The following is an 82,730-nucleotide window of genomic DNA, read 5'->3' on the forward strand; positions in this document are numbered from 1 at the left end:
TGTTCAGACGAAGGCCGCTTCCGTGTACGGCAGTTACCGAACCGGGTGATCAAGTTCGACGCACCATTCGACGTCGGACGTTAAAGATCAAGCTAAGACGCCTGCCCGGCCGCCCGCCACTCCGGTGCGAGGACCGACCAGACCTCCATGTCGTGCCGCTTACCCCGGTACCGGTAGCTCTCCCGCAGCACGCCTTCCTTCGTCATCCCGAGCCGCCTGGCCACCGCGATGCTGGGCTCGTTCGCCGCCGAGACCTGCCACTCCACGCGGTGGATGCCCCGCTCGTCGACGGCCCAGTCGATGATCACGCGCGCGGCCCTGGTGACCAGACCCCTGCCCGCCGCCGACGGCTCCAGCCAGCAGCCCGCCTCGGCGGTGCCGTGCGCTACGTCCATCGTCCGGAAGAGGACCCCGCCGACCAGCTTGCCGTCCGCCCAGATGCCGTAGATCCGCCCGGTGTCGGCCGCAGCCTTCTCGGCGTACGACTGCAGGAACGAGCGGCTCGACGCCAGGTCCGTGACGGAGTCCGGCAGCGCGATGTGCTGCCCGACGAACTCCCGGCCCCGGTCCATGTGGGTCAGGAACTCCTGGGCCTGCCACGGCTCGAGCGGGCGCAACTCCGCGCCGTCGTCGCCCAGGGATATCGCGTACATCGTGACCCTCCATGGTCGGAACCGGCGCGCACTGCGAAGGGATCTTCTCACGGGGGCCGCGGGCCGCCATCTATTTTTCGGCGCCATCGGCGTCTGCGTACGAAGTGCTGCCGTCATCCGCCGTGCGTCGCCAGGAGTTCCTCCGGTGAGATGAGCGCGGTGGAGCCCGGTGCCGTACAGGCGTAGGCGCCCGCCACCGCGCCCAGGCGGGCGCACTCCAGTACGTCGCGGCCGGTGAGCCTGCCGTACAGGAAGCCGCACACATACGCGTCCCCCGCACCGTTGGAGTCCACCACCGGTGCGGGCGGAACGACCGCCGGGATGTGGCGCGGGGTCGAGTCGCCGTCGCGGGTGAGGAGGTAGGAGCCGTCCGCGCCTGCCGTGGCGACCACGGTCTGCGCGCGGCCCTCGCGGAGGATCTCCCGCATCAGTGCGGGGGTGCCCTCGCCCGCGCCCGCCGCGCTGAGGAAGACGAGATCGGAGCGGAGGGCGAACTCCCTGTGGTGGTCGGCCAGTCCGTCCCAGTCGTGCAGGTCGGTGGAGACGGGGACGCCGAGGTCCTCGATGTCGTCGTAGAGGAGGCGCGCGAAGTCCATGATCGACACGTGGACGTGGCGGCTGCGCCGCAGCCGTGGCAGGTAGTGGTCCCGGGGCATCCGCAGACCCGCCGGGTCGCGGGCGTCGTAGAAGGACATCCGGCGGCCGGACGCGTCCACCAGGTTCACCGCGCGGCGGGTGCCCGCGGGGGAGATCACCGGGGCGAACTCCACGTCTCCCTTGGCCAGTCGCTCGCGTACCTGCGCGCCGATCCAGTCGTCGCCGATGAAGTCGAGCAGCGCGGCCCTCAGGCCGAGCGCCCGCGCGCCGAGGGCCACGTTGCCCCCGGTGTGGCCGGGCCACTCCTCGATCGGGCCGACCATGACCGAGTCGGCGAGCGGGACCGGTAGCGAGTCGACGCGGACGATGGTGTCCACCCCGCTGCCGCCGACGACCACGACGTCGTACTCCGCATGATGACTGCTCACAGTTCCGCCTCTCTGTCCCCGAACACGTCCCAGTATGGCGACTTCGGGCCGTCAGGTCCGTGGCATCCGGCGGCAGTTGCTCATCGGCCGTCGGGAGCCCGCGGGTCAGCGGCGACCGGTGAGGAGGTCCTGGAGGGCGGGGGAGTAGCGGTCGGCAAGGTCGTCGATGTCGGCCGCGCGTACGGCGTCGCCCCGGGCGATGCCGTACATGATGCCCAGGCCCAGCAGCATGCTCAGGGCGAGTTCGGCGCGCACGGCTGCGTCCGGCCCGGTGAGGCGTTCCGTGAGGCGGGCGACGACCTGCCTTCTGAAGTTGGCGCGGAGCACATCGCCGTGCTCCCCGTGACTGCTGTGCAGTGGCGCGAAGGCGATGCGCAGCACGGGAGCCGTAGCGCGCTCGGCCTGGCTGGTGAGCAGCTGGACGACCATGTGCCGGCCCAGCTCCTCCAGCGGAGCGTCCAGCAGCGCATCGGTGTCCTCCTCGAAGGACAGGATGTGGGCGAACAGCCGTTCCTTGTTGCCGAAGTACTTCACGATCAGCGGCGCACTGACTCCCGCCCGCTCAGCCACGGCCTTGAGCGTGATGTCGGTGTACGGATGGCGGGCGAACATGATCCGGGCCGCGCGCAGGATGGCGTCCCGCGACGCCTGCGCGTCCCGGCGCCGGGAGCCCTGTCCGGCGGTGGCGCTCGGCCCGCTCAACGTTCCTCCACTGCCTCCACCGCGGCAGGAGCCGCCGACCGAATACGCTGCCGGGCCCCGCCGGCGGGGTCGCGGTGGCGCGGGATGACCAGTGCCAGGGCGAAGGCAAGCACGGCGACCGTACCAGCCATGCCGAACGCCAGCAGATAGCCGTGGAGCGTGGGCACCGCGGTGCCGCCCAGCGACATCGTGTGGTGCGTCAGCACGGCGGCGACCGCGGCGCTGCACGTGGCCTGGCCGATGGTACGCAGCAGCACGTTCACGCCGTTCACGGAGGCGGTCTGATGGGCCGGCACCGACTCGATGATGAGCGTGGGCAGTGCCGAGTACGCCAGGGCGGTGCCCGCCGAGAGGACGGCCGAACCGGCGATGATCAGCCAGAGTTGCTCGCTGTCCGCGATGCGTACCGCGTATCCCGCGGCGATGACGGCGGCCCCGGCGGCAAGGGCGGTCTTCGCGCCCCGGGCGGCCGAGATCCGGGCGGATATGGGGGAGACGCACAGCATGATCAGGCCGCCCGGCAGCATGCACAGGCCGGTCTGCAGGATGGACAGGTCGAGGCCGTACCCGGTCTCCGCCGGGGCCTGAAGGAGCTGGGCGGTCACCAGCGAGTTGGCGTAGAAGGCGAACCCGGTGAACAGGGCGGCCAGGTGCGGCAGTGCCACCCGGGGCCGGGCCGCCAGCCGCAGGTCCACCAGCGGATTGCGGGCCCGCATCTGGTGCCGGCACCAGGCGGCCAGCACGATCACCATCGCGCCGGTGAGTCCCAGTACCGCAGGGCTGGTCCATCCCCAGTCGCCGCCCTGGGAGATGGCAAGCAGCAGACAGATCAGGCCGATGCTCAGCCCGATCGCGCCGACGGCGTCGAAGCGGCCCGGATTGCGTACGGGTGACTCCCGGACCGCCCACCGGGCCAGGGCCAGTCCGATGGCGCCCAGCGCGCTCGTGACCCAGAACATGACGTGCCAGTTCGCGTACTGCACGATCGCCGCCGCGAGCGGCAGCCCGAGGGCCGCGCCGATACCGACTGTGGAACTCATGAGCGCGACCGCCGAACCGCTCCGGGCGGGCGGCAATTCGTCCCGGAGGAGGCTGATCGACAGCGGTACGACCGATGCGGCCGACCCCTGCAGGGCGCGGGCTGCGATCAGCAGCCGGATGTCGGACGTCACCGCGCACACCATTGAGCCGGCCGTCATCAGCGCGAGCGCGAGAAGCAGCACCCGCCGCTTGCCGTACATGTCGCCCGCCCTGCCCAGGACCGGCGTGAGCACCGCCCCTGCCAGCAGCGTCGAGGTCACCATCCACGACACGGCGGCGGGCGAGGAACCCGTCAGCCGCGGGAGATCGGGGAGCAGGGGTACGACGGCCGTCTGCATGACCGCCATGAGCGATCCGCCGAGGGCCAGCACCGGCACGGTGAGCCGCTCCCTGAGGGGTGGCGCCGGAGCACCCAGGATGTGAGACATCGGCATGCTCCGAGCGGAGTCGCGGAAGCAGGAGTAAGTGAATAGCAATTCACCACTTTAGGTGAATTGTTGTTCACCAGCCAGAGTTTGCCGGGCGGAGTACGCCGGACAGGGTTGTTTTCCGCTCGCCGTCCGGCGAGCGGAGACGCCTCAGGGCGTGCCGACGCGGGCGATGAGGATCGCGATGTCGTCTTCCGCCGGTGTCGCGGCGAGATGAGTGACCAGGGTGTCGCAGAGGCCCAGCGGCGGCTGACCGGAGTGGCCGAGCAGATCGGTGAGTTCCGTCAGGCGTTCGTCGAGGTCGCGTCCGCGGGCTTCGATGAGGCCGTCGGTGTAGAGGACGAGCAGGCTTCCCGGCGGGAGGGCGACTTCGGTGGTCGTGAAGGTGATGCCGCCGATGCCCAGCGGTGCGCCGGGAGGCAGGTCGAGTAGGCGGGCGGTGCCGTCCGGTGTGATCACGGCGGGCGGGGGATGCCCGGCGCGGGCGAACCGGCAGCGGTTGGTCGAGGTGTCGCACACGGCGTACAGACAGGTGGCCAGCAGCGGGTCGTCGAGTTCCTGCATCGCATGGTCGAGGTGGTCCAGGAGCTGGTCGGGCGGCAGGTCGAGACGGGACAGCGCCCGCACCGTGGTGCGCATCTGGCCCATGACGGCGGCGGCGGTGATGCCGTGGCCCATGACGTCACCGATGACGAGTGCGGCTCTGTCCGGGGTGATCTCGGTGACGTCGTACCAGTCGCCGCCGATCTCGTTGACGTCGGACGCCGGGCGGTAGCAGTGGGCGATCTCCATGCCCGCCGGGGCCTGGGGGCGGCGCGGCAGCATGCTGCGCTGCAGGGTGAGTGCGGTGTCGTGCTCCCGGTGGTACAGCCGCGCGTTGTCGATGCAGATGGCGGCGTGTGCGGCCAGGTCGCCCGCGAGCGTGAGGTCGGCGGAGTCGAAGGCGGTGGGTTCGTCCGCCCGCAGGAAGGTGGCCACGCCCAGGACGAGGCCACGCGCGATGAGCGGGACCATCATCAGGGAGTGGACACCCAGGCGGCGGATCCGTTCGGGTGTGGGGGTGTATCGGGCGGCCGGCGCGACGGCGCGGGCGTCGACGCGCGGGAGCAGATAGGGGCGGCGGTCGACGAGCGCCTGTACGTAGGGCGCGGCGGCGGGGAAGTGCAGGATACGGCCGACGGGAGCGAGCACGTCGGCGATCACGGATCCGTACGCGGGCGCCTTGCCCAGGCGGCGCAGGGCGGCGCCCGCGGTCAGACCGGTCAGCGGTTCGGCGGCCTCGGTGACGGTTCGCAGGACGTCGACGGTGGCGATGTCCGCGAGCCGGGGGACGGTGAGGTCTGCGAGTTCCTGCCCGGTGCGGGCGACGTCGAGGGTGGAACCGACCCGCAGCGTCGCCTCGTTGAGTATGGTCACGCGCCGGCGGGCGGTGGCGCTGTCCAGTCCGTCTTTCTGGTCGGTGGTGATGTCGATGATCGAGCCGCTGATGCCCAGCGGCCGCCCGGCGGGGTCGTCGAGGCGGAAGTACGAGCAGGACCAGACGCGGTCGTGGTGCGGATCCGCGGGCGTACGGCCGATGCGGCGGAAGTTCAGCACCGGCTCGCCGGTGTCCAGCACTCGGCGCATCGCCGCCTCCATCTGCTCGGAGTTGACGCCGGGCAGCACCTCCGCCGGGCGCCGGCCCAGGTGCGCCGCCGCGGGCAGGCCGTTCATGGCTTCCAGCGCGGGGTTGATCTGCTGGAACCGCAGCTCGGTGTCGAGGAAGGCCAGGCCCATGGGCGAGCCCGTGAACCACCCTTCCGGAAGCGTCTGCCCGCCACGCGTCCGCTGGGCCTCACGGGCGTCTGCTGCCAGGCACAGCATGTCCCCGTCCTGACGGCCAGGGCCGGTGACCGGGCACACCCACACCTCCAGCCGGACGGTGCGGCCGGTCTTGTGGCGCATGGGAAAGGACCCGGTCGCGCTCCGCCCGTCCGCGACGGCCTCACGCAGGGACCGGACCGCGGACTGCCCCTGGGGGAGTACGAAATCGGCGCTGTCACGGCCTAGGACCTCATCGGCCGCGTATCCGAGCACGTCGCCGGCGGCCTGGGCCCACTGCATTATGCGTCCGCTGCCGTCGAGGACGAGGAGGGCGACCGGCAGTACGCCCCACCAGGCCCCGGCCTCCTCGACGACCAGGGCTCTCCCGTCCCCCGCCGGCCTGGGATCCGGCATAGCAGACTCTCCACAAAGCGGCTGGTGCTGCCCTCCCTTTCAGTATGAACCGGTGCGAAGAACCGCGGCGGCCGCGCGCGGGATCAACTGCTCGACGCCCTCGGCCACCGCGGGCGAGGCGGCAGTCGCGTGCGAACACCGACGCCCATGGACGCCGTGGGCGAGTCGTCACTCGCTGCGAACGTCAGACCTCGCCCGAGTCCGGCCGTCATTTGAAGGCGAGGACGATGGCGGCGCCGATGGCACCCAGGCCCACCGCCACGCCGGCCGGGATCCACCCGCCGTGCCGCCAGCGGAACGGGCGGTCCAGCGAGAGCAGCCCGGGGCCCACGGCGGCGATGGCGATCGCTGCGGCCGCGAGGCACAGCGGGTACTCGATGCCGCCGTCCTGCGCCCACAGGCCGTTCGAAGACGTCGTGGCCATGGCGTTGATCATGACGCCGACCACGGCCGCGGCAGCCAGCGGGGTGAGCAGGCCGACGGCCAGACCGAGCCCGCCGAGGAACTCCGAGGCACCGGCGAGACCGGCGAAGAACTCACCGGGGTTGTAGCCGAGCTCAGCGAATCCTTTGCCGGTCGCGCTCAGCCCGCCGCCACCGAAGATGCCGAACAGTTTCTGCGCACCGTGGCCGGCCAGCAGCAGACCCACGGCGAGGCGCAGCAGAAGCATCCCGGCGTCGGCGGCGGATATGGACAGCGGTTGGGAAGAGGCGGCCTCCGGACGGGACGCGGTCCGGAGCCGTTCTGCGGTCACTCTCATCGATGGTTCGCTTTCTGCACCGACTGCCCCGGGCGGCGACGCAGAACTCCATGGCCGGGGGCGGGGTGCCGACGGGTGCGATGTGCCTCTCGTTCACCAGCCCGGCCCGACATAGCGACAAATCACTAGATTTCCCCTCTTTCCCGTATGCATCAAGGTCCCGCGACAGGTCGACTGTCGGCAGCGGGTGCGAGGGCGGACCAAGCCGAGCACACAGGAGATACGGGTCAGCGGCGGTGATGGATTGCATCGATGGATGACGCGCCGCTGGATCGCGCGGCGGAATCGCGGAGCACGGAAGGATGATCTCCGCGGTGACCGGGAATCCCCTGGCCGGTGCGGACCGTATATACAGATATGCAGAGGTTTCGGTTCCCGGTGGGCCGCCTCCCGGACGAGGCTCTGCTGTCCGGTTTGGCCACGGGCGATCCAGAGCTCGCCGTCACCTTCGTACGGCGGTTCCAGCACACGGTCTTCGGCGTCGCCATCGCCGTGACAGGCGACCCGCAGCTCGCCGAGGACATCGCCCAGCAGACGTTCGAGCGTGCGTGGCGGCACGCGCAGATCTACGACTCCCGCCGCGGATCGGTGACGACCTGGCTGACGACCATCGCACACAACCTCGCCATCGACGCCATCCGGTCACGCAGGCCCGAGCCGGTGGCGCCCGAGGACCTCGACGCGCTCCTCGGCGTCGTGACCGACACCCCCGAGCAGCGCGCGCTGGCCGACGACGCGTCGGCCAGACTGCGCGCCGCCGTGGCGCAGCTCCCGCGCGAACAGGGCCGCGCCCTGGTGATGGCGGGCATCTACGGCATGACGGCCCAGCAGATCGCCGACTGGGAGCACATCCCCCTGGGCACGGCCAAGACCCGCATCAGGACAGCGATGGGCAAGCTGCGGACCACGCTCACGTCCCCCAAGCGAGGCGACCATGTCCAATGACGCGACCTGCGAAACGCTGCAGGAGACCGGCGCCGAGCTGGCGCTGGGCGTGCTGCCGGGCCGGGAGCGGGCCGAGGCGGTCGCGCATCTGGACCGCTGCGCGGACTGCCGGGAGTACGTCGAGCAGATGACTCTCGTCGGCGACGGCCTGATCGGCCTGCTGCCGGGCAGCGAGCCGCCGGTCGGGTTCGAAACGCGGGTGGCGCGGGCCCTGACCCAGGCGTCGGCCGGGCATGAAGGGCGCCTGTCCATGCGCGGACTCGGTCGCGTGCGCAGGGGGTTTCGCCGACGAGGACCAGGGCGGGTAAGGCTCCGGGTCGCGGCTGCGGCGGCGGCCTCCGCGCTCGTGTTCGGCTTCGGCGGCTGGGCCGTCGGCACGGCCATCGAGACCTGGACGGCCGCCCCCTCGCAGCCGTCCGAAACCGCGTCGGACCTGCTGTGGGCAGACCTGACCGGAGTCGGCCCAGGCCGGCCCGTGGCCGGTGAGATCTACGCCCATGCCGGAGAACCGGGCTGGTTGTACATGTCCGTCGACCTCGCTGACGCCGGGATCCCGTACAGCGGGAAGGTCACCTGCCTGCTGGAGCGCACGGACGGCACCACCGAGCAACTGGGCACGTTCGAAGTGCATGACGGATACGGCTACTGGGGTGCCCCGGCCCCCGTGGACCCGTCCACGCTCTCCGGTATCCGTCTGACATCCGCCGACGGCACTGTCCTGGCCGTGGCGCAGTTCAAGGCGGCCTCGTGAGGGTGGGCGGCGGCTGATCGGTCGGATTCGGCGGCGCTCGCCCGATGATTCTGCGCCGCGGCGGCAGTCCTCCCTGTGTACGCCCGCCGAAAGCGAGAACCGCAGGGGCGGACTCGCCAGGACCGAGAGGACCGAGAGACCGATGACCAGCCTGCAGGACTTCCTGAAGACGCACGTCAGCGACGGGTCGGTGCCGGGGGCGGTGGCCCTGGTGGCGCACGGCGACCGCGTCGAGGCAGAGGCCGTCGGCTCCGTCGACGCCGAGGGCACCGCCCCGATGGCCAGGGACTCGATCTTCCGTATCGCCTCGATGACCAAACCCGTCACGGCCGCGGCGCTCATGATGCTGGTCGATGACGGCCGGATCGCGCTGGACGACCCGGTCGCGCCATGGCTGCCGGAGCTTGCGTCCCCGGTCGTCGTCCGGACCCCGGCCGGTCCCGTGGACGACGTGGTCCCGGCGGCCCGGCCGATCACAGTGCTCGACCTGCTCACCTTCCGTGCCGGGTACGGCTTCCCGTCCGACTTCTCGCTGCCCGCGGTCGGACTGCTGTTCAGCGACCTGAAACAGGGCCCGCCGCAGCCGCAATTCGTCGCGGCACCGGACGAGTGGATGGCGGCCCTCTCCCGTATCCCGCTGCTGCACCAGCCGGGCGAGGCCTGGCTGTACAACACCTGCTCCGACATCCAGGGCGTGCTGATCGCCAGGGTCTCGGGCCGCCCACTGCCCGAGTTCCTCGCTGAGAGGCTTTTCGAGCCGCTCGGCATGGCCGACACCGGCTTCGAGGTACCGGCCGGGAAACTGGACCGGTTCACCAGCTACTACCGAACCGATCCGCCGGGCGGCCTTGAGCTGGTCGACGCACCTGACGGGCAGTGGTCCGCCATGCCGGTCTTCCCGTCCGGTGCCGGCGGACTGGTCTCGACCGCCGACGACTGGCACGCCTTCGCCTGGATGCTGCTCGCCGAAGGGACCGTCGACGGCCACCGGCTGCTGTCGCCCGCCTCGGTGCGGCAGATGACCACGGACCATCTGACCCCGCCCCAGCGCGTGGCGGGCCGGTTGTTCCTGGAGGGCCAGGGCTGGGGCTTCGGCGGCTCGGTCGACGTCCAGGCCGTCGATCCCTGGAACGTGCCGGGACGCTACGGCTGGATCGGCGGCACCGGTACGACGGCACACATCACCCCGTCCACGGGCGCGGTCGCCATCCTGCTCACCCAGGTGGAGATGACCGGACCGACTCCGCCGCCTCTGATGCGGGACTTCTGGCGGTACGCGGTCGGCCTTTCCCCCGTATGACCTCGCCCGAGGAGCAAGGCAAATGATGGGCTTCGCCAAACGCTCCTTCCAGATCATGTGAGCCAGGCCAGCCCACTGCTCGCAGCTCGTCAGAGGCCGCTCGCCGAGTGCCTCAGTCTGCTCGCCGTCGCGTCGAACGCGGCGGCGACCTCCCGGACGGTGGGCCGGGCGGCCGGATCGGGGCTGAGGCAGCTGTCGATGGCCAGCGCGAGATCATCCGGCAGGCGTCGCCGGGACGCTATCGGCGGGGGACGGCCTTCGAGTTGCGGGTACCAGTCGTCGCAGCCGCTCGTGTCGCCGTCTGGTGTGACCGAGCCGCCGTCGCCGGTCCCCTCCACGGTCTCGCCGATGTCGAACGGCACATCGCCCGTGGCGACCTCGTACAGCGTGATGCCGATGCCCCACACGTCGGCGGCTGCCGACAGCGGTCCGCCGCGCGCCTGTTCAGGGGCGAGGTAGCAGTACGTGCCGACGCCCGGCGGTGCCACGCCGGGCGGCCGCGCGACGCTGAGGTCGAGCACTTTGGCGTGGCCGCAGTCGACCACGACGTTGGACGGCTTGAGGTCCAGGTGGAGCAGGCCCTGACCATGGAGGTAGTGGATCGCCGAACACAACTGCACGCCGAGGAGCGCCACGTCCCGGGCGGCAGGCCGGCGCCGCAGCCGGTGGATGAGATGGGACAGTGTTTCGCCGGTCAGCGTCTCCAGTACGACGAGCGGTTCCGGCGACTCGACGACCTCGTAGGCGCGGACCAGGTGCGGATGCGTGAACGCCCGGAGCCAGCGTCCCTCCTGCACCAGCCGTCGGTGCAGCGGTGCCTCGTAGCGGCGGTCGGGCCGCACCATCTTGATCACGCACCGGCAGTGCCGTTCCTCGCTCCAGGTGTCGTAGAGATCGAGCCAGCCGGTCCGCGCCAGGTGCGTCAGGATCTCGTAGCCGGGCGCGGGACTCGTCCCGGGCGCCAGGATGTCCGCGAGAGCAGCGCCGCCGTGCGTCATGGGAACACCTCCTCAAGCTCACGTGGTCAGGGACTGGGAGGGCCCGGCCGGCATGGGGCCGGTGATCTGGTGCAGCCTGTGCAGCCGGGCGTACGCCCCGCCGTGCAGCACCAGTGCCTCGTGAGTGCCGCACTCGACGACCCGGCCGCGGTCGAGGACGACGATCCATGTGGCGTCGCGGACGGTGAGCAGATTGTGGGAGATGACGATGGTGGTGCGCCCGGCCATCAGCCGGCGCAGCGGTTCCATGATCCGCCGGCCCGACTGGGCGTCCAGGCCCGTGGTCGGCTCGTCGAGGAGCAGGACCGGCGCGTCCCTGATCATCGCGCGGGCGATCGCCAGGCGCTGGCGCTGTCCACCGGAGAGTGTGCGGCCCCGCTGCCCGACCACGGTGTCGTAGCCGTCGGGCAGCAGCTGGATGAAGCCGTGCGCATCGGCGGCGCGGGCTGCCGCGACGATGTCCGCCTCCGTCGCGTCCGGGCGGCCGTAGGCGATGTTCTCCCGTACGGTGCCGTGGAACACGAGCGTCTCCTGCAGCACCACCGCGACGTTCTCCCGCAGCTCGGACAGGTGCAGGTCCCGGAGGTCGGCACCGTCGAGGCGGACCGCCCCCTCGTTCGGGTCGTAGAAGCGCAACTGCAGCTTCGCCACGGTGGACTTGCCGGCGCCGCTCGCCCCGACCAGCGCCAGCGTCCCGCCGGGCGCCACGTGGAACGACACGCCGGACAGCGCCCACCGGGACGTACCTGGGTAACGGAACGACACGCCGTCGAACTCGACGTCGCCCCGGGCGTGCCCGATCCGCCGAGCGTGCGCGGCCTCGGTGACCTGGGGGCGCTGGTCGAGTAGCTCGATGATCCGTTCGGCGGAGGCGGAGGCCGCGTAGAACGTGTTGGTGAGGTGGGACAGATCGCGGATCGGGCTGTAGAGCCTGCTCAGCAGCGCGAGGAATACCAGCAGCCCACCGAGTGTGAGTTGCCCCTGCGCCAGCTTCCAGGTGCCGAGGCCCATGACCGCCAGCGCGCCCACCAGTTCGATGACCTCGACGATCGGCTCATAGACGGCGCTGATGCGCGCCGAGGCCATCGCCGCCCGGAACTTGCCGGCGCTCTCGCGGTCGAACCGGCGCTCCTCCCACGCCTGACGGTTGTACGCCTGCACCAGGGCGACGTTGCCGAGCGACTCCTCGGCGATCGCGCTGAGCGAACCGCTGCGCCGCCTGCGCTCGCGTGACGCGGCCCTGATCAGCCGGGAGAAGTGGCGGGCCGAGCGCCAGAACAGCGGCACGATGACGAGCGCGAGGAGGGTGAGATCCCACTGAAGGTAGAACAGGAGGCCGAGATAGACGCCCAGCTGGATCACGTAATACAGGGCGTTCGCCACGCCAGACAGCAGGAATGTCTCCACCGCGTCGACATCGCCCGTGACACGCGCCAGTACGTCCCCCAGCCGCCGCCGCTCGAAGAACCCGAGCGACAGGCTCTGGACATGCCGGAACACATCCGACCGCAGCGCGAGCAGGAAGCGTTCGCTGACCCAGGTGGAGAGCACGTCGTCGGCGAAGTCCAGGATCGCGGAGCAGACGATGAGTCCGAGGTAGGCCAGGGCGATCCACAGGAACGGACCCAGGTCACGAGGGACGAGGACGTCGTCCACCACGATCTTGAAGAGCCAGACCTCGGCTCCGTCGATGACCGGCCCGACCACGCTGAAGGCGAGTATGGGCACAAGCCAGCGCCGACCGCCGCGCGTATAGGGCCAGAAACGCCGGAACACCTCGCGCGGGGGGACGGGCGGCGCGGCGGCGACAACGGCATCGGGGTCCTCGGCCACCGACAGCAGGCGCCGCAGCAGAGGCCGCCAGGCAGGTCGGCGGGGCGACTGCCGGGCCGCCCGCGAGGCAGGCCGCGACGAGACACGCGCCATGGCACGCGTTCCTCAGGGGACGGGACAACGGGCCGAGCGGACCGAGAGCTTCCGCCTCCGGGCTCCGGCCCGCTCGCCCCTCAATTGCCGGCTACCACTAGTAACCGTGGGTGTGGTCGTGGCGACGATGACGGCGGTGACGGCGCTTGCCCGTCCTGTCGCCTCGCTTCGACGTCGTCCTCCTGTCCTTCTTGTGGTCATGGTGATCATCATGATCGTGTTTTGCGGGACATAGATCGCTGAAGATCAGCATGGACTTCCCTCCTCCAACGTGCCCCCGAACGAGATACGTCTGAGAGCGGCCGTTGGATGGCATCTACGCGAAATTCGGGGAACTTGCCTCCACCATTACCGGCCATCTCTGACTGGTGCGGGTGCGGGTGCGGGTGTGGCTCGGGGCTCAGTGATCTCACGCGGGGGGAGCCCGATAGACGAACGACGGGAACGGTTTCCCCATGGCCCGCTGCCAGGCCCGTCCGACCTCGTCCGGAGCCTGCGCGCGGGCCCGGGCGAACGCGGTGACGCAGGACGCGTGGACGTCGCTCCCGTCGGCGCGCCGGGTGAGCGCGAACAGGCCCCGCAGGGCGCTGACGGCCTCGTCGGCGCGGCCCGCGGTGAGGTGCACCTCGGCCATGCTGCGGAGGTTGTCGGCGAGGGCGGAAAGGGTGGCGGCCAGCGCGGCTTCGTACGACTCCCCGGCTCCGTCCCCCATGAGTTCCCGCAGGACGGTCTCGGCCTCCTCGAAGCAGGCCAGCGCCCCCGCGTCGTCCCCAGCGCGGCGCAGGGCACGGCCGAGGATCCGCAGGCGGTCGGCGGTCAGCGGCTGAAACGCCGCCCAGGCCGACTCGGCCAGCCGCCGCGTGATCGCCAGGGCCTCGCGGCCGTGGGCCACGGCCGCTTCGGGGCTGTCCGAGTCGCGCCGGCGCACGCTGAGGTTGGCCAGCATCCGGGCCAGTTCCGGTTCGTACGCCTGGGCGTCGCGCGCGGCGGCACGACGGTAGGCCACGACGCTCTGCTTGCCGGCCTCGAGGGCCTCGCGGTGGGCACCGTCCCGCCAGAGGCAGAACGCCAGATCGTCCAGGGCCGCTGCGAGATGCGGCTCGTAGGCGTCGGGACGGCTCTCGGCGAGCCGGGCGTAGAGACCGGCCAGTTCCCGCAGGGCCCGCGTCTCGTCGGCCGACGCGTCCAGCCTGCCGAGGTGGTGGGCCAGGCAGTCCAGGGCCGCGGCGAGCCAGGGCTCGCCGGTCGCGGGGTCGGCCCCGGCCAGAGTGCGGGATGCTCCGACGGCCTGTTCGGCGGTCTCGCGTGCAGGTCGAGATCGCCGGTCGCGCCATGGCACCAGACCAGATTGGTGAGCAACTGGGCCTGCAGCGGCAGGAGTTCGGGGTAGAGCCGCAGGACCAGGCCGTCGGTCCACTCGCGTGCGTCGTTGACGGCCTCGACGGCCTCGCCGTACCGGCCGGGGGCGCGCAGCCCGCCGGTCAGCTCGACCAGCACACGGGCATGCACCCAGCCTGCGACGCAGAGGCATGTCCCCGCAGCAGGCCCACGCATTCCCGGTAGGCGTCCACCGACTCCGCCACGCGCGCGAGCGCAGCGCGCCGACGAGGCTGCTGAGCGACCTGTCCCCGCGCCCGGGCACGGCGTGCCGGTAAGCCGTCACGCTCTCGTCGGCCGTCGCCAAGGCGTCGTCGAGCCGCCCCGTCTCCGCCAGCGCCAGCGCGCGGACATGGCGCGTGTAGCCGGTCTGCGTCCCGGACGCACGCGCACCCGGGACGGCCGAGGACTCGTCCGCGGCGGCAAGGGCGTCCTCGTATCGGCCGGTCAGGAACAGCGCATGGGCGTACACCGCCAGGGCGCGGGACAGGCCATCCTGGTGGCGCCGGCGGGGATGCCCGCGGGCCACAAGGGCGCGGTACACGGCGACGGCCTCTTCACTCCAGGCCAGCCGCTGGGCCGCCGGGCATTGCCGCACCAGCACCCACCCCGGCGTGAGGCACCGCAGCAGCGCAGCACCCAGCAGCGGCCCGCCCGCCCGGGCGCTGATCCGGGCCAGCGAACGCGACAGCGGCACCTGGACCTGCACAACTCCCATCCGTCCCCCCTCACCCTCCTCAACCAGGACGAACCGGCCCGCGCGCTGGTTGCGGTCCGAGGAGGACGGGAGCGGGGACTCCGCAGTGAAGTGCCGCCGTGGTTCGCGTCTCAGGAAGCGACGTCTGCCTTCGCTTCCACGGGCGCGCCGGGTCCGGGGGACAGCAGCGCAGATGTGGCTCTGGAGTGCAGGGAGTCCAGGACCTCGGTCTGCCGACGTGCCCCGTCCAGCAGCTCCTGCAGCCCGCGGCCGTCCAACCGGGAGTCGCGCGCGGCCGCCGCGAGCAGACCACGCCAGAGCAGCGCCTTGCCCTCGACACCGATCCGCAAGGCCTCAAGCTCGACGACGATGGTGAGGCCCGAGCGGCGGCGCAGACGGCCGTTCGGCTTCAGGCGCCCGGCCTTCTCGGCCAGCCATGCCCCGCACATCTTGTACCGGCGAGCCGGCACGTCGAGGTCTGCCAGGAGCCCCAGCAGCGTCTGCCGGTCCTGCGAGATCTCCGTCGCGAGGTGCTCCAGCTCAGGGCCGTACGCCGAGTCGCGGTGCTCCTGGACCATGCGGCGGACCAACTCGACGCCGCCCGTTGCTCCGGCCAAGTGATCATTGAGGTAGATGCCGAGCATTCTCTGCCGTACCGGACCGCTGGTGTCTCGTACTGGAACGCCCATGATGTCCCTCCGGACTCTCCGGAATCTGAAACCTCCCGAGGCGACCCGAGTGCCCCGCACCACCACGCCGAATCCCTGGTCCGGGCACAACCGAACGCAACGGAGTCGTTGGCAGAGTGCTCCTTGATAGGGATGTTCCGGGGGCATCATTAAAGGGAGGCTCAATTGTCCGCCATGTGGGGTTTCGTCTACGGGAGGCCGTCATGCAGAGCGAGCGTTACCGGCTGACCTTCACCGACCGGGGATCATCGGGGGCCGGCGTCGTGACGGACGAGGTGATCGTCGAGCGCACCGACGCTCTTGGGCCGGGTGGCAATCCGGTGTACAGCGATCCCACCGGCATACTGCGTGCCGAGATCAGCCCGGCGGGCGAGGTACGCATGCTGGCCACCGGGGTGTACCAGTCGCTACAGGCACCCACCGCCGAACCGCTGCCCTGACACGGTCGCCCCCCGACCGCGTACGGTGACGGGCCGCGACGGCCGATCGGCATACTGACGCCATGCGGCATGCCTACATCCACGAGGCGGTCCTCGTCATGGACCCGGAGGCGGACGTGCAAGCGCCAGGGGCGGCGATCACCGTTGCGCTCTGCGGACACTGGGAGCACCAGCCGCCGTGCCCGCTGGCCCCGCACCACACCCGGGCGGAACGAGACGGGGAGCGAGTGCTGCTGCGCACGCTGTTCGCGACCGAGCCCGCCACCGAGGGCGTGGTGCGCGACCGCATTGACCGTGCGCTGTCGGCCGGCCGGATGCAGGGGCCGGACGCGCTGGTCACCCGCTGGCGCCTGCACAGCAGTGGGCGCGGCGAGACGACCGCCGAGGAGGCTCGCCATGCCGAGCGCCTGATGGACCGGTGACGCGCGACCGGGCAGGTACCGAAGGCTGATCCGGCCGCGGTTGCCCGCCCCCGCGCGGCTGCTCTGATGGGTGGCCGTGACGGCAGCAAGCGCGGCCGAGACAATCGCCCGGCAGACTGGGGCTGCGCCCACTCCCGTGCTGCGGTAAATGGGTCGAGTAGTCGATGGAGGGCCGGCAGTCTGCAGGTGGGCGGTGATCGCGATCGCCCGCCACCCGTCCCATCCGCACGTCTCCCGCGCCACAGGTTCGTCCCCATGATTCCGGGTATGCGCAGATTGTTGCGTTTCCGTAGGAACTGCAAATCACTGGGAGAAATGTGATGGCCAGGAAAGACAAGGCCTCGAACGCCGCCCAGAAGGCCAAGGGCAAGGCGAAAGAAGCAGCCGGAAAACTGACCGACGACGAGAGCCTGGAGTACGAGGGCAAGACCGACCAGGTCAAAGGCGACGTCAAGCAGGCCGGGGAAAACGTGAAGGACGCGTTCAAGCACGGACGGTGATCCGCGAACGCCGCGCTCCTTCAAGCCTGGACGCCTCACCGCGTCCAGGCTTTCCCATGTGGTTGCGCGGCCCGGCAACTCGTAGCCTGAAGAGCGGACAAGGGGGGAGGTACGGCGCAGGGAGGCCGACGTGATACCTGAGGCCGAAGCGACAGCGGGCAGGTCCGGTTCCCCGGGCGGATACCCGGGCGCCGACACGAGCCGCTATCTGCCGGTCGCCGAACACGGCCTGATCGGCGATCTGCGCAGCGCGGCGCTGGTCGGCACGAACGGGACCATCGACTGGTACTGCTGCTCGCGCTTCGACGCGCCCAGCATCTTCGCCTCGATCCTGGACGCCGACAAGGGAGGGTCCTTCGAACTCGCCGCGGATGTCCCGGCGCGCACGAAGCAGTTCTACTTCCCCGACACCAACGTGCTGATCACGCGGTTCTTCGCGGACGACGGAGTCGGCGAGATCCAGGACTTCATGCCGGTCGTCGACGACTCGCGCGAGGCCGACCGGCACCGGCTGATCCGGCGCGTCGTGTGCGTACGAGGGTCGCTGCCGTTCCGTGCCTGCGTGGCCCCCCGCTTCGAGTACGGGACACAGCCGCACACTGTGCACGCGGAGGGTCATCAGGCGATCTTCGAGACGCCCTCGCTCACCCTCGCCCTGACGTCCACGGTGCCGATCGAGGTCAGCGGCCCGGACGTATGGTCGCTGTTCAAACTGCACGAGGGCGAGTCCGCTGTCTTCGCCCTCGACCGGGTCGGCGGAGGCGTGGCACCCCGTTTCTGCGCGCTGACCGAGGCGGAACAGCAGTTCAACGCCACCGTCCGCTACTGGCGGCGCTGGTTGTCCCAGTCCCGCTACCGGGGCCGCTGGCGGGAGATGGTGCACCGCTCCGCCCTGACCCTGAAGCTGCTCACCTACGCCCCGACGGGCGCCATCGTCGCCGCGCCGACCACCAGCCTGCCCGAGCAGATCGGCGGCGAGCGCAACTGGGACTACCGCTTCGTGTGGATCCGTGACGCCGCGTTCTGTGTGTACGCCCTGCTCAGGCTCGGCTTCACCGACGAGGCGGAAGCCTTCATGGGCTTCCTCTCCGAACATGTCAACGATGGGTCGACCGCGGCGCCCGGCCCCACCGGCCCGCTGCAGATCATGTACGGCATCGACGGCCGCCATGACCTGCCCGAGCGCGAACTGACCCATCTCGAGGGCTACATGGGCTCGGCACCCATACGCATCGGCAACGACGCCGTCAACCAACTGCAACTGGACATCTACGGGGCGCTCATCGACTCCCTCTACCTCTACGACAAGTGGGGGCAGCCACTCTCCAGCGCCCACTGGGACAGCATCAGCGAGCTGGTCGACTGGGTGTGCGACCACTGGGACCAGCCCGACGAAGGCGTCTGGGAGACCCGCGGCGGGCGCAAGAACTTCCTCTACTCGCGGCTGATGTGCTGGGTGGCGATCGAACGGGCCATGCGGCTGGCGGGGCGCCGCGGGCTGCCCGCCGACATGGTGCGCTGGGGGCGGGTCCGCGACGACATCTACCGCCGGATCATGCGCCGCGGCTGGTCCGCCGAGCGGCACGCCTTCGTGCAGCACGAGGACGGAGACGTCCTCGACGCGTCCGTGCTGATGATGCCGATGGCGAAGTTCATCTCCCCCGTCGACCCGAAATGGCTCGCCACGCTGGACGCGCTGGGCGAGGACCTGGTGTCCGACTCGCTGGTCTACCGCTACGACCCGCAGGCCAGCCCCGACGGGGTGCGCGGCGAGGAGGGCACCTTCTCGATCTGCTCGTTCTGGTACGTCGAGGCACTGGCCCGCGCCGGCCGCCTGGACGATGCCCGGCTCGCGTTCGAGAAGATGCTCACCTACGCCAATCACCTCGGCCTGTACGCCGAGGAGATCGGCCACACCGGCGAGCAACGCGGCAACTTCCCCCAGGCCTTCACCCACCTGTCACTGATCAGCGCGGCCTTCAATCTCGACCGCGCACTCGGCTAGCGGAGGCAGGCCTGGTCAGCTCGCGTCCGCGAACACCGGCAGGTACCCATGGGACTGCCCGGTCGCTGTGGGGTGGTACGACTCGGTGACGGCCAGCAAGTTGATGCTGCGCAGCCAGGGCCTGCCGGAGCAGATCTCGTGTCCGGAGAAGGTGTCCCTGACGTCGCCGAAGGTGAATCCGTGGTCGGCGGCTCGCTTCGCGGTCACGGCGTTCAGATGGTTCACGGCCCTGTTGAGAGCGGACCGCACCGTCTCCGAGAGGCCACCCACACAGTCGCCTTTCAGCTTGTACAAGTGCGGGTAGCCGAGCACCACGACGTGGGCGGCGGGGGCCTTCCTGCTGATGGCCCCGTAGAGACGATCGAGGTTGCCGGGCAGCGTGCTGTCCATGTACGAGTGCGCCCGGGAGATGGCGGAGAGGCATGCATGGGAACCCTGCAGCACACAGGTCGTCATGACGTCGGCGAACCCCGCGTCGCTTCCCCCGACGGTGATGCTGACGAGGCCGGTCCGGCTGCTGAGCGGGCCGAGTTGGCTGCGCAGGACATCAGTCGTACGAGCGCCGTTGCAGGCCCTGAAGCTGAACGACGAGGGCGAATGGGCCCTGGCCCACAGGACGGGATATGCCCGGCGGCTGCGCAGGCAGTCCACGCTGGAGCCGATGTAGCTGCCGGCCCCCACACCGGCGGAGTAGGAGTCACCGAGGGCGACATAGCCGGTGGCCGCCTCCTCTGAGGACGACTGCGCCGTCGCGGCGCCGGTGACGGTGCAGGCGACGGCGAGGGCGAGCGAGGACACGTATGCCGCGATTCGGGACTTTCTCATACCCTTCGATTAGCATGATCCGTCCGCCCCGACTGGCATGGCCGGCAACCCCCTTCGTGTTGCGTCGAGGTACGTCGAACGCCCCGCCGCCCATCAACGGCCCCATATCTGCTGGGACTTCGGCTGTCCTCAGCGAGCCGGCTGTCGTGACGCTCGTCGGGCCCTCGTCCCCCGGAGAGCCGTCACTCTTTCGTGGCATACGCCGACTCGCCGCTTAACAGCCCGAGCGCCACCGGGCTGACGGGGACCCCTGAGGTTCTCCGCCATGCGGTCATCCTTGCCGAGTCACGGCGCTTCGACGTCTGCCCATCGAGTGACCCCGTCGCTGTGGGTCCGCACTCCGTGCCGGGCAGACAGGGCGGCGACGATGGGGATCCCGCGGCCGTGTTCGTCCGGCTGCAGGTCGGCTGGCCGCTCGGCGAGCGACACGGGACCGGCATCGGTGACCTCGATCCGCAGGGCGCGGCGCCCGTCGAGCTCGGTCCAGGCCAGTCGCAGCACAGCCGGAGGGCGGGCATGGGTGACCGCATTGGTGACCAGTTCCGAGATCACCAGGAGTGCGTCCTCGGCGGTGTCCGGAGGAAGGCCCCAGTCCGCCAGGATCGTGCGGGCGCGTCGGCGCACGGCCGCCACGGCCTCGGGTATGTGCGGTACCGGACAGACATGCGCGATGTCCTGTTCAGTGCCTGCCTGCACCTTCGGCGTCATCTGGGCATCAGGGAACCGGCCCACGGCTGTGGCCCTCACCGTGCGCCTGCCGCGGCCCCCCGCGGGGCAGCCGGGCGCGCATCCGAGCGGGGGAGCAGGCACGGCAGGCCTTGGCCGCCTGCTGCCTGCCCGGGGCGCCGCACAACGGCACCGGCGGACCGCCGAGCGGGCCCCGCACCGCGAGGTCGCGGCGGACCGCCGGTGCCGGTGCCGGCGACTGCGAAGGCGACCATGCGACAGGTCGCCGTCGTGCTGCCCCCCGGCGAGCTCGCCGAGGAGCCCGGCCATGGGGTGTTCAGCCGTGCTACCACGTGTCCTCCTCCGGACGCCCTTCGGTGGTGACGAACGTGTCGAGCGCCACCGGCGCGGTTTCGACGAGGGAACGTCGCGCGCCGCGCAATGGTGGAAATTGCGCTAATAGGGCACGCTAGGGAGCGAGGCGCAGCCGGTCAATGAATGACGGTCGACATTGCCGAACGGAGATGTCGACCATCGAACAAGAATCGAAACATTCGGTTAAATCGGGACCGGCTTCGCAGCGCGACGACAGCCGCCTGCGAGCGGCCCGACAGTGCCGAACACCGAGGCGGAGTTACGATCGCACCATGCCCGGCGCGGTCCAGTCGATCGAGCGAGCGGCGGCGATCCTGCGTCTGCTCGCCAGCGGCCACCGGCGACTCGGGCTCGGCGAGGTGGCGGCCTCACTGGGCCTGGCGAAGGGCACCGCCCACGGCATCCTGCGCACCCTGCAGCACGTCGACTTCGTCGAGCAGGACCAGGCGACCGGAAAGTACCAGCTCGGGGCGGCTCTCCTGCACCTCGGCACCAGCTATCTCGACGTCAACGAACTGCGGTCCCGCTCCATCAACTGGGCCGACGCCCTCGCGGCCCGCAGCGGCGAGGCGGTCCGCATCGGCACACCCCTCGAGGGCCAGGTACTCGTCGTCCACCACGTCTTCCGGCCCGACGACACGCTCCAGACCCTGGATGTCGGCTCTCTGCTGCCGCTCCACGCCTCCGCGCTCGGCAAGGTCCTGCTGGCCTACGGGGCCACGCCGGTGGGGCCGCTCGTGGAAGCCGGCCTCGAGGCGTACAACCGCCACACTCTGTCCACGCCCGAGGGGCTCGACCGCGCCCTCGCCGAGATCCGGGACGTCGGCTGGGCCGCCGAGGTCCAGGAAATGATCATCGGCGAGGCCGGTATCGCCGCGCCGATCCGGGGACAGGGCGGTCTCGTGGTGGGCGCCATCGGCGTGTCCGGAGCGGTCGAGCGCATCTGCGACACGCGGGGCCGGCCCCACCCCAGCCTCGTCGCCCTGGTACGCGACGCCGCCCGCGCGGTCTCCCGGGATCTCGGAGCCGCCCGCTGGTGACGTCCATGCCCTCCTCGCCCGCATCCGAAGGAAGGCTCGCTGATGGTTGAACGCTATGTGATGTCCATCGACCAGGGCACCACTTCCACGCGATGCATCCTCTTCGATCACCGCGGGCGCCTGGTGTCGGTCGCCCAGCGGGAGCACCAGCACCACTTCCCCCGGTCCGGCTGGGTCGAGCACGACGCCGTGGAGATCTGGCGCAACCTCCAGCGGATCGTGCCGCAGGCCCTGGACGGAGTCGAAGCGGACCAGGTGGCCGCCATCGGCATCGCCAACCAGCGCGAGACGACGGTGCTGTGGGACCGCACGACGGGCGCTCCCGTGGGCAGGGCGATCTCCTGGCAGGACACCCGCACCGGTTCGCTGGTCGAGGACCTGCGGCGGACGACCGGTGACGACTTCTTCCTCGACCGTTGCAGTCTGCCGCTCGCCACCTACTTCTCCGCACCGCGGATCCGGTGGCTGTTCGACCACGTGGAGGGGCTGCGCGAGCGTGCCGAACGTGGCGAGGTGCTGTTCGGCACGATCGAGACCTGGCTGATCTGGAACCTCACCGGCGGACCCGCCGGAGGACTGCACATCACGGACGTCACCAACGCCAGCCGCACCATGCTCATGAACACCCGCACACTCGCCTGGGACGAGGACCTGCTGGCGTACTTCGGCGTGCCCCGCGCGATGCTGCCGGAGATACGGTCCTCAGCGGAGCCCTATGGCGTCGCCGGCTCGCTGCTGCCGGGCGTCCGTATCGGAGCCGCGCTCGGTGACCAGCAGGCGGCGCTGTTCGGACAGACCTGCTTCGCACCCGGCGAGGCGAAATGCACCTACGGCACCGGCAGCTTCCTCCTGATCAACACCGGCCCCCAGGTCATCCGGTCGCGGCACGGGCTGCTCACCACCGTCGGCTACAAGATCAAGGACGAGCCGGCGGTCTACGCGTTGGAAGGACCCATCGCCGTCACCGGCTCGCTCGTCCAGTGGTTCCGGGACCGGCTGGGACTGATCAGCAGCGCACCCGAGATCGAGACCCTCGCACGCACCGTCGACGACAACGGCGGCTGCTACATCGTCCCGGCGTTCTCCGGCCTGTACGCCCCCCACTGGCGAAGCGACGCGCGCGGCGTCATCGTCGGCCTCACCTCGTACATCACCAAGGGGCACCTCGCCCGCGCCGTACTGGAGGCCACCGGCTGGCAGACCCGGGAGGTCGTCGACGCCATGAACGCCGACTCGCCGCACACCCTGAAGGAGCTCAAGGTCGACGGCGGCATGACGGCGAACAACCTGCTCATGCAGTTCGTTGCCGACGTACTGGATGTCCCCGTCGTACGCCCCATGGTCGCGGAAACGGTCTCCCTCGGCGCCGCCTACGCAGCCGGGCTCGCCGTCGGCTACTGGCCGGATCTCGAAGGGCTCCGCCGCAACTGGCACCGGGCCGCGCAGTGGCTGCCGGACATGGACCCCGAGCGGCGAAAGTCGGAGTACGACAACTGGCAGCGCGCCGTCGAGCGGGCGCTCGGGTGGATCAAGCCGGCCACGTCCGGACCGCACTGACCGTGTCCCCTCACCGCGCTGGCGATGGCCCGCCCGACGGCTTCCACCGCCGTGCCCGAGCGATGAGCAGGGCGACGTCGTCGTGGTTGTCGGGCTGGCGCAGCGCCCGCAGAAGATGGTCGCAGGTGTCGTCCAGCGGGCGGCCCGGCTCGTCGAGGAGCCACAGAAGCGTGCTCAGACGTTCGTCGAGCGAGTGCTGGCGGGTCTCCACCAGGCCGTCGGTGTAGAGCACCAGCTGGTCACCGGGGCGAAAGTCGATGGTGGTCGTGGAGAACGGGACGCCGCCCACGCCCAGGGGCACGCCCGTGGGCAGATCGAGCAGCTCCGGGGGATGGCCCGGGCGCAACAGCGCGGGCGGCAGATGTCCGGCCCTGGCGATCTCGCAGCGTTGGGTGTGGGGGTCGTAGACGGCGTAGACACAGGTGGCGATGTAGTGGTCCAGGCCCTCGGTGATCTTGTCGAGGTGTTCGAGAAGCGTGGCGGGGGGGAGGTTGAGGGAGGCCAGGGTGCTGGTCGCGGTGCGCAGCCGGCCCATGGTGGCGGCGGCGTCGATGCCGCTGCCCATGACATCGCCGACGACCAGCGCGGACTTGTCGCCCTCCAGGGGGATGACGTCGAACCAGTCCCCGCCGACCTCACTGGCCGCTCCGGCCGGCTGATAGCGGGAGGCGACCTCGAGACCGGGCGCGGCGGGCGGGCGCTCGGGGAGCAGGCTGCGCTGGAGGGTCACCGCGGTGTTGCGCGCGTTCTGGTACCAGCGCGCGTTGTCGATCGCCACGGCCGCCCGGCCGGCCAGCTCCCGCGCCAGAACGAGGTCGTCGTCGCTGAAGGGCCGCGGATTGCGGCTGCGCTTGAGATCAAGGGCGCCGAGCACCTCGCCGCGGGCGATGAGCGGCACCGCCAGATAGGAGTGGACGCCCGCCCGGGCCAGGTGCGTCGCCGCCTGCTCGTCGCGGGCGATACGGCGCAGATCCTCGTCCGTCACATGCCGCACCATGACCGGGCGGCCGGTGCGCACGGACTGGGTGACGAGCCGGTCGGCGGCGTACCAGGCGAGTTGCCCTTCCGGATCGGCGGCCTTCAGCGCCTCCGTGGGATGGCCGGCCTGCACCGCAACGGCGCGGATCACCGCCGCATCACCGCTCGAGAGGCCGCTGCGCCGGTGCTCCACCACCGTGTCCAGCAGGTCCACCGCCGCGATGTCGGCGAGCTCGGGCACGGCGATGTCGGCCAGTTCGCGGGCGGTCCGCTGCAGGTCCAGCGAGGTGCCGATGCGGGCGGAGGCGTCGGCGATGAGCGCAAGGCGCCGCCGGGCGGTCTCGGCCTCGACGCCCGCCCGGTGCCGCTCGGTGACGTCCAGGACCGAGATCGCCACGCCCAGAACCTCTCCGGCGGCATCGTCCAGCCGGTAGAACGACACCGACCAGGCATGGTCCTCACCCGGATCTGCAGGAGTCCGCCCCACAGCGGACAGCTCGATCAGCGGCTTCCCGGTCCGCAGCACCCGCCGCATGGCGGACTCTATGCCGTCGACGTCCAGGAACGGCAGGACCTCGCGGAACGTGCGGCCGATGTGGTCTTCGGCGGGCAGGCCGTTGATCTGCGCCAACGCCGGGTTGATCGACACGAACCGCATGTCCGTGTCCAGCACGGCAAGCCCGATGGGTGACTGCGTCACCATCTGCACGGACAGCGCGACATCCCGCTCCACCTGCCGCACGGCCGCCCGGTCGGCCGCAAGGCCCAGGGCGTAGAAGTCTCCGCGATCGTTCAGGAGCCGCATGTTGCGGAACTCCACCAGCCGTACGCCGCCGTCTTTGTGCCGCACAGGGAAGGCCCCGGCCCAGCCGCTGCCGGTCTCCATCACGTCGGTGAACAGCTTGGTCACCACATCGAGGTGCTCCTCGTGGACCAGGACCTGGGCCGCGTACTGGCCCAGCGCCTCCTGGGCGGTGTAGCCGAACAGCTCCTCGGCCTGCGGGCTCCACAGGACGATGCGCCCGTGCGCATCCAGCAGCACCGCCGCCACGCCCAGTACGTCCAGCAGGCCGCTCGGCCCCGAGGACCCGCGCACAGGCTCGTCGCCGCCCGCCACGAAGGATCCTGACGTCATCCCAGGCACCGCCTCCACCGTCCGCAACGGCACGCCGTCCCGTACCGGCTCTCCGGCCCGGCCCGCCCCGGCGCACCGCGCACTCTCCCGCTCCACCATGCTCCCCCCGAACCGGCCGCCACCACAGGCCGGACCGCCATCCGGGGGCGGTTCTACTGCGGGAAGCCGGACCTGCGTAGTCGTCCGGCACGCAGAGTGATTGTTCGAGGTGGTGCTGGCGCTGTTTCGCGTGGCTGGGCAACGTGGTGCGGGCCGACTCGGGAGCGCTGTTTCACCGTGCTGGTGGCGGGTGGTGCTGGTCGCGTCACTGACGGTGCCGGAGGTCTACGCCGATGCGGCAGGCGGCATGTCGGGACTGAGGGTGCCGACCTTCACCTCGGTCCAGGGATGGGAGCTGCTGCTGGTGTGCTGAGTTGCGGTGAGTCTTGGTGACTATCAGTGAGTCTCGGGGTCGGTGCGGGGCTGGGGGCGGATTCCCTGCACCGTCAGATCAGAACGTGGACAGCCCCTCGACAGGATCTTCGTGGGTCTTCTGGTCGCGGGGTCGATTCCGTTGCCGCTCCCGGTAGTTCGCGGCCCGCTCCTTGCCTCCGCAGGCAGTACTGGAACACCAGCGCCGCTTGCCGGGGCGGCTGAGGTCGACGAACAGCAGTGAGCACTCGGCACTCTCGCATTCCCGCATCCGCTCGGCCTCCGGGCCGGTGAACAACTCGATCGCGTCCCGCGCCAGGGTGCTGAGGGCGGCCCCCTCGGCGCCGGCGGCCGGGACGGCGAGCGTCGCGGCTCTGCCGCGCATGCGCGGGATCAGCGGAGGCTCGGCCGCGGCCGCGTTGAGTGTCTCCTCGTCCGCCGGATCGGGGGACCGGCCCGCAATCAGCGCCTTGGCTGCCCGGTAGACGGCCTCGCGCGCGGTGCGGGCTCGCGTGAGGCCCGCCTCCGTCACCGGAACCGCGTCGTCGAGAAGCCCCGCCTCGACGTACCAGCGCGCCAGGTCGGCGGGCGTCCGCAGTCGCTCGTAGCCGCCGTCGTGCCATCGTGCGCCGACGGTCCCGGCGAAGGCCAGGCAGAGCCGCCCCGAGCGGAACCTGAACTCCAGGTCCGCAGCCGTCGGGGCGTCGAAGGTTGCGCGCTCGATCACGTCACGAGTATAACTCGTGACGATTCACGGTGTCTGAAGCGGGAGGAAGTATGAGCACGTCACGTCCCACGGTCGCTGTGCTGGGGCCGGGCGGGGTCGGAGGCCTCGTGGGTGCACTCCTTGCCCGTGCAGGGCACCGGGTGCTGTGCCTCGCCGGTCCCGACACGGCGGACGCCCTGCGGCGGGACGGCCTCACGGTCCGCAGCGAGCACTTCGGGCAGTTCACCGTGCCGGTCGAGGCGGACACCGTCCTGCGCGAACCGGTGGACGCATGTCTGATCACGGTCAAGGAGACGGCGCTCGGCCCGGCCCTCGACCGCGTCGACAGGGATGCCCTCGGCCCCGGCCTGGTCGTACCGCTGCTCAACGGCATCGAACACCTCGATCTGCTCCGCGAGCGCTACCCCGCCGAACAGGTGGCGGCCGCCACCATCCGCGTGGAGTCCACCCGAACCGCACCAGGGCAGATCGAGCACACCAGCCCCTTCGCCGCCGTAGAACTGGCAAGCCACACCGCGCCGCACGACCGCCTCGACCGTTTTGCCGAGCAACTGCGAGAGGCGGGACTCCAGGTGGTCGTCCGCGACGACGAGACAGCGATGCTCTGGGACAAGCTCGTCTTCCTCGCGCCCTTCGCGCTCCTGACGACACGTCACCGCGCTGACCTCGGCGGGGTACGCACCGATCAGCGGCAGGAGATGCTCACGGTGATCCGCGAGATCACCGCTGTCGCCCGCGCCGCGGGCGCACCGGCCGATGCCGACGCGGTCCTGGGCTTCTTCGACCGCGCACCCGCCACCATGAAGTCCTCCATGCAGCGGGATGCCGAAGCCGGCCGCTCGATCGAGCTGGACGCCATCGCCGGCGCGGTACTCCGCACGGCCAAGGCCCAGGACATCCCTACTCCCACCACTGCCCGGCTCGTGGCGGAGCTGGCCGGCCGCTGACAGACACCGGCCTGGACGTGGACGCCGACGCGGACAGGCGGGCTTGCGGTAGTTGCATCGCCGGCCCGCCTGACCGCAGTCGTTACTTCTTGTAGCTCTTGACGTCGAAGCGGACGATCTGCGGGTCGTGGTCGCTCGCTTGGTCGGCGAACTCCGCGTTGATGTGGACCACGTCGTAGTCGTAGCTCTTGATGGCCGGCGACGTCAGGATGTGGTCGAGGGACTGCGAGTTGCCGTCGTAGACGTAGGTGTACCGTTCGTCGGCCGGCAGCGTGTTGAGCAGGTCCGTCAGGACCTTGCCGTCGTCGGTGAGGGTCTTGACCGCGGGCGAGAACTCGAAGTCGTTGAGGTCGCCGAGTACGACGATCTGGGCGGCGGAGTCGGCGGCCAGCAGGGAGTCGACGAAGGAGTTCACCTCGGCCGCCTGCGCCTTGCGCTGCGTCTCCGAGCTACGGGTGGGCTCCTGGTAGCGGCCGTGCAGGGGCTGGTCTCCGCCCTTGGAGTTGAAGTGGTTGGCGACGACGAAGACCGACTCGCCGCGGAACTTGAACTCGCCCGCCAGCGGCTTGCGGCTGCTGTCCCAGGCGTCACTGGTCGGGTCGATGCGACCCGGAGACGCGGAGAGCTCGACGCCGTGCTTGGTCTTGACGGCGGAGACGGCGGTCGTGGCGTCGCCGCCCGCGCGGTCGACGAAGGTGACGCGCTCGGGGTTGTAGAGGAAGACCTGGCGGATGTTGCCGCCGGGCTCGCCGCCGTCGGTGTCGTTCTGGGGGTCGATGGAACGCCACGAGTAGGTGGGACCGCCGGCCGCGGCGATGGCGTCCACGAACTTCTGAACGGTTTGGTCGCTGGCGACGACGCCGTCGTCCGTCGCACCGTCGTTGTCCTGGATCTCCTCCAGGGCGACGATGTCGGGGGAGTTGAGGTTGTCGGCGATGCCCTCGGCGAGGCGGGCGAACTTCTCGTCGCTGTCGCTCGGATCGAGGTTCTCCACGTTGTACGTGGCGACCGCGAGCTCCTCCTCGGTCTGCTTGCGCGTGACTTCCCGCTGCAGGCCGTTGTCGACGGCGGTGCCGAGGCCCTCGGCGGAGGTGGCGAGCAGGTATCCGCCGAAGGAGGAGTAGTCGACCGGTCCGGTGGTGGTGCCGGACAGCTCGTCGCCGACGTCGAGCGTGGGGGCGTCGGTGCCGTCGACGGTGGTGATCTCGATGCGTCCGGTGTTCTGCTGGTCGTAGGCGCCGTAGACGGTGCCGCCGCGCAGGGTCGGATGCTCGTCTGGCTTGGCGGTGACGAACAGTTCGCCGAAGGAGTTGGTCGCGCCGACCACCCGGGCGTCGCTCACCTCGGCGCGCATGCCCTCGATGGACTCATAGAAGTCCTGTGAATACGTGGTCGGTTGGAGAGCGAGCGACTCGATGCTGCCGCCGTCGGCGGTGGGGCTGTACGCGTCGGGGATCGAGTCGGCGTCGAGAACGACCGCGTCCGGGAGGGCGTTGCCGGTGGAGAGCGTGGTGGAGACCGGGCTGGTGAGTTCGGTGACCGACTGGGTGGTGGAGGACGGGTAGTACTCCGAGACCTTGCCCGTGACCAGGACCGAGTCGCCGACGGAGACGGTCGGGGCTGACGAGGTGTAGACGAAGAGGCCCTCGCTGGTGGCGTCGTTCGCGTCCGGATTCGGGTCCTGGATCCAGTAGCCCTTGCTGCCGGTGGTACGGACGGCGGTGACGATGCCCGGCACGCCCGTCACCATCTGGCCCTTGAGTGGGGAGATGCGGGTGGTGCCCTGGATGTCGTGGATCCGGAACGCGCCCGGCTCGGCGGGACCGGAAGTACCGCCGCCGCTGCCGCCCGCGGTCTCGCCCGCGCTGTTGGTGGGGGTGGGCGTACCGGCCGTGAAGTCCGCGGAGTTGTCGTCGGTGTCGGTGAGCGAGGCGGCTCGGGAGACGGAGGTGGTGTTGCTCGCGGTCGGGGCGGCGGTCCCTTCGCGGACGACCGCCGTGCCGTACCCGACGAGGTCCACCACGTTGGGGTCGGCCGCGCAGTCGGCGACCGTTTTGCAGGTCAGGGCGGTGGCCGACTTGACCAGGGCGACCGTGCCGCTGGCGGCGGCCATGGAGATGCTGCCGCTCGCGTCGGCTGCGGGCAGCGCCGTGGTGCCGCCGCTGCCGGCGGCCTCGGAGACCAGATACGTCCCGCCTGCGGCGAGCGAACCGGTGAGGCGGGTGACCTGCCACTGCGAGCCGGCGCTGGGGGAGGCGGGAAGGTACTGGACGCTGTAGCCGTCCAGCGTGTACGCGCTCGTCGAGCGGTTGGCCAGCTCGACGAAGTCCCTCGTCAGGGTCGCGCCGGAGTTGCCGCCACCGCCGTACACCTCCGAGATCACGGCCGAGGAGGAGCTCGCGTACGCGACCGGCAGCGGCGTCAGAACCAGTGAACCGGTCACGGTGGCGAGGCCGGTGGATATCAGGGCGATGCGTCTGAGTGGGTAGGGCACGAGGTGACTCTCCGTCCGATCAGCGCGCGTGCGTGCGCGGCAGCATGCCGGTTGCAGCATGAGTAATGCGATTGAGGGACGTTACGCGCGTAGAAAGGTGCCGGACAAGAGCCGCGCGGTTAAATCTGTGGATCCCGTGAGAAGAAAGGAACTTCTCGGGTTTGTCTGTGCGTCAGCTGAGAAACGACGGGTGGCAGCCAGCCTGCGGGACGATGAACTGGCCGCGATTTGCGACGGGTTGCGCGAGACCGCGGTTCTGCCGGCAGCGCGCTTGCAGTCAGTCGTGGCCAACTGAACGCTCCGGACGGGGCCGGCGGACCGGCGTGAGCAGGGCCAGCCCCGCGATGAGCAGGCAGCATGCGCCGGCGGCCACCCCCACCGGGGCCGTGCCATGGCGTTGCGCGGCCCAGGTGAGAACGGCTGCGCCGACCGGGGCTGCCGAGTAGTGGATGGTCCAGAACGCCGAGGTGACCCGTCCCAGCAGGTGCTCGGGGGTGACTTCCTGGCGCAGGGACATCGAGCATGTTCCCGCCATGGCGGTGCAGCCCAGGAACGTCGCGGTCAGGCCGGCGACGCCTGCCACGCTGCCGGCCCAGCCGATGCCCGCCACGGCGAGTCCGCAGACCGCGACGTTGCCGATCCACGTCGCACCGAAGCCGAGCCTGCGGCGGACCGGGGCCACGAGCAGGGCCCCGGTGATCGTGCCCAACGCCCCGGCCGCGAAGACGGTCCCGACCGTGCCGTCGCTCTGGCCGAGATCGTGCTTGAGGTGGTAGATGAGCAGGTCGTTCAGGCCGAGAGTCAGAAAACTGAAGAACGACAGAAGGATCGTCAGGGCTCGTAGCACGGGATGCCGGCGCAGGAAGGACACCCCGGCGAGCAGGTCCTTCCACAGCGTCTGCCATGCCGATTCCGCTTCCGACGCCTGGGTGCTCCGAGTTGCCCGTGTGCCGCCCCGGAACCGCACGAAGCCCAGGCAGCACGCGGACACGCCGAAGCTTGCCGCATCCACGCCGATTGCTGCTGCCGGGCCGAAGCGGGCCGCCACAATGCCCGCGCACAACGGGCCGACCACTCCGGCCGCCGCGGCCGTCGCATTCAGCCTGCCGTTGGCCTCCGTGATCCGGTCTCCGCTCACCAGGCTCCGCACGACGGTGACATAGGTGACGGAGAACAGCATCCCGACCGCCTCGCACAGCGGCAGGAGAACGTAGAGCAACCAGATCTGCGGGGCGAACGTCCACACCAGCGGTATCAGGGCGTACAGCACCATCCGGACCACGTCGCATGCGATCAGCAGCTTCCTGCGGTCCATCCGGTCCACCACGACCCCGGCGAACACCCCTGCCAGGAGCGAGGCCGCGCCGGCGACGGCGGTCAGCAACCCCATCTGCGCCACGGATCCCGTCGCGTGCAGCACCAGCAGCGGCAGCGCGATCAGGGCGAAGGAGTCTCCGACGACCGAGAGCGTCTGCGCGGTCCAGAAGACACCGAAGTCGCGGTCACGCCACAGCGGGCGTGACCCCTCCGGTAACGGCTCGTCAGCGGCGAGTTCGGACATGACGAGGAGCGTAAGGCGATGGCGGGCTCCGGAGGACGTCGAAAGCCCGCCATGGTGCCGCTGCGACATGGGTGTGGGCGGGCGATCGTGATCCGGCTCGCTCGTGCGGAGCGCGGGGATCATACTTCTCCGGCGACACGGTCGCCCTCTACCGAACCCGCAGCGACGACTGGGCGGGCCGGTGGTGGCGCACCCTGAGCACCTGCGCACCTGCGCACCTGGCGGCTGCCGCGCTGAGCCATCGGTTATGGAGGAGCTGAATCATCGGTCACGGAGGAGGCGGAGAGGCCCCGACTCGGTCGACATCGAGCGGGGTCGTCTCCGATCCGCGCACCGGGGCGTTTTCGGCCGGCTGCGTGAGGCTGCTCCGACTCGGTCGTACCGGGCTGAGTGTCGCCAGCCGGGTCATGACTGCCAGTGCGAGGAGTGAGGCGGCGACGACTCCGTAGTCGCCCTGCCGCGAGTATGCGACGGGCAGGCCGATCTCGGGCACGCGCAGCCGCCCGAGGCCGAGGACCGAGGACGGCGGTACGGGGGTGGAGTCGACGGCGGGATTGTTGTCGCCGGCGGTGATGAGGCTGCCGTCGCGGAGGACTTTGCCGACGCGGTGGATGAGCAGACGCGGCGGCCTGGCGGGGTCGACCACGACGACGACCTGACCGCTCTTGGGCGTGCGGCCGCGCATCGGCTGGTAGACGACGACGTCTCCCGGCGTCAGGTGCGGACGCATGGAGCCGCCGAGGACGACGGTCGCATGCCAGCCGAGTACAAGGCCGGGCGCGTGGGCCCAGATCAGCAGACCGGCTGCCGTGCTGAGCCCGATGCGCGCCGCGATGACCGTGAGGAGCCGAAGCCAGGAACTGAGGGGCATCTAGGCGGTCTGGGCTTCCCAGGTGAAGTTGACGTTGGGCGTGGAGCCGCCCTGGGTGGAGTCGGGGGCGGTGGCGCTGAACGTCCAGGTGACGCGGAAGGTCTTGGTCTGGGGCGGGTTTCCGGGCATCGCCCAGGGCCCGATGCCGTTGGCGTAGTTGGTACGGGTGGTGGTCAGGTTCTCGAGGGTGCCGGTGTAGTCGACGGCGCCGGCCGGGGTGAAGCCGGTGCAGGAGTCGAACGATCCACCCGTGCCGTCCTCGACCGTGACGTTGATGTAGGGGCTGATGTCATTGGCCGGCGGGTTCGCCGTGGACGTGTAGAGCTTGATGTTCGTCGGGCTGGTCGCCTGGGACGTGATGGCGATGCACCTCGTCCCCGTGTCACCGGGCGTGATGTTCGTCAGGTTGAACATGGGCTGGCCGTTGCTGTCGTTGGTCAGGTTGACCGACCCCGCCGTCCAGGAGGTCCCGGAGCTGGTCGTCCGTCCCGAGAACGCGGCGTGGGATGCCTGCCAGACCAGAGCACCGCTCAGAACAAGACCGACCGGAACGGGCACTACGTAGGCTGCCAAAGTGAGCGGGGATTTCCGCATGTCCGTGGTCACTCCGTTTCTCTGCGTCTTCGATCGATGTTCTGCTTTGGACTCAGCGGACCTCTCTGTCGTGCGCCACCGGAGCGCACTGGACCCGTCCGGCTCCTCCTGGTTGCTGCGGGGAGCTGTCACCCCACCGACTGGTTGCTGTAGGAGTTGGAGCCTGTCCTCATCGGGCGCGCCTTGAGGCCGGGAACCTGGGTGGGCGTGTTGCGGGCGGTCGTGTCGCCCAGGCTGAGCTGACCGTCGGCGTTGGCTCCCCAGCAGAAGACGTTGTTCCCGGTGCGCACGGCGCAGGTGTGCGCCCGGCCGGCCGAGATGGTCGCCCAATGGGTGTCGGTGTCCACCCGGATGGGGTTGTTGCGGTCGGTCGTGTCACCGATCCCGAGCTGACCGCTGGCATTGCGCCCCCAGCACCACAGTGTTCCGTCCAGCCGGGTGGCGCAGGTATGAAGGCGTCCCGCGGCGACGGATGCCCAGTTGGCGCCGCTGCCGACCTCGGTCGGGTTGGTGCGGTCCACATTGTCGCCTTGGCCGAGCTGGCCGTAGACGTTCTCCCCCCAGCACCACAGCGTCCGGTCCATCCGCGCACCGCACGTGTGCGTATAGCTTGCGGCGATGTCGGCCCAGGCAGCGGTACCGACCCGCGTCGGGACCGTGCGGTTGACGTTGTCGCCGAGGCCGAGCTGATAGGAGGCGTTCCGCCCCCAGCACCACAGGGTGCGGTCGTTGCGGATGCCGCAGGTGTACTCGAACCCCGCCGTGAGGGCCACCCAGTCGGACGCGGTGCCGACCTGGACCGGGGTGTTGCGGTTGACGAGATCACCCACGCCGAGCTGCCCCGAGTTGTTCCTGCCCCAGCAGTACAGCGTCCCGCTCGCCCGGGTCGCACAGGTGTGAGTCTCCCCGACGGCGATCGCTGCCCAGGTCGTACTGACGCCGACCTGCGTCAGCGCGACACGCTGATTGTTGTCGCCGAGCCCCAGCTGACCGTGATTGTTCATCCCTGCACACCACAGGGAGTCCTGACGGACGGCACAGGAATGGTTGGGGCCCACCGCCACTCGTTGCCAGTCGCTGAACGTACCTACCTGCGTACGGCTCAAGCGGTCGTTCTTGTCCCCGAGACCCAGCTGCCCCGAGGCGTTGTCTCCCCACGCGTACAGCTTGCCGATGCCGAATTCGTCGGCCGACTTCGCGGCGCTCGCGGGTGCAGTGGATTTGCCGGAGAGTTCGGCGGAAGCTCCTGGAACCAGGGCAAGTGTCGCCATTCCCATGCCCGTACACAGCAGCACCGCCAGGGACCTGAACCCCACTCCACCTCGGCTGTCGGCACGCATTCGGGCACGTCGGAGCAAGTGCAGCAGAACTCTCACACCGTCAGCTTCGGCGGATTCAACCACGACTTTTAGCCATCGGCGCGCGGTGCGTTCATTCGGTCTCCCACTGTTCGGGCGAATGGGATTCGTTTCCGGAAAGCGGAGTTCAGCGAGACGGCAATCCGCATCGGCGCGGTACGACCGTGGAGAGTCGTCGACTGCGGCGCCGGCCGGGACTGACAGCGAGCCGCCGGGTAGTGTCAGGCTGGTAGGCCGTCAGGAGATGGGGGATCGCGTTGAAGGCCGACGAAAGCAGGTGGCAGGACCTGACGCTTCGGCTCTTTCGCCGGATCCGCAGCGATCTTGCCGAGGCCGTTGAAGGCACCGGCACTGTCGAGTTGGACCAGCGAATACTGCCGGGTTCCAACAGCGTCGGCTGGCTCGCATGGCATATCGCGAGAGGGCAGGACCGGAATCTGTCCGAGATCGCGGGCAGCCCGCAGCTGTGGCTCTCCGACGGCTGGGCCGCCCGCTTCAACCGCCCTGCGGACCCATGCGACACCGGCTTCGGCCATTCGCCCGCACAGGCTGCCGCCTTTCGGAGTCCGCCCGTCGACTCGCTGCTCGCCTACCAGGCCGCCGCCCACGGACTTGCGGAGCGCTACTTGGCGACGGCGCCGGATGACGGTCTCGGCCGGATCGTCGTCAGCTCCACGCTGGGGAACACGCACACGGTGGAGGAGCGATTGAGCGGCCTGCTACGGGACTGCTTCGCGCACACGGGGCAGATCGCTCTGCTGCGAGGTTGCGGTCGGTGAAGCTCGGGTCGGCACGTTCCGCCGCGGTCCAGTGGGTCGGCGAGTATGCCGAATCCGACGCCGGCTACCGGGGTGCGTACTTCAGCGGCTCGACGGTCGGGCTGCCGGACGACGCCGAGCTGCCGTCATCCTCCGACGTCGACATCTTCATCGTCACAGATCAGGACCCTCCGCGGGCCAAGCCGGGCAAGCTCCGCCACCAAGGCGCCCTGCTGGAAGTCAGCTACCTGCCCTGGGCAGAGCTTGTGTCCGCCGACGACGTCCTCACGTCCTACCACCTGGCTGCCAGCCTCCGCGCCGGGGCGATCATCGACGATCCCACCGGCCGTCTACGCGAGCTGCACCAGGACATCTCGAACCGTTTCGCCGCCCGGCCCTGGGTCCGCCGCAGATGCCGGGACGCCCGCCGCCGGATCGAAACCCGCCTCGCCGCGATCGACACCTCGGCGCCGTTCCACGAGCAGGTCACCGCCTGGCTGTTCCCCACAGGCGTGACCTGCCATGTGCTCCTCGTCGCCGCCCTGCGCAACCCCACCGTCCGCCTGCGCTACCTGGCCGCTCGCGAGGTCCTCACCGACTACGGCCACCTCGGCCTCTACCCGGAACTTCTGGGCCTTCTCGGCTGCTCGAACCTGCCCGCGCGGCGCGTCCAGCGCCATCTGCACGAGCTCGCGGCGACGTTCGACGCCAGCGTCGAGGTGGCGAAGACCCCGTTCTTCTTCAGCAGCGACATCAGCGCCGCCGCACGGCCGATCGCCATCGACGGAAGCCAGGCCCTCATCGACTCGGGCAACCACCACGAGGCGGTCTTCTGGATCATCGCGACCTTCGCCCGCTGCCACACCATCCTGGCCACCGACGCTCCCGAGCTGCACGAAGCCCTCGCCCCGGCCTTCCGGGCAGCCGTCGCCGACCTCGGCATCAGCTCCACCCAGGACCTCCTCCACCGGGCCGGGGAGGTCAATCGATTCCTGCCCCGGCTCTGGCAGACGACCGAGGACATCCTGGCCGGCAACCCCGACATCACCGAATAGGGACGGAAGGACGCCGAGCATGTTGAGGTTGGAGCGCCTTCGGGCCGACCATGCGCCTGCCCTGCTGGCTTTCGAGCAGGAGAACCGGCAGTACTTCGCGCGGTCTGTGTCGGACCGAGGGGACGCGTACTTCGTCGAGTTCGCCTCCCGTCACCGTGCCCTGCTCGCCGAGCAGGAAGCCGGCCTGTGTCACTTCCATGTCGTCATGAACGACCAAGGGGACCTGGTCGGCCGCGTCAACCTCGTGGACGTAGAGCACGGGGCCGCCGAACTCGGCTATCGGATCGGCGAGAGCGCCGCGGGCCGGGGGATCGCGACGGCTGCGGTACGGGAGGCGTGCGGCCTTGCTGTTGTGGCGTACCGGCTCTCCGGGCTCTGGGCCGTCACCACTCTCGACAATCGGGCGTCGATGGCCGTGCTCGAACACAACGGGTTCACCGCTGTGGAGGACATCAGGATCAACGGGCGGCCCGGTATCCGGTATCGGCGCCGACTTGTCGCCGATCGCTGAGCACTCCTCGTCAGCAAGGGGAATGGTAAGGGCCCTGCGCGATTCTTAGCGGGACGTTAGATCTCGGTGCCGGACCTTGTACGGGCAGGGCGGCCGCACGCATGCTCATGCCGCACTTCGTCACCAGCGAGGGCCCTCCCCCCAACTCCTCGGGCCCTGCGTGCGTATCCCACCAGGGACCTCTCAACTGGAGCCGCCATGTCTTCTGCTGCCGCCGCCATGCCCGGAACACCGCCCGGGGACGCCCGAGGGAAACGCCGAATCGCCCTCGTCGGAGGGTCGCTGGGCAACCTCGTCGAGTGGTACGACTGGTTCGTCTACGCCAGCTTCGCGATCTACTTCGCCGACTCCTTCTTCCCCGGCGACAACCCGACAACGCAGCTGATGAACACCGCCGGAATCTTCGCGGTCGGCTTCCTGATGCGGCCGGTCGGCGGCTGGGTGCTCGGCCGCGCTGCGGACCGGCACGGACGCAAGAGCGCGCTCACCCTCACCGTCACCATGATGTCGGTGGCCGCCCTGCTGATCGCCGTCGCCCCCACCTACGGCCAGGCCGGCTACTTCGGCGCCGTGGTGCTGCTGCTGGCGCGGCTGCTGCAGGGCATGAGCATCGGCGGCGAGTACGCGGCCAGCGCCACCTACCTGACCGAGGCGTCGGCCCGCAACCGGCGCGGCCTCGGCTCGTCCTTCCAGTACGTGTCGATGACCTGCGGACAGCTCCTCGGCCTCGGCATCCTGATCACGATGCAGCACACCCTGACCACCGCCCAGCTGGAGGACTGGGGCTGGCGGATCCCGTTCGTGCTCGGGGCGCTGTTCGCCGTGGTGGTTTTCTGGATTCGGCGCCGGCTGACGGAGACCGACGCGTTCACCGAGGAGTCGTCCGGTGCGGGCGGCCAGGACACCACGCGCGGCACGCTGAAAGTACTGTGGGAGCACCGGCGCCAGGCGGCGCTGGTCATGGCGCTCACCCTCGGCGGCACGGTGGCTTACTACACGTACACCACCTATCTCACCAAGTACCTGATCGGCAGCGCCGGCATGGCCAAGAACACCGCCACGCTCGTGAGCTTCACCGCGCTCACCGTGTTCGCCGTGCTGCAGCCCTTCGCCGGGCTGCTGTCGGACCGGATCGGCCGCCGCCCGCTGCTGATCACCTTCGCCGTCGGCTGCACCGTCGGCACCTATCCGATCATGACCGCCCTCGGGTCGGCCTCCTCCTACTGGTCGGCGCTGGGCCTGTCGCTGCTCGCCCTGGTGATCGTCACCGGCTACACCTCCATCAACGCCGCCGTGAAGGCGGAGCTCTTCCCGACCCGGGTGCGCGCCCTCGGTGTGGCTCTGCCGTACGCGATCGCCAACGCCCTGTTCGGCGGCACGGCCGAGTATGTCGCGCTGTGGTTCAAGAACGGCGGCCGCGAGACGATGTTCTTCTGGTACGTGTCCGGGTGCGCGCTGGTCTCCCTGGTGACGTACGTGCTGATGCCCGACACCCGGCATGCCGCGCTCAGCCGCGCCGAGGCCGAGAACGACGGCGGAAACGAGGCCGACTCCGCCGCGGCACAGGTTCCGGCACCTGCCGCGGCCGAAGCCGGGCGCTGAGCGGGCCGGGCCCCCGACGGTGACCTGGACTGGCGGCTTTCCGTAAGCTGCGGCCCAGGTCACCAGGCCCGCGAGGGTCGCAAGCGTCACAAGGAAGCCCTAATGCACGCGCTGCTCGTCGAGGACGACGACCGCATGGCCCACGCCCTGGGCACCGCCCTGGCCCAGCGCGGACACACCGTCCGCAGGGTCGGCCGCGCCCTGGACGCCCTGCGGCACGTACGCGAGGCCGAGTTCGTGCTCCTCGACCTCGGCCTGCCCGACCTGGACGGCCTCGAACTCCTGCGGCGCCTGCGCACCGTCTGCGACGCGCCGCTCATCGTGGTCACGGCACGCTGCGAGGAGCGCGACATCGTGCAGGGCCTGCGCGCGGGCGCCGACGACTACGTGGTCAAGCCGTTCCGGATGGCCGAGCTGATCGCCCGTATCGACACCGTGCGCCGCCGCACGGGGATTTCGCACGGCGGCACGGACACCGGGCGTACGGGCGACACCACGTCACCGGTCCGCGTCGGTGACGTGGAGATAGACCTGGGGGGCCGCACCGTGGCGGTGGCGGGGGAGGAAGTACGGCTCACGCGCCGCGAGTTCGACGTGCTCGCGTTCCTCGCCGCGCGCCCTGACCAGGTGCACTCCCGCGAGGAGATCCTCGACCGGATCTGGGGCGACGCCTTCCTCGCCGCCTCCCGATCACTGGACGTGCACGTGGCGGGCATCCGCGCCAAGACCGGCCGCTCCGGACTGGTCCGCACCGTCCGCGGCTTCGGTTACCAGCTCGGTTCCTCGCCCACCCCCGAGAAACGGGACGGCGGGCGATGAGACGCAGACTCCTCGCCGTGCTGATGGTGCTCATGGGCGCCGCGACACTGCTGCTGTCCGTGCCCCTCGCCGACGCCTACGCCCGCGGACGCACCGAGCACCTGCTGCTCCAACGGCGCTCGGACGCCGAACGGTTCGCCGATCTCGCCGACCGCATACGCTCCGAGCCCGACCGCCTGGAACTGCTGGCCGAGATCCGCCGCTACGCCGAGCTGTACGGAGCCGGGGTGGCCGTCGTCGACTCGGCGGGCCGGACCATCGCCCGAGCCGGTTCCGCCCCCGGTGTCATGGGCCAGGAGGCGGACGACGCCCGACGCCGCGCCCTCACGGGCCGCTCCACCGAGCAACTGCCGACCGTACGCCCCTGGGGGCCGGACACCGTCGAACTCGCCGAACCGGTGGGGCGGGACGAGCGGGTGAGCGGCGCCGTCCTGTTGTCCGTACCGACCGACACCGCCCGCCGCGACGTCACCATCCGCTGGTCGCTCATCACCGCCGGCGCCTTCGCCGCCTTCGCGGCCGCGGCCCTGGTCGCCGTGGGCATCACCCGGTGGCTCATGCGCCCGGTCCGCGACCTCGACCGGGCCGTGGAGAACCTGGCCGCCGGCAGCCTCCACGCACGCGCCGTCTCCGGCACCGGACCACCCGAACTACGCAGCCTGCGGCGCCACTTCAACACGATGGCCGAGGCCCTGGCCGACTCCATCGCCCGCCAGCGCGACTTCGTCGCCGACGCCTCCCACCAGCTGCGCAACCCGCTCGCCACCCTGGTGCTGCAGCTCGAGAACGTGGAACCGCACATCGTCCCGGGGCCCGGCCAGGCCGAGCACAGCCGCGCCCTGGACGAGGCGGAGCGGCTGGAGGAACTCCTCGACGGCCTGCTCGCCCTGGCCCGGGTGGAGTCCGCGACGGCTACGCTCACGGACCAAGACGTGTCGCAGGCGGTACGGGAACGGGTCGCTGCCTGGACACCAGTTCTCGAAAGCACCGGGACCGCACTGATCCCCGAGGTCGCCGACGGGCTGCGGGTACGGGCACTGCCGGACGCGGTGGGCCGGATACTCGACGCGCTCCTCGACAACGCCGCCAAGTTCGTACCTTCAGGCGGCCGCGTCGAGGTGCGGGCCGCACCCGCCGGGGACGGGCAGGTCGTGGTGTCCGTCGCGGACGACGGCCCCGGAGTCCCCGAGAACCAGTTGCCCCTGCTGCTCCGGCGCTTCGCCCGATCCCCCGAGCACCAGAACATCGCCGGCAGCGGACTGGGGCTCGCCATCGCCGACGAGATCGCCCGGATCAGCGGCGGCCGGCTGAGCGCTGGCAGCAGCAGCCCGCACGGACTGGCCGTGGAACTCCGGCTGCCTTCCGCGTGACCGCCCAGTCGTACGCTCAGCCGTACTCAGCCGTACTCAGCCGTACTCAGCCGTACACCGACCGGTAGTACGCCTCCGCGCCCGGATGGAGCGGCACCCGACCGGTGGAGATCGCGAACCGCGGCTCCAGCCGCACACCCGCCGTCACCCCTCGCAGCAGCAACTGCCACCGGTCGAACACGACCTGGAGCAGCTCGCGCACCGCAGGCCCGGGCACATCTGCACGCGCCATCAGATAGTTGCCCACCCCGATGGTCGCGACCGGTTCCTTCAGCCCGTACGCCCCGGACGGCAGCGTCACGGCCGTATAGACCGGGCCGTAGCGCTCGCGAAGCGCGCTCACGAACCCGTCGAGCGGCAGGAACCGCAGCGGCAGCTCGCGGGCCAGGGCCGTGAGCGCGGGTGTCGGCACGCCGCCGGACCACATCAGCGCGTCGACCCTGCCCTCGCGCAGCGCGTCGACCGAATCGGCGAGGCCGAGCCGGCGCTCCTGCACGGGTGAGCGGCTGCCGGTCAGCCCCGCTGCCTGCAGCAACCGGCCCGCCAGCACATTGCCGCCAGATCCGGCCGAGCCTGTCGCGACCCGCCGGCCGGCCAGCTCCTTCACCGACCGCACCGGGCCCTCCGCGGGGACGACGAGATGCGCGTAGTTCACATAGACACGAGCCAGCGCGGTCACCTTGGCCGGCCGGGAGAACGGTGCGCGGCCCAGCACGGCGTCCTCCGAGGCGTCCGCCATGGCCAGCGCCAGCTCCGCCGAGCCGTCGTCCAACCGGCGGAGATTGTCCACGCTCGCCGCAGTGCCCACCGGGACTATCTCCAGCCGCTGCCCGCTCGCGGCGACCGCCCCCGCGAGCGCCCTACCGAAGGCGTTGTACGGCCCACCGCGCGGCCCGGTCGCGCACCGCAGCCGCCGCACCGGACCGGAGTCCTCGGCGCACCCGGACAGCAGCGTCGCCGCCACGCCGCCGAGCCCGGTCCTGAGCGCCCGTCGGCGACTCACCTCTGCGCTGGTCACCGCCGAAGGGTAACCGGCATCCGGCGGAACGAGGCGGCCGGGCAGCCGAGTGGTGGACGGCGGCGACGTTCGTATCCTGCGTGTGTGATGGCTGGTGTGGTGTGGCGGCCCGTGGAGCTGCGGGACGGGGGGTGGGAGCAGCCGCTGACGGCGTCGGGGACGGGGGGTCGGCCCGGGTTGTGGCTGGTGCGGGCGGAGGCGTTCAGGACGGTGGTGGCCCGTCTGGCCCATTCGGTGCTGGACGGCGTCGAGACGGAGCGTGCGGCGGCGTTCAGGGAGGCCCGGGACAGGGACACATATCTGGCGGCTCATGTGGGGCTGCGGCTGCTGCTGGGTGCGTATCTCGGCGTCCCGCCTGCCGATGTTCCGCTGGAGCGCCTGCCGTGCCCGATGTGCGAGGAGCCGCACGGGCGTCCCGTGGTGCGCGGCGATCCCGTGCATTTCTCGCTTTCCCACAGCGGTGGGTTGTGCCTGCTGGCTCTCGCGGCGACGCCGGTGGGCGTGGACATCGAGGCGGTCCCCGACCTTGCGGTCGCCGATGAGGTCGGGGCCTGCCTGCACCCGCGGGAGAGCGCCGAGTTGAGTGAGCTGCGGGCGGTGGACAGGCCGGCGGCGTTCGCCCGGGCCTGGGCGCGTAAGGAGGCCTACCTGAAGGGCCTTGGCATGGGGCTGGGACGCGACATGTCACTGGACTACCTGGGTACGGCGACGGGGGCGGCGGCCACGGTGCCGGGCTGGACGATCGGGGATGTGGCGGTGGGCGACGGATACGCCGCCGCGGTCGCCGTTCGGCGCTGAGGAACCGATAGTTCAGCTCGCGGAGGCCGCCGCCGAACTGCTGGCCGATCCGGCGGTCACCAAAATCCGGGAGTGCGAGGCCGAGGACTGCGTGATGCTCTTCCTGGCCGCCCATCCGCGCCGCCGCTGGTGCTCGGCCGCTCGCTGCGGCAACCGGGTGCGCGTCGCCCGCCACTATCAGCGCCACAAGGCCAGATAGCCCGAACGCCCCGCGCCTCCGGGACCACCCTGGCCCGTGCCGCCAGGTGCCCCTATACGGGCAGGAGGTTCGGACGCTTCGCCGTGCGGCCGTCTCCGGACGATCGGCCGCGCAGGCGTCGGCCCAGCCAGGGGCCGAGAAAGGTGGCGGCCCAGCGTAGTTCGGCCGGGACGGCGCGCCATCTGGTCGGCAAGGGTGTTGTGGAAGGGGGCAGGGGGTGTGTCCAGGAGTCGTTGCTGCCGGGCAGGTCGAGGGCGTGAGCGACGGCGGCAGCGATCCGCTCGTGGCCGAGCGGGCCGGCGTGGAGCCGGTCCGTGCTCCACAGGCGGGGGTCCGTGACCACGGGATGGTGGCTTGTCTCGGCGACGGCGACGCCGTGGCGAAGGGCCGCCTGGCGGATACGGTCGTTGAGGGCGGCGACGCGAGGGCTGAGCGGACGCGCCAGTGGGGTGATGCGCGCGACGTCGGGGAAGGTGACGGTGGCGACGCGGGTGCCGCGGGCGGTGAGGGCTGCGAACATCGCCTCCAGGTGGCCGGCGACCTCGTCGGCGTCGAACCGCGGGCGGAGCAGGTCGTTGACCCCGGCGACGACGGTGGCCAGGTCGGGGCGCAGGGCCAGGGCAGGGGCGAGCTGTTCGGAGTGGACGTGGCGTGCCAGGCGCCCGCGCACGGCCAGATTGGCGTAGAGCATCCCGGGATGGTGCAGGGCGAGGTGTTCGGCGAGCCGGTCGGCCCAGCCTCGCAGGCCGACGGTGTCGTCTCCGTCGCCGAGGCCCTCGGTCTGGCTGTCGCCCAGGGCGACATAGCGCAGACGGTGTGCGTCAGTGCCGGGCACGGGCGGCCCTCCTCTCCTTCAGGACGGTGACCACGCTTACGCACCAGTCGCGGTTGCCCTGTTCGAAGGCGAGACCGCGCAGACACGTCAGGTAGGGGCCGATGCGCTCGCCGTGGCGGAGGAACTCCTCTTCGGAGCGTTCGCCCCGCATGGCGCGCAGCAGCTTGCCGAACAGGTCGGCCTTGGCCTGGGCGAACGCGGCGCGCTCGGCGAGCTGCGCGATCAGCGTCTCTGCGTCGACGTGGTCGGCGGCCTGGACCTTGACGACCAGGTCGTCGCGGAGGAAGGAGGGCTTGGCGGCAAGGGCCGTGAAGCGCTCCAGCTCGGCCAGGCCGGCGTCGGTGACCTTGAACAGGCGTTTGTTGGGCCTGGATTCCTGGACCACTTCCCGGCCCGTGATCAGCCCGTCCTGCTCCAGCCGGGGCAGCTCCGCGTACACCTGCTGCGGCTGGGCGTGCCAGAAGTTCGCCACGCCCAGGTCGAACGCCTTGGCCAGCTCGTATCCGCTCAACTCCTCGTCGAGCAGCGCCGCCAGTACGGCGTGCCGCAACGCCATGGGATCGTCGCCTCCTCGTCCTTGCCTCTGTCCGGGGACACGTTCGCATGATACTCATGAATCTGACTAATCAGATTCATGAGTAAGTATGTGCCAGCATCCAAGGAGGAGCCGTGACCACATCGGACCGCTTCCGTGCCGCCGTCGACAGCCGCGACCTCGCCGCACTGGAGGACCTGTTCACCGAGGACATCCGCTTCTACAGCCCCGTGAAGTTCACGCCCTTCGAGGGCAGGCCGATGGTGCTGGGTCTCTTCAGGGTCCTGCTGCGCACGTTCGAGGACTTCCGCTACATCGGCGACTTCACCGGCACGTCCCACACGAGTGCCGAGGGCATTGAGTCGCCCTCGGCGGTGCTGCTGTTCCGGGCCACCGTCGGCGGAAAGCAGATCCACGGCATCGACCTGCTGCACTTCGCTGACGACGGCCGGATCAAGGAGTTCACGGTCATGGTGCGACCGCAGTCCGCCGTCCGCGCCCTGGGCGAGGCGGTCCTTGCCGGGCTGGTCGCCGACGGCCTGGTACCTGCACCGGCCGGTCAGTAACGCCGGCCGGTCGTAGGGGGGTGCGGGCTGCGGGGCCCGGGTCAGGCCACGGGGGCCCGGGTCGCGGGGGAGTGGGCGGCGACTGCCTGCGGGTCGAGTACGTCGTCTCCGTAGAGGTCCTGTACCCAGTTGGTCTGGTAGATGGTTTCGAGGTAGCGCTCGCCGAGGTCGGGAGCGATGGCCACTGCCGTCGGCTGCTGGCGGCGCCCAGAGTGCCGGGCGAGCCACTGGGAGGCGCCGCTGACGACTGTGCCGGTGGAGCCTCCGAAGACGAACCCGCGGCGCGCCAGCTGGTGGCAGGTGCGGATGGTGTCGGCTTCGTTGACGTGGATCACTTCGTCCACGTACGAGTCGTCCAGCAGCGGCGGACGGACGCTGGTGCCGAGGCCGGGGATCATGCGTCGGCCTGGGGTGTCTCCGAAGGTGACGGAGCCTTCACTGTCGATGGCGACGATGTGTACCGGCCTGTGCCAGTCGCGGAAATAGCGCGCGCAGCCCATGAGGGTGCCGGTGGTGCCGGCTCCGACGAAGAGGACGTCGAGGTCGGGGAAGTGGCGGGCGATGGCGGGGGCGGTGGTGCGGTAGTGGGCCATGTGGTTATGGGGATTGCTGTACTGGTTGAGCCATACGTAGCGGTCGTCTGAGGCGCACAGTGCGCGGACGTGGTTGATGCGCGCGGCGAGCAGACCGCCGTCGGGTGCCGGCTCGGTGATGATGTGGATCTGGCTGCCGAGGGCTTCCATGAGCAGCCGGGTGGGCAGGTTGCAGCGGGCGTCGGTCACGCACACGAACCGGTAGCCCTTGCTGGCCGCGATCATGCTCAGGGCCACGCCCAGGTTGCCGGAGGACGATTCGACGAGAATCGAGTCGCTGTTGAGACGGCCGTCGCGTTCGGCGGCCTCGACCATCTCGGCGGCGGCTTTGAGTTTGATGGAACCGGCGAAATTGAATCCTTCACATTTGAGGAACATCCGGTGGCCGATGATCGCCTCGAGGTCGACGTAGAGGTCGTCCTGGTTGAAGGCCTGGGGGGTGGATATGACCGGCACGGTCACCTCCTGGTCTGCGCTGAACCGTCTCGTGCCGCTCGTTTCTGTGAATCGGGCGGCTGACGGAAGACATCGCCTGCCGGGGGCGACGTCTTGGGGACTCCTCCAGTACGCGCGGTCACCGTGGTCCTGTCATGCCACCGGATCTCGGGGCTTGACAACGACCGCACTCGCCGCGTAAAAGCCCGCTCACCGCGTAAACGCGCTCGCGTAAAAGCACGCAGTCTTCGTCATTCGAGGCGGGGTCCGACGCGGGCTCGGTGCTTTCCGTATGCGGGCTCGTTTCGGCCCTTAGCGCTGCCGGTGTGTGGTGTCAAGTAACGAGATTCAGCGGCGTGACGCGGATTGTGCCGGCCGGGCCTACTGGAGAGGCGGGCGTCAGGAAATCCAGCCACGAAAAGCTCTGACGCCTCTGCGGGTGGAAGAAGCCATCCCCCGCATACACCGACGACACCGGAGCTCACATGGCAGGGAATTCCACCGGTACCTGGACTGTCGGACCGCCCGACATTTCCACGTGCCCCGACGACAACGGCAGCGGCAGGACCGATGACAGGTCCGCCGACCCGACGGCCGATACCGCGCGGCTTCTGGCGGAGGTGCTGGCCGACGTCGTGCGCGTGGAGCAGGTGTCGGCCGGCAGTCACTTCTTCGATGATCTGGGCGCGGATTCGATGGTGATGGCCCAGTTCTGTGCGCGCGTCCGTAAGCGGGCGGACCTGCCGTCTGTGTCGATGAAGGACGTCTACCGGCATCCCACGGTCGAGAGCCTGGCCACCGCGCTCACCGGACCTGACGCCGTGGCCATGGCACCCGCGTCCGCTGCCGCCGGTGCGGCGGCCACGGGCACCGCGCCCACGACCAGCGCGCCAACGGCCACCGTGCCCCCGAGCGCCGCGCCCGTTCCTGTCCAGGCGTCCGGCCCTGCGTCCACCTCGGCCTCCGTCCCGGCATCCGCCTCGGCGCCTGCCGCGAACGCCGCCCGGGCGTCGAGCGAGGTGGCGGCACGGGCGGGCACACGGCAGTACCTGCTCTGCGGAATGCTGCAGTTGCTGTTCTTCCTCGGGTACTCCTACCTGGCTGCCCTGGCCGCGGTCCGAGGCTACGAATGGATCAGCGACAGCTCCGCCCTGACCGACCGCTACCTGCGTTCCGTGCTGGTCGGCGGTGCCGGCTTCATCGGCCTGTGCACCGTGCCGATCCTGGCCAAATGGACGCTCATCGGCCGTTTCAAGCCATGCCAGTTCCCCGTGTGGAGCCTTTCCTACGTGCGTTGGTGGGTCGTGAAAACCCTGATTCGTACGAGTCCTTTGCGTCTGTTCACCGCGTCGCCGTTGTATGTGCTGTATCTGCGGGCACTGGGCGCGAACATCGGACGTAATGTCGCGATCTTCTCCACGCATATTCCCGTGTGCGCCGATCTGCTCACGATCGGAGACGGCACGGTCATCCGCAAGGACTCATTGTTCTCCGGTTACCGCGCCCACGCCGGCCTCATCCAGACCGGCCCGGTCACTCTCGGCAAGGACGTCGTCGTCAGCGAACAGACGGTCCTCGACATCAACAGCTCCATGGGCGACGCGTCCCAGCTCGGGCATGCCTCTGCCCTGTACGCCGGGCAGGCCGTACCCGCCGGGGAGCGCTGGCACGGGTCACCGGCCGAGGCCACGGACACGGACTTCCGCACGGTGGATGCCGCCGACTGCTCCACCGCCAGAAAGGTCCGCTTCACCATCGGGCAGCTGCTGACCCTGCTGCTGGGGTATCTGCCGCTGACCATGGGTGGCGTGACCCTGCTGCTTGCCGCGGTGCCGCAGCTGAACGCACCGCTCAATTCCGGGTCATCGCCATTCGACGGCTGGACTTTCTGTCTCGATGCCCTGGCCGCGTCCTTCGTGCTGTTCTTCGGCGCCGCTTTCGCCGGGCTTTTCATCCAGGGCGCGGTGCCGCGCCTGCTCAACCTGGCCATCAAGCCGGACACGGTCTATCCCCTCTACGGCTTCCATTACGGTCTGCAGCGGGCGATCGCCTTCCTGACCAACAGGAAGTTCTTCACCACGCTCTTCGGCGACAGCTCGGCGATCGTCCACTACCTGCGCTACATCGGCTACGACCTGTCCCATGTCACGCAGACCGGCTCGAACTTCGGCACGGAAGTAAAGCACGACAGCCCGTTTCTGAGCTCGGTGGGCAGCAATACGATGGTCGCCGACGGCCTGTCGATCATCAATGCCGACTTCTCCAACACGTCGTTCTCCCTCTCCCGCACCTCCATCGGAGCGCGCAATTTCCTCGGAAACCGCATCGCCTATCCGTCACGGGCCAGGACCGGCGACAACTGCCTGCTGGCAACCAAGGTCATGGTGCCCATCGACGGAGAAGTACGGGAGGACGTCGGTCTGCTGGGCTCGCCGCCCTTCGCCATTCCGCGAACGGTGATGCGGGACACCCAGTTGAATCACTTCGAGAGCGGCAGCGAGCTGCGTCGCCGCCTTGCCGCCAAGAACCGGCACAATGCCGTCACCGCGATGGTGTATCTCCTGGCACGATGGTTCCACGTCTTCGGCGTCACCCTGCTCGCCCTGGGAGCCGAAACCCTCTACCCCTCCTTCGGCGCATCGGCGATCGCCCTGGCCAGTGTCCTCGGCATCTTCTTCACCGTCTGCTACTTCGCCCTGCTGGAGCGGGCCGCCACGGGATTCAAGGCCCAACAGCCACTGAACTGCTCGATCTACGAGCCGTCCTTCTGGCGGCACGAACGCTTCTGGAAGATGGCGACGGTCGATCACGCCCAGCTCTTCGACGGAACCCCGTTCAAGAACGTGGTCCTGCGGCTGCTGGGTGCCCGGATCGGCAAGCGGGTCTTCGACGACGGCTCCTTCTTCCCGGAGCGGACGATGGTGACGATCGGGGACGACTGCACCCTCAATGCGGGCACGGTGATCCAGTGCCACTCGCAGGAGGACGGCGCCTTCAAGGCCGACCGCACCACGATCGGCGCCGGCTGCACCCTCGGCGTCGGCGCGTTCGTCCACTACGGCGTGACCATGGCCGACCACGTCGACCTCGCCTGCGACTCCTTCCTCATGAAGGGCGAACACGTCCCCTCGTACGCCCGATGGGGAGGAAACCCGGCCCATCACCTGCCCGACAACACCCCCCACCCGCACGTCCCCGTGGCAGCCCGCATCTGACGCCGTGTCATACAGGCCTCGCCACATCACGACCCGAGCACAAGGACAGACCACGATGGCACTCAACACTCCCGCCGGCCGCGACTTCTGGCACGGTGTCCTGACCACCTCCGGCGGCTTCACGCCCCTTCCGCGCTGGACGCGCAATCCGGTTGCCGGCCTGGCCGAGCACCACGTGCCGATCCCCGCCAGCCACGCGACAGCCCTGCCTCGACTGGCAGACGACCTGGCCGTGCCGCTGAGCTCCGTGCTCCTGGCCGCGCACGCCAAGGTGCTGACCGCGCTGACCGGCGAACGCGACGTCACCACCGGCTACGTCGCCGCCGCCGGTGGCCGGCCGCTGCAGTGCCGACTGACGACAGCACCCCGCTCGTGGCGGGCCCTGCTGATGCACACGCACGAGATCGCCGCGCAGTTGCTCACGCATCGGGACTACCCGGTGGACGACCTCAGGCGCGAACTCGGTCTGACCGAGCCACCGTTTGAAGCCGTGCTCGATGCGACCGGTGCCGACGGCGACCCCATCGGCACCAACAACGAGTCGGCCGCTGACGGCGTTGCGTGGGGCCCGGAGGCGGTGCTGCGGGTGGGCATCGTGCACCACGATGACGGCCGGCTCACGCTGCGCCTGCGCTACCGCACCGACGTCCTCGACGCCGACACCGCCGCCCGCATCGCCGGCTACCACCTCACCGCGCTCTCGCTGATCGCCGCCGACCCGGACGCGGAGCACGCACGGCAGAGCCTGCTCTCCGCCGACGAACTGCGCTTCCAGCTCGAGGGCCTGGCAGGGGCCCACCGCAGCCTGCCCGACGCCCGGGTCCATGAGCTCTTCGAGCAGCGCGTACGGCACAACCCGCACGCGGTCGCAGCCGTGCACGGCAACCAGCAGTGGACGTACCGGGAGCTCAATGCCCGCGCCAACCAGCTGGCCCGCGCCCTGCTGGCGCGAGGACTCGGCCGCGAAGGCGTCGTCGCGGTGGTGATGGACAGGAACCTGGACTGGCTGGCCGCTGTTCTGGCGGTCTTCAAGGCGGGCGGCGTGTACCTGCCCGTCGAGCCGCATCTGCCCGCCGAACGGATCAAGGCCATGCTCGCCCGTTCCGAGTGCAGGCTTGTGCTCACCGAACTTGCCAGCACCAGCACCCTCCAGACTGCCCTCGCGTCGATGCCCGCAGTCCGGATTCTGCTGACCGACACCGCCTACGAGGAGGGTCACGCCGCGTGCGATCTCGGCGTGGCCGTCACGCCCGACCAGCTCGCCTACATCTACTTCACTTCCGGCTCCACCGGTGAACCCAAGGGCGCCATGTGTGAACACGCGGGCATGCTCAACCACCTCTACGCCAAGATCGACGACCTGGAGATCGCCGAGGGGCAGGTGGTCGCCCAGACCGCGCCCCAGTGCTTCGACATCTCGCTGTGGCAACTGGTCTCCGCCCTGCTGGTCGGTGGGGGGACGCTGCTGGTCGAGCAGGAGGTGATCCTCGACGTCGAGCGGTTTGTCGACAAGATCGCCCGCGGCCAGGTCTCCGTACTGCAGGTCGTGCCGTCGTACCTGGAAGTCGTACTGACGTACCTGGAGCAGCACCCGCGCGGACTGCCGGACTTGCGGTACGTGTCGGTGACCGGTGAGGCACTGAAGAAGGAGCTGGCCCAGCGCTGGTTCACCGCCAAGTCCCACATCAAGCTGGTCAACGCCTACGGGCTGACCGAGACCTCCGACGACACCAACCACGAGGTCATGGACCGCGCACCGGACGGCGACCGGGTTCCGCTCGGCCGGCCGATCGGCAACGTGCACCTCTATGTCGTCGACGAGCACCTGAACCCGGTGCCGCTCGGCGCGCCGGGCGCGATCGCCTTCTCCGGGATCTGCGTCGGCCGCGGCTATGTCAACGACCCGGAGCGCACCAGGCCCGCCTACCTGCGCGATCCCCACCGTGAAGGCCAGCGTGTCTACCTCAGCGGCGACTTCGGCCGCTGGCTGCCCGAGGGCAAGGTGGAGTTCCTCGGCCGCCGCGACACCCAGGTCAAGATCCGCGGATTCAGGATCGAGATCGGCGAGATCGAGAACACCCTCCTGCAGGTGCCCGGTGTCCGTGACAGCGCCGTGGTGGTCGCCGAGCGGCCCGACCACAGCGCGCACCTGGTGGCCTTCTACTCCTCCGGGCAGCCCCTCGACACCGATGTCCTGCTGGACCGGCTGGGCGCCGCACTGCCCGCGTACATGGTCCCTTCGGCAGTCCACTGGAGCGAGGGCCTCCCGCTGACCGCCAACAGCAAGATCGACCGGAAAGCCCTGACGGCCCTGGCCACTCGACTCCACACCGCCGAGGACGACGTCCAGACGGACGGTACACCCGGTACACCCGGTACACCCGGTACACCCGGTACGCCCACCGAACAGCGGCTGGCAGCCGCATGGGCGGGCGTGCTCGGCATCCCGCAGGGCCGGATCGGACGCCACGACCACTTCTTCGACCTGGGCGGCACCTCGCTGTCGGCCGTGAAGCTCGCCATCAGCCTGGACCGCGCGGTGTCCCTGGCGGACATCACCCGCCATCCCGTCCTCACGGACCTGGCCGGGCTTCTGGAGAACCCCTCCCACCAGCAGTCAACCGCACAGTCGGTCTTGGCCTGACCTCAGGCCGTTTCCCAACGCCACAGAAATCCTCAACACCACTGAAGGACAGAGACGATGTCACTCCCCACCGCCGCCATCCCCACGCCCGCCGCCGTGCCTGCGCCGCCCGGGATGGACCTGGACCTGCACCCCGGCAAACCCCCCATCCTGCACACCCGCGCCCAGGCCTCCGAGGACGCGCCAGGATGGGCGGCCGAACACCGCCACGCCCTCCGCGGCCTCGTTACCGAACACGGCGCGCTCCTCGTCCGCGGCCTCGGTCTGCGCGACACCGGCCAGGTAGGCGCCGTCTTCGAGCACCTGGCTCCCAGACTGATGACCGAGAGGGAAGCCTTCGCGCCCCGTCACACCCACATGCCTGGCGTGTACTCCTCCACGGCCTGGCCGGCCAACCAGCCCATGTGCATGCATCACGAACTCAGCTACACCCACGCACCCCCCGGTCTCCTGCTGCTGGCCTGTCTGACCCCGCCGCGCACCGGCGGAGCCACCGCCCTCGCCGACGCCCCCACCGTCCTCGACGCCCTGCCGCCCCAACTGGTGCGGCGGTTCGAAGAGGAGGGCTGGCTGCTCACTCGGACGTACAACGACGAGATAGGGGCCTCCTGGGAGGAGGCGTTCGGCACCGACGACAAGGCCGCTGTCGAGGACTACTGCCGCGCCAACACCATCGACTTCTGCTGGCAGCCCGACGGGGGGCTGCGCACCCGTCAGCGTCGCCCCGCCGTGGTGCGCCATCCCGTCACCGGCCGGCGCTGCTGGTTCAACCAGATCGCGTTCCTGAACGAGTGGACCATGGCTGCGGAGGTACGGGAGTACCTCATCGACGTCTACGGCCCCGACGGGCTGCCCTTCAACACCCGCTTCGGGAACGGTGACCCGATCGGAGAGGACGTCGTCCAGCTGATCAACACGGTGTACGAGAGCCACACCGTCCGCGAGCCGTGGCAGGCAGGGGACCTGATGCTCGTCGACAACGTCCGCACCGCCCACAGCCGAGAGCCCTTCGAGCCACCGCGCGACGTCGTCGTCGCCATGGCCGAACCGCTGCACCCGACGACCTGCACACCGACCCTCGAGGGGAACACCCGATGACCACGTACCGTTCCGACGCCACCGCCACCGCCACCGCCACCGCCACCGCCACGGAGCCCGCAATGTCCGAGCCGATCACCACACCGTCGCCGATCACCACACCACCGCCGATCACCGTGCCACCGTTCGCGGTAATCCCCGGCGCCCAGGTCCAGCACACCCTGCAGGGCCAGGAACGGCAGATCGTGGACCTCGTCGAGGCCACCTACCGGCTGCACGCCGCCGGGGACTCGGTCAACCCGCCGTCGTACTTCCTGCGCTTCTCCGACCGCCCGACCGCGCGGATCATCGCGCTGCCCGCGTCGATCGGCGGTCAGGTACGGGTGGACGGCCTGAAGTGGATCTCCAGCTTCCCCGACAACGTCCAGGCCGGCATCCCGCGTGCCTCGGCTGTCCTCATCCTCAACGACCACGACACCGGCTACCCGTTCGCCTGCCTGGAAAGCTCGATCATCAGCGCCAGCAGAACGGCTGCGATGGCCGCATCGGCGGCCGACCGGCTCAGCCGCCACCGCCGGCGCCCCACCCGTGTCGGATTCTTCGGAACGGGCCTGATCGCCCGTTATATCCACACCTTCCTGAGCGCAACCGGCTGGTCCTTCGACCAGATCGGTGTGCACGACGTGTCCGCCGACAGCGCAGCCGGCTTCCAGAGCTACCTGCAACAGACCGCCACGGGTCAGGTCAGCGTGTACGACAGTCCCGAGCAGCTGATCCGCTCCAGCGACCTGGTCGTATTCGCCACCGTCGCCGGCCGGCCACACGTCACGGACCCGGCATGGTTCGACCACAACCCCCTGGTGCTGCACGTGTCGCTGCGCGACCTCGCCCCCGAGATCGTGCTCGCCTCGGCGAACATCGTCGACGACGTCGACCACTGCCTCAAAGCCGACACCTCACCGCACCTGGCCGAACAGCTCACCGGTAACCGGGACTTCCTGACCGGCACGCTGCACGACGTCATGACCGGCCGCGTGGCGCTACCGGATGACCGGCCTGTGGTGTTCTCACCCTTCGGCCTCGGAGTCCTCGACCTCGCCGTCGGCAAGCATGTGTACGACGAGGTGACCGGCGCCGGACAACTGCACGTCGTCGACGACTTCTTCCACGAGCTGCGCCGCTATGGATGAGCGGTGGACGGATGCGCTTGCAGGCGCCGACGGACGGAGGGACGGACGAACGGACGCGGCGCCGAGCTGGAGCGAGACGGGCGGCTGACCAACGTCGAACTGGCGAATCGCTGCATCCCCGGCATCACCGCGCACCGGACCGTGTTCAGCGACGGCCCCGTCGACGGCAGGACCGTACTCGTGCACGGAGTGCTCGGCGGCGTCGGCTCACTGGCCGCGCAGCTCGCCCGGTGGGGCGGCGCGACGGTGATCGGCACCGTACGGCGCGGCAGAGACCTGGAGCGCATCGACCCCGCCGTGGTGTCCTACGCCGTGGCCCTCGACCAGGACGACCCGGCCGCGGCGATCCGCGCCCACGCGCCGCACGGAGTGCACCGCATCATCGAGGTGGCACTGTCCGACAACGCCGACCTGGACACCGCGGTCGTCGCGAACGACGCGGTCATCGCCGCCTACGCCACCCGGGACGACCGACCCCAAATCCCCTTCTGGCCCCTGCTGTTCAACAACGTGACCCTGCGCATGCTCGGCAGCGACGACTTCCCCGCCTCGGCGAAACGGCAGGCGGCCCGCGACCTCACCGCCGCGGCCGCCGTCGGTGCCCTCAGCGTCGATGTCGGCGACCTCTACCCGCTGGAGAAGATCGCACAGGCCCACGACCGCGTGGACGCCGGCGGCCGCGGTCGAGTCCTGGTCACCATCCCTCAGTGAGCGCCACCGCGTTCGGAGAGGGCGCGCGTACGGGCGTGTCGAGCAGGCTGCCATGACGCTGAGGCCCGCCCCGCAGAGGTGACGGCCGAATCCCCACGTCGGAGGCGTACGAACGTATCCTCGCCTCCGACGTGCGGTACCGGTTCGTCATCGACGCTTCGACGCCGGTCTGACTCCAGGCCGTCCAGGGAGGACAAGGCAGCCATGACCACCATCGCCATCATCGGGGCCGGTCCCGGCCTCGGCGCTGCCGCCGCGCGGCGTTTCGGCCGCGAGGGCTTCGACGTAGCGCTCATCTCCCGCAATCACGGGCGGACGAACGGCCTCGCCGCCGAGCTGGCCCATGAGGGCATCACGGCGCGCGGTTTCGCCGCCGACGTACGCGACCCGAAGGCCCTCGCAGCCGCTCTCGACGCGGCGAGCGCGGCGCTGGGGCCGATCGAAGTCCTGCAGTACAGCCCGGTCCCGCACAGGGACTACTTCATGCGGCCGGTGCTGGAGATCACCCCGGCGGATCTCACGGGCCCGATCGAGTTCTCGGTGTACGGCCCCGTCGCCGCCGTGCAGCAGGTACTGCCCGGCATGCGCGCCCTCGGGCGGGGCACCGTCCTTCTCGTCAACGGCGGTACCGCCGTGGTTCCCCACCCCGACCGCGCCGGCACGTCGATCGCCTTCGCCGCCGAGAGCGCCTACGGCCGTCTGCTGCACGACACGCTCGCCGACGACGGGGTCTACGTCGGGCAGCTCGTCATCCCGGGCGAGATCATCCCCGGGCACCCGAGGAAGGACCCGGCTGTGCTCGCAGACGTGCTGTGGGGCCTGCATCAGGATCGGCACGGGTTCCGGCACTTCGCCGACGACCTCGAATCCTGACGTTGATCAGCACGTTGATCAGCGGCGTCGGCGGACGGCGTCGTGGGGATCGTCAGCTCGGAGACGACGAAGCCCCTCGCGCCGTGGCTTCCGACGATCCGCCGGTCGGCTCGGACCGGTTCGCGGAGGGCTCGGGCGCGAGCATGTCGAGCAGGACCAGCGCGTCGTACTCGGGGGTGCCGGGTTCGGCGTAGTACGTGATCAAGCGGTGGCCGGGGGTGCCCTCCAGCTCCATGGACTGGTAGCCCGTGAGGCGTTCCCCGACCCGGCCAAGCGGGCGCGGGCGATCTCGATCTGGGCGCTGGGCGGGGCGGTGGGCTCCGCGGCCGGGCCAGTGGCGGGGGGTGTCCTGAGCCTGGCCAGCTGGCGGATGATCTTCTTCGTCAAGCTGCGGCCCGCCCCGCGGCCATGACGCGGGGCGGGCCGGTTTCCGAGGTGCGGTGTCGCTCGCCGTGGCGCTGTCGGTGCTGCCGGCGCTCGACTCGGGAGAGCCGTTCCCCGGCCGCGACACGATCGTCTTCGTGACCTCCGGGGTCATCGCGGTGACGCTGGTCGTGCAGGGACTGTTGCTGCCGGGCGTGGTTCGCCGGCCCGGCTGCCCCGCGACACGTCCGTGGAGGAGGAGCGCCACCTCGCGGAGGCCACCGCGACCGAAGAGGCGCTCAAGGCGCTGCCACAGCTCGCCGCCGACCTCGGCGCCGCCCCCGCGGTCGTCGACCGGCTGCGCGACGAGTACGAGACGCACCTGCTGGTCCTGCGAGCCGACGGCGCCGACGCCGATACCGACGACGAGGCGGTGCTTCGGCACAAGGAGGACTACACCGCTCTCCGCCTCGCCCTGCTCGCCCGGAAACGCGCCACGGTGGTCGCACTCCGCGACGAGCGCCGCATCGACGACACCGTGTTGCGCCAGGTACAGACGCAGCTCGACATCGAGGAGGTACGCCTGTCCCGGCGCGACGTGGTCGAGTGATCGAGTGGCAGACGGGGTTGGCGCAACGCCCCCTGCCATAGCGCGGATGAGGGCGTCTCGGCTCCCGACCACGCCAGGGAAGGGGTGGCCCAACCCTGCGGTCAGGCGTCGGTCTCCTCGTCGAAGCTGGCGAAGTAGGCGGCGGCCATGTCCTCGTCGCCGTGGCCCTGCGCGGCGGCGCGGGCCAGGCGCTCGGCGCCCGCGTTGGCGACATCGAGGCGGACGCCGTTCTGCCGGCCGGCCTCGACGATCAGGCGGGCGTCCTTGGCGGCGGTGGACACCGCGAAACTGGCCGGTGTCAGCTGGTCGTTGAGGATGAGCCCGGCCTTGACACGCAGATAACCCATGTCGAGAGGCCCGCCGGCGATGGCGTCGAAGAAGCCCTGCGGGTCCACGCCGAGCGCCTTGGCCAGGGCCAGGACCTCACCGGTCGCGTTGGTCGCGGCAATCACCCAGCTGTTGGCCACGAGCTTGAGGCGCGTGGCGCTGCCCGCCGCACCGTCCTCACCGGTCCACACCGTACGGGCGCCGACGGCGTCGAAGACCGGGGTCACTGCATCCCGGCTCTTGCTCGGACCCGCCGCCAGCACGAGCAACTGCCCGGCCTCGGCGGGCTGCTTGGTACCGAGTACCGGCGCGTCGAAGAAGACCAGCCCGTGCTCGCCGGCCAGTTCGGACAACTCCCCGATGGCATCGATGCCCGCCGTCGTCGACTGCACCCAGGCGGTCCCAGGGCTGAGGGCGGGCGCTGCCTGCCGCATGACTTCCAGCACCGCGGCGCCGTCGTAGAGCATGGTGAGGACGACGTCGGCGCCCTGCACCGCCTCGGCGGGGGTGTCGGCGACGACGGCGCCGTCGGCGGCCAGCGGCTCGGCCTTGTCGCGTGTGCGGTTCCAGGCCCTGACGGTGTGTCCGGCGCGTGCGAGGTTGCGGGCCATCGCGGCGCCCATGATTCCGGTGCCCAGGACGCTGACGGTGAGAGGGTCGGTCATGACATCGACTTCCTGATCCGTGCTGTGTGGTGGTTGCTGCTGTGCCGTGGAGGTTGCGCGCAACGGGTACGACGGTACGAGACCGGGTGCGCCCTGTGGCGACGGGCGCGCCCGGACGTCGGGCCGGGGGAGTCGGGCGTACCCCAGCGGCGCGGCGGCTCCGAGAGTGCGCGCTTACTTGCCTGCGCCGGCGGACCGGACGAGGCCGTCGAGCCAGGCCTGGTGGCCGTTGAGCATCGGGTTCGGCCGCCCGTTGGCCAGCGCGGCGGCAGGCCGGCCGATCTGGGACGCCTGGGTCAGGATGCGGACCCGGCCGCCGGGCAGGTCCTCCACCAGCCAGGCGTGCAGCACACGTGATCGCCACCAGGCGCCCGCGCGGCCGCGCGCCGGCCTCGCTCCCGCTGGCCGACGAGGAGTACGTGCTGGTCGCCGCCCCCGAGTGGGCGCGGCACGTCGAGGAGCACCCGGCGGCCGAAGACCCCTGCGCCGCGGTGCGGGACGTACCCCGGTCACCTGCGCGGAGGACCTGCCCATCGTGCGCAGGTACTGGCGCAGCGTCTTCGGCAAGCAGCTGGCCGGCCGCGCCGCGGTCACGGTGCCGAATCTGTACGCCGTGGCGTCGGTGGTCACCGCGGGTGCCGGCTACAGCGTGCTGCCCCGCTCGCTCTGCCAGGACCACTTAGCCTCAGGAGCGCTCGTCCTGCTCCACGACCCCGACGAACCGCCGCTCAACACGCTCTTCCTGGTCCAGCGGCCGGGCGCCGACGCCAACCCCGACGTCGTGCGGGTCCGCGACCGTCTCCGGAGCGCCGCCCGCACCTGGTAGGCCCGCCTGGTAGCCGCCCGCACTTGGTCCTTGCCGGCCGACGGATGGCCTGGCCCCCCCCATAACGGTCACCCCCTCAAGGCCGCCCGGGCCACCCTGAGTGCCTGTTCGGCGTAGCCGCGACCGAACAGCACCGCGTGCACCAGCAGCGGGAAGAGCTGGTGCAGCCCGATGCGGTCTGCCCAGCCGTCGTCGAGCGGCGCGGCGTCCTGGTAGCCGTCCAGCACCTGGTCAAGGTGGGGGCAGCCGAAGAGATGGAGCATGGCCAGGTCGGTCTCCCGGTGTCCGCCGTGCGCGGCCGGATCGATCAGCCAGACGTGCCCGTCGGCGCCCCACAGCACGTTGCCGTTCCAGAGGTCGCCGTGCAGCCGGGCGGGCGGCTCGGCAGGGCCCGCCAGCTCGGGCAGCCGGTCTGCGACGCGTTCGATCACGGCTGCTTCGGCGTGGCGGATGGTGCCGTCGTCGACCGCGCGGCGCAGGTAGGGCAGCACCCGGTGCTCGGCGTACCAGCGCGGCCAGTCCGTGCCGGGGCCGTTGCGCATCGGGGCGAGCCCGATATACGCGTCGATCGGGCCACCGGGCGGCGGGGCGCCGAACGCGGGCGCGCCGGCGGCGTGCAGGGCGGCCAGTTCGCGGCCGAACCGGACCGCTGCCTCACCGCTCGGCCGACCGGTCAGGACCCGGTCGGTCACCAGCCAGTGCCGGTCATGGCCGTGCACGGCCGGCACGCGGACCGTGTCGACGTCGCCCAGCCAGCGCAGCCCCGCCGCCTCCGACTGCACCGCGCCGGGGTCGTCACCGCGCTTGACCATCACCATCTGCCCGCCGTCGAGGGTGACTTGGGCGAGGGTTCCGGACAGCCGGCGCTCACCGGTCACCGGGCGTCCGGTGAGCCGCGCCGCTGCGGCACCCGGCCCCTCACCGTGGCCGTGCACCGGGCGGCCGGTCATGCGCCCCGGCCATCACGCACCCGGGCGAGCAGTCCGGGCCCCGTGCCTTCGATCATGTCCGACATATCGTCGAATCCCTTCAGTTCGCTGTGAGTGCGCGCCGGACACGTGTCGGTTCGTCGCACCCGTAGTACCCCTCGTACCGATCCCGAGGTGTTTGCCCGCCCCGGACTCCGAGTAGTGCGGGCGTCGGTCTCTCAGGGACGCGGACCGGGCCAGGAGTCCAGGGACAGCGGGCCGCGGTCGACGACGGTACGGATGGAGAAGGTGCTGCGGGCGTCACGTACCGGACCGATGGCCAGGATGTCGTCGGTGAGCACCCGCTCGAAGGTGCGCAGGTCGGGTACGGCCAGCTCCACGAGGAAGTCGGCGTCGCCGGACACCACATGGCAGGAGGCGACGTGCGGTATCGCCTTCAGCGCGGCCTCGACCACGTCGATGGTCGCGGGGGCGTGCTCGACCTTGAGGGACAGGAAGATCGTCAGACCGAGCCCGAGCCGCTCGCGGTCCAGCTCGGCGCGGTAGCCCGCGATGACGCCGTCCGCCTCCAGCGCTTTGGTGCGCCGCAGGCAGGACGAGGGCGACAGCCGCACGGCCTCGGCAAGGTCGACATTGGGGGTCCGCCCGTGGCGCTGGAGGTGGTCCAGGATGGCACGGTCGATGCGGTCGTGCAGAGGTTGTGGCATGTAATGCAGCGTAATGGTGATCTCGTCGCATAATGCTCTGCCCAAGACCGCTGTGGGCGTCGATTACGTCATCGCACGCCGCGGTTGCGGGTGCATGCCGGCCAGCGGGCTGCAGCCTTAGCGGCCGCGCAGCTCCACGCCTGCCCTGCTACGTCTACGGCGCTGAGAGATTCTGCCTACCAGCAGTGAGGAAGCCGGTCGTGGCGTGTGCCTGATTGACGGGCCGACGATGGACTCATGGAGCACCGGGCCCAGAGGCACACCGCCTATTGGAGAAACATCATGCGAGAGTTCCTGGTCCAGATCACCACCACCGTCCCCGAGGGCACGACCCAGGAGGAGGCCGACCGGCGGCGCGCCGCCGAAGCCGTCCGCGCCAGGGAACTGGCCGCCACCGGCAACCTGGCACGGCTGTGGCGCCCGGTCGGCGAGCTGCGCAGCATCGGCATCTGGCGTGCCGCCGATGAGTACGAGCTCCACGAGAAGGTGCTTGGCACGCTGCCGCTGCGCCCATGGATGACCCTCACCGTCACACCGCTCGAGTCCCACCCCAACGACCCGGGCCGGGCGGCGGCCACGTCCTGACATCCGGCCGGCCGCCCGCTCTCACCGCCGCCATAACCCGGGCCGCGGCGGTGAGTACGGTGACCGTCGCAGGGGACGGGTTACCAGGGGATGGCGCCTTCGGCGTCGAAGTAGCCTCCGGTCGGGCCGTCGGGGCCCACCTGCGCCATGCGGACGATGATCTCGGCGCCCTCTTCGACCGTCTGCGTGCCCGTGCGCCCGTTGAGGTCGGTCGCGGTGTAACCAGGCTCCACCGCGTTGATCCGCATGCTTGGGAACGCCTTCGCGTACTGCACGGTGATCATGTTGACCGCCGCCTTCGACGCCGGATAAGCGACTCCCGGGTATGCGTACGCCGGTGTGTCCGGGTCGGTGACCCGGGCCATCGAGGCCAGGCCGCTGCTGACGTTGACCACGACCGGGCCGGTGGACCGCTGCAGCAGCGGCAGGAACGCGTGGGTGACGCGCACCATGCCGAAGACGTTCGTCTCGAACACCTGGCGCATCATGTCGGCGGTCACTTCCGCGGCGCCGATCACACTGTTGCCGTCACCCCTCCCTTCCACGCCGGCGTTGTTGACCAGCACGTCCAGTCCGCCGTCGTCCTCGATGGCCTTCGCCACTGCTGCGACGGACGCGTCGTCGGTGACGTCGAGGAGGACCAGGCGCGCCCCCAGCTTCTCTGCGGCGAGGCGTCCACGTTCGGCGTCCCGGCTGCCGATGTAGACAGTGTGGCCTGCGGCGATGAGCCGACGGGCGGTCTCGAACCCGAGGCCCTTGTTCGCTCCGGTGATCAGTGTTGCTGTCATGCCTCCAGGCTGCGGCCCGGCGATGTGGTCAGCCAGGCGTCCCGTCTTCCTGGGACTGCCGGTACCAGGAAGACCGGTCGGAGGGCGTGCACACTGGTGGGCATGGCGACGGCGGAATTCGGGCAGGCGGTGCGGCGGTGGCGCGACCGGGTCTCGCCCGAGGCCGCCGGGCTGCCCGCGGGCGGGCAGCGGCGCGCGGCCGGACTGCGCCGCGAGGAGCTGGCGCTGCTGGCCGGGATCTCCGTCGACTACGTCACCCGGCTCGAACAGGGCCGTGCATCCCACCCGTCGGCGCAGGTCGTCGAAGCGCTGGCCCGGGCACTGCGGCTGTCGGGAACCGAGCGCGCACATCTGTTCCGACTGGCCGGGCTGGCACCGCCGGGCCCGGAAACCGTACCCGCGTACATCACCCCCAGCGTCCAGCGGCTGCTGGACCGACTGACCGGGACACCCGTCGCGGTCTACGACGCGGCCTGGACCCTGCTCATGGCCAACCCGCCGTACGCGGCACTGATGGGCGATCCGTCCGGATGGCGTGGCAACCAGCGCAACGGCGTGTGGCGGCAGTTTCTCGGCCCCGGCAGCCGGGCCCGGCACACACCCGAGTCCCTGCGCGTCTTCGAGGCCAAGCTGGTCGCCGATCTGCGTGCGGCCGCAGGCCGCTACCCGGCCGACCAGCGGCTGCGGCGGCTGGTCGCGGAACTGCGCGCGAACAGCGACCGCTTCGCCGAACTGTGGGATTCCGGCGCCGTCGGCCGCCACGAGGCCGCACACAAGACCATCGAGCACCCACAGGTGGGCCCCCTGACGCTGGACTGCGACGTGCTCACCGTGGAAGGCAGCGACCTGCGCGTCATGATCTACACGGCTGAGCCCGGCACCGAGGACGCCGAACGCCTCGCACTGCTCACCGTGCTCGGCACCCAGGCACTCGTCGGCTAGCCGCCCCACTCGACAGCGGTGGCCGGGTTCCTCCACGGGGCACGCATGACGGTCTGCAGACTGGCTCGACTCGGCGCTCAGAGAGGCAGGTTCGTGACCGTCGGCCGGGCTGAAACCGGTGTGAAGCCGGGTTGAAGCCGGCCGCCCGCACGCTTCGGGTCATGCGCTACCTCACAGGCAGCGAGCCCACCACGTCCGAGAACCCCGTCCACCTCACGCCCGAACTGGTCGAGGACCCCGTCCGCGGTTACTCCGATCTCCGTGCCCGCGACGAGCTGCCGCTCGTGGTCCTGCCGGGGCTGCAGACTCCGGTGCGGCTCGTCACCCGGTACGCCGATGTGAAAGCCGCTCTCGCCGAGCCGCGGCTGATCCGGGACCGCACCCGGATCCCCGGCGCGGCCGAAGCGGCCCACGCACAGGACGAGTTGCTCGAGGCCGCCTCGCCGGTCTCCCCGCCGACGGGAAGGGCGCTGAACGCCTCGATGTCGGCGGCGAGTTCGGGCGTGGCGACGGACATCTCGCCTTCGGGCGCGGCGCCCACTACTGCATCGGCGCCGCGCTCGGACGCCTGGTCACGAGCGTCGTCCTCGACCGGCTGTTCGTCCGCCGGGGCGGCCTGCGGCTGGCCGTGGGCCGTGGCGAGCTGGAGTTCGGCCACTGGCCGGGCGACGGATTCCACCTGCTCAGGCTCACCAGTTGGATTAGCCAACCGTAGTGATGCTGTGGCAGGGTGTGACGCGCACGCCCGGCGCCCAGGCGACGTCGGGCACCCTCCCCGGCCAGGTGTTGTACCTGCCTGACCGGCCAGCGTCCGGAGGGACGTGTCACGCGGGCCGACGGCTTTGCCCATCGGCACCAGGGCACGAAGACGATCGGCGGCATGGAGCGGCATTCCACGCTCTGATCCTGTGCAACCCATGGGATTCAGAGACGCTGCCCGTCCGTCGCTGAGGCGGTGGGCCCGGCGACGGCGGTGGACGAGCCGCCTGACCATCCGGGTCTGCGGGTGGCGGGCGGCTCACATGTTCTCGGCGCCGGCCTTGATGGCTTCGCGGATGCGGGGGTACGTGCCGCAACGGCAGATGTTGCGGATCTCGTCGAGGTCGCTGTCGTCGATGTCGCGGCCTTCGGCGGCAGCATGGCGGACCTTGGCGACGGCGGTCATGATCTGGCCGGGCTGGCAGTAGCCGCACTGCGCGACGTCCATCTCCAGCCAGGCTTCCTGCATCGGGTGCAGGTCCTTGCCGACGGTGGTGGGCAGCCCTTCGATCGTGGTGATCTCGTCGTCGGTGGCGATCTTCGAGACGGGCACGGAGCAGGGGTTGAAGGCCTTGCCGTTGATGTGCGATGTGCAGGCCTGGCAGACACCGAGGCCGCAGCCGTACTTGGGCCCCGTGACGCCGAGCAGGTCGCGCAGGACCCACAGCAGCCGTACGTCGTCGTCGGCTTCGACGGTGATCTGCTTGCCGTTGAGCTTGAAGGTGTGCGTGGGCATGGCTCCGGGCTCCCGTTCAGAAGGCGCGGTCGAGACCGTCGGTGGGGGACTGCGGCGTGGACGGCTTGAGCGGCAGCGGCTCGAAGCTCAGGGTGCTGTGGTTGATCGGGAAGCTGGTCGGCATCGCCCCTACGGCACGCGCGTAGGCACAGGCGATCGCGGCGAACGCGGGCGCGACCGCCAACTCGCCCGCACCGGACGGCTTGTCGCTGGTGGGCGGCATGACGACGACGCGCAGATCGAGAGGGGCGTTCCACTGCCGGGTGTAGAAGTAGTTGTCCCAGCTGCCTTCCAGCGGGATGCCGTCCTTGATGTGGAGGCTGGAGGTGAGCGCCATGGCCATGGCGTCGATGAACCCGCCCATCATCTGGGCCTCGAGACCGCGGGGGTTGATGGCGAACCCGGCGTCGACGACCAGCAGCGCCCTGGTGACGCGCGGTCCGGTCACCCCGTCCCTGACCTTCCGGTCGACCGTCTCGGGCCGGCAGTCGATCTCGACCAGCGAGGCGACCGCTCCCCGGTACTCGGCGTGCAGGCCGATGCCCTGCGCGACACCGGCGGGGAGCTCCCTGCCCCACTCGCCGACCTCCACCGCCTTGTCCAGTACGGCTCGCAGACGCTCGTCCCTGAGGAACTCCCGGCGGAACGCCACGGGATCCTTGCCCATCTTGGCGGCGAGCTGGTCGACGACCAGTTCCTGAGCGCACACCACGTTCGGCGAGTAGATGTTGCGCATGCTGCCGGTGTTGAACTCAAGGGGCACTTCGGACAGGAGCTGGGTGGTGACCCCGAAGTTGTAGGGGGAGGACTGGGTCAGCGTGAAGATCGTCTCGGCGAAGGTGAGATTGCCGGCCACGGGCAGCTGCGCGGCCGTCGCGCTGATCATCTCGCCGAGGCCGTGCCCGAAGTCGGTCTTGGAGCTGGTGTGGCGCTGTTCGAAGCTGAGCACGTTGCCGAGCGCGTACGTCGCGCGCACACGCGACACGCACATCGGATGCGTGCGACCCTGCCGGAAACTGTCGGTGCGGGACCACGACAGCTTCACCGGCTTGCCCATCTTCTGCGAGATCTCGGCGGCCTCCGCGGCCACGTCATGGAAGAGATGGCGTCCGAACGAGCCGCCGCCCGGCACCACATGGACGGTGACGGACTCCTGGCCCAGCCCGAGCGCCTTGGCGATCTCCTGCTGGGCCACGATGGGCGACTTGAGACTCGCCCAGATCTCGGCGCGGTCGGGGCGGACGTCGGCGATCGCGTTGTCGGGCTCCAGCGGACTGTTGCTGGCGAACGCGAAGGTGAACTCGGCGTCGATCTTCTTGCTCAGCAGCGGCGGTACGGTCATGGGGAGCGCCGCGGCCTTGAGCTTCGCCAGGACGGTGTCGTCGGACTCCTTGTCCACACTGCCGGCACCCCAGGTCACCTCCAGCGCCCGTAGTGCGTCGATGCACTGCCCGAACGTCTCACCCCGTACCGCCACACCGTGCTTGATGGTCGCGACGTCGGTGATGCCCGGCATGTTCTGAACCGCGTCGGCGTTGTGGACGGCCACGACCGTGCCGTTGATCGTCGGCGGTCTGCGCACCATCGTGGGCTTGGCGTCAGGGACCTGGAGGTCCATGCCGAACCTCTTGCGCCCGGTCACGATGTCGAGCGCGTCGACACGCCTGTGGGGCTTGCCCAGAACGGTGAACTGCGAGGGCGGCTTGAGCTGTGCGGTGACGGGTGTCGTCTTGGTGGCGGCCGCCGCCGTCGCGAGCGATCCGTATGTCGCGCTCTTCGCCGTGCCGTACGAGACCACACCGTCCTTGGTGGTCAGTTCGGACGCCGGAACCCCCCACTGCTCGGCGGCGGTCGCCACCAGCCGCTGCCGGGCGACCGCGGCCGCGGTGCGCACGGGCAGGTACATGCTGCGCATCGAGTTCGACCCGGCGGTCAGCTGGTTCATCACCAGCTCGGGGCGGGCGTCGGCCAGGGTGACCTTGACCCTGTCCAACGGCAGATCCAACTCCTCGGCGACCATCATCGCGACCGCCGTGGTCATGCCCTGGCCCACCTCGGCGCGCGGTACCGCGAGCGAGGCGGTTCCGTCGGTGTGCACCTGGACCGAAATCAGTCCCGACGTGGGCGCCGCCGCCAGGTTCTGCATATCTCCGAGGTCGAACAGCTCCTCGGGCTGCGGAGGAGAGGGCACCGCAGCCTGAGCGGGCTGCGCTCCGGCCGCATCCGCACCCAGGCGCACTGCCACGGCCAGCGTGGGGGCGGCCAGCAGATACGCCAGCACCCTGCGACGCCCGAGTCCCTCCGACGCTCCCTCCGGACCCGACGCCCGCTCCGGACTCCGCGGCGAACGACCCTGTTCTGCCATGCGTGTTCCTCCAGAAACACCCGAACCGACCGTCGTACTGTCCGTTCCGCGTCCCGGAGCCTGTCACAGGTCACAGCAGTGATCCAGGGGCACGCTGCTGTCCGGACCGAGGTGCAGTAGCTGCGCAGGTTGGCAGAAGTACCCCTGTGATCAGCACGGTTGCCCTGAACGCAACATCAGGACGGCGATCAACGCGTGCGAAAGCTCCACATGACCACCACATGGCTGGTGACGGCGCATCACGGCGAAGACTGCGGATGGACGAGAAGCAGGGCGATGTCGTCGCCGAGAGGTCCGCGCCGGCGGGCGTGGTCGATGAGGGCGTCGGCGAGGGTGTCCATGCTCCGGAGATCTTCAGGGGCGAGCTGCTCGGCGAGCTCGTTGGTGGCGTCCTCGATGTCGGTGCCGGGGGTTTCGACGAGGCCGTCGGTGTACAGGGCCAGCACGGCGCCGGGCGGCAGGGGGATCTCGGTGGCCGGGTAGTCGGCGGCCGAGTCGATGCCGAGCAGGAGGCCGGGCGGCACGTCCAGTACTTCGGTGTGTCCGTCGGGGTGGCGCAGGAGCGGTGGCGGGTGGCCGGCGCTCGCCAGGCAGGCGGCGTGGCGAGCCAGGTCGAGGTGGGCGTAGAGGCAGCTGGTGAAGAGGCCGGGGTCGAGGTCGGTGAGCAGGCGGTTGGTGCGGGCGAGTACCTCGCCGGGGGACGCGCCGGTCGGTGGCGTGGACGGCGGTGCGGACCTGCCCCATGAGGGCGCGGCGTTCATGTTGTGGCCCTGGACATCGCCGATGGCGGCTGCGGCGGTACCGGTGTCGAGTCGGATGAGGTCGTAGAAGTCGCCGCCGACGTTCACACCGCGGGTGGCGGGAAGGTAGCGGGCGGCCACGTCCAGGCCGGGGATGGACGGCAGGACCCGGGGTAGCAGACCGGCCTGCAGGCGGTGGGCGAGCTCCTGCTTGGTGTCGTAGAGACGGGCGCGGTCCAGGGGTACGTGCTCGCCCGGCGGCAACAGGCACATGCCGACCACGGAGGCACCGCTCTCCCGAGCGACCTGGGTCACAGCCGGAGCCAGCAGCTCCGTGCCGAACGTGACATGCGCGAAGTCGCGTGACCCGATCATGGAACTACGCCAGGCCGTCCCCCGGCTCTCTGCTGCAGGTCCGCGGCTTCCCCAGGGTGAGCGGCGGTGGCAGCCTGGAATACAGGCAGCTGAGACGGACTCGCCCAGGAGCCCAGAGGTTCCGGAAGGGGAGGCATCGGTGCCGGCACAACCGCTCAACGAGGAGTCGGTGACGGCCCTGGTCTACGACGCCACCGCCGCACCGTCCCTGCACAACGCCCAGCCGTGGCACTTCCGCTACTCTCGGGACAGCCGAACCTTCCGTCTGCGCTCGGACCCGGAGCGCGCCCTACCGCACACCGACCCCCACGGCCGCGCCCTCCACATCGGCTGCGCCGCCGGCCTGATGAACCTCCGTGTCGCGGCCGTGCACGCCGGCTGGTATCCGGAGACCCGGCTGCTGCCCGACCCGCAGGACACCGAGCTGCTCGCCTCCGTGCAGCTGACCGCCCTGGGAAGCGGCAGGGGCGAACTCGGCGCGCTGTACCCGGCCATTCACAGGCGGCACACGAGCCGGTATCCGTTCGAGGAGACGGAGATACCCCAAGCCGTGCTGACTGCCCTGGCAGACGCAGCGCGCGACGAGGGCGCCTCACTCACGTTCCCCACCGGGTGGCATCTGCACGAGGTGCTGGAGCTGGTCCAGGAGGCCGAGGCCCGCAACATCACCGATCACGCCAGGGCCGAGGAGCTGGGCCACTGGACGAACCGCAGCGGCATCCCGTTCTCGGACACGGCCGCCGAAGGAGTTCCCGCATACGCCTTCGGCCCGCGCAAGCTCGGCGGCAAGGCACCGATGCGCGACTTCGCCGGCGGCCGGCCGATGACGGGCCGCACCGCCGCCGAGTTCGAGCACTACCCTCACCTGGCCCTGCTGAGCACGGCCCGCGATCGCCCGGAGGACTGGCTGCGCGCCGGCCAGGCGTTGGAGCACGTCCTGCTGCTGGCAACCCTGAAGGGCCTGTCCAGCTCGTTCGTCACACAGGCCCTGGAATGGCCCGACCTGCGCTGGCCCCTGCGCGATCCGGTGACGGGCACCGGGCATGTGCAGATGGTGCTGCGCCTCGGATACGGCCCACCAGGCCCTGCGACACCGCGCCGCCCGATGCGAGAGGTGCTGGACATCGAGAAGGGTACGAGCGGCCGCCGGCGACGGACCCGGCAGACGTGAGGTCCTGCGTCACGGTTCCCAGACCGAGCAGTCGTGGGCGAAGAGCACACGCCGGGGGTCGAAGTCGGCGAGCCGCTCCAGCCAGTGCCGGTAGCTGGGAAGCGGCTGTTCCACGCCATGCAGTGCGGCCTCGCGCGCCAACTGGTCCGACGCGAACTGGGAGGCGAAGTCGTGTGCCTGGCCGGCAAGGACCACGGTGCCGTCGCCTTGCCGGAGAACGAGCGACTGATGTCCCGGGGTGTGCCCCGGCGTCGGAATGATCCAGACGCCTGGCCAGACCTCGGTCTCACCGGCGAGCTCCTCGTAGGAAACGCCGGGGAAGTCGACGAGTTCGTCGATGGTGTAGTTGCCCCGGCGGGCGGTCGCCAGTTCGACGTCCTGGACCAGGATGGGCTTGCCGCCCAGGAGGGGATTGCCGCCGCAGTGGTCGAAGTGCAAATGGCAGTTCACGACCACGGAGACGTCGTCCAGGGCGACTCCGGCCGCCGCCAGGGCGTCCTGCAGCGCACGGCGCCGGGGCCGGTAATGTCCTTCGGTCTCCGGGTCCGCGCTGCCGATGCCGGTGTCGAAGAGGATCAGACCCTGGTCGTGTCGGACGAGATAGGCGAGCACGGGCTCAACCCGCGGCTCGGCACCACCCGTTTCCGACGCCGGCCGGATGAAATACCCCAAGTCGAGCCGCCGCACCGCCATGTTCTGCCCCATGCGGCCATCCTGACAGGGTGCAGCATGCCCGCCGGCCGGTCTGCCGACAGCGGAACACGTGGACATTCCCACCGTCCCGGGTTCGCCCCGCCGCAGGGTGGCATACGCCGACACCGCGTCGTCGTACGCCGCGGGTACGTCAGAACGCCGCACCGTCGAGCACCGCGCGCTGCACGCCGTGCTCGACCAGCCGGGCCGGGGCTGCTCAGTCGGTGAGCCAGCCTCGGTGGTGCGTGGGGGGCGATGTGCGCGTCGTCCTGGGGCGATGATGGCGTTGCCGTGGACGGCGGCGAAGGGTCCGACGGTGTTGTCTGTGATGACGGTTGACGGACCGCGTCGCACTACGCAGGGTCGTCCATCGCAACGGGCGAGAACGAGGGCTGCCGACGCGCCGGCCTGAGCAGTACCTCACTGCCGATCGGCGTGAAGCCGCAGGCGAGGAAGGCACGCAGGGATCGGGCGTTGCCCGGGGAGACCGCGGCGAAGACAGGCTCCCCTTCGGGAACGAGCGTGAGGGCGTCGGCGAGCAGACCGCGCCCCTGGCCCCGGGCGCTGTCCTGGGGAGCGTGGAGTTCGATGCTCAACTCACGCCGTCCGGCGAGTCCGTCGGCCAAAGTGATCAGGCCGCGTTCGTCGCCGTGGACGCGGACGTGAGTGCGCAACTGACGGGCGTGGAGGACGCGGGGATGGTCGTCCGCGTAGGTCAGCTCAGCCAGGCGCGGGGTGCCGCCGGTACCGCGGGCGGTGAGGGTGACGTCGACGACGCCGATCCACCCCTCGGGGCCCGCGAGTCGGTGCAGGAAATCGGGGGCCAGGGAACCGCCGAAGCCATCTGGCTCCCAACCGTCCACGTCCTGGGCACTCAGCGCGGTGGCGACGAAGGCATGCCCCGTAAAGGCAACGGAACACTCCAGACCGCCCGGCAGGGGCGGCAGCACCGTCACTCCGCCGTCCACCGGCGGGAACGGCCCTCGGCAGCGGCAGTGAAGTGGGACAGAAGCGGATGCGGCTCAGGCACGATCGGTCGCCTGGCGGGTCACCTGCGTAGTGAGGAAGTCCAGCAGCACGGCATTGAAGGGCTCGGGCTGTTCTGCTCCCGGAAGGTGCCCGGCGTGTTCGATGACGGCAAGGGTGGCGTGCGGGACGAGTCGGTGGATGTCCTCGGCGTCGGCGACCGAGGTGTACACATCGTCCGCGCCGACCACGATCAGGACCGGTGCCTCGACGGCGGCCAGTGTGTCCCGGTAGTCCGGGCGCTCGGCACGTCCGCGCAGAGCCGCAGCGGCGCCGCGCGGGTCGGTGGCGCGCATCATGCCCAGGATGTGTGCGGCCACATCAGGCATAGCGGCGACGTTGTACGCGGCGAGCATCTTGTCGATCACCTCGCCGGCGTAGCCGTCCATGCCCTCGGCGAGCAGCCGGTCGGCCAGGCGGTTGCGGAACTCCTTGCCCTCTTCGGTCTCGGCAGGCGCCGAAGTATCGGACAGGACGAGTGCCCGCACCCGCTGCGGATACCTGCGCTGGAACTCCATGGCGATCTGGCCGCCCATGGACACGCCGCCCACCACAGCCCGCTCCACGCCCAGGTGACCCAGGAGCGCGGCGATGTCGTCCGCGAAGTCGGAGAGGAACACCTTGCCGGGCGTGACATCGCTGTCGCCGTACCCGCGCAGGTCCGGCAGGATCACCCGGTGTCCGGCCGCAACGAGCGCCGCGGCCTGCGGCGCCCACAGGCTGCGGTTGAACGGATGCCCGTGGATCAGGACGACAGGCAGCCCGTCCGACGGGCCCATGTCGTCGTAACGGACTGTGACGCCATGTACGGCTATGCGACTCATCCTGGGCACCCTAGTGCCATGATCGGCTGCGGCTCCAGACCCCAAGGGAGCGACCGCCCCGCCCCAGGGTGTATCGACCGATTACACACTCTTTGTCGGGGTAGACGAAGACCGACAAAGCATTACTTGGAGGCCGCCATGATCGTGCTCGGCGTCATCCTGCTCGTGATCGGTCTCGTGACCGGCATCAATATTCTGTGGACGATCGGAATCATCCTGGCGGTCGTCGGCCTCGTCCTGTGGCTGCTGGGAACAACGGGCCATGCGGTGGGTGGCCGCCCCCACTACTGGTGATCTGCATTCCGATCAGCGCAGACGCCGGTGATCAGCTGCACACGATGTTGCACACGGCGAGCCGAGTCAGCTCTTGCGCGGGATGGGCTCGCAGACCTCCGGCGAGTCGGAACCCCGGCCTCCTGCAGGGCCGGGGTTCACCATGCCCTCGTTGGAGGAAGCTCGTTTGCCCGTTCAGTGCCCCTGAGCGCGCGCTGCGTCGGCACGATGGTGACCCGGTGTGCCGTGAGGGCAGCTGATCCAGGCCGTTGCCTCGAGCAGCGTTGCCGCCGATCTTCGAGTCGGAAGATCGAAGGCCGAGCCCCTGACACCTTGCTCATCTGCCGGGCCACTCCCACATGGCCTTTGCGGGTTTGCACGGCCGGGTCACGGTGACTCGCCGTGGGACAACGGCGCTTGCTCCGCCGCGGACATTTCGGCCTTTGGCGGAGAGTGGGAAGACGACCCCAAGGATCGGAGGGCAGTGCCGTGAGCAGTGCGAACACAGAGCGTGCCGAGGCGGCGAAGCTTCCGGAAGGTGACGTGGTAGGCATCCTGCTCGAGCAGCACGCCCGCATCCGGGACTTGTTCTCGGACGTGAAGAGTGCGGAAGGCGATCACAAGCAGCAGGCGTTCGACGAACTGAGGGCACTACTTGCGGTGCACGAGACCGCCGAGGAGATGATCCTGCGACCCGTCGCGCAGGACGTGACCGGCGAGGCGGAGGCCGATGCTCGCAACCACGAGGAGGAAGCGGCCAACAAGGTCCTCGCCGAACTCGAGAAGATGGACGTCTTCGGCGCCGAGTTCAACACCACGTTCGCCAGGTTCGAGCAGTCCGTCATCGACCACGCGGAGCACGAGGAACGGGAGGAGTTCCCCTTCGTGGTCCGGGAGTGTGCCGAGGACAAGCGGAGGGGCATGGGCACGATGCTGCGGGCGGCCGAGAAGATCGCCCCCACCCACCCGCATCCCGGCGCAGCCGGATCTCCGATGGCCCAGTGGACGGTCGGGCCGTTCGCGTCCTTGGTCGACCGGACGAAGGATGCACTGAAGGCTGCGGCACCCGGCGGCTGACCACGCATGACCGAAGCCCGTCGTGTGCCGGAGCAGTCCTGGCGGGTTCGTAAGCCGCAGCATGCGTACGGGCGACGGGGGGTGCCGTTGACGCTCGACGGCATCGCCGGGTACGACGGCGTCTTGCGGTAGGGGCGGAGATCGCGAACGGGCTGCCGCGTGCACGGAAGCCTTGTGGCCGGTGCGCGCTGCGGCGATTGCGAAGATCTGATGGGGGTGTATTCGACCCCACTGTGACCCCGCTGACGACATAATCCTGATCGTACGGTAGCGATTTCGACGCCACTCTATGCGTCGAGGAATATGCCGACAGTCGGCGGTCGGCGGAACTGAGCCGAGGGAGGGATTCTGCCGAATGTATCAGACGTTTAATGCGTAACACCGTGGCGCAGCGCCTTTCGGCCGATGCGGTGGGCGTAGTTTGCGGTGGCGGCATGGGGATACGTCGCCGCGCGTACTGACCGTCTGCGCATCGAGGATTCCATGGCCACATCGACCGAGCCGGTAGCCCCTGTTCCGGTGAAAGGCCGCGGCCCGGGAGCAGTGCTGGCCGCATGGCTGAGCACCACCGATCACAAGAAGATCGGGCACCTGTATCTAATCACCTCCTTTATTTTCTTCCTGTTCGCCGGGGCGCTGGCTCTGGGGATGCGGGCGGAATTGGCCCGGCCGGGGATCCAGATCCTCTCCAATGAGCAGTACAACCAGGCGTTCACCCTGCACGGCACCGTGATGCTGCTGCTCTTCGCCACACCAACCTTCGCCGGCTTCACCAACGCCATCATGCCGCTGCAGATCGGCGCCCCCGACGTAGCATTTCCACGTCTGAACATGCTGTCGTACTGGCTGTTTCTCTTCGGCGGTCTCATCGTCGTCGGGTCCCTGCTGACCAGCAACGGCAGCGCCGACTACGGCTGGACGGCCTACACCCCGCTCAGCGGGGGAGAGCGCACCCCCAACATCGGCGCCGACATGTGGATCCTGGGGCTGGCGCTGTCCGGATTCGGCACTATTCTCGGCGCGGTCAACTTCATCACCACGATCATCGGCATGCGTGCCCCTGGGATGACGATGTTCCGGCTGCCGATCTTCACCTGGAACGTGCTGCTGACCTCGGTGCTGGTATTGTTCGCTTTTCCGGTGCTTGCCGCCGCACTGCTGGTACTGGAATCGGACCGAAGGTTCGGATCCCACGTTTTCGCGCCGGAGAACGGCGGGGCGCTTTTGTGGCAGCACCTGTTCTGGTTCTTCGGCCATCCAGAGGTCTACATTCTGGCGCTGCCCTTCTTCGGTGTGGTCACCGAAATCATCCCGGTGTTCGCCCGTAAGCCGATCTTCGGATACATGGGGCTGGTCGGGGTCACCATCTCCATCACAGGACTCTCCGTGACCGTCTGGGCGCACCACATGTTCGCCACCGGCGCCGTATTGCTGCCTTTCTTCTCCTTGCTGACCTTCCTCATCGCCGTTCCCACCGGAGTGAAATTCTTCAACTGGATCGGTACGATGTGGAGGGGTTCACTGACGTTCGAGACGCCGATGTTGTGGGCCATCGGTTTTCTTGTGACGTTTCTGTTCGGCGGCCTGACCGGGGTAATCCTGGGGTCGCCTCCACTGGACTGGCACGTCACCGACAGCTATTTCGTCGTGGCCCACTTCCACTATGTGCTGTTCGGCACCATCGTTTTCGCGATGTTCGGCGGATTCCATTTCTGGTGGCCGAAGATGACCGGCACCATGCTCGACGAGAGGCTGGGAAAGATCCATTTCTGGACGCTGTTCGTCGGATTCCATATGACCTTCCTCGTCCAGCACTGGCTCGGCGCGGAAGGAATGCCCCGGCGCTACGCCGACTATCTGGCGGCCGACGGTTTCACGGCGCTGAACACCCTGTCGTCGATCGGGGCCTTCCTGCTGGGCCTGTCGACCCTGCCGTTCTTGTACAACGTGTGGAAGACCGCCAAGTACGGCAAGCGGATCGACGTCGACGACCCTTGGGGCTGGGGCCGCTCGCTGGAGTGGGCCACTTCCTGCCCGCCGCCGCGCCACAACTTCGTGGCGCTCCCGAGAATCCGCTCCGAGTCCCCGGCATTCGTCCTGAACCACCCCGATGTGCAGATCGAGCAGGAGCACATCACGCTGGGCAAGCGGGACGTCGTCGAGCCGGACAAGCGTGCAGCCCGGCCACTGACCGGTGACGAGGACAACCGTCGCCCAACCGAGGATCCCGACGCAGCGGCCGGTATCGCCCAACTCGAGGGGTACCTGCTGTGCCAGGCGGAGATCCAAAAGGCTCGGGCGGAGGGGGATGCTTTCGCCCGGCGTATGCCATGGCTGACCACAGGCCAGCACAAAGAGGTCGCCCGGCACTACGCCGACCAGCGCCTCGCGCTGTCCGAGCAAATGCTGGGAGCGGTGGCGACTCGCTGCATCGAACTGCAGGACCAGTACGCGGCCCGCTACCGCGCTCTTCGTCAGCGGTTGCTGTGCAGGTGCGTGGCCTTGCTGCTGGCTTCCTGCGCGTTGTCGGCCGCGGCCTGCTATCTCACCGTGTACCGCTGAGCGGAGTGCTCGAGTCGTTCAGCCAGGCCGAGGGTGCGCTCACCGCAGCGGGAGCCTGTCAAAGAGTTGAGCATCGAAATTTGCGGGCACTCGGCATTTCAGGGTCCTCGCGGGAATCCCAACGCCGCCGAGTCCACGAAACAGAGACGGGAGCGGCACGGCGAATGGGCACAGAACCTGGTGGCCGAGCCGGACGGCATGTACAGACGATTCTCCGGCGTACTGGGCGGGCCTACTCGGCCGGACACGACCGCCCGCTGGGCGTGGAATCCTGTCGGCTCTCGCAGGGTTCGGCGCGTACACGGGGCATGGGCAGAAGCGGTACGGCGCCGTGGTCGGCCGCTGCGAGTGTCTGGATCGTTTCGACCCTCACCGCCGGCCAGTTGCTGTGGCCGCGTGCGACGAGGACGGCGATGGGTGCGTTGCCCGCGTTGACCGGGGCGGACGCGCTGCAATTGGCGTACAGCAGATTCGCCGGCAAGGCCCCATGACCGCGCCTCGCCGGCCGATCAGAACAGGGCGTCGAAGCCCTGTGGGGCGTACCGGTCCAGCAGCCGGATCCGGGCCGCGTGCAGCCGGTGGGAGAGTACCCGTCCGACCCAGTGGCCGACCGCCGAGCCGAACGCGGGATCGGCGTCCATCATCGTCCGCACGGTCAACGCGTCGAACTCATGGGTGCGCACCGGCGTCATGGCCTCCGCGCCCAGCTGCCATTCGTACGGGGCGAACAACCACGACCAGCCGACCAGCTCACCGGGGCCCAGGCTCTCGATGGCGACTGTCCGCCCGCCCGACACATGGAAGTCGAGCGTGACCGTGCCGGAACGGACGATCCAGAAACGGTCCGCGAGGGCACCTTCCTGGAAGAGGCGGGTTCCCTCGGGAAAATTCACCTCGCGCGCGAGTGCCATCAGACGTGCCCGGTGTTCCGCCGACAAGGAGGCGGCGATCCGGGTGGGAGAAAGAGCGGTCATGGTGCCCTCCGGTCCCAAGTTCGTCTCCGTGCTCAGCCTCCATTGTCGCTCCGCGCAGCGCGGAGGGAGAAGCGTGAACGTCGTCGGGACGCCCGGTTCGATGGCAGTCCGCAGCCGACCGGCATGCCATACGGAACCGACCAAAAGATGCCCTGCGCGTCGGCATTCCTCACGGGGAAGAGAAGACCACGCTGGCGAGTGCCAGAGCGTCGCTCTGTCCCGGCTCTCGCAGGCCGGCGGGGTGCTGCTGGTGGAGACGGCCCGCCGGACGGGCCTGGCCGGTGCGCTGTCCAGCGCGCTCGCGCCCTGGCGCAAGCAGCGGGCGGTCCATGATCCCGGCAAGATCCTGCTGGACGTCGCGTTGGCATCGCGCTGGGAGGGGAGTGCGTGGCGGACGGGGCGATGCTGCGGGCCGAGCCTGCCGTATTCGGCCCAGTGGCCTCCGACCCGACGGTCTCCCGCCTGGTCGAATCGAGGGACCGTCAGGAAAGATCGAGGTTAGCTGGGGATCCCGTGACAGTGTTCGGAGAATCCCCGGAGCTCCGGCTATTGAGCCGGTAGGGAATGCGTGCTGGGCTTCGCAGCGCCATTCGGCATGGGGGCGCAGCAGCGGATGTCACACCCGGCACCTAGTGTGACCGTAGATTCGGGCACCGGGGTGGAGAGGAACACAGGTGACGGGGCTGGGTTGGTTGTACGGTCGGGATCTTCCGCTGCTGAGTCTGACGTTCGCGCGTGACCTGACCGCGCGAGAGCTGTTGGGGCGGATGGGCGCGGATCTTGACACGCTCGCGCTGCGTAGCCAGGAGGACTTCGACGACGAGTTCGGTGACTTGCTCTACGCTGACGACGCATGCGTCGTCAGCGCGGGCCAGCATGGTGCGTGGGCATGGGCCTGGGAGCACGGCAGCTGGCAATGCGTCGTGGACGACCGCCTGATCTGTGATGTCTCGGTGGGGACGGCGGCCTTGGTGCTGCACGCCAACGAAAAGCCCATGGTGGACTTCCGCTACGCCGAGAACGGGCGCCTGCTCACCGGCATCAACACCTTGATGGGGCTCCGCCCCGATCACTACACCGGATGCGAACCGCACCGGTTCGACCCTGAACTGCACGCACTTGGTGCTGCACCAGACCGCGACGACTACGGCCCTCTGGGCCACCGTGGCCTTTTCTACCGCCTTGCCGAAGAACTCGGCGTTGGCCTCCCTCACGCTGACCTCTTCACCAACCCGTGTTTCAGCGCCGAACTCCAGCTCCGGCCGAATGTTCAGCCCTGATGACCTGCCGCATTTCGTCACTGCGGAGGACGCATTTCGTCACCATCCCTCAGTTGTGTCGCGGCGGTGTATGCGCCGTTGTCAGTTGCGTCGCGATGACGGTGAGGCGCTCGGCCAGCGCGCCGGGGATGGATCTCGTCATGGCGGTGAGTTCGATGGTCGCCGTTGCGTGACGGAGCGGTCTGAACCGGACGGCTGGGCGCGCCGCAGACGCCGCGGCGGGCACGACGGTGACGCCGAGACCGCACTCGACCATGGCGATCTGCGAGGTCACCGACCGGGCCCAGTGGGCGGGTACGGGGCTGAAGCCAGCGGTTCGGCACATGGCTGCCATGGCGTCGTGGTAGTCGGGCGAGATGTGCCGGTGGAGCCACACCCAGGTGTCGCCCGAGAGATCCGCCAGATCCAACGGACCGTCGGTCCCGGCTGCGGGGTGGCCGACGGGAAGGGCCGCGACGAACCGGTCGACGAAGAGCGAAGTCGCCGTGGTGCCGCGTACCGGGGCGGTCTGGCGCACGATCGCCCAGTCGAGCGTGCGGTCGAGGAGTCCGGCCCCGGCTTCGTGCGTGTCGATCTCCTGGGCACGGACCTCGATGTCCGGCAGCGCCTCGTGGAACTGCTCGAGCACGAGCGGCAGCGGCCAGGAGAACGCCGAGGCCACGGCGCCCACGTTCACCCGCCCGCCGCGCCCGGTGGCCGCGTGCCGGGCGGCGATCTCGGCGTCCTCGGCCTGGCGGATCAGCGCTCGGCAGCGGTCCAGGAACACGGCGCCTGCGGGGCTGAGGGCGACCGACCGCTGAGTACGGTGCAGCAGCTCGCAGCCGAGCTGCCGTTCGAGCTGCTTGATCGCCTGGGACAGCGGCGGCTGGGACATCCGCAGCCGCTCCGCCGCCCGGCCGAAGTGGAGTTCCTCGGCGACCGCGACGAAGTATCGCGCCTGCCGGATCTCAACCATGATTCGTCAAGCCTCTTACTGAGATAGGAAATCAGACCTTCCGAATATAGCCGGAGGTTGTTGAAGTGGAGGCATGAGCAACTCACCTCTCCTTGATCGCTTCGCGGCGTTCGGCTCCGCCGCGGTCAGCGACGCGCTCGACCAGCTCGCGCTGCCCGCCGGAGTCGGGGGCATCCGCCCGGTGTGGGGCCCCGCAGCCGTCGTGGGGTTCGCCGTCACCGTGGGCCTCGAACCGCGCATCGACGGCCCGGCCGGAGCCCACATCGCCGCCACCGCGATCGAGACCGCAGACGACCAGAGCGTGATCGTCGTCGACAACCAGGGCCGCACCGACGTGTCCTGCTGGGGCGGCATCCTGAGCCTGGGCGCGGCGCGGCGCGGCGCGCGCGGTGTCGTCGCCGACGGCGTGTGCCGTGACGTCGCGGAGGCGCGCGAGCTGGGCTTCCCGGTCTTCTCGCGCGGGGCGGTCCCGGCCACGGCGCGGGGCAGGCTGCAGCAGCGCTCCACCGGCGAGCCGGTCACCGTCGCCGGCCTCACGGTCGAGCAGGGCGACGTCGTCGTCGCCGACGAGACCGGTCTCGTCGTCGTTCCGCGGGAGCGGGCCGAGGAAGTGGCGGAGATCGCCACCGCGATCGTGGCCCGGGAGCAGGCCATCGCGGACGAGGTGCGCGCGGGAGCCCCCCTCTCCCACGCCATGCACGATGCCCGCCTCGCCGGAGAGGCCATGCACGACGCCCGCCTCGCCGGAGAGAAGGAGTCGGCCCGATGAGCAGCACCAGCCCCGCGACGGACCTCGCCACCGACCTCTCCACCGCATCGATCTCCGACGCCCTCGACTCGCTCGGGCTGCCCGGATCCCTGCACGGTATCGGCGCGCTGCGCCAGGGCCAGCGGACCGTCGGGCCGGTCTTCACCGTGACCTACGAACCGGTCGACGAGGCCGGCGGTACGGTCGGCGATTTCCTCGACGACGTCCCTGCCGGCGCGGTGATCCTGATCGACAACGCCGGCCGCACCGACTGCACGGTGTGGGGCGGCATCATGAGCCAGACCGCGCACGAGCGCGGCATCGCGGGCACCGTCATCAACGGAACCTGCCGCGACGTCGCCGTCGCGACCGCCGCCGGTTACCCGATCTGGTCGGTCTCCCGGTTCATGCGCACCGGCAAGGACCGCGTCCGGGTGGCCGAGGTCCAGACGGCCGTCACCGTCGACGGGGTCGTCATCCACCCCGGCGACATCCTCGTGGCCGACGACGACGGCGCCGTGGTCGTCCCGGCCGCACGCTGGGACGAGGCCGTGGACATCGCCCGGCACATCGACCGCGTCGAGGAGGCCATCGTCGAGGCCGTCCGAGGCGGAGCCACGCTCGCCGAGGCGCGTGCCCGGCACGGCTACCACTCGCTCCAGACCCGGAAGGACCCCTCGTGAACGACAGCCTCACGAACGACGCCGGACGCGGGCACTCCAGCGCGACGCTGTCGGAGGCGTCGGGACTCGCCGTCGCCCTGTCCCCCGAGATCCGGTCGCTGTGGGCCGGCGCGAGGCTCTGCGGCCCGGCGTTCACCGTGCAGGGAGCCGGTGGCGACAACCTCGCCCTGCACCACGCCGTACTGCAGGCCCCGCCCGGATCCGTCCTGGTCGCCGACCTCGGCGGTGCCCGTTTCGGTCACTGGGGCGAGATCCTCACGGTGGCCGCCCAGCATCGAGGAATCGTGGGCCTGCTCATCGACGGCGGCGTCCGGGACGCGGCGGAGACCGAGGCGCTCGGCTTCCCGGTCTTCTCGCGCAACAACGCGATCCTCGGCACCCGCAAGGACTTCCGCGGCGTGTTCGGGCGTCCCGTCAGGGTCGGCGGTATCACGGTCCGCAGCGGCGACCTCGTCGTCGGGGACGTCGACGGCGTCGTAGCGCTGCCCGCGGACGACACCGACCGGATCCTCGACCGCGCCGACGCACGCGTGGCCCACGAGAACGATCTGGTGAAGCAGTTGCGGGAGGGCCGCAGCACCCTCGATCTGTACGACTTCGAAACCGCGGGGCGGTGACGCCGATGGCGGACAACCCGATCTTCGCCGTGGCCGCCCAGGCCGAAGCCCTGCGAGCCCGGGGCGCGGACGTCATCACGCTCGCCGCCGGAGAGCCCCAGGCAGCCACCAGCACCGCGGTCGTGGAGGCCGCCGTGGCCGCAGTCCGCGACCCCGCCACCCACCACTACGGGCCGGCCCAGGGACACCCCGAACTCCGGGCGCTTGTCGCCGCGCACGTCACCCACGACACCGAGCTCGCCTGGACCGCGGACGAGGTCCAGATCACCCTCGGCGCGAAGCACGCCCTGTTCCTCGCCACCCAGGCCCTGGTCAGCCCCGGCGACGAGGTGTTGGTCGCAGCGCCCGGCTGGCCCGGTCACACCGAGGTCGTCACCGCCGCAGGCGGCGTCGCCGTCCCGGTCGCCACCGACGAGGCGTTCCGTATCTCGGCCGACGCACTCGACCGCTGCCATACCCCCCGTACGCGGGCGGTGATCCTCTCCAGCCCGGGCAACCCCACCGGTGCCGTCCACCCCGAGTCCCGGCTGCGCCAGATCGCGGACTGGGCCCGGCGGCACGGTATCTGGGTCATCAGCGACGACATCTACCGGGCGTTCGACTACACCGGGACCTACCGGTCGATCCTGCAGGCGGCCCCCGAACTGCACGGCCGCGCAGTCGTCGTAGGGGGAGTGTCGAAGGAGCACGCCATGACCGGTTGGCGCGTCGGCTGGCTCGCGGCACCACCGGAGATCGTCTCCGCCGCACGGCTCCACGTCTCCCGCACCATCACACACGTCCCTACAGCCAACCAGCTGGCCGCCGTCGCCGCCCTGAACGACGAGGGCACGCCCGTCAATGCCGCCCACGACTACCGACGCCGACGCGACCTACTGGTCGAGGCGCTGAACCGGATCGACGGCATCGACTGCCCGCTGCCCGACGGCGGCATGTTCGCCTTCCCCGACGTCAAGGGCCTGCTCCACGACCGGGGTTGGGCGAGCAGCACGGACCTCGCCGCATGGCTCCTCGACACCGCCCATCTCGCGGTCGTCCCCGGTGAGGCGTTCAACGCCCCCGGACACATCCGCGTATGTTTCGCCGTCGACGACCACACGCTGATCACCGCGATCGATCGTCTGCAGACCGCCCTCGGAACCGCCCCCACCCAGGCGTACGAGGTCCACGCACCGACGCTGGAGGAGGCCCGATGAGCCCCGTCACCAAGCTCGAACCCTTCACGCTCCCGCTCACCGTGCACGGGACCCGCACCGACGTGTCCGGTCTACACCGCCACGGCACCGGCACCCCGCTGGTGTTCCTCCACGGCTTCGGCTCGACCAAGGAGGACTACGCGGACGTCGTCCAGCAAGAGCGGCTCGCCGACCGCCCCGTCCTGGCCTACGACGCACCCGGGTGCGGCGCCAGCACCTGCGCGGACCTCGGCGCCGTCTCCATCCCCTTCCTGGTCTCCGTCGCCGAGCAGGTCCTCCAGGCGTGGCAGATCGACCGGTTCCACGTCGTCGGGCACTCGATGGGCGGCCTGACCGCGCTCCTCCTGGCGGACGGCGACCCCGGCAGGATCGCGAGCTTCACCAACATCGAGGGCAACGTCGCACCCGAGGACTGCTTCCTCAGCCGCCAGATCGTCACCCACGCCGACGACGATCCCGACGAGTTCCTGGCCCGGTTCGCCGAACGCGTGGGCGCGTCACGCTTCTACGCCGGCGCCCTGTACGCCTCGAGCCTTCCCCACAAGGTCCGGGCCGGAGCAGTCAGGGCGATCTTCGAGTCCATGGTCGACCTCTCCGACCACGGCAAGCTGCTCGACCGGTTCCTCGGACTCCCCGCACCGAAGATGTTCATGTACGGCGAGCAGAACAGCTCCCTGTCCTACCTCCCGAAGCTGGCCGCAGGCGGCGTCGAACTCGCCGAGATCAGCCACTGTGCCCACTTCCCCATGTACTCCAACGCCCCGGAGATGTGGGCCCGCATCACCGACCTCGTCACCCGCGCCGACGCCGGGTCCTGACGGCTCGGGGCGTGTGCGGACGCCCGCCACGCCAGAGACGGCGAGTCGTTCGCCACTCACACGGCGACCGGGTCACCTCTCGCGGCGCAGCGCGGCCGGCGTCGTACCGAGGTGGGAGCGGAGCACCCTGGTCAGGTGCTCCTGGTGGAAGAAGCCGCACGCGGCGGCGACCTGTGCGATGGGCATGGTTCCCGCACGCAGCAGGCGGGCGGCCTGTTCCACGCGCAGCCGCACCAGGTACCGGTGCGGAGGGCACCCCGTGCGGGCCTTGAACCGCCGGGCGAACTGGCTGACGCTCAAGCCGGCGGCCGAGGCGAGGTCCTCCAGCGACAGCGGCTCGGAGAGCCGGGCATCGAGGAGTTCCCGGACGGCGGCGAACTGCCGGTCGCTGAGCCCCACTTGCCGTCCCGCCGGCTCGGCGTCGCGGTGCCGCAGACTGTGCCGGCGCGCCAGCTGGGCCGCGGTCATGAGGGCGAGCTGGTCCGCGTAGGTGGTCCCGCTTGGCTCCCAGCGCCGTAGCGGCTTCATGATGGTCACCCACATGCGCGACGGCTCCTGCCTCGGCGTCCTCGCCGAGGAGGGCTGCGACATCGGCCTCATCGGCTACGAGACGGCCGTCATCGCCGACCGCGCCGGCGTACTCCTCACCCCGCAACTCGTCGGTCAACTCCATCAGTCTCCGCTCACGCGCTGACGTGCACCGATCGACGGTGCCTCGACGCGCGGGATGCAGGGGATCGGGAGCACCGTGCTGGCTGGGGGAGTTCGGCCACGGTGTTCGCCTACCGCCAGGTCATGCCGCTGCGGTCGCGGCGGTGTGAACAGGACGGAGAACGCCGGGGGGGGGGGGGGGCCCCGGCCCCCCCCCCCCCCCCCGGGGGGGGGGGATGCGAAAATGAAAAAAAAGGGGGGGTGGGGGGGGCGGAGAAGGAAGGC

Annotated in this window: 77 protein-coding genes and 5 pseudogenes; 43 read left to right on the forward strand and 39 right to left on the reverse strand. The window is 70.0% G+C overall.

Annotated features, from left to right (window positions below; translation table 11 throughout):
* Window positions 1–92: 92 nt before the first annotated feature.
* From ABT009_RS38320 to ABT009_RS38345, 6 genes are all read right to left on the reverse strand, one after another.
* Entirely contained in the window at window positions 93–653 is a 561-nt protein-coding gene (locus ABT009_RS38320; RefSeq protein WP_351305774.1) for a GNAT family N-acetyltransferase, read from the reverse strand.
* Between the two features lie 113 nt (window positions 654–766).
* Window positions 767–1,648, reverse strand: a complete 882-nt coding sequence (locus ABT009_RS38325) for a carbohydrate kinase family protein (protein ID WP_502990041.1) — start codon at window positions 1,646–1,648, stop codon at window positions 767–769.
* 135 nt (window positions 1,649–1,783) lie between these two features.
* The gene (locus ABT009_RS38330; protein WP_351305778.1) at window positions 1,784–2,380 is read right to left on the reverse strand and encodes a TetR/AcrR family transcriptional regulator; all 597 of its coding nucleotides are present in this window, start codon (window positions 2,378–2,380) and stop codon (window positions 1,784–1,786) included.
* Window positions 2,377–3,855 carry an MFS transporter gene (locus tag ABT009_RS38335; RefSeq protein ID WP_351305780.1) on the reverse strand — a complete coding sequence of 493 codons (1,479 nt, stop codon included), beginning with the start codon at window positions 3,853–3,855 and terminating at the stop codon, window positions 2,377–2,379. Before ABT009_RS38335 ends, ABT009_RS38330 begins: the two co-directional genes overlap by 4 nt.
* A gap of 144 nt (window positions 3,856–3,999) precedes the next feature.
* The gene (locus ABT009_RS38340; protein WP_351305782.1) at window positions 4,000–6,066 is read right to left on the reverse strand and encodes a SpoIIE family protein phosphatase; all 2,067 of its coding nucleotides are present in this window, start codon (window positions 6,064–6,066) and stop codon (window positions 4,000–4,002) included.
* Between the two features lie 208 nt (window positions 6,067–6,274).
* A complete protein-coding gene (locus tag ABT009_RS38345; protein ID WP_351305784.1) occupies window positions 6,275–6,826 on the reverse strand; it encodes a DoxX family protein in 552 nt (183 codons plus the stop codon).
* A gap of 357 nt (window positions 6,827–7,183) precedes the next feature.
* On the opposite strand from ABT009_RS38345, the gene ABT009_RS38350 reads away from it, so the two are divergent.
* The 3 genes from ABT009_RS38350 to ABT009_RS38360 all read left to right on the forward strand — a co-directional run bounded on the left by ABT009_RS38350 (window position 7,184) and on the right by ABT009_RS38360 (window position 9,822).
* Entirely contained in the window at window positions 7,184–7,771 is a 588-nt protein-coding gene (locus ABT009_RS38350) for an RNA polymerase sigma factor (RefSeq protein ID WP_351305786.1), read from the forward strand.
* A complete protein-coding gene (locus ABT009_RS38355; protein ID WP_351305788.1) occupies window positions 7,761–8,522 on the forward strand; it encodes a zf-HC2 domain-containing protein in 762 nt (253 codons plus the stop codon). Before ABT009_RS38350 ends, ABT009_RS38355 begins: the two co-directional genes overlap by 11 nt.
* Before the next feature lie 142 nt (window positions 8,523–8,664).
* Window positions 8,665–9,822 carry a serine hydrolase domain-containing protein gene (locus tag ABT009_RS38360; protein WP_351305790.1) on the forward strand — a complete coding sequence of 386 codons (1,158 nt, stop codon included), beginning with the start codon at window positions 8,665–8,667 and terminating at the stop codon, window positions 9,820–9,822.
* 89 nt (window positions 9,823–9,911) lie between these two features.
* Here the strand turns inward: ABT009_RS38360 and ABT009_RS38365 are convergent, their stop codons facing one another.
* From ABT009_RS38365 to ABT009_RS38380, 4 genes are all read right to left on the reverse strand, one after another.
* A complete protein-coding gene (locus ABT009_RS38365) occupies window positions 9,912–10,820 on the reverse strand; it encodes a serine/threonine-protein kinase (protein ID WP_351305791.1) in 909 nt (302 codons plus the stop codon).
* An 18-nt stretch (window positions 10,821–10,838) separates the two neighbouring features.
* Window positions 10,839–12,746 carry an ABC transporter ATP-binding protein gene (locus tag ABT009_RS38370; RefSeq protein WP_351305793.1) on the reverse strand — a complete coding sequence of 636 codons (1,908 nt, stop codon included), beginning with the start codon at window positions 12,744–12,746 and terminating at the stop codon, window positions 10,839–10,841.
* A gap of 409 nt (window positions 12,747–13,155) precedes the next feature.
* Window positions 13,156–14,085, reverse strand: a complete 930-nt coding sequence (locus ABT009_RS38375; protein ID WP_351305794.1) for a tetratricopeptide repeat protein — start codon at window positions 14,083–14,085, stop codon at window positions 13,156–13,158.
* Between the two features lie 866 nt (window positions 14,086–14,951).
* The gene (locus ABT009_RS38380; RefSeq protein WP_351305796.1) at window positions 14,952–15,509 is read right to left on the reverse strand and encodes a hypothetical protein; all 558 of its coding nucleotides are present in this window, start codon (window positions 15,507–15,509) and stop codon (window positions 14,952–14,954) included.
* 203 nt (window positions 15,510–15,712) lie between these two features.
* On the opposite strand from ABT009_RS38380, the gene ABT009_RS38385 reads away from it, so the two are divergent.
* From ABT009_RS38385 to ABT009_RS38400, 4 genes are all read left to right on the forward strand, one after another.
* Complete coding sequence (locus tag ABT009_RS38385) at window positions 15,713–15,949, forward strand: DUF6296 family protein (protein ID WP_351305798.1); 237 nt, start codon at window positions 15,713–15,715, stop codon at window positions 15,947–15,949.
* Window positions 15,950–16,011: 62 nt separating this feature from the next.
* Window positions 16,012–16,371, forward strand: coding sequence for a hypothetical protein (locus tag ABT009_RS38390; protein ID WP_351305800.1), 360 nt, complete (start codon window positions 16,012–16,014; stop codon window positions 16,369–16,371).
* A gap of 320 nt (window positions 16,372–16,691) precedes the next feature.
* Window positions 16,692–16,871 carry a CsbD family protein gene (locus ABT009_RS38395; RefSeq protein WP_351305802.1) on the forward strand — a complete coding sequence of 60 codons (180 nt, stop codon included), beginning with the start codon at window positions 16,692–16,694 and terminating at the stop codon, window positions 16,869–16,871.
* Window positions 16,872–17,001: 130 nt separating this feature from the next.
* Window positions 17,002–18,876, forward strand: a complete 1,875-nt coding sequence (locus ABT009_RS38400; protein WP_502990040.1) for a glycoside hydrolase family 15 protein — start codon at window positions 17,002–17,004, stop codon at window positions 18,874–18,876.
* A gap of 15 nt (window positions 18,877–18,891) precedes the next feature.
* Here the strand turns inward: ABT009_RS38400 and ABT009_RS38405 are convergent, their stop codons facing one another.
* Both ABT009_RS38405 and ABT009_RS38410 read right to left on the reverse strand, forming a co-directional pair.
* On the reverse strand, window positions 18,892–19,701 hold the full coding sequence (locus tag ABT009_RS38405) for an SGNH/GDSL hydrolase family protein (RefSeq protein WP_351305804.1): 810 nt from the start codon (window positions 19,699–19,701) through the stop codon (window positions 18,892–18,894).
* Window positions 19,702–19,986: 285 nt separating this feature from the next.
* A complete protein-coding gene (locus ABT009_RS38410; RefSeq protein WP_351305806.1) occupies window positions 19,987–20,409 on the reverse strand; it encodes an ATP-binding protein in 423 nt (140 codons plus the stop codon).
* A 605-nt stretch (window positions 20,410–21,014) separates the two neighbouring features.
* Here ABT009_RS38410 and ABT009_RS38415 point away from each other — a divergent pair.
* On the forward strand, window positions 21,015–21,782 hold the full coding sequence (locus ABT009_RS38415) for an IclR family transcriptional regulator (protein WP_351305808.1): 768 nt from the start codon (window positions 21,015–21,017) through the stop codon (window positions 21,780–21,782).
* 42 nt (window positions 21,783–21,824) lie between these two features.
* The gene (gene glpK / locus ABT009_RS38420) at window positions 21,825–23,339 is read left to right on the forward strand and encodes a glycerol kinase GlpK (RefSeq protein WP_351305810.1); all 1,515 of its coding nucleotides are present in this window, start codon (window positions 21,825–21,827) and stop codon (window positions 23,337–23,339) included.
* Window positions 23,340–23,349: 10 nt separating this feature from the next.
* On the opposite strand, the gene ABT009_RS38425 is transcribed toward glpK, so the two are convergent.
* A complete protein-coding gene (locus tag ABT009_RS38425) occupies window positions 23,350–25,452 on the reverse strand; it encodes a SpoIIE family protein phosphatase (RefSeq protein WP_351305812.1) in 2,103 nt (700 codons plus the stop codon).
* 199 nt (window positions 25,453–25,651) lie between these two features.
* Here ABT009_RS38425 and ABT009_RS38430 point away from each other — a divergent pair, with 199 nt between their 5' ends.
* On the forward strand, window positions 25,652–25,864 hold the full coding sequence (locus ABT009_RS38430; protein ID WP_351305814.1) for a hypothetical protein: 213 nt from the start codon (window positions 25,652–25,654) through the stop codon (window positions 25,862–25,864).
* A 78-nt stretch (window positions 25,865–25,942) separates the two neighbouring features.
* Here ABT009_RS38430 and ABT009_RS38435 read toward each other — a convergent pair whose 3' ends face one another.
* Entirely contained in the window at window positions 25,943–26,590 is a 648-nt protein-coding gene (locus tag ABT009_RS38435) for a CGNR zinc finger domain-containing protein (RefSeq protein ID WP_351305816.1), read from the reverse strand.
* Between the two features lie 50 nt (window positions 26,591–26,640).
* On the opposite strand from ABT009_RS38435, the gene ABT009_RS38440 reads away from it, so the two are divergent.
* Complete coding sequence (locus ABT009_RS38440; RefSeq protein WP_351305818.1) at window positions 26,641–27,537, forward strand: ketopantoate reductase family protein; 897 nt, start codon at window positions 26,641–26,643, stop codon at window positions 27,535–27,537.
* A gap of 82 nt (window positions 27,538–27,619) precedes the next feature.
* On the opposite strand, the gene ABT009_RS38445 is transcribed toward ABT009_RS38440, so the two are convergent.
* The 5 genes from ABT009_RS38445 to ABT009_RS38465 form a co-directional block, all read right to left on the reverse strand.
* Window positions 27,620–30,031 carry a DUF8508 domain-containing protein gene (locus ABT009_RS38445; protein WP_351305820.1) on the reverse strand — a complete coding sequence of 804 codons (2,412 nt, stop codon included), beginning with the start codon at window positions 30,029–30,031 and terminating at the stop codon, window positions 27,620–27,622.
* Between the two features lie 277 nt (window positions 30,032–30,308).
* A complete protein-coding gene (locus ABT009_RS38450) occupies window positions 30,309–31,592 on the reverse strand; it encodes an MFS transporter (RefSeq protein ID WP_351305822.1) in 1,284 nt (427 codons plus the stop codon).
* A 268-nt stretch (window positions 31,593–31,860) separates the two neighbouring features.
* Entirely contained in the window at window positions 31,861–32,463 is a 603-nt protein-coding gene (locus ABT009_RS38455) for a signal peptidase I (RefSeq protein ID WP_351305824.1), read from the reverse strand.
* On the reverse strand, window positions 32,464–33,057 hold the full coding sequence (locus ABT009_RS38460) for a hypothetical protein (RefSeq protein WP_351305825.1): 594 nt from the start codon (window positions 33,055–33,057) through the stop codon (window positions 32,464–32,466). It lies immediately after the preceding gene.
* Between the two features lie 128 nt (window positions 33,058–33,185).
* Window positions 33,186–34,328 carry an RCC1 domain-containing protein gene (locus ABT009_RS38465; protein ID WP_351305827.1) on the reverse strand — a complete coding sequence of 381 codons (1,143 nt, stop codon included), beginning with the start codon at window positions 34,326–34,328 and terminating at the stop codon, window positions 33,186–33,188.
* Between the two features lie 344 nt (window positions 34,329–34,672).
* Here ABT009_RS38465 and ABT009_RS38470 point away from each other — a divergent pair, with 344 nt between their 5' ends.
* From ABT009_RS38470 to ABT009_RS38495, 6 genes are all read left to right on the forward strand, one after another.
* Window positions 34,673–35,194, forward strand: a complete 522-nt coding sequence (locus ABT009_RS38470; protein ID WP_351305829.1) for a DinB family protein — start codon at window positions 34,673–34,675, stop codon at window positions 35,192–35,194.
* Window positions 35,191–36,228: a hypothetical protein gene (locus ABT009_RS38475; RefSeq protein WP_351305831.1), complete on the forward strand. Its 1,038-nt coding sequence runs from the start codon at window positions 35,191–35,193 to the stop codon at window positions 36,226–36,228. The genes ABT009_RS38470 and ABT009_RS38475 overlap by 4 nt, the downstream gene beginning before the upstream one ends.
* Before the next feature lie 19 nt (window positions 36,229–36,247).
* The gene (locus ABT009_RS38480; protein ID WP_351305833.1) at window positions 36,248–36,739 is read left to right on the forward strand and encodes a GNAT family N-acetyltransferase; all 492 of its coding nucleotides are present in this window, start codon (window positions 36,248–36,250) and stop codon (window positions 36,737–36,739) included.
* A 219-nt stretch (window positions 36,740–36,958) separates the two neighbouring features.
* Entirely contained in the window at window positions 36,959–38,341 is a 1,383-nt protein-coding gene (locus tag ABT009_RS38485) for an MFS transporter (protein WP_351305917.1), read from the forward strand.
* Between the two features lie 102 nt (window positions 38,342–38,443).
* The gene (locus tag ABT009_RS38490; protein ID WP_351305834.1) at window positions 38,444–39,160 is read left to right on the forward strand and encodes a response regulator transcription factor; all 717 of its coding nucleotides are present in this window, start codon (window positions 38,444–38,446) and stop codon (window positions 39,158–39,160) included.
* Window positions 39,157–40,530 (forward strand): HAMP domain-containing sensor histidine kinase, encoded by a 1,374-nt coding sequence (locus tag ABT009_RS38495; protein WP_351305836.1) that lies wholly within the window; start codon window positions 39,157–39,159, stop codon window positions 40,528–40,530. The genes ABT009_RS38490 and ABT009_RS38495 overlap by 4 nt, the downstream gene beginning before the upstream one ends.
* Before the next feature lie 46 nt (window positions 40,531–40,576).
* Here the strand turns inward: ABT009_RS38495 and ABT009_RS38500 are convergent, their stop codons facing one another.
* Window positions 40,577–41,548 carry a TAXI family TRAP transporter solute-binding subunit gene (locus ABT009_RS38500; RefSeq protein ID WP_351305838.1) on the reverse strand — a complete coding sequence of 324 codons (972 nt, stop codon included), beginning with the start codon at window positions 41,546–41,548 and terminating at the stop codon, window positions 40,577–40,579.
* Between the two features lie 87 nt (window positions 41,549–41,635).
* On the opposite strand from ABT009_RS38500, the gene ABT009_RS38505 reads away from it, so the two are divergent.
* Window positions 41,636–42,346 carry a 4'-phosphopantetheinyl transferase family protein gene (locus ABT009_RS38505; protein WP_351305840.1) on the forward strand — a complete coding sequence of 237 codons (711 nt, stop codon included), beginning with the start codon at window positions 41,636–41,638 and terminating at the stop codon, window positions 42,344–42,346.
* Window positions 42,297–42,545: a CGNR zinc finger domain-containing protein gene (locus tag ABT009_RS38510; protein WP_351305842.1), complete on the forward strand. Its 249-nt coding sequence runs from the start codon at window positions 42,297–42,299 to the stop codon at window positions 42,543–42,545. The genes ABT009_RS38505 and ABT009_RS38510 overlap by 50 nt, the downstream gene beginning before the upstream one ends.
* A gap of 52 nt (window positions 42,546–42,597) precedes the next feature.
* On the opposite strand, the gene ABT009_RS38515 is transcribed toward ABT009_RS38510, so the two are convergent.
* Window positions 42,598–43,380, reverse strand: coding sequence for an SGNH/GDSL hydrolase family protein (locus ABT009_RS38515; protein WP_351305844.1), 783 nt, complete (start codon window positions 43,378–43,380; stop codon window positions 42,598–42,600).
* Window positions 43,367–43,936 (reverse strand): PadR family transcriptional regulator, encoded by a 570-nt coding sequence (locus ABT009_RS38520; RefSeq protein ID WP_351305846.1) that lies wholly within the window; start codon window positions 43,934–43,936, stop codon window positions 43,367–43,369. The genes ABT009_RS38515 and ABT009_RS38520 overlap by 14 nt, the downstream gene beginning before the upstream one ends.
* 113 nt (window positions 43,937–44,049) lie before the next feature.
* Between ABT009_RS38520 and ABT009_RS38525 the strand changes: the two genes are divergently transcribed.
* Window positions 44,050–44,481 carry a nuclear transport factor 2 family protein gene (locus tag ABT009_RS38525; RefSeq protein ID WP_351305848.1) on the forward strand — a complete coding sequence of 144 codons (432 nt, stop codon included), beginning with the start codon at window positions 44,050–44,052 and terminating at the stop codon, window positions 44,479–44,481.
* 41 nt (window positions 44,482–44,522) lie between these two features.
* Here the strand turns inward: ABT009_RS38525 and sbnA are convergent, their stop codons facing one another.
* Window positions 44,523–45,530 carry a 2,3-diaminopropionate biosynthesis protein SbnA gene (sbnA, locus tag ABT009_RS38530; RefSeq protein ID WP_351305850.1) on the reverse strand — a complete coding sequence of 336 codons (1,008 nt, stop codon included), beginning with the start codon at window positions 45,528–45,530 and terminating at the stop codon, window positions 44,523–44,525.
* A gap of 464 nt (window positions 45,531–45,994) precedes the next feature.
* On the opposite strand from sbnA, the gene ABT009_RS38535 reads away from it, so the two are divergent.
* From ABT009_RS38535 to ABT009_RS38560, 6 genes and pseudogenes are all read left to right on the forward strand, one after another.
* Complete coding sequence (locus ABT009_RS38535) at window positions 45,995–48,724, forward strand: Pls/PosA family non-ribosomal peptide synthetase (protein WP_351305852.1); 2,730 nt, start codon at window positions 45,995–45,997, stop codon at window positions 48,722–48,724.
* 55 nt (window positions 48,725–48,779) lie between these two features.
* Window positions 48,780–51,344: pseudogene (locus ABT009_RS38540) on the forward strand (non-ribosomal peptide synthetase); the annotation flags it as partial.
* 81 nt (window positions 51,345–51,425) lie between these two features.
* On the forward strand, window positions 51,426–52,466 hold the full coding sequence (locus ABT009_RS38545) for a TauD/TfdA family dioxygenase (protein ID WP_351305856.1): 1,041 nt from the start codon (window positions 51,426–51,428) through the stop codon (window positions 52,464–52,466).
* Window positions 52,467–52,528: 62 nt separating this feature from the next.
* The gene (sbnB, locus tag ABT009_RS38550) at window positions 52,529–53,596 is read left to right on the forward strand and encodes a 2,3-diaminopropionate biosynthesis protein SbnB (protein ID WP_351305919.1); all 1,068 of its coding nucleotides are present in this window, start codon (window positions 52,529–52,531) and stop codon (window positions 53,594–53,596) included.
* A gap of 114 nt (window positions 53,597–53,710) precedes the next feature.
* A pseudogene (locus ABT009_RS38555) lies at window positions 53,711–54,307 on the forward strand (zinc-binding dehydrogenase); the annotation flags it as partial.
* 204 nt (window positions 54,308–54,511) lie between these two features.
* Window positions 54,512–55,180 (forward strand): SDR family NAD(P)-dependent oxidoreductase, encoded by a 669-nt coding sequence (locus ABT009_RS38560; RefSeq protein WP_351305858.1) that lies wholly within the window; start codon window positions 54,512–54,514, stop codon window positions 55,178–55,180.
* Between the two features lie 52 nt (window positions 55,181–55,232).
* Here ABT009_RS38560 and ABT009_RS38565 read toward each other — a convergent pair whose 3' ends face one another.
* Window positions 55,233–55,385, reverse strand: a complete 153-nt coding sequence (locus ABT009_RS38565) for a hypothetical protein (RefSeq protein WP_351305860.1) — start codon at window positions 55,383–55,385, stop codon at window positions 55,233–55,235.
* 3 nt (window positions 55,386–55,388) lie between these two features.
* On the opposite strand from ABT009_RS38565, the gene ABT009_RS38570 reads away from it, so the two are divergent.
* Together ABT009_RS38570 and ABT009_RS38575 are read left to right on the forward strand one after the other, a co-directional pair.
* Window positions 55,389–55,592, forward strand: coding sequence for an MFS transporter (locus ABT009_RS38570; protein WP_351305862.1), 204 nt, complete (start codon window positions 55,389–55,391; stop codon window positions 55,590–55,592).
* A gap of 201 nt (window positions 55,593–55,793) precedes the next feature.
* Complete coding sequence (locus ABT009_RS38575) at window positions 55,794–56,153, forward strand: hypothetical protein (protein WP_351305864.1); 360 nt, start codon at window positions 55,794–55,796, stop codon at window positions 56,151–56,153.
* A 101-nt stretch (window positions 56,154–56,254) separates the two neighbouring features.
* On the opposite strand, the gene ABT009_RS38580 is transcribed toward ABT009_RS38575, so the two are convergent.
* A complete protein-coding gene (locus ABT009_RS38580; protein ID WP_351305866.1) occupies window positions 56,255–57,145 on the reverse strand; it encodes an NAD(P)-dependent oxidoreductase in 891 nt (296 codons plus the stop codon).
* A gap of 174 nt (window positions 57,146–57,319) precedes the next feature.
* The gene (locus ABT009_RS38585) at window positions 57,320–57,496 is read right to left on the reverse strand and encodes an SRPBCC family protein (protein WP_351305868.1); all 177 of its coding nucleotides are present in this window, start codon (window positions 57,494–57,496) and stop codon (window positions 57,320–57,322) included.
* 2 nt (window positions 57,497–57,498) lie between these two features.
* Between ABT009_RS38585 and ABT009_RS38590 the strand changes: the two are divergent.
* Window positions 57,499–57,971: pseudogene (locus tag ABT009_RS38590) on the forward strand (substrate-binding domain-containing protein); the annotation flags it as partial.
* A 68-nt stretch (window positions 57,972–58,039) separates the two neighbouring features.
* On the opposite strand, the gene ABT009_RS38595 reads toward ABT009_RS38590, so the two are convergent.
* Together ABT009_RS38595 and ABT009_RS38600 are read right to left on the reverse strand one after the other, a co-directional pair.
* Window positions 58,040–58,921, reverse strand: a complete 882-nt coding sequence (locus ABT009_RS38595) for a fructosamine kinase family protein (protein WP_351305871.1) — start codon at window positions 58,919–58,921, stop codon at window positions 58,040–58,042.
* 197 nt (window positions 58,922–59,118) lie between these two features.
* Window positions 59,119–59,607 (reverse strand): Lrp/AsnC family transcriptional regulator, encoded by a 489-nt coding sequence (locus ABT009_RS38600; protein ID WP_351305873.1) that lies wholly within the window; start codon window positions 59,605–59,607, stop codon window positions 59,119–59,121.
* Between the two features lie 282 nt (window positions 59,608–59,889).
* On the opposite strand from ABT009_RS38600, the gene ABT009_RS38605 reads away from it, so the two are divergent.
* A complete protein-coding gene (locus ABT009_RS38605; RefSeq protein WP_351305875.1) occupies window positions 59,890–60,192 on the forward strand; it encodes a muconolactone Delta-isomerase family protein in 303 nt (100 codons plus the stop codon).
* Window positions 60,193–60,272: 80 nt separating this feature from the next.
* Here ABT009_RS38605 and ABT009_RS38610 read toward each other — a convergent pair whose 3' ends face one another.
* Window positions 60,273–60,980, reverse strand: coding sequence for an SDR family NAD(P)-dependent oxidoreductase (locus ABT009_RS38610; protein WP_351305877.1), 708 nt, complete (start codon window positions 60,978–60,980; stop codon window positions 60,273–60,275).
* Between the two features lie 102 nt (window positions 60,981–61,082).
* Here ABT009_RS38610 and ABT009_RS38615 point away from each other — a divergent pair, with 102 nt between their 5' ends.
* Window positions 61,083–61,922 carry a helix-turn-helix transcriptional regulator gene (locus tag ABT009_RS38615; RefSeq protein WP_351305878.1) on the forward strand — a complete coding sequence of 280 codons (840 nt, stop codon included), beginning with the start codon at window positions 61,083–61,085 and terminating at the stop codon, window positions 61,920–61,922.
* A gap of 247 nt (window positions 61,923–62,169) precedes the next feature.
* Here the strand turns inward: ABT009_RS38615 and ABT009_RS38620 are convergent, their stop codons facing one another.
* The 4 genes from ABT009_RS38620 to ABT009_RS38635 form a co-directional block, all read right to left on the reverse strand.
* Entirely contained in the window at window positions 62,170–62,601 is a 432-nt protein-coding gene (locus ABT009_RS38620) for a hypothetical protein (protein ID WP_351305880.1), read from the reverse strand.
* Between the two features lie 339 nt (window positions 62,602–62,940).
* Window positions 62,941–63,417: a (2Fe-2S)-binding protein gene (locus ABT009_RS38625; RefSeq protein ID WP_351305881.1), complete on the reverse strand. Its 477-nt coding sequence runs from the start codon at window positions 63,415–63,417 to the stop codon at window positions 62,941–62,943.
* Window positions 63,418–63,433: 16 nt separating this feature from the next.
* Window positions 63,434–65,782 (reverse strand): xanthine dehydrogenase family protein molybdopterin-binding subunit, encoded by a 2,349-nt coding sequence (locus ABT009_RS38630; RefSeq protein WP_351305883.1) that lies wholly within the window; start codon window positions 65,780–65,782, stop codon window positions 63,434–63,436.
* A 239-nt stretch (window positions 65,783–66,021) separates the two neighbouring features.
* Window positions 66,022–66,897, reverse strand: coding sequence for a PP2C family protein-serine/threonine phosphatase (locus ABT009_RS38635; protein ID WP_351305885.1), 876 nt, complete (start codon window positions 66,895–66,897; stop codon window positions 66,022–66,024).
* 139 nt (window positions 66,898–67,036) lie between these two features.
* Between ABT009_RS38635 and ABT009_RS38640 the strand changes: the two genes are divergently transcribed.
* Window positions 67,037–68,068, forward strand: a complete 1,032-nt coding sequence (locus tag ABT009_RS38640) for an Acg family FMN-binding oxidoreductase (RefSeq protein WP_351305887.1) — start codon at window positions 67,037–67,039, stop codon at window positions 68,066–68,068.
* Window positions 68,069–68,077: 9 nt separating this feature from the next.
* On the opposite strand, the gene ABT009_RS38645 is transcribed toward ABT009_RS38640, so the two are convergent.
* The 3 genes from ABT009_RS38645 to ABT009_RS38655 all read right to left on the reverse strand — a co-directional run bounded on the left by ABT009_RS38645 (window position 68,078) and on the right by ABT009_RS38655 (window position 70,611).
* A complete protein-coding gene (locus ABT009_RS38645; RefSeq protein ID WP_351305889.1) occupies window positions 68,078–68,773 on the reverse strand; it encodes an N-acyl homoserine lactonase family protein in 696 nt (231 codons plus the stop codon).
* Window positions 68,774–69,114: 341 nt separating this feature from the next.
* Window positions 69,115–69,729, reverse strand: a complete 615-nt coding sequence (locus ABT009_RS38650) for a hypothetical protein (RefSeq protein WP_351305891.1) — start codon at window positions 69,727–69,729, stop codon at window positions 69,115–69,117.
* A 54-nt stretch (window positions 69,730–69,783) separates the two neighbouring features.
* Window positions 69,784–70,611 (reverse strand): alpha/beta fold hydrolase, encoded by an 828-nt coding sequence (locus ABT009_RS38655; protein WP_351305893.1) that lies wholly within the window; start codon window positions 70,609–70,611, stop codon window positions 69,784–69,786.
* Between the two features lie 138 nt (window positions 70,612–70,749).
* Between ABT009_RS38655 and ABT009_RS38660 the strand changes: the two genes are divergently transcribed.
* From ABT009_RS38660 to ctaD, 3 genes and pseudogenes are all read left to right on the forward strand, one after another.
* A complete protein-coding gene (locus tag ABT009_RS38660) occupies window positions 70,750–70,905 on the forward strand; it encodes a DUF6131 family protein (RefSeq protein WP_351305895.1) in 156 nt (51 codons plus the stop codon).
* A gap of 468 nt (window positions 70,906–71,373) precedes the next feature.
* On the forward strand, window positions 71,374–71,961 hold the full coding sequence (locus ABT009_RS38665) for a hemerythrin domain-containing protein (RefSeq protein WP_351305896.1): 588 nt from the start codon (window positions 71,374–71,376) through the stop codon (window positions 71,959–71,961).
* A gap of 483 nt (window positions 71,962–72,444) precedes the next feature.
* Window positions 72,445–74,127, forward strand: a pseudogene (ctaD, locus tag ABT009_RS38670) (aa3-type cytochrome oxidase subunit I); the annotation flags it as partial.
* Between the two features lie 905 nt (window positions 74,128–75,032).
* On the opposite strand, the gene ABT009_RS38675 reads toward ctaD, so the two are convergent.
* On the reverse strand, window positions 75,033–75,497 hold the full coding sequence (locus ABT009_RS38675; protein WP_351305898.1) for a Crp/Fnr family transcriptional regulator: 465 nt from the start codon (window positions 75,495–75,497) through the stop codon (window positions 75,033–75,035).
* A gap of 214 nt (window positions 75,498–75,711) precedes the next feature.
* Between ABT009_RS38675 and ABT009_RS38680 the strand changes: the two are divergent.
* Together ABT009_RS38680 and ABT009_RS38685 are read left to right on the forward strand one after the other, a co-directional pair.
* Window positions 75,712–75,971: pseudogene (locus tag ABT009_RS38680) on the forward strand (transposase); the annotation flags it as partial.
* Window positions 75,972–76,171: 200 nt separating this feature from the next.
* Window positions 76,172–76,777, forward strand: a complete 606-nt coding sequence (locus ABT009_RS38685) for a DUF6461 domain-containing protein (RefSeq protein ID WP_351305900.1) — start codon at window positions 76,172–76,174, stop codon at window positions 76,775–76,777.
* A gap of 49 nt (window positions 76,778–76,826) precedes the next feature.
* On the opposite strand, the gene ABT009_RS38690 is transcribed toward ABT009_RS38685, so the two are convergent.
* Window positions 76,827–77,732, reverse strand: coding sequence for a LysR family transcriptional regulator (locus ABT009_RS38690; RefSeq protein ID WP_351305901.1), 906 nt, complete (start codon window positions 77,730–77,732; stop codon window positions 76,827–76,829).
* A 73-nt stretch (window positions 77,733–77,805) separates the two neighbouring features.
* Between ABT009_RS38690 and ABT009_RS38695 the strand changes: the two genes are divergently transcribed.
* The 5 genes from ABT009_RS38695 to ABT009_RS38715 are packed head-to-tail and all read left to right on the forward strand — an operon-like array spanning window position 77,806 to window position 81,794.
* Entirely contained in the window at window positions 77,806–78,501 is a 696-nt protein-coding gene (locus ABT009_RS38695; RefSeq protein ID WP_351305902.1) for an RraA family protein, read from the forward strand.
* Window positions 78,498–79,163 carry an RraA family protein gene (locus ABT009_RS38700; RefSeq protein ID WP_351305903.1) on the forward strand — a complete coding sequence of 222 codons (666 nt, stop codon included), beginning with the start codon at window positions 78,498–78,500 and terminating at the stop codon, window positions 79,161–79,163. The genes ABT009_RS38695 and ABT009_RS38700 overlap by 4 nt, the downstream gene beginning before the upstream one ends.
* Entirely contained in the window at window positions 79,160–79,780 is a 621-nt protein-coding gene (locus ABT009_RS38705) for an RraA family protein (protein ID WP_351305905.1), read from the forward strand. The genes ABT009_RS38700 and ABT009_RS38705 overlap by 4 nt, the downstream gene beginning before the upstream one ends.
* Window positions 79,781–79,785: 5 nt before the next feature.
* A complete protein-coding gene (locus ABT009_RS38710; RefSeq protein WP_351305907.1) occupies window positions 79,786–80,976 on the forward strand; it encodes an aminotransferase class I/II-fold pyridoxal phosphate-dependent enzyme in 1,191 nt (396 codons plus the stop codon).
* Window positions 80,973–81,794, forward strand: coding sequence for an alpha/beta fold hydrolase (locus ABT009_RS38715; RefSeq protein WP_351305909.1), 822 nt, complete (start codon window positions 80,973–80,975; stop codon window positions 81,792–81,794). The genes ABT009_RS38710 and ABT009_RS38715 overlap by 4 nt, the downstream gene beginning before the upstream one ends.
* A 72-nt stretch (window positions 81,795–81,866) precedes the next feature.
* Here the strand turns inward: ABT009_RS38715 and ABT009_RS38720 are convergent, their stop codons facing one another.
* Window positions 81,867–82,337: a helix-turn-helix domain-containing protein gene (locus ABT009_RS38720; RefSeq protein ID WP_351305911.1), complete on the reverse strand. Its 471-nt coding sequence runs from the start codon at window positions 82,335–82,337 to the stop codon at window positions 81,867–81,869.
* Here ABT009_RS38720 and ABT009_RS38725 point away from each other — a divergent pair.
* Window positions 82,336–82,488: a roadblock/LC7 domain-containing protein gene (locus ABT009_RS38725; protein ID WP_351305913.1), complete on the forward strand. Its 153-nt coding sequence runs from the start codon at window positions 82,336–82,338 to the stop codon at window positions 82,486–82,488. The two genes, ABT009_RS38720 and ABT009_RS38725, sit on opposite strands and share 2 nt — an antisense overlap.
* The last annotated feature ends 242 nt before the right edge of the window (window positions 82,489–82,730 follow it).

Origin of the sequence: Streptomyces sp. NPDC002896 (genome assembly GCF_040295225.1) — a bacterium.
In the GTDB taxonomy this organism is placed as follows: Bacteria; Actinomycetota; Actinomycetes; order Streptomycetales; family Streptomycetaceae; genus Streptomyces.

Coding starts and splice junctions, on each gene's coding strand:
- ABT009_RS38510 (WP_351305842.1), top strand. CDS start 42,297: ATGTGGCGGTGGGCGACGGATACGCCGCCGCGGTCGCCGTTCGGCGCT.
- ABT009_RS38390 (WP_351305800.1), top strand. CDS start 16,012: ATGCGGCATGCCTACATCCACGAGGCGGTCCTCGTCATGGACCCGGAG.
- ABT009_RS38345 (WP_351305784.1), bottom strand. CDS start 6,826: ATGAGAGTGACCGCAGAACGGCTCCGGACCGCGTCCCGTCCGGAGGCC.
- sbnB (WP_351305919.1), top strand. CDS start 52,529: ATGTCCGAGCCGATCACCACACCGTCGCCGATCACCACACCACCGCCG.
- ABT009_RS38630 (WP_351305883.1), bottom strand. CDS start 65,782: ATGGCAGAACAGGGTCGTTCGCCGCGGAGTCCGGAGCGGGCGTCGGGT.
- ABT009_RS38700 (WP_351305903.1), top strand. CDS start 78,498: ATGAGCAGCACCAGCCCCGCGACGGACCTCGCCACCGACCTCTCCACC.
- ABT009_RS38490 (WP_351305834.1), top strand. CDS start 38,444: ATGCACGCGCTGCTCGTCGAGGACGACGACCGCATGGCCCACGCCCTG.
- ABT009_RS38610 (WP_351305877.1), bottom strand. CDS start 60,980: ATGACAGCAACACTGATCACCGGAGCGAACAAGGGCCTCGGGTTCGAG.
- ABT009_RS38625 (WP_351305881.1), bottom strand. CDS start 63,417: ATGCCCACGCACACCTTCAAGCTCAACGGCAAGCAGATCACCGTCGAA.
- ABT009_RS38720 (WP_351305911.1), bottom strand. CDS start 82,337: ATGTGGGTGACCATCATGAAGCCGCTACGGCGCTGGGAGCCAAGCGGG.
- ABT009_RS38450 (WP_351305822.1), bottom strand. CDS start 31,592: ATGTCCGAACTCGCCGCTGACGAGCCGTTACCGGAGGGGTCACGCCCG.
- ABT009_RS38320 (WP_351305774.1), bottom strand. CDS start 653: ATGTACGCGATATCCCTGGGCGACGACGGCGCGGAGTTGCGCCCGCTC.
- ABT009_RS38415 (WP_351305808.1), top strand. CDS start 21,015: ATGCCCGGCGCGGTCCAGTCGATCGAGCGAGCGGCGGCGATCCTGCGT.
- ABT009_RS38710 (WP_351305907.1), top strand. CDS start 79,786: ATGGCGGACAACCCGATCTTCGCCGTGGCCGCCCAGGCCGAAGCCCTG.
- ABT009_RS38440 (WP_351305818.1), top strand. CDS start 26,641: ATGAGCACGTCACGTCCCACGGTCGCTGTGCTGGGGCCGGGCGGGGTC.
- ABT009_RS38335 (WP_351305780.1), bottom strand. CDS start 3,855: ATGCCGATGTCTCACATCCTGGGTGCTCCGGCGCCACCCCTCAGGGAG.
- ABT009_RS38405 (WP_351305804.1), bottom strand. CDS start 19,701: ATGAGAAAGTCCCGAATCGCGGCATACGTGTCCTCGCTCGCCCTCGCC.
- ABT009_RS38605 (WP_351305875.1), top strand. CDS start 59,890: ATGCGAGAGTTCCTGGTCCAGATCACCACCACCGTCCCCGAGGGCACG.
- ABT009_RS38385 (WP_351305798.1), top strand. CDS start 15,713: ATGCAGAGCGAGCGTTACCGGCTGACCTTCACCGACCGGGGATCATCG.
- ABT009_RS38580 (WP_351305866.1), bottom strand. CDS start 57,145: ATGACCGACCCTCTCACCGTCAGCGTCCTGGGCACCGGAATCATGGGC.
- ABT009_RS38545 (WP_351305856.1), top strand. CDS start 51,426: ATGTCACTCCCCACCGCCGCCATCCCCACGCCCGCCGCCGTGCCTGCG.
- ABT009_RS38560 (WP_351305858.1), top strand. CDS start 54,512: ATGACCACCATCGCCATCATCGGGGCCGGTCCCGGCCTCGGCGCTGCC.
- ABT009_RS38595 (WP_351305871.1), bottom strand. CDS start 58,921: ATGACCGGCCGCCCGGTGCACGGCCACGGTGAGGGGCCGGGTGCCGCA.
- ABT009_RS38725 (WP_351305913.1), top strand. CDS start 82,336: ATGCGCGACGGCTCCTGCCTCGGCGTCCTCGCCGAGGAGGGCTGCGAC.
- ABT009_RS38615 (WP_351305878.1), top strand. CDS start 61,083: ATGGCGACGGCGGAATTCGGGCAGGCGGTGCGGCGGTGGCGCGACCGG.
- ABT009_RS38340 (WP_351305782.1), bottom strand. CDS start 6,066: ATGCCGGATCCCAGGCCGGCGGGGGACGGGAGAGCCCTGGTCGTCGAG.
- ABT009_RS38715 (WP_351305909.1), top strand. CDS start 80,973: ATGAGCCCCGTCACCAAGCTCGAACCCTTCACGCTCCCGCTCACCGTG.
- ABT009_RS38370 (WP_351305793.1), bottom strand. CDS start 12,746: ATGGCGCGTGTCTCGTCGCGGCCTGCCTCGCGGGCGGCCCGGCAGTCG.
- ABT009_RS38355 (WP_351305788.1), top strand. CDS start 7,761: ATGTCCAATGACGCGACCTGCGAAACGCTGCAGGAGACCGGCGCCGAG.
- ABT009_RS38675 (WP_351305898.1), bottom strand. CDS start 75,497: ATGACCGCTCTTTCTCCCACCCGGATCGCCGCCTCCTTGTCGGCGGAA.
- glpK (WP_351305810.1), top strand. CDS start 21,825: ATGGTTGAACGCTATGTGATGTCCATCGACCAGGGCACCACTTCCACG.
- ABT009_RS38690 (WP_351305901.1), bottom strand. CDS start 77,732: ATGGTTGAGATCCGGCAGGCGCGATACTTCGTCGCGGTCGCCGAGGAA.
- ABT009_RS38380 (WP_351305796.1), bottom strand. CDS start 15,509: ATGGGCGTTCCAGTACGAGACACCAGCGGTCCGGTACGGCAGAGAATG.
- ABT009_RS38655 (WP_351305893.1), bottom strand. CDS start 70,611: ATGAGTCGCATAGCCGTACATGGCGTCACAGTCCGTTACGACGACATG.
- ABT009_RS38455 (WP_351305824.1), bottom strand. CDS start 32,463: ATGCCCCTCAGTTCCTGGCTTCGGCTCCTCACGGTCATCGCGGCGCGC.
- ABT009_RS38395 (WP_351305802.1), top strand. CDS start 16,692: ATGGCCAGGAAAGACAAGGCCTCGAACGCCGCCCAGAAGGCCAAGGGC.
- ABT009_RS38365 (WP_351305791.1), bottom strand. CDS start 10,820: ATGACGCACGGCGGCGCTGCTCTCGCGGACATCCTGGCGCCCGGGACG.
- ABT009_RS38635 (WP_351305885.1), bottom strand. CDS start 66,897: ATGATCGGGTCACGCGACTTCGCGCATGTCACGTTCGGCACGGAGCTG.
- ABT009_RS38480 (WP_351305833.1), top strand. CDS start 36,248: ATGTTGAGGTTGGAGCGCCTTCGGGCCGACCATGCGCCTGCCCTGCTG.
- ABT009_RS38695 (WP_351305902.1), top strand. CDS start 77,806: ATGAGCAACTCACCTCTCCTTGATCGCTTCGCGGCGTTCGGCTCCGCC.
- ABT009_RS38465 (WP_351305827.1), bottom strand. CDS start 34,328: ATGGCGACACTTGCCCTGGTTCCAGGAGCTTCCGCCGAACTCTCCGGC.
- ABT009_RS38360 (WP_351305790.1), top strand. CDS start 8,665: ATGACCAGCCTGCAGGACTTCCTGAAGACGCACGTCAGCGACGGGTCG.
- ABT009_RS38485 (WP_351305917.1), top strand. CDS start 36,959: ATGCCCGGAACACCGCCCGGGGACGCCCGAGGGAAACGCCGAATCGCC.
- ABT009_RS38410 (WP_351305806.1), bottom strand. CDS start 20,409: ATGACGCCGAAGGTGCAGGCAGGCACTGAACAGGACATCGCGCATGTC.
- ABT009_RS38535 (WP_351305852.1), top strand. CDS start 45,995: ATGGCAGGGAATTCCACCGGTACCTGGACTGTCGGACCGCCCGACATT.
- ABT009_RS38505 (WP_351305840.1), top strand. CDS start 41,636: ATGGCTGGTGTGGTGTGGCGGCCCGTGGAGCTGCGGGACGGGGGGTGG.
- ABT009_RS38495 (WP_351305836.1), top strand. CDS start 39,157: ATGAGACGCAGACTCCTCGCCGTGCTGATGGTGCTCATGGGCGCCGCG.
- ABT009_RS38460 (WP_351305825.1), bottom strand. CDS start 33,057: ATGCGGAAATCCCCGCTCACTTTGGCAGCCTACGTAGTGCCCGTTCCG.
- ABT009_RS38660 (WP_351305895.1), top strand. CDS start 70,750: ATGATCGTGCTCGGCGTCATCCTGCTCGTGATCGGTCTCGTGACCGGC.
- ABT009_RS38520 (WP_351305846.1), bottom strand. CDS start 43,936: ATGGCGTTGCGGCACGCCGTACTGGCGGCGCTGCTCGACGAGGAGTTG.
- ABT009_RS38350 (WP_351305786.1), top strand. CDS start 7,184: ATGCAGAGGTTTCGGTTCCCGGTGGGCCGCCTCCCGGACGAGGCTCTG.
- ABT009_RS38645 (WP_351305889.1), bottom strand. CDS start 68,773: ATGGGGCAGAACATGGCGGTGCGGCGGCTCGACTTGGGGTATTTCATC.
- ABT009_RS38600 (WP_351305873.1), bottom strand. CDS start 59,607: ATGCCACAACCTCTGCACGACCGCATCGACCGTGCCATCCTGGACCAC.
- ABT009_RS38425 (WP_351305812.1), bottom strand. CDS start 25,452: ATGACGTCAGGATCCTTCGTGGCGGGCGGCGACGAGCCTGTGCGCGGG.